Raw genomic sequence first — 109,475 nt, forward strand, 5'->3', positions numbered from 1 at the left:
CCTAGGCGCCGGACGCTTTCGCAACTTTCCGGCGCGTTGCCATCACGTCGGGCTGGAGCGGCCGGTCATCTCACGGGCCATTTCGCTGGCAAAGCTGTCGGTCATGCCGGCAATGAAGTCGATCATCCGCAGGAACGCGCTGTGTAGCGATGCGCTGGGGTCCGGGGCGTGGTTGCCGAGCAGGTCGAGCACGCGGCGGCTCTTGAACGACGGGCTGCGCCCGCCCTGTTGCTCAAGCGCGGCCGTGCAGAAGGCGTTGAGGAGAATTTCCAGGGTGGTGTAGGCGCCGATCTCGTGCAGGGTCTTGCGCTTGTCCTGGAAGATCTTCTTGCGCGCCATGTCTTTGGCCTGCAGCACGCAGCGCTTGGCCGGCCCGTGCATGTGCTCGACCAGGTCGCCCTCCAGCGCGCCGGCCAGCAACGCTTGCTGCTGTTGCACGAACGCATCGGCTGCTGCGTTGGTCAGGTGCTCGATGGCCTTGCCGCGCAGGATCGCCAGCTTGCGCCGCCGCGAGTCCAGCGGGCCGAGTTGGCGATACGTGTCGGGCAGGTCGTCGCCGACCAGGTCCAATAGCAGCGATTCGACTTCGGCGTACTGCAGCAGGTCCATTTCCAGGCCATCTTCAAGGTCGATCAGGGCGTAGCAGATGTCGTCGGCAGCTTCCATGAGATAGACCAGCGGGTGGCGCGCCCAGCGCTGTTCATCGAGCTGCGGCAGCCCCAGCTTGCTGGCGATCTGACGCAGCAAGGGCAGCTCTGTCTGGTAGCAGCCCAACTTGTGTTTCTTGTAGCCCATGGCGTCGGCGTGGCGGGCACTCCAGGGGTATTTGAGGTAGGTCCCGAGGGTGGCGTAGGTGAGGCGCATGCCACCGTCGAACTGGTGGTATTCCAGTTGGGTCAGCACCCGAAAGCCTTGGGCATTGCCTTCGAAATTCAGAAAGTCGGCGCGCTGGTCATGGTTCATGTCGTCTAGCCAGCCGCGTCCGGCGGCCTGCTGAAACCAGTAGCGGATGGCGTCTTCACCGGAATGACCAAACGGTGGGTTGCCAATGTCATGGGCAAGGCAGGCCGACTGCACGATCATTCCCAAGTCATTGGGTTCGCACCAGTCGGGCAGTTCACGGCGCAAGGTTTCGCCCACGCGCATGCCCAGCGAACGGCCGACGCAGCTGACTTCCAGGGAGTGGGTAAGGCGGGTATGGATGTGGTCGTTGCTATAAGGCGGATGAACCTGGGTCTTGCGTCCCAGGCGGCGAAACGCCCCTGAGAAGATGATCCGGTCATGGTCTTTGTGAAACGGGCTGCGGCCCATTTCCTGCGGGCTCGAATGGGCTTTACCCAATCGCTCGCGGTTCAGCAGGGTGTGCCAATCCAAGGACAGTGCTCCGTCGGGTGGATTCTCTGACGGCAATCGCCAGAAACGCTCGCACAGGGCGGGCGGTTAGGCCTAGCAGGGTAGCGCAAGGCAGCCGGTGCGACTGCCCCATGTCACCGCTCAGCGCCGGCGGCTTTCGAGGAACAGGCGAATCAGCGGCACCACACTGCCGCTCAGGCCTGCCAGGCGAGAAAGACCGCCGCCACGTACACCTTTGCCGGTGACGAAGCCCATGGCCACTACCGCAGCCAGGTTCCAGAACGACAGTCGGCGCCCATCGAGGCCGTGCTGCACGCTGCTGCCCATGTTGCGCAGGCGGCGGACCGGGTCGAGCAGTTGCGACGCTTCCAGGCGCATCTCCTGGCGGTGCATTTCCATGCGCAGACGCAAGAGCGCCTTGCGCATTTCCCGAGGATCTCGGCTGGTTGGCAGTTGAGGCAGGCTCATGGCAACAGGCGCTCCCGGTCCTTGGCCAGCTCTTCGAGCGTGGCGCTGAAAGGTGATGATTCATCGAAAACGGCGGATTTCAGGCGCATGGCGCAGAACACTGCCGCCAGCGCGTAGAACACGCACAGCCCGATGATGCCCGCCAGACGGTAGGTGTCCCAGACCAGTACCAGCAGCAGGCCCGACAGCGCCGACAGCAGCAAAAGCCCGAAGACCAGCGCAAACCCTGCGAACAGCAAAAGCCGCAAGGTGCGGCCCTTCTGTTCCTGAAGCTCGATGCCGAGCAACTCGACATGGCTGTGCAACAGCCCGAGCACCGCCGCGCCTAGGCGTTTGCCGGTGGCGACGGTGCCGATGGCATCCTTATCCATGGGTGAGCCCTCAGCGACGATTGGCCAACAGGCCGATCAGCAGACCAACGCCTGCGGCGATGCCGACTGCGTGCCAGGGTTTGTCCTGCACGTACTGCTCGGCCGTGGCGAGCGCCTCCTGGCCGCGCTCGCGCACGTCTTCCTTGGTCTGATGCAGGCTGTCACGGGCTTGCACCAGGCGGGCATGAATCTGCTCGCGCAGCTCATCTGCCTGATCACCTGCCAGGTTGGCAGTGTCTGCAAGCAGTTTTTCGGTATCGCGCACCAGTGCCTGGAAGTCAGCCATCAGGATGTCTTGTGCAGTCTTTGCCGATTTGCTGGCCATGTAGGCTCTCCCTGTAAATGTCTGTGGCTATTTCGAGTGATGGTGTCCGCCGAAGGTTCAGTGTCGCTGGCGCATGGGCCAAGCTCAGGCCGAAAGAGAAGACGAGTGCATAGCGTAGCGCGAATCGGTTGCCCGTGAGGTGGCTGGGGTCGTGATCGGGTTCAGTCGGGAACCTTTGCCTGCCAGGCGCCTTGACACCACCGGCGACATCGCTGATCCAAGGCAGATGCAGGGTGCCACGCAGGGTTCTAGACTAGGCACTCGATTCAAACGCGTCGGGAAAACGCCATGCTGCCTGAATGCCAGCTCTACGGAACCCTCGGGTGCCACCTGTGTGAAATCGCCGAAGCCTTGTTGATGCCGCTGGTCGATCACGGCCTGCTGGTAGAGCTGGTCGATATTGCCGACGATCCCGCGACCTGCGAGCGTCTGGCCTTGCGCATCCCCGTGCTGCGCCGGGCGGACACCGGTGCCGAGCTCGACTGGCCGTTTGACACCGAACAGGTGGTGGCCTTCCTTGCACAGGCTGTCGATTGACGAGCGGGGCATCGGCTTCGTATGCTGTATGGAAATACAGTATCGGAGTGGTCCATGCTCAATGTCGAGCAACTCAAATCCAGCGTGAACCGCATGCCGGTTCAGTCCGTTGGTGACGCCGCGCTGGCGTTGCATGTCGACGGCCTGGTGCTCGATGAGCGTACGCCGTTCGGCAAGATTCACTTCAACACCTGTTTCGCCGAGGTCGAGGCGCTGTTTCAGCGCGCCGGCTATCACCGTGCGCTGGATGTCGTGGGCTACCAGGGTCTGGCCTATGCCTTGTATGACCCGACGCGCTGGGAGCCGGTGCAGGTATTGCGCTGGTTGAAAGCCCGTTGCGAACAGCCAGCCGAGGCTGGTTGAAGCGCCAAGCCTCGCGGATAATGCACCGTTTGAACTCGGTAGACCCTGCCATGACCTCTTCTTTCGACCCGGCCCAACTGCAGGCCAGCACCGTGTGCCTGCCGCCGGGCGACTGGCCCACCGTGCTTGACTGCCTCTGCGGCCATTTCAAGGCCGTCAGCCGTGAGCAGTGGCTCGATCGCTTCGCGCGCGGTCGTGTACTGAACGCGCAAGGTCAGCCACTGGCGGTGGACCACGCCTATCGTCGCGGCTTGCGCATCCATTATTTTCGCGAAGTGCCCGAGGAGAAGCCGATCCCGGTGCAGGAGCAGATCCTGTTTCAGGACGAGCACCTGGTCGTGGCCGACAAGCCGCATTTCCTGCCGGTCACGCCCACGGGCGAATACGTCGAGCAAACGCTGCTGCGCCGTCTCATCCGGCGCCTGGACAATCCTCACCTGGTGCCCTTGCACCGTATCGATCGGCACACCGCAGGGCTGGTGCTGTTCTCCGCCAACCCTCAGAGCCGCGGTCTGTACCAGCGCCTGTTCCCGGAGCGGCGCATCGACAAGGGCTACCAGGCCATTGCCGCCGCCCTGCCTGAGCGCGAATTTCCGTTGGTGCACTGCAGTCGTCTGGAGCACGGTGAACCGTTCTTTCGCATGCACGAAGTCGCCGGCACGCCCAACAGCGAAACCCACGCCCAGGTGCTGGAGAAAAACGCTCAATGGTGGCGTTACGGGCTGTCGCCGGTAACCGGCAAGACGCACCAGTTGCGGGTGCACATGGCAGCGTTGGGCGCGGCGATCCGTCACGATCCGTTCTACCCGGACCTGCGCAATGGCGAGGACGACTACCAGCACCCGCTCAAGTTGCTGGCCCACAGCCTGCGCTTCGATGACCCTCTGGGGGCAGGGGAGCGCCGCTTCCAGAGCCAGATCACCCTCGACTGGTAGCCTCCACGCTGGTTGTATCCGCGTCGGCCCTGCGGGTGCAGGGCCTGCGCGGTTCAGCGATTGAAGCGCTCGACCAGCGAGTATTGCGTGCCCGCCGTGGTGGTCAGCTCTTCACTGAGCAAGGCCGAGCGCTGCGCCTGACCCGAGGTTTCATCGGCCAGGTTGGCGATGGTGGTGATGTTGCGGCTGATTTCGTCGGCCACGGCAGTTTGCTCTTCGGTGGCGGCGGCAATCTGCGTGGTCATGTCGGTGATATTGGCCACCGCCTCACTGATGCCGATCAGCGCCTGATCGGCCTGCATCACGCGCTCGACCCCTTCTTGCGCCTGGCGATGCCCGCTCTCCATGGTCTGCACAGCATTCGTGGCGGTGTGCTGCAGCTTGGCGATCAGGGAATGGATCTGCCCGGTGGATTCGGCCGTGCGTTGCGCCAACTGGCGTACTTCGTCAGCGACCACGGCGAAACCGCGGCCCATTTCCCCGGCCCGTGCGGCTTCGATGGCAGCGTTCAACGCCAGCAGGTTGGTCTGGTCGGCAATGCCTTTGATCACATCGACCACACCGCCGATCTCGTCACTGTCTTGCGCCAACTGGGTCACGGTGCGCCCGGTTTCGCCCACAGCACTGGACAGGCGCTCGATGGCATCGCGGGTTTCGCCAGCGATAGTGCGGCCTTGGCTGGTCAAGCGATTGGCCTCTTGCGTGGCATCGGCCGTGCGCTGCACATGGCTGGCGACTTCCTGAGTGGTGCTGGCCATCTGATTGACGGCCGCCGCGACCTGCTCGGTTTCCACGCGCTGGCGCTCAAGCCCTGCCGAGCTCTGATGCGCCAGGGTGTCGGACTGCCGCGCTTGGTCGCTCAGGTGCTCGGCACTGTCCTGCAGGCGTGTCAGGCAGGTCTTCATGCGGGCATCCTGGCTGAGCATGGCCATTTCCAGGCGCGCCTGTACGCCGCGGCTGTCGGTGTACATCTGCGCGATCAGCGGGTCGGAGGTGGCTTGTTCGGCCAGGCGCAGCAAGCGCTTGAGGCCACGCTGCTGCCAGCCCAGGCCGAGCAGGCCCAGCGGCACCGAGAGCGCAGCAGCCAGGGCGAAGCCGAAACCGTGACCCAACATCGAACCGATCAGGAACGCGACCTGGCTGATCAGAATGAACGGCAGCCAGTCCTGCACCACGGGCAGCCATCTGTCGCGCCGCGGAACAGCGGTCTTGCCATGGTTCAGGCGCTGATACAGCGCTTCGGCGCGGCGCACCTGTTCGGCGCTGGGCTTGATGCGCACCGACTCGTAACCCACCACCTGGTTGTTGTCGAAGATCGGCGTGACATAGGCGTTGACCCAATAATGGTCACCGTTCTGGCAACGGTTCTTGACGATGCCCATCCACGGCAGGCCCTGCTTGAGGGTCTGCCACATATGCGCGAACACCGCTGAGGGCACGTCCGGGTGGCGCACCAGATTATGCGCTGCGCCGATCAGCTCATCGCGCGCGAAGCCACTGATCTCGACGAAGGCGTCGTTGCAGTAGGTGATCACGCCCTTGGCGTTGGTAGTGGAAATCAACCGCTGCTGGGCAGGGAAAGTCCGTTCTCTCTGGGTAATCGGCTGGTTGTTACGCATGTGAGGTATCCGCAAGGTTTCCTCAGCTATCGGCATGTCCGAAGTTTTGTTGAGGGTTTTTTGCAGCTTATGACCGGCTGGTCATTTAGTTGTCATTGAGCGGTGCGGGGGCCGCGCCGCAGGGCAGCGGCGCGCAGTGGCAGCAACGGTTGCGCGGCTATTTGAAGCGGCGCTCGACGCCTTTTTCCACCAGGATCTTGGCCGAAATTTCCTCGACCGAAAAATGCGTGGAGTTGATATGGGCGATGTTCTCGCGACGGAACAAGCCCTCGACTTCACGCACCTCGAACTCGCATTGGGCGAAACTCGAATAGCGGCTGTTGGGCTTGCGCTCATGGCGGATGGCAGTCAGGCGGTCCGGGTCGATGGTCAGGCCGAACAGCTTGCTGTGATGCTTCTTCAGCACCGGCGGCAACTGCAGTCGCTCCATGTCATCTTCGGTGAATGGATAGTTGGCTGCGCGGATGCCGAATTGCATGGCCATATAAAGGCAGGTGGGTGTTTTTCCGCAGCGCGAGACGCCGACCAGGATCAGATCGGCTTTGTCGTAGTAGTGCGTGCGTGCGCCATCGTCGTTATCCAGGGCAAAGTTCACCGCCTCGATGCGCTCCATGTAATTGGAGTTGCCGCCGATCGAATGCGACTTGCCCACCGAATAGGACGAATGCGCGGTGAGCTCCTGCTCCAGCGGCGAGAGGAACGAGGAGAAGATGTCGATCATGAAGCCATTGGAGGTCGCGAGAATCTCGCGGATGTCCTGATTGACGATGGTGTCGAAGATGATCGGGCGCATGCCATCGCGTTCGGCGGCCATGTTTATTTGCTGGACCATGGCGCGGGCTTTGTCGGGCGTGTCGATATAAGGACGGGTAAATTTGTTGAAAGGGATAGTATCGAACTGGGCCAGCAGGCTTTGCCCCAGGGTTTCAGCCGTGATACCGGTACCGTCGGAGATGAAGAACGCGGTTCGTTTCATGTGCACCCGGGCCTTAAGCTGCTGAATGTTTCTGGATATGATAGGTTCGGTTTACCGAACACGATGTCCGGCATTCTTACTCATTTTGCAAGTCCAGGCCACAAGCGACCGGGCCAGTCCAGACCGACTGGCGGCGCCTCTTTGAGCTTTTCCCAACACAGTTAGTGGAGAGATCACCTTGGTAGAGTACGTAGTTTCCCTCGATAAGCTCGGCGTCCATGATGTGGAGCACGTAGGGGGCAAGAACGCATCCCTGGGCGAGATGATCAGCAATCTCGCAGGCGCCGGCGTTTCCGTGCCGGGCGGCTTTGCCACTACGGCTCAGGCGTATCGCGATTTTCTTGAGCAAAGTGGCCTGAACGAGAAAATTCACGCGGCCCTCGACACGCTGGATGTCGACGATATCCCGGCCCTCACCCAGACCGGCGCACAGATTCGCCAGTGGGTCATGGACGCGGAGTTCCCGGCGCGCCTGGACAGCGACATTCGTACCGCCTTCGCCGAAATGGCCAATGGCAACGAGCACATGGCCGTGGCCGTGCGTTCCTCGGCCACCGCCGAAGACCTGCCGGACGCCTCGTTCGCCGGTCAGCAGGAAACCTTCCTCAACATCCGTGGCGTCGACAACGTGATCCGCGCGGCCAAGGAAGTGTTCGCCTCCCTGTTCAACGACCGTGCCATCGCCTACCGGGTGCACCAGGGCTTCGATCACAAGCTGGTTGCCCTGTCAGCCGGTGTGCAGCGTATGGTGCGTTCGGAAACCGGCACCGCCGGCGTGATGTTCACCCTCGACACCGAATCAGGCTTTCGCGACGTGGTATTCATCACCGGTGCCTACGGCCTGGGCGAAACCGTGGTTCAGGGCGCGGTCAACCCCGACGAATTCTACGTGCACAAGAACACCTTGCAGGCGGGTCGCCCGGCGATTCTGCGCCGCAACCTGGGCAGCAAGGCGATCAAGATGATCTACGGCGACGAGGCCAAGGCCGGTCGCTCGGTGAAGACCGTCGACGTCGATCGGGCAGAGCGGGCGCGGTTCTGCCTGACCGATGCCGAGGTGTCGGAGCTGGCCAAGCAGGCCATGATCATCGAACAGCATTACCAGCGCCCGATGGACATCGAGTGGGCCAAAGACGGTGACGACGGCCAGCTGTACATCGTGCAGGCGCGCCCGGAAACCGTGAAAAGCCGCTCCAGCGCCAATGTCATGGAACGCTACCTGCTTAAAGAGAAGGGCACCGTACTGGTCGAAGGCCGCGCCATCGGTCAGCGCATCGGCGCCGGCAAGGTGCGGGTGATCAAGGACGTCTCGGAAATGGACAAGGTCCAGCCCGGCGACGTGCTGGTTTCGGACATGACCGACCCGGACTGGGAACCGGTCATGAAGCGCGCCAGCGCCATCGTCACCAACCGCGGCGGGCGCACCTGTCATGCGGCGATCATTGCCCGTGAGCTGGGCATCCCGGCGGTAGTGGGCTGCGGCAACGCCACCCAACTGCTCAAGGACGGCCAGGGCGTGACGGTGTCCTGCGCCGAAGGCGACACCGGCTTCATCTTCGAAGGTGAGCTGGGCTTCGATGTGCGGCAGAACTCGGTCGATGCCATGCCTGAGCTGCCGTTCAAGATCATGATGAACGTCGGCAACCCGGACCGCGCCTTCGATTTTGCCCAACTGCCCAACGAAGGGGTTGGCCTGGCGCGTCTGGAGTTCATCATCAACCGCATGATCGGCGTGCACCCCAAGGCGCTGCTCAACTATGACGGGTTGCCCACCGAGCTGAAAGCCAGCGTCGACAAGCGCATTGCCGGGTATGCCGATCCGGTCGGCTTCTACGTCGATAAGCTGGTCGAGGGCATCAGTACGCTGGCGGCGGCGTTCTACCCGAAAAAGGTCATCGTGCGCCTGTCGGACTTCAAGTCCAACGAATACGCCAACCTGATCGGCGGCAAGCTCTACGAGCCGGAAGAAGAGAACCCGATGCTGGGCTTCCGCGGCGCGTCGCGTTACATCAGTGAGTCGTTCCGCGACTGCTTCGAGCTGGAGTGTCGTGCGCTGAAACATGTGCGCGAAGTGATGGGGCTGACCAACGTCGAGATCATGGTGCCGTTCGTGCGTACCTTGGGCGAAGCCAGCCAGGTGGTCGAGCTGCTGGCCGAGAACGGCCTGGCCCGTGGCGACAACGGCCTGCGCGTGATCATGATGTGCGAGCTGCCGTCCAACGCCATTCTGGCCGAGGAATTCCTTGAGTATTTCGACGGCTTCTCCATCGGCTCCAACGACCTGACCCAGCTGACCTTGGGCCTGGACCGCGACTCCGGGATCATCGCCCACCTGTTCGATGAGCGTAACCCTGCGGTCAAGAAGCTGCTGGCCAACGCCATTGCCGCGTGCAACAAGGCCGGCAAGTACATCGGCATCTGCGGCCAGGGCCCGTCGGACCACCCGGACCTGGCCAAGTGGCTGATGGAACAGGGCATCGAGAGCGTATCGCTGAACCCGGATTCGGTGTTGGAGACCTGGTTCTTCCTGGCTGAAGAGCAAGTGGCTGGCTAAGGCGGCACGCGGGGCGGCGCAGGCCGCCCCTGGACCTGACCTTGCATGAACGGGCAAGGCCCACTGCCAATGCGGATTGGCAGTGGGCCTTGTCCGTTCATGCATTTATACTCGGCTTTTTTCGTGCGCCCGACCCCATGCATAGCAGCAGTGCTCTCTTTCCCGTCGCGTTGCTCAGTGCCGAACGACGCGGCGACCTCAGCGAAGACGTTTATCGTATCAAGGCTGGCAACGCGGCCGACCCCAGCGTCGAACTGGCCGTGACCCGACTGGGGCGTGCCGAGGATGCTGGCCCCGCAGGGGTGCCGGTGATTCTCTTGCACGGCAGCTTTTCCAATCGGCGGTTCTGGTTCTCCCCAAAGGGCATTGGTCTTGGGGCGTTTCTGGCGCGTGCGGGTTTCGATGTCTGGATTCCCGAGATGCGCGGGCACGGCCTGTCGCCACGTAACCGGCACTGGCGCGCCAACCGCGTGGCCGACTACGCCCGCGAAGACTTGCCGCTGATCGGCGCCTTCGTGGCCGAGCAGGCCGGCCGCGCGCCGCACTGGATCGGCCACTCGCTGGGCGGCATTACCTTGGCTGCGGCGCTGGGCGGCGGTTACCTGCCGGTTGCACAGGTGGCCAGCGCGGCGTTCTTTGGCACCCAAGTCAGCCGGCGTTACTGGCCGTTGAAAATCCCGCCCTTGGTCTGGGGTATTCGCCTGGCGCTGCGGCGTTTTGCGCACCTGTCGGGCTCGCGGCTCAAGCGCGGCCCCGAGGATGAGCCGATCGGCCTGGCGCTGGAGGCGTTGCGCTGGCATGGCGTGTTTGGGCGCTTTGGCGAAAAGGGCAATGACTGGTGGGCTGGGCTGGCGCAGGTCGAGGTGCCGGTGCTGGCAGTGGCCGGTGCTGCTGATGTTCAGGACCCGGCCTGGGGCTGCCGACGGCTGCTGGAACAACTTGGCGGTGGGCGTAGGCAGTTCCTCTGCCTGGGCAAAGCGCAAGGCTTCGACGCGTTCGGGCATGTCGACATGCTGGTGAGCAAGGCTGCGCAAACACAGGTCTGGCCGTTGGTCGAGGGCTGGTTGCACGACCCGTTGCAAGCGGTGCCCCAGGCCGAGATCGTTGCACCGCCACGGGTGACCGCACCGGCCTCGGCGGTGTAGCCTTGGCCGCGACCCTGCAAGACCCCACCTTTCGTTGCCGATGACAGGAGTTTGCCATGCAGCATTACCTTACCCCCGACCTGTGCGATGCCTATCCCGAGCTGGTGCGTGTGCTCGAGCCCATGTTCAGCAACTTCGGCGGTCGCGATTCGTTTGGTGGCCAGATCGTCACGCTCAAGTGCTTCGAGGACAACTCGCTGGTGCGTGAGCAGGTCGACCTCGACGGCACTGGCAAGGTCCTGGTGGTCGATGGCGGTGGCTCGCTGCGCCGGGCGCTGCTGGGCGACATGCTCGCCGACAAGGCGGCGAAGAACGGTTGGGAGGGCCTGGTGATCTACGGCTGCGTGCGCGACGTCGATGCGCTGGCGCAGACCGGCGTCGGTATCCAGGCCCTGGCCAGCCATCCGCTGAAAACCGACAAGCGCGGCGTGGGCGAGCTGAACGTGGTGGTGGCCTTCGCCGGCGTCACTTTCCACCCGGGTGAGTACCTGTACGCCGACAACAACGGCGTGATCGTGTCGGCGTCGCCGCTGACCCAGCCGGCCTGATGGAGCGTTGATGTTGGAGGAAGACAACGCGCAATGGGGGCTGGTGCATGCCCTGCTGCTGGATGGCAAGGGCGGTGCGCGGCCTGTGGCCCGCACCGAGCTCGACAGTCTGCAGCTGCAACCGGAGCAGAGTCTCTGGCTGCACTGGGACCGCAGCCATCCGCAGACCCGCAGCTGGTTGCTGCGTGACAGCGGTCTGAGCGAGTTCTCCTGCGAGCTGCTGCTCGAGGAGAACACCCGGCCGCGCCTGTTGCCACTGGCCGACGAACAGATGCTGCTGTTCTTGCGTGGGGTGAACCTCAATCCCGGAGCCGAGCCTGAAGACATGGTGTCGGTGCGCATCTTCGCCCAGGCCCAGCGAATCATCTCGCTGCGCCTGCGGCCGTTGCGCGCCAGTGACGAAATCCTTCAGCAACTGGCCGAAGGGCGCGGGCCGAAAACGGCCTCCGAGCTGCTGCTGGTCATGGGTGAGCTGCTGACGGAAAAGGTTCAGGCGCTGGTCAGTGATCTTGCCGAGGAGGTCGACCTCGAAGAGGAACAGGTCGAGGCCGACGAGCGTTATTCCCCGGCCCAGGGCAGCTTGCAGCAGATCCGCCGTCGCGCTGCGGCGCTGCGGCGCTTCCTGGCGCCACAAAGGGACATCTACGCCCAGCTGTCGCGGCACAAGTGGAGCTGGTTCAGCAACTCCGATGCCGACTACTGGAACGAGCTCAACAACAGCCTGATCCGCTACCTCGAAGAGCTGGAACTGGCCCGCGAACGCGCCGCGCTGGTGCTGGAAAGCGAAGACCGCAAGCGCGACGAGCGCATGAACCGCACCATGTACCGGCTGGGCATCATCACCTGCATCTTCCTGCCCATGAGCTTTGTCACCGGCTTGCTGGGTATCAACGTCGGGGGTATCCCGTGGTCCGAAAGCCCCAACGGTTTCATTTTCGCGAGCCTTGTGGTGTTGGGTCTGGCCGTGGGGCAGTGGTGGCTGTTCCGTCGTTTGCGCTGGGTATGACGGACCAATGGTCAAGTGTCATGTGACCCACTGCCAAGCGCTCTCGTCTTTGATTCACATCACGCGAGGTGCCCATGCACGATCCGTTTGAACAATCCCTGCGCGACCTGCTCAAGGCCTCGCCGTCCGGCCATGACCGTGACGACGCCGCTTGCCTGGGTCGCGTGCTGAAAACCGCCAACCGCCAGGTCGGAGCGGGCGACCTGTTCACCCTGCTGGGCCGTTGCGGCCAGGCAATGATGGTGGCCCTGAACAATGGCTCGGCGCATGTTGCGCCGGTACGTCGCACACCTGCCGCTGGCAGCAAAGCTGATAAGGCTGACTGATTATGGAACTCGATCTCTGGACCCAGAGCCTGGTCACCGCAATGACCGCCCTCTGGACTAAAGTGGCGAACTTCATCCCCAACCTGTTCGGCGCACTGGTCGTGGTGTTGCTGGGGTTCGTGGTCGCCAAGCTGCTCGACACGCTGCTGTCGAAGTTGCTGGCCAAATTCGGTCTCGACCGTTTGATGAGCGGCACCGGCCTGACCAAGCTGCTCAGCCGGGCCGGCATCCAGGTGCCGATCTCCACGCTGATCGGCAAGATCGTCTATTGGTTCGTGCTGCTGATTTTCCTCGTGTCCGCCGCAGAGTCGCTGGGGCTGGAGCGGGTGTCTGCCACCCTCGACATGCTCGCCCTGTACTTGCCCAAGGTGTTCGGTGCCGGCCTGGTGATGCTCGCCGGGGTGTTGCTGGCGCAACTGGCAAACGGTCTGGTGCGTGGCGCCGCCGAAGGTGTGGGGCTGGAATACGCGGCGGGCGTCGGGCGTATCGCCCAGGGGCTGGTGATCATCATCGCCATCTCGGTGGCCATCAGCCAGCTCGAGGTCAAGACCGACCTGCTCAACCATGTCATCGTCATTGGTTTGATTACCGTTGGTCTGGCCATTGCCTTGGCAATGGGCCTGGGCAGCCGGGATATTGCCAGTCAGATCCTCTCCGGCATCTATGTCCGCGAGCTGTTCCAGGTCGGCGAGCATGTGCAGATCGGCGAGCTAGAGGGGCATATCGAGGAGATCGGCACGGTCAAGACCACCGTGTTGACGGAGGAGGGCGAGCTGGTTTCGATCTCTAACCGGCAATTGCTCGAACAGCGCGTGACCCGCCGCTAAACGGGCAAAAAGCTGTTAATGTATGCCGCCGCTGAAATCGGGCCCTGACGGCCCCGCAGCGACATTGACCTGACTGTCGGCCAGACTCGTTTTGAATAAAGTCAACTCGCTGCCCATGCGTTACGACCCCCGCGAGCTCACGGACGAGGAGTTGGTGGCGCGCTCGCATGAGGAGCTTTTTCACGTTACCCGCGCCTATGAGGAACTCATGCGGCGCTATCAGCGGACCCTGTTCAACGTCTGTGCGCGTTATTTGGGGAACGACCGAGACGCGGACGATGTCTGTCAGGAAGTGATGCTGAAGGTGTTGTACGGGTTGAAGAATTTCGAGGGGAAATCGAAATTCAAGACCTGGCTCTATAGCATTACCTACAACGAGTGCATTACCCAGTATCGCAAGGAGCGACGCAAGCGACGGCTGATGGATGCCCTGAGTCTCGACCCTATTGAAGAGGCGTCCGAGGACAAGGCTCCCAAGCCCGAAGAAAAAGGCGGACTGGATATGTGGCTGGTGCATGTCAATCCGATCGACCGTGAAATCCTGGTGCTGCGATTTGTCGCAGAGCTGGAATTTCAGGAGATCGCGGACATCATGCACATGGGGCTGAGCGCTACCAAAATGCGATACAAGCGCGCACTCGATAAATTGAGGGAAAAATTCGCAGGTCTGACTGAAACTTAGTCGCCGGCAAATACCTCTAACCAGCTGGCGAGTTCTGCTAGACTTGCCGTCGAGTTGTGCCCCCACCCGGATGGTGGCGGGACTGCTTAACTACCATCAGATGGGGATTTAACGGATGAAACTGAAAAACACCTTGGGCTTGGCCATTGGCTCGCTCATCGCTGCTACCTCGATCGGCGCAATGGCTCAAGGCCAAGGCGCTGTTGAAACCGAAATCTTCTACAAGAAAGAATTTTTCGACAGCCAGCGCGACTTCAAAAACGACGGCAACCTGTTCGGTGGCTCGATCGGTTACTTCCTGACCGACGACGTTGAACTGCGTCTGGGCTACGACGAAGTCCACAACGCCCGTGGCGATGACGGCAAAAACATCAAGGGCTCGAACACTGCCCTGGACGCCGTTTACCACTTCAACAACCCGTACGACGCTATCCGTCCGTACGTGTCGGCTGGTTTCTCTCACCAGTCGCTGGGCCAGAGCTTCCGCGGCGGCCGTGACCACTCCACCTTCGCCAACCTGGGCGCTGGTGCCAAGTGGTACATCACTGACATGTTCTACGCCCGTGCCGGCGTTGAAGCTCAGTACAACATCGACCAAGGTGACACCGAGTGGGCACCAAGCGTTGGCGTTGGTCTGAACTTCGGTGGCAGCCCAAAAACCAAAGAAGCGCCAGTCACCCCGACTCCAGTTGCTGACGTCTGCACCGACAGCGACAACGACGGCGTATGCGACAACGTTGACAAGTGCCCAGACACCCCAGCCAACGTTACCGTTGACGCTGACGGCTGCCCGGCTGTTGCCGAAGTCGTTCGTGTTGAGCTGGACGTCAAGTTCGACTTCGACAAGTCGGTCGTCAAGCCTAACAGCTACGGCGACATCAAGAACCTGGCTGACTTCATGAAGCAGTACCCACAAACCTCCACCACCGTGGAAGGTCACACTGACTCCGTGGGTCCAGACGCTTACAACCAGAAGCTGTCCGAGCGTCGTGCCAACGCTGTTAAGCAAGTTCTGACCCAGCAGTACGGCGTAGAATCCAGCCGTGTTGATTCGGTTGGCTACGGTGAGTCCCGTCCGGTTGCTGACAACGCTACCGAAGAAGGTCGCGCTGTTAACCGTCGCGTAGAAGCACAAGTAGAAGCCCAAGCCAAGTAATTGGTCTGACGCTTCCTGAAAACCCGGCTTCGGCCGGGTTTTTCTATTTCAGAGACGCAGCGCTACCTGGGTTGTTCTGCAGCAAGACACCCTGCCGCAACTTTTTTTATTAGCGTTCAAGTGATTAATAGGCACTATTTTATGACTGCTTCTAGTGCTCGCCAGTGGTTGCCAGTTGCCGGCGGGAAGGTATTTTCCCTGCCAGGTTGTACGCTTGGCCCTGTCGCCCACGACCTGGGCTGGCTATAATCGCCACCCCCACGCATTTCGAGTCTTTCCCGCCCATGTATAACCTGGCCCGCCAGCTGCTGTTCAAGCTATCCCCGGAAACCTCTCACGACCTGTCCCTGGACCTGATTGGTGCCGGTGGTCGTCTTGGGCTCAATGGGCTGCTCTGCAAGCAGCCCGTGAGCGCGCCGGTCACCGTCATGGGCTTGAATTTCGCCAATCCGGTTGGCCTGGCAGCGGGTCTGGACAAGAACGGCACAGCGATCGACGGTTTTGCGCAGTTGGGCTTCGGCTTTGTCGAAGTCGGCACCGTGACGCCGCGCCCGCAGCCAGGTAACCCCAAGCCACGCCTGTTTCGGCTTCCCGAGGCCAACGCGATCATCAACCGCATGGGTTTCAATAACCTGGGCGTGGATCATCTGTTGGCGCGGGTGCGTGCAGCGAAGTACACCGGCGTGCTCGGGATCAACATCGGCAAGAACTTCGATACCGCTGTCGAGCGCGCCCAAGACGATTACCTGATCTGCCTGGAAAAGGTCTACGCCCACGCCAGCTACGTCACCGTCAACGTCAGCTCGCCCAACACGCCGGGGCTGCGCACGCTACAGTTCGGTGACTCGCTCAAGCAGTTGCTCGATGCGCTGGCAGTGCGCCGTGAGCAACTGGCCGCGACCCACGGCAAGCGCGTGCCGCTGGCCATCAAGATCGCCCCTGACATGAGCGACGAAGAGAGCGCACTGGTCGCCACCGCGTTGCTGGAATCGGGAATGGATGCGGTCATCGCTACCAACACCACGCTCAGCCGCGAAGGCGTCGAGGGCTTGCCCTACGCAGGTGAGGCGGGCGGATTGTCCGGGGCGCCGGTGCTGGACAAGAGCTCGCACACCGTCAAGGTGCTGGCGGGCGAACTGGGTGGCAAGCTGCCCATCATCGCGGCGGGTGGTATCACCGAGGGGCGCCATGCAGCGCAGAAAATCGAGGCGGGTGCCAGCCTTGTGCAGATCTACTCAGGCTTCATCTACAAAGGCCCTGGCCTGATCCGCGAAGCGGTCGATGCCATTGCTGCACTCAAGCGTACCTGAACGCCGGGCAGAAAAAAGGGCCCTGTCAAAGGGCCCTTGGGCGTTAACCCTACGCCCGGGTGGGGCGCTCAAGATGCTGCGAATTCAATGTCCTCGTTCAGCCAACGGCGTGAAGTTCGTTGAGCCTGTGGATACCCGCGGTACCGGTCATGCCATCCCAGTTGTCACCACGGCCCTCGCGCCAACCGTTGATCCATGCCTGGCGCACGGAGGGCAGCGTAAACGGGCAGAGTTCGCGGGATTTACCGGTTACTCCATATTGGTAGCCACGTGAAAATGCTCTTTCCAACGGATCACGCTTAAGTCTTCTCATCGGGTGTTGCCCTCACTTGTTGACTGTAATGTCCCGTCGACCTCGCGGAGGTCGGGCAGAATCGTTCTGCCGGTTTGCGCTCGCTGCCGGCGTGGCGAGCTGAAAGTGCCGCCCCGTTGCGGAGCGGCCTGAGGTCAGTTCTAACCAAACGACGTCAGGGTGTGAATGATCGTTTTGTCATAAGAAGGTAACGTTTCCTCATGTACGGGGATAAGTAAATAAATGCGACTCAAAATCATCTGTGGCAAACCCCGCTATGATCAGGTGCTTAGCGATGTTTGAGATCATTGGGCCAGCGCTGATTGGCCCATGATGGCCACGCGACGCAATGCGACGAAGGGTCACGGCCGCACAGTGGCTGCAAGAAATTTTCCATACTGCCTGACGATCAAACACGCCTAGTGCACGCACCAGGCGCTTGGATCAGGCGGCCCGGTCATTGCCTTGGTGGCAAGGCCAACCGCACGCTCACTGTAAAGCGCGTGGGGTAAAACCTCGGTGGGGACCTCCGGTCGACCTGCCGCTCATTTAGCCAAAAAGGCGCTGGAATACTCATGTCGGACCTCATCGAACTTTACCTCACCTGCCCCAAGGGCCTCGAAGGCTTGCTGGCCGAGGAGGCCCGTGAACTGGGCCTGACCGAGGTGCGCGAGCACACCTCGGCCATCCGCGGCTCGGCCGACATGGAAACCGCCTACCGTCTGTGCCTCTGGTCGCGCCTGGCCAACCGCGTGTTGCTGGTGCTCGCGCGCTTTTCGATGCGCGATGCTGAAGACCTGTATCACGGCGTGCACGATGTCGAATGGCACGATCACCTGGCCGCCGACGGTACCCTGGCCGTGGAGTTCAGCGGCCATGGCTCGGGCATCGACAACACCCACTTCGGCGCGCTGAAGGTCAAGGATGCGATCGTCGACAAGCTGCGTAACCGCGAAGGCCTGCGCCCCTCGATCGACAAGCTCAACCCTGACCTGCGCGTGCACCTGCGGCTGGACCGTGGCGAGGCGATTCTGTCGCTCGACCTCTCCGGCCACAGCCTGCACCAGCGCGGCTACCGCCTGCAGCAGGGCGCCGCGCCGCTGAAGGAAAACCTGGCCGCCGCCGTGTTGATCCGCTCCGGCTGGCCGCGCATTGCCGCTGAGGGCGGCGCGCTGGCCGACCCGATGTGCGGCGTCGGCACCTTCCTGGTCGAAGCCGCCATGATCGCCGCCGACATCGCGCCCAACCTCAAGCGTGAGCGCTGGGGTTTCAGCGCCTGGCTCGGCCACGTGCCGGCGCTGTGGCGCAAGTTGCATGACCAAGCCCTGGCCCGCGCCGAGGTCGGCCTGGCCAAGCCGCCGCTGTGGATTCGCGGCTATGAAGCCGATCCACGCTTGATCCAGCCCGGTCGCAATAACGTCGAGCGTGCCGGCCTGAGCGGCTGGGTGAAGATCTACCAGGGCGAGGTCGGCACCTTCGAGCCGCGCCCGGACCAGAACCAGAAAGGCCTGGTGATCAGCAACCCACCGTACGGCGAGCGTCTGGGCGACGAAGCGAGCTTGCTGTACCTCTACCAGAACCTGGGCGAACGCCTGCGCCAGGCCTGCCTGGGCTGGGATGCGGCGGTGTTTACCGGCGCGCCGCAGTTGGGCAAGCGCATGGGCCTGCGCAGCCACAAGCAGTACGCCTTCTGGAACGGCGCGCTGCCGTGCAAGCTGCTGCTGTTCAAGGTGGAACCTGATCAGTTCGTCACCGGTGAGCGTCGACAGCCCGAGCGCAGCCTGAGCGAACACGGCGCGGGCGTGAGCGACAGCGAGCAGGTCGACGCGCGTCAGCCGGCGGTCGTGGTGAACGAGCCGGCGCGTTTGTCCGAAGGCGCGCAGATGTTCGCCAACCGCTTGCTGAAAAACCTCAAGCAGCTCGGCAAGTGGGCCCGTCGCGAGAGCGTCAGCTGCTATCGCCTGTACGATGCCGACATGCCCGAGTACGCGCTGGCCGTCGATCTCTACGAAGATTGGGTGCATGTGCAGGAATACGCAGCACCGCGCTCGATCGACCCGGAAAAGGCCCAGGGCCGTCTGCTCGACGCCCTGGCCGCCATTCCCCAGGCGCTGGGCATCGATCCGCAACGCGTGGTGCTCAAGCGCCGTGAGCGCCAGAGCGGCACGCGCCAGTACGAGCGCCAGGCCACCGAAGGGCGCTTCCAGGAGGTGCACGAAGGCGGCGTCAAGCTGCTGGTCAATCTCACCGACTACCTCGACACCGGCCTGTTCCTCGACCACCGGCCGATGCGCCTGCGCATGCAGCGCGAGGCGGCCGGCAAGCGCTTCCTCAACCTGTTCTGCTACACCGCCACAGCCTCGGTACACGCAGCCAAGGGCGGCGCGCGCAGCACCACCAGCGTCGACCTGTCCAAGACCTATCTGGACTGGGCGCGGCGCAACCTGGCGCTCAATGGCTTCTCCGAGCGCAACCGCCTGGAGCAGGGCGACGTGATGGCCTGGCTGCAGGCCTGCACCGAGACCTACGACCTGATCTTCATCGATCCGCCGACCTTCTCCAATTCCAAGCGCATGGAAGGGGTGTTCGACGTGCAGCGTGACCACGTGGAATTGCTCGACCAGGCCATGGCCCGCCTGGCCCCGGGTGGCGTGCTGTATTTCTCCAACAACTTCCGCAAGTTCCAGCTCGATGAACACCTGGGCGAGCGCTACGCGGTCGAGGAAATCACCGCGCAGACCCTGGACCCGGACTTTGCGCGTAACACCCGCATCCACCGCGCCTGGCGCATCACCCTGCGTTGAGCGGATGGGCTGGCCGCTGCTCGCTGACACCGCGAGCAGCGGCCAATCTGTGTGCAACCGTGCGCAAGAGAACCTCTAATGAACGACACCGTACAGATCACCGATCTCATCGAAGGTCAGGGCAAGGCCGTGGTCAAAGGTGCGCTGATCACCACCCAATACACCGGTTGGCTGGCCGACGGCAGCGAGTTCGACTCGTCGTGGTCGCGCGGCAAGCCGTTCCAGTGCGTGATCGGCACAGGCCGCGTGATCAAGGGCTGGGATCAGGGCCTGATGGGCATGCGCGAAGGCGGCACGCGCCGGCTGGCAGTGCCGGCGACGTTGGCCTATGGCGAGCGCAGCGTTGGCAAGATCCCGCCGAACTCGGCGTTGACCTTCGAGATCGAGGTGCTGCAGGTGCTGACCCGCGACGAGTGAGCTGCCACACAGCGGTAACAGGAAGCCTCTATGCTGCGCCTGCGCGGTGAGCAGTCGGGAACAAAGTGCAGTATTTGCACTCAGACCTTCCACCCAAGGTTTGGCCGCCGCGCTGCCCGCTGCCCCTGCGACGCAGCAGGCTGCCAGCCCGCAGGGTTTCCCTATTGCCGCAAGAGCTCGATCTATGACGTTGCCCGCCTTTATCCGTCGTCGACGCCACCTCCTGCTGGGCCTGGCCCTGGTCGGTGCCAGTGTGCCCATTGCGCTGCAAGTGCTCGACAGCCGCGCCGATCCGGTCGACGGCACCCAGACGCTGGTGTTCCTGCGCCATGCCGAGAAGCCTGGAGAGGGTCTTGGCCAGCTCAATTGCCAGGGCCTGAACCGCGCCATCGATCTGGCCACCGTGCTTCCTGAGCGCTTTGGCAAGGCCGACTACGTGTTCGCGGCCAACCCCACCCGGCATGTCGAAGAAGGCAGCCAGGACCGCAGCTACAGCTACATCCGCCCCTTGATGACCATCAGCCCCAGCGCGATCAGCCAAGGGCTGCCGGTGAACATCGATTTCGACGCCAATGAGGTCGATGACCTGGCCAAGGAGCTGATGCGCGACAAGTACCGCAACGCCACGGTGTACACAGCGTGGTCGCACGGTTATTTGCCCGACTTGATCAACGCGGTGGCCGGCAGGGCGCTGGGCGAGAAGCGCGTCATCACCGATGACTGGAGCGGTGAGGATTTCGATTCGCTGTATGTGCTCACGCTGACCTGGCACGACGGCAAGGCGAGCTTGCTGAGCCGTAACGTGCGTCAGGGACTCGACGACGGCGAGCATGCCTGCCCGACCTGACGGAGGCGTTGTCGGCTGCGTCCGGATCAGCGCCATGCAGCCTGGGCGTTGTCCTACGCTTACGAAAAGAGCCGGCATGCCGGCTCTTTTTTATGGGTGTGTGCAACCGCTCGTTCAGCCCCCAAACGTCAGCGGCCAGCCAATCACCTTCTTCGCCCGCGGTGTTGCGTAGGTCCTGACCTTCGAGGTGCTCAAGCCCAATCGCACCAGCGACTCGGCAATGGTCACCGCTGCGCTCACGCCATCGACTACCGGCACGCCAGTGCGCTGGCGAATCTGCTCATCCAGCCCGGCCATGCCGCCGCAGCCCAGGCAGATCACCTCGGCCTTGTCGTCACGTACGGCGCGTTCGGCCTGCTCGACGATCGCCTGGACCGCCCGTTGCGGATCAGCCTCCAGTTCCAGCACCGCTAAGCCGCTGGCGCGCACCGAGGCGCAGCGATCGTACAGCCCGGACAATTTCAGGCGGTCTTCGATCAGCGGCACGGTACGGTCCAGCGAGGTCACCACCGAGTAGGCGTGGCCCAGGTACATGGCCGTGCTGGCCGCGGCATCGGTGATGTCCACCACTGGCACGTCGAGCAGCTCCTGCAAGCCCTCGCGGCCGTGCTCGCCGTAACCGGCCTGGATCACCGCGTCGTAGGGCTGGTCATAGGCCAGCACCCGGTCCATCACGGCGATGGCCGCCAGGTAGCTTTCAAAGTTGCCCTCCACCGATTCGGCGCCGAAGCGCGGCGTCAGGCCGACGATCTCGGTGCCGGGAGAGGCCACGCTGCGCGCCTGCTCGGCGATCGCTTCGGTGATGGCCTCGGTGGTGTTGACGTTGACGATGAGAATCCGCATCTGGAAATCCTTGCTCAGTGACTGCTGTGGTCGACGGCGATGCACTCACCGCTGACGTCTTGATAAAGGCAGCGGCGCGGTGCGATCAGCAGGTAGATCGCAGCGGCGATGCCCGCGCCGATCAGCCAGGAGAACGGCGCGACGCTGTGGAAGTGCGGGACCAGCGCAAGAATGATCGACAGCAAGGCCGCCGGGACGAACGCCGCCACCGCCCGCAGGTTGACCCCGCGGCTGTAGTGGTAGGCGCAGGCCGGGTTTTCGCTGTAGAGCTCCGGTACGTTGATGCAGCCTTTTCGCAGTAGCCAGTAGTCCGACATGATCACCCCGTACAGCGGGCCGAGCAGGGCGCCCAGGCCCGAGAGGAAGTACACGATCACTACCGGGCTGTTGTACAGGTTCCACGGCAGGATCAGCACCGCCAAGGTGGCGCTGATCAGGCCGGCGCGACGGAAGTTGAGGTGGCGCGGGGCGAGGTTGCTGAGCACGAAGGCCGGGGCGACGAAGTTGGCCATGATGTTGACGGCCACGGTGACGATCAGGAATGCCAGGCAGCCCAGGACCAGGAAGGCCGTTTCAGGGATGCTGGCGACGATTTGCGTGGGGCTGTCGATGATCTGGCCGTTGATCTTGAACTGTGCGCCGCAGAGCACCACGGTGATCACCGCGAACACCAGGATGTTCACGGGCAGGCCCCAGAAGTTGCCGACGCGGATGGTCTTGCGGCACGGCGAGGAGCGCGCGAAGTCGCAGAAGTTGAGCACCAATGTGCCGTAGATCGACAGCCACAGTGCGCCGCCGGCGAAAATGTTGCGCCACATCTCATAGCCGGTCAGCGGCTCGGCCACCGACCAGGCGATGCTGGCATCGGCCTTGAAGTACATGTAGCCGGCCAGGCTCGCCACGGTCAGCAGGATCACCGGGCCGGCGAAACCTTCGTAGCGGCGCACCATTTCCATGCCGTAGGCGAGGATCACCAACTGCACCAGCCAGATCGCCACGAAGCACATCCAGCCCAGGCTCGACAGGCCCAGCACGCTGTTGTGGTCGTAGGCCGCCACCTGCGGCCACACCGCCGTGAGCAGTACGCGCAGCACCACCGAGGCCAGGTAGGTCTGGATGCCGAACCAGGCAATCGCGATCACTGCCCGAATCAGCGCTGGAATCTGCGCGCCATGGATGCCGAAGGCAATGCGGCTGATCACCGGAAACGGCACCCCGGTTTTCTGCCCCATGTAGCCGGACAGATTCATGAAGAAGTACACCAGCGCTGCGCCGATGGCCAACGACATGAGGATTTGCCAACCGCCCAGGCCCAGGGCGAACAAGCCCATGGCGAAGGAGTAGTTGGCGATGTTGTGCACGTCGTTGGTCCACAGCGCAAAGATGCTGTAGCCGCCCCAACGGCGCCCGGCCAAGCGCGTGGGCGCCAGGTCGCGGTTGTGCAGGCGCGGGCTCAGTTCGAGGTCTGCCGGCAGCCCGGCGATGGGTGCACTGTGGGGGGTCGGGGAGGCGATGGGGTGTTCAGGGGCAAGGTTGAGGCTGGTGCTCATTCCGGCAGGCTCCTGATGCGCGTGGACTGCGATGAGTGGGCGGGCGCGTGGCCGGCCGTCTCGTCAGTGCAGCGTGTGCATCACTGGGTTCTGGGCGCAACGGCTGCTGCAAGGCAGCGTTGCGGATTCTTGTATTTATGTTCTGTAGAAGTTGTATACAAAACACGAGTGCAGGGAAGCGAGTTCCATGCCAGCCCGCCCGTTAGTGCCTCATTAAAAAACAGTTTCATCTCGATTATTTTGACTAAACTGCTGAAATTGCTGGATAAATACTTGACCTATCAAACAGGTTAATCATTTTTAAGGTCCTGTTAGTTGATTTTATGGTCAAGTTTTAAAGTGTCGAAAGTGTCACTGCCTGAGGTGTTACACCACAAAAGTGGACACAAGTTTGCCACTTAAGGTTACAGTTATGTGTACAAATTTAATGGCACACATTCACGTGTTGAATGGCTTGTGTACACAGGCTCACGCCATTGGCGGCAGTCGGCGCTTCACCGGGCTCTTCTTGATGATGGCGGTATTGCTTTCGGCAATCAGGCTGAGGCGATCAAGGAGGGTGTCGAGCTGCTCCATCGAGCGCACCTGCAGGCGGGCGATGAAGCAGTCTTCGCCGGTGACTTTGTCGCAGTCGGTGAATTGCGGGGTCGCGATGATGTGTCGCTCTACCTCCTGCAAGCGCCCCGGCAACGGACGGATGCGCACGATGGCCTGCAGTTGGTAACCGAAACTGCGCGGATCGATCTCGACGGTGAAGCCGCGCAGCACACCGCGTTCTTCCAGCCGGCGCAGCCGCTCGCTGACGCTGGGGGCCGAGAGGCCGGTGATCTGGGCCAGGGCCTTGAGGGAGCGGCGGCTGTCTTGCATCAGGGCGTTGATCAGCAACTGGTCGATGGCATCGGTCATGAACTGGCTCGCAAAGGTAAAAAATGAAAAACGCCTTGATAGTAAAGGCGTCTGCGTCTTTTTGCTTTGGTTGGCTTCTGGAGCCACTGCGTAGCGCTTGCCCATACTGGACCCCTCATTCAGGGAGGTACGCGATGGACAGGTCGGTGCGTCGAGGTTCGATGGAAATGGTGGCGGCGATGCTGATCTCTGGCACCATCGGTTGGTTCGTGTTGATCAGTGCGCAGCCGGTGCTCAGCGTGGTGTTCTGGCGCTGCGTGTTCGGCAGCCTGGCGCTGCTGGCGGTCTGCGCGAGCCTCGGCCAGCTGCGTGCGGGTGTGATGACCCGCGCAGTGCTGGGCTGGGCCGTGCTCAGCGGCGTGGCCATTGTCGGTAATTGGCTGCTGCTGTTTGCTGCCTATTCACGTGCGTCGATTGCCATTGCCACGGCGGTGTACAACCTGCAGCCGTTCCTATTGGTGGGGTTGGCGGGGGTGTTTCTCGGTGAACGGGTCACCCTCGCCAAGCTCACCTGGCTCGGCGTGGCGTTCCTTGGCATGCTCGCCATCGTCGCCGCGCACGGTGAAGGGCAGGGCAGCGACTACCTGCTGGGCATCAGCCTGGCCTTTGGCGCGGCGCTGTTGTATGCGGTGGCGGCGCTGATCATCAAGCGCCTGCGCAATACGCCAGCGCAGGTGATTGCGCTGGTGCAGGTGGTGACCGGCGTGCTGCTGCTGGCGCCGTGGGTCATGCCCATCGCGCTGCCGGCAGCCACACCCGCCATCGCCAGCTTGCTGACCCTGGGGCTGGTGCACACGGGCGTGATGTATGTGCTGCTCTACAGCGCCATCCAGCGTCTGCCCACGGCCCTGACCGGCGCGCTGTCGTTCATCTATCCGGTAGCGGCGATCCTGGTGGACTGGCTTGCCTTCGGCCATCGCCTGGGCGCCCTGCAGTGGCTGGGAGTCGGCCTGATCCTCTTGGCCGCCGCCGGCATGCAGCAAGGCGGGTGGTTCGCCCAGGCTGGCACCCGGGCTTCGACGCGATGAGTCACGAAGTGCGGCCACAAAATCGGTAGAATGCGCGGTTTTCCGCTTGTGGCCCTGTCATGACCTCGCCGATCCAGACCCTCGAACAGTACCTGCTCACCGCCCTTGACCCGGCGCCCCTCGAAACCCGTCGGCTGTTCCACGGCCGCGGGCGCTGCTGGCCGGGCCTGGAGCAGATCACCGTGGATTGGCTGCAGGGTGTGCTGTCGGTGGCGTTGTTCCGCGAGCTGCCGGCAGACGAGCTTGGCGCATTGCAAGCCATGCTCAGGCGCCTGGCCGAGCGCCCACAGTGGAGCGGCCAGGCCATTCTGCTGCAACACCGCTACCTGCCCGACAGCCCGGGCCAGTGACTGCTGGGCGAGCCCGGCGCGCAGCGCGAGGTGATCGAAGACGGCCTTACCTACCTGCTGGACCTGGGCGTGCGGCAGAACACCGGGCTGTTCCTCGACATGCGCCATGGCCGGCGCTGGGTCCGCGAACACGCGGCGGGCAAACGTGTGCTGAATCTGTTCGCCTACACCTGCGGCTTTTCCGTGGCAGCCATTGCCGGTGGGGCCGAGCAGGTGGTCAACCTCGACATGGCCAAGTCAGCGCTGTCGCGCGGGCGCGACAACCACCGCCTGAACGACCATGACCCATCCCGCGTCGCGTACCTGGGCCATGAGCTGTTCAAGTCGTGGGGCAAGGTGCGCAAGTATGGGCCCTATGACCTGATCATCATCGACCCGCCCACCTTCCAGCGCGGCAGCTTCGTGCTGACTCAGGATTACGCCAAGATCCTGCGTCGTCTGCCCGAGCTGCTGACGCCGGGCGGCACCGTGCTGGCTTGCGTCAATGATCCGGCCATCGGCCCGCAGTTCCTGCTTGATGGCATGGCCGAGCAGGCACCGACGCTGCAGTTCGTCGAGCGCCTGGACAACCCCCCGGAGTTTCCCGATATCGACCCCGAGGGCGGGCTCAAGGCGCTGGTGTTCGTGCAGCAGTAGGCCAGCCGACCTGCACCCGAGCCCTGCGCGCTGGAGGTTGCGCGCAACGCTGTGAAACGCGGGCCAAGGCGTCAGACCGGCGCCGGGTTATCCACCCCCGGCAGACGCAGCGGATACACCTGGGCAAAGTGGACGTTGTCGGTCTGATCGACCTTTTTCTTCAAGCGCTCGTTGAACGCGCGGCTCACCGCGTATTGCCCGCCGGAAATGGTGCGGAACTGCGCGGTCAGCACGAAGCCGTTCAGGTCCATGCGATCGACCCCGAACACCTGCAGCGGCCCTTGCAGATTGATACTCAACAACGGGTCGGCGGTGATCGACTGACCCACCTCATGGATCAACCCCAGCGAGGCATCCACGTCGCTGTCATAGGTGAACTGCACCGAGAAGAACGCGTAGGCGAACTGCCGCGATTGGTTGGTCACCGCCTTGATCTGGCCGAAGGGCACCGAGTGCACGAAGCCCTTGCCGTCACGCAGACGCAGGGTGCGGATGGTCAGGCTCTCCACCGTGCCGGCATGGCCGGAGTCGAGCACCACCCAGTCGCCGATGGAAATGGTGTCCTCGATGAGGATGAACAGCCCGGTGATCACGTCCTGCACCAGCTGCTGCGAGCCGAAGCCGATGGCCAGGCCGATCACTCCGGCGCCGGCCAGCAGGGGCGCGACGTTGATCCCGAGGTTGGCCATGGTGGTGATGGTGCAGATGACGATCAGGATCACCTTCACCGCGTTGCGCAGCATCGGCAGGATGGTCCGCACCCGCGTGCTCGGCTGGCGCGTTGCGCGGCGGCCTACTGGCGGCTTGAGCGCTTCCTGGATCGCGGTGTCGAGCACCACCCACAGCAGCCAGGTCACCAGCAGGATCAGGCCGATGGTCGACACCGAGTTGCTGATCGCCTTGCCCAGGCTGTTGCTCAAGGCGAAGTCGAGCACCGAGAAGCCCCAGATACGCCCGAGCAGTTCGATGAAGGTCACCGCCACGGCAATGCGCAACAAGGCGTGGGCCAGGCTGCGCAGCAGCTCTTTGTAAGGGCGCACACGCTGCTGGCCGTTATCGGCCTCGCGGGGAGCGAGCACATGCTGCAGCGTGGTACTGAGGAACACTGTCGCGACCAGCAGCACGGTGGTCAGCAGGGCGTTCTGCAAGGCCTTCTGGCTTTCTTCGCCCGCACCGATCAGGTGGATGGCCGAGACCATGATCATCAGCAGGATCGGCAGGTACCAGAGCTTGGAGAAGATGCGCAGGGTCTCCTGCACGGCGCGATGGCCCAGGCGGTCCTTGAGGTCGCGGTTGCGGATCAGGTGGGCCACCGGGCGGCGCAGGCGCAGCACCAGGCTGGCGAAGATGAAGGTGGCCGTCAGGCCCGTCAGTACGGCCACGCTGCTGGTGATGTTGCCGCCCAGTTGGCGGGCGATCTGCGGGCTGGTCAGGGCGTCGCTCCAGGCCGCGAGGAAGCCGATCAGGAACAGCGGGTGCGGCGCGATGCGGCGGATGGCGGCCACGGCACGGCGCTTGTGGCCCGCATCGAACAGGGTGATCAGGCAAAGGATGATCGAGGTGGAGAACAGGCCGCTGCTGGTGGCATAGGCCAGGCTCAGGCCCGTGGCGCGGGCGATCGATGGGTCGACGAAACGGCTGGCGTAGACCGTCGACGGCAGTGCGGCGAGGGCCGGCAGGGTGTAGGGCAGCAGGTAGCCAAACAACGCGCGCATACGCACCCGGGGGCGTAGCCAGGCTGTGGCGGCGATGCGTCTGGCCACCAGACGGCCCAGCAGATTGAGCACCACGAAGCTGCCGGCCCAGGTCAGGGTCAGCAGCATGAAGTCGACGAACATCTGCAAGGTGTCGCTGGTGGAGTGGCGATCAACCAGGCGCGCGACTTCCTTGCTGGCGCGGTCGGTGCGCAGACGCCAGGCGTCGACCAGGTGTTCGTCCAGGTCCAGCTCGCGGCCGGCACTGTCCAGCCCGTCGGCCAGGGCACCGAGCAGCCCGCCTTGCAGCACCGGCTCCGGCGCTGCGGGTTGCTCTTCAGCCGGCGCCGGGTCGGCGGCCAGCAAGTGGGTGCTCAGCAGACAGCCGAGTAACAGGGGAGTGAGAAAACGCAGCACTGAGTGATCCTCTGGCCGGGTGAGCGGGGCAGGGTTTACTCAGGGAACTGATTGGCAGACGGCCGGGAAGTTCGACCGGGTGCAGAGGATGTTGGGCGTGGGGCACGCTCTGGGGCGCCAAACGGGCGCGCCCCTGGCGTGCTCGACGGCTTACTGTCCGCTGTAGATCTGGTCGAACACGCCACCGTCATTGAAGTGGGTCTTCTGTACCGTTCTCCAGTCACCGAAGGTCTTCTCCACGGAGAGGAAATCGACCTTGGGGAAGCGGTCGGTGTACTTGGCCAGCACGGTCGCATCGCGTGGGCGCAGGTAGTTTTGCGCCGCGATTTCCTGTGCAGCCGGCGACCACAGGTACTGGAGGTACTCCTCGGCCAGCGCTCGGGTGCCTTTCTTGTCCACCACCTTGTCGACCACGCTCACCGGCGGCTCGGCTTCAGCCGACACGCTCGGATAGACCACCTCGAACTGATCGCGGCCGAACTCGCGGGCAATCATTTCCGCTTCATTCTCGAAGGTGACCAGCACGTCACCGATCTGGTTGGTCATGAAGGTCGTGGTCGCGGCGCGGCCACCGGTATCGAGCACCGGCGCCTGCTTGAACAGCTTGCCGACGAAGTCGCGGGCCTTGGCTTCATCGCCACCTTGCTTGAGCACATAGCCCCACGCCGACAGGTAGGTGTAGCGGCCGTTACCCGAAGTCTTGGGGTTGGGCACGATCACCTGTACGCCGTCCTTGAGCAGGTCTGGCCAGTCTTTCAGGGCCTTGGGGTTGCCCTTGCGCACGATGAACACGGTGGCCGAGGTGAACGGCGCGCTGTGGTTCGGCAGGCGCGAGACCCAGTTGTCCGGCACCCGTTTGCCGTGGTCGACCAAGGCATTGATGTCGGTGACCATGTTCATGGTGATGACGTCTGCGCGCAGGCCATCGATCACCGCACGCGCCTGCTTGCTCGATCCACCGAAGGACATCTGCACGTTGACCTTCTCATCGTGCTCGGCTTCCCAGTGCTTCTGGAACGCCGGGTTGTAGTCCTTGTAGAAATCGCGCATCACGTCGTACGACACGTTGAGCAGGGTCGGGGCGGCGTGGGCGAGGTTGCCGAGGGCGAGGCCGGCGGCCAGGAGCGAGGCGCTGAGGAGCTTTTTCACGGTGGGTCCTTGTGGGTGAAAACGAGATGGCAGAATGCCTGCGACTATAACGGGTAGGGGGGAGGCCAGCTAAAGAACAAAAGGTGCTTTGGTTATGCCTGGGCGCAGGCGACTAGAAAGTGGCTCGGTGCCGACAGGGAAGGCGATGAACGAGGCGCTCGATCTCGCCTCGCGCGGTGGCCAGGGATCTGGCGCTTCGAGATGCGCGCGGAAAAAGGGTGGGCGCGACAGCCTGACCAAGGGGCCGCTGGCGCACGCTATTGCCAGGCGTGTCGCTCACACCGTGCTCGCCCCTCGTCACGCAGCGGGCCCGCAGCCCTTGCGCACCCCGTCGGTCACGCCTTCTCGAACAACCCGCTGCCGCAGCGGGAGCAGAAGGCGGCGGCCGATTCATGCCGCGGCTTGGCGCAGCGCGGGCAGTCTTGCTGCAGCTGCTCGCCGCGCATGGCATTGGCCAGCTCGGCGGTGAAGATGCCGGTAGGCACGGCGATGATCGAATAACCGGTAATCATCACCAGCGACGACAGCACCTGCCCCAGCGGCGTCTGCGGCACGATATCGCCGAAGCCCACGGTGGTGAGCGTCACCACGGCCCAGTAGATGCCCTTGGGGATGCTGGTGAAGCCATGCTCAGGCCCTTCGATCACGTACATCAGGGTGCCGAACACGGTGACCAACGTGGACACGCTGAGCAGGAACACGATGATCTTCTGCTTGCTGCCGCGCAGGGCCTTGAGCAGGTAATCGGCCTGGCTGAGGTAGGGGCTGAGCTTGAGCACACGGAAGATCCGCAGCATGCGGATCACGCGGATGATCATCAGGTACTGCGCGTCGCTGTAGTACAGCGCGATGATGCCCGGCACGATGGCCAGCAGGTCGACCAGGCCGTAGAAGCTGAAGGCATAGCGCAGCGGCTTGGGCGAGCAGTACAGGCGGGTGAGGTATTCGAGCAGGAAGATGGCCGTGAAGCCCCACTCGATGCCTGCCAGCAGCCCTGAGTAATTGCGGTGCACTTCGCCGATGCTGTCGAGAATGACCGTGACCAGGCTGGCCAGGATGATCAGCAGCAGGAGCTTGTCGAAGCGCCGGCCGGCGGGGGTGTCGTTTTGGAAGACGATGGTGTATAGGCGTTGGCGGAGGGTGGGCGATTCACGCATGTGCTGAGGCTCAAGGTACAGAGACGCCAAGCCTAGAAGGGTTGGTGAGCCGTGCGCAATCGTCTAGCCACCCAATCGAGTCGCTGAGGTAAAAAATTGCCGGGCACACCCTTGCCGTACCAAGGACGCGTGCACGGCATGCTTGCATGGCCCCTTCGCGGTCGGGCAATGGTTTGCAGCTCATACCCTGGGGGGCGAGACACACGCCTGCAGGAAAAAATCGCTGTGTTCCGGCTCACAGAGAAGGCATGCGGCGTGCAGCCGTCCGGCCGACACGCGCGCCGAGGTGGATCACCCAGCACGCCACGACGAAGGGGGCGGTCAGGCCTGCAACGGGCAGCCACGCGATCAGCGGCTGTAGCAGCAGCGCCAAGGCAATGGCCAGCAGCGTTACCCAGGGCCGTTCGCCCTGGCGGCTGAAGGCCAACGCTGCCAGCGCCGCATTGAACCCATACAGGCCCAGATGCGCTGCCTGATCCTGTCCAGCCAGTAAGGCCACGCCTTCGCCGATTGCCGACCCGATCACCGCCCACATCGCCGCGTAAGGCTGGGCGATGAACAATCCGATGATGATCAGCAACCCCGCCAACGGGTGATCCAGCAGAAAGATCTGGCCTATCCCCCGCAGCAGCCCATACAGCGGGTTTGCTTCGACGGCTGGTGCTGCACCCGGCTCGGCCACCATCAGCACGCCCCAGCCGAGCAACACGAATGGCGCCGTATACGCCACTAGCAGCTTCCCCCCACGCTTGCGCCACTGGTGCGTGATGATGCTCGACAGCCCGCCCGCCGCGATAATCAGCGCCGGCAGGATGGCCGACCAGGGCAGCACCGCGCTGATCAGGATACCGATCAGCACGCCGTTGTAGCAGTACAGCCCCGCCTGTCGATCGGCGCGCTCATAGCCGCGGCGCTGGGCGGTGAGCAGGCCGGCCAGGGCGCCAAGCAGGGCACCGCCAACCAAGGTGGGCGCGGTGAACAGGATGGCCAACAGGCAGCACAGGCCGCACAGCGGGCTGCGCAGTAAGAGCACCTGGCTGAAACCGTTGAGCAGTGCGGTGGCCCAGTCGGGGCAGGGGTTGACGAAGTTCTTGGTGTACATGGCGCGTCGGCAAGGTGAGGGAAAGGGGTTGGGTCGGCAGGCGACCGTCGAGGCAGGGCAGCGTGTCGACGCGTGTCGCCTGAACGCGATCGCCCCGCGATGAACCTGGCTGTCCAGGCGTCATGGCGGGGCGGTCATTCGGGGCTGTCGGGTGAGCCAGCGCGCTACACCAGCACCTCGATCCGCAGCGTATTAGTCGTGCCCGGCTTGCCAAAAGGCACACCGGCCGTGATCAGCAACGTGTCGCCCAGGTCGGCCATGCCTTGGGCCTGAGCGATTTCCAGCGCGGTCGAGCAGATTTCATCGACTTGGCGCAGCCGGTCGTTGACCACCGAATGCACGCCCCAGGTCAGGCTCAGCCGGCGCGCCGTGCGCCGGTTGGGGGTGAGGTTGAGGATCGGCGCGCCGGGCCGTTCGCGTGCGGCGCGCAGGGTAGAGGCGCCCGATTCGCTGTAGTTGACCAGCACCGCCACCGGCAGAATCGCGCTGATGCGCCGGATCGCGCAGCTGATGGCATCCGACACCGTGGCCTCGGCCTTCGGCCGGCCCACGTCGAGCTGGGCCTGATAGTCAGGCCCCTTCTCCACCTGGCGAATGATCTTGCTCATCATCCGCACCGCTTCGAGCGGGTACTCGCCTGAGGCGGTTTCGGCCGAGAGCATCACCGCATCGGCGCCTTCGGCCACGGCGTTGGCCACATCGGTGACCTCGGCGCGCGTGGGGGCAGGGGAGAACCGCATGGATTCGAGCATCTGCGTGGCCACCACTACCGGTTTGCCCAGCTGGCGGCAGGTGCCGATGATGCGCTTCTGAATCTGCGGCACCTGCTCGGCGGGCACCTCCACACCCAGGTCACCCCGGGCCACCATGATCGCGTCGGCCAGCTCGGCGATCGCCGGCAACTGGGTCACGGCGGAGGGTTTTTCGATCTTGGCCATCAGGTAGGCGCGGTCGCCGATGATCTGGCGCGCCTCTGCAATGTCTTCGGGGCGTTGCACGAACGACAGCGCCACCCAGTCCACCCCCAGCTCCAGGCCAAAGGCCAGGTCACGGCGGTCCTTGTCCGTCAGCGGCGACAGATCCAGCATGGCTTGCGGCACGTTGACGCCCTTGCGGTCCGACAGCTCGCCGCCATCGATCACCTGCGTCTCGATGGCGTCAGTGTGCTTGGCCACCACGCGCAGGCGCAGCTTGCCGTCGTCCAGCAACAGGTCCATGCCCGGTTCCAGCGCGCTGATGATCTCCGGGTGAGGCAGGTTGACCCGCTGCTCATTGCCAGGGCTCGGGTCGAGGTCCAGGCGCAGCGTTTGCCCGCGCTGCAACTGCACCTTGCCCTCGGCAAAGCGACCCACACGCAACTTCGGCCCTTGCAGGTCCATGAGGATGCCCAGCGGGTAGTTGAGCTGTTGCTCCACCTCACGGATCCAGCCGTAGCGCTCGGCATGGTCGGCATGCTCGCCGTGGCTGAAATTCAGGCGGAAGAGGTTCACCCCGGCTTCGACCAACTGGCGTACGTCATCGACGTTGCGCGTAGCCGGGCCCAGGGTGGCGAGAATCTTGACCTTCTTGTCGGGCGTCATGGGTAGGGCGTCTCGAGGATGAGGATGGCGCGGAAGTCGTTGACGTTGGTACGCGTAGGCTCGGTGACGATCAGTGCGTCGAGGGCCTCGAAGTAGCCGTAGCCATTGTTGTTGTCCAGCTCGTCTGTGGCGGACAGCCCCAGTGCGGCGGCGCGGGCGTAGCTGTCGGGGGTCATCAGCGCGCCGGCGTTGTCTTCCGAGCCGTCGATGCCGTCGGTGTCGCCGGCCAGGGCGTAAATGCCCGGAAAGCCCTTGAGGTTTTCGGTGAGGCTCAGCAGGAACTCCGCGTTACGCCCGCCACGGCCGTTGCCACGCAAGGTCACCGTGGTTTCGCCGCCCGAGAGAATGATGCACGGCGGCTTGAGCGGCTGGCCATGCAGGACGATCTGCCGGGCGATGCCGGCGTGCACCTTGGCCACTTCCCGCGATTCGCCTTCCAGGTCACCGAGGATCAGTGGGCTGAAACCTGCCTGACGCGCTTTGACTGCTGCTGCCTCAAGCGACTGCTGCGGCTTGGCGACCAGCTGGAAATGGCTTCGCGACAGCACCGGGTCGCCCGCTTTGACGGTTTCCGAGGCGGGGTTGTTGAGCCAGTCGATCACTGCGGGTGGCGCTTCGATGGCGTAGCGTTTGAGCACGGCCAGGGCATCGGCCGAGGTGCTCGGGTCGGCCACGGTGGGGCCGGAGGCAATGACGGTGGCCAGATCGCCCGGCACGTCGGAAATGGCATAGGTGTAGACCGTGGCCGGCCAGCAGGCCTTGGCCAGGCGACCGCCCTTGATCGCCGAGAGGTGCTTGCGCACGCAGTTCATCTCGCCGATGGTGGCGCCGGATTTGAGCAGGGCCTTGTTCACCTGCTGCTTGTCGGCGAGGGTCAGGCCTTCGGCGGGCAATGCCAGCAGCGCCGAGCCGCCGCCGGAGAGCAGGAAGATCACCCGGTCGCTTTCGCCGAGGTTGCTGACCATCGCCAGCACCCGCTCGGCCACAGCCAGGCCGGCTGCGTCAGGCACGGGGTGAGCGGCTTCGACCACCTCGATCTTCTGGCAGCTGGCGCCGTGGCCGTAGCGCGTCACGACCAGACCGCTGACCTCGCCTTGCCAGCTCTTTTCCACCACTTCGGCCATGGCCGCTGCGGCCTTGCCGGCGCCAATGACGATCACTCGGCCAGTACGGTCGGCGGGCAGATGAGGCACGAGCACCTGGCGCGGATGGGCTGCGGCAATTGCGGCATCGAACAGCGTGCGGAGCAGGGTTTGTGGATCGACCGACATGGCAGGCTTCCTATCGTTGTTGTTGTGCTGAGTGCAGAAACCACCCCAGCGTCGGGCTCCGTGCAGCCCGAGGCTGGAATGGGTGTTGCGCGTGGCCAGGGTCGCAGCGCCGTGCTGCGTGACCCCGGCGAGCGACCGCTGCTGTTGAGCGGTGGTCAGGTCGTGTGGAGGGCCTGGCGCAGGCTCAGCCGGGCGACTATCGGTTTAGCGGGTGGATCGATGCATCGGGCCGCCGCGTGCACCGCGTCGAGCATGCAGGGCTGCGGCCTGGATGGCTGGGCCCTGTTGCACAAGGCCTTCACGCGTCCTCTTTGCCATCACGAATCGAGAAGTTGGCCATGTGTTCCAGGCCCTTGATCAGCGCCGAGTGGTCCCAGTTGCCGCCGCCCAGTGCCACGCAGGTGCTGAACACCTGTTGCGCGTTTGAGGTGTTGGGCAGGTTGATACCCAGTTCCTTGGCGCCTTGCAGGGCCAGGTTGAGGTCTTTCTGGTGCAGGTTGATCTTGAAGCCGGGGTCGAAGGTGCCTTTGATCATGCGTTCGGCATGCACTTCGAGGATCTTCGAAGAGGCGAAGCCGCCCATCAGTGCGGCACGCACCTTGGCCGGATCGGCGCCGTTCTTGGCGGCGAACAGCAGCGCTTCGCTGACGGCCTGGATATTCAGGGCGACGATGATCTGGTTGGCCACCTTGGCGGTCTGACCGTCGCCGCTGCCACCGACGTGGGTGATGTTCTTGCCCATGGCCTGGAACAGCGGCAAGGCACGCTCGAACGCCTCGGCGCTGCCGCCGATCATGATGCTCAGCGTGGCGGCCTTGGCGCCGACTTCACCGCCTGATACCGGGGCATCGAGGTAGCTGGCGCCGGTTTTGGCGATGCGCTCGGCGAAGGCCTTGGTGGCGGTGGGGGAGATCGAGCTCATGTCGATCACGACCTTGTTGGCGCTCAGGCCTTCGGCCACGCCGTCGGCCTCGAACAGCACGCTTTCGACCTGCGGGGTGTCGGGGACGATGACGATGATGAAGTCGGCTTCCTGGGCAACCTCCTTGGGCGTGGCCAGCGCGACGGCACCCGCCTCGATCAGGTCTGCGGGGGCTTTGCTGTGGTGCTCGGAAACGAACAGGTGGTGGCCTGCCTTGAGCAGGTTATGGGCCATGGGCTTGCCCATGATGCCGGTGCCGATGAATCCGATCTTGGCCATGTGGTGGTGCCTCTTGTTATCGAGTGGTCAGGGGCGGCGAAAAGGCCGCGTCCGGGAAAATCGTGGCGCCTGCGTGCCTTCTATAAAACAGCCGTATTTCCCTGGGATACCGCATTTCTCTGTGAGACCGCCTTTCTCTGTAGCAGCGTCTTGAGCCGCGAAGGGCCCTCCTGGCGAGCATCGTGGTGGCAGCGTTTGCCTCGCCCAGAGGCTTCTCCTCAGATCACGTTGTAGGTCTTCAACCAGCCCAGCCCTGCCTCAGTGGTGGTCAGCGGCTTGTACTCCGCGCCGATCCAACCCTGGTAGCCGATCCGGTCCAGGTGGGCGAACAGGAAGTGGTAGTTGATCTCGCCGGTGCCCGGCTCGTTACGCCCCGGGTTGTCAGCCAGTTGCACGTGGTTGATCAGCGCGAGGTTGGCCTGCAGCGTGCGGGCCAGGTCGCCTTCCATGATCTGCATGTGGTAGATGTCGTACTGCAGGAACAGGTTGTCACTGCCGACCTCGGCCTGAATCTCCAGCGCCTGGGCGGTGGTGTTGAGGTAGAAGCCGGGGATATCGCGGGTGTTGATCATCTCCATGACCAAGCGCAGGCCGGCGGCCTTGAGCCGCTCGGCGGCGTAGCGCAGGTTGTCGACGAAAGTGGCGCGCACCGTCTGCTCGTCCAGCCCCTGCGGGCGAATCCCGGCCAGGCAGTTGATCTGGGTATTGCCCAGCACCTGGGCGTACTCGATGGCCTGATCGACCCCGGCGCGCAATTGCGCGACGCGGTCCGGGTGGCAGGCGATACCACGCTCGCCCTGGCCCCAATCACCGGCCGGCAGGTTGAACAGCACCTGGGTCAAGCCATGGGCATCGAGCTGCTGGCGAATCTCGGTGGCGGGGTAGTCGTACGGAAACAGGTACTCGACCCCGGTGAAACCGGCGTCGGCGGCGGCCTTGAAGCGGGCCAGGAAATCCTGTTCGGTGAACAGCATCGACAGGTTGGCAGCGAAGCGAGGCATGGCTGAATCTCCTTGCAGTTAAGGCCCTCGCCGTTGACGAAACGAGGGCGGTCAGGCCGTTCAGTCGAGCAGCGAGATGGCGGTCGGTGCGTCGTCACCGACCAGTGCCAGGTCTTCGAATTCGTTGACCGCGTTGATCTCGGTGCCCATGGAAATGTTGGTCACACGCTCCAGTATCACCTCGACCACCACCGGCACGCGCCATTGCTCGGCCATGGCCTGGGCCTTGACCAACGCCGGGCCGATCTCGGCCGGGTCGAACACCCGCAGCGCCTTGCAGCCCAGCCCTTCGACCACCGCCACGTGGTCGACACCATAGCTGCTGGTATCGCTGGCGTTGATGTTCTCGAAGGCCAGTTGCACGCAGTAGTCCATGTCGAAGCCGCGTTGCGCCTGGCGGATCAGCCCGAGGTAGGCATTGTTCACCAGCACATGCACATACGGCAGGTTGAACTGCGCGCCCACGGCCAGTTCCTCGATCATGAACTGGAAGTCGTAGTCACCCGACAACGCCACCACCTTACGTGAAGGGTCGGCCTTGACCACGCCCAGCGCCGCCGGAATGGTCCATCCCAGCGGACCTGCCTGGCCACAGTTGATCCAGTGACGCGGCTTGTACACATGCAGGAACTGCGCGCCGGCGATCTGCGACAGGCCGATGGTGCTGACATAGCAGGTGTCCTTGCCGAACACCTTGTTCATCTCCTGGTACACGCGCTGCGGCTTGACCGGCACGTTGTCGAAATGCGTCTTGCGGTGCAGGGTGGCTTTACGCTGCTGGCACTCGGCAACCCAGGCGCTGCGGTCCTTGAGCTTGCCGGCCGCCTTCCACTCGCGGGCCACTTCGATGAAACGGTCCAGCGCGCTGCCGGCATCCGAGACGATCCCGAGGTCAGGCGTGAACACGCGGCCGATCTGGGTGGGTTCGATGTCCACATGAATGAAGCGTCGGCCTTCGGTGTACACGTCCACAGAGCCGGTGTGGCGGTTGGCCCAGCGGTTGCCGATGCCCAGCACCAGGTCGGAGGCGAGCAGGGTGGCGTTGCCATAGCGGTGCGAGGTCTGCAGGCCGACCATGCCGACCATCAGCGGGTGATCGTCGGGCAACGTGCCCCAGCCCATCAGGGTCGGGATCACCGGCACGCCGATCAGTTCGGCGAAGGTCACCAGTTGCTCACTGGCATCGGCGTTGATGATGCCGCCACCGGCGACCAGCAATGGGCGTTCGGCGTCATTGAGCATGGCCAGGGCTTTTTCCACCTGCACCCGCGTTGCCGCAGGCTTGTGCACCGGCAGCGGCTCATAGGCCTCGATGTCGAACTCGATTTCAGCCATCTGCACATCGAACGGCAGGTCGATCAGTACCGGGCCGGGGCGGCCGCTGCGCATTTCATGAAAGGCTTTCTGGAAGGCATACGGTACCTGGCCGGGCTCAAGCACCGTGGTTGCCCACTTGGTCACCGGTTTGACGATGCTGGTGATGTCGACGGCCTGGAAGTCTTCCTTGTGCATCCGCGCGCGGGGCGCCTGGCCGGTGATGCACAGAATCGGGATGGAGTCGGCTGAGGCGCTGTACAGGCCGGTGACCATGTCGGTACCGGCAGGCCCGGAGGTGCCGATGCACACGCCGATGTTGCCGGGGTGAGTACGGGTGTAGCCCTCGGCCATGTGCGAGGCACCTTCGACATGGCGGGCGAGGATGTGATCGATGCCACCGACTTTCTTCAACGCCGAATACAACGGGTTGATGGCAGCCCCTGGGATGCCAAATGCGGTCTCGACACCTTCACGGCGCATGACCAGGACGGCCGCATCGATTGCTCTCATTTTGCTCATGGGTTGTGCCTCATCGATTTTATAATTGTATACAACTTTCGTTGCGATGAAGTGTATTCACGCTTCCCGGTAAAGGTCAATGGCTTTTCGTCTAAGGAACGCTGGCAGGATTTTGGTCGCAGGTAGAGGTGGATTCGGGCGGTTTTAGACGTGCGTTTGAAAATATTGTATACAAATACTGAAGATGTTGTGTTCTATTGCTTGAACCGGTTTTCAAGCGCCCTCGGGCGTCCACAACAATAAGAGGACCTCGCCATGACCCCCTTGACCCTCAAATCCGCCGTCAGCCTGGTCACCGCCGCCCTGGCCGCAGGCCGCGCGATAGACGCCGCACCGCTGACCGTCGCGATCCTCGACGCTGGGGGGCATCTGCTTACGTTGCAGCGTGAAGATGGCGCCAGCCTGATCCGTCCCGAAATCGCCATCGGCAAAGCCTGGGGCGCCGTCGCCCTGGGCAAAGGCTCACGCCTGCTGGCCCTCGACGCGCAACAGCGGCCCACCTTCTTCGCCGCCCTCAATGGCCTGGGCGAACGCCCGGTCGTGCCGGTGCCCGGCGGGGTGCTGATCCGCGACGCCGACGGCAAGGTGCTCGGTGCGGTGGGCATCAGCGGCGACACCTCGGACATCGATGAACAGTGCGCGATCAGTGCGATAGAAGCGGTGGGGCTGAAGGCGGATGCGGGGGTGGTGGCTTGAAAAGAAAGAGGTGGGTGCGAGCGAGCGTATTCGCGCCGTTCATCGCGGCTGACCGGAGCGTCGGACTGGCAGCTCCCGCAGGGTTCTACAGGGGCTGATAACACAATCTGTTTACGAGCAATGCGGTCTGTGTAGGAGCGACTTCAGTCGCGACTGAAGTCGCTCCTACAGTTGACCGGCCCCTAGCGCTCCGTATAACTGCCGCCAATGCTAGGGATGCGTTGCCGTTGCCGTTGCCGTTGCCGTTGCCGTTGCCGTTGCCGTTGCCGTTGCCGTTGCCGTTGCTCTTGCCCTTCCTACCCGTCCAGCCCAGACAACCCAAATCGCGACTTCAGCCGGCCGAAGTGCAGGGGCTTGAAGGGGCCGGCGCGCAGCGCCGCTGAGGCGCAGCCGAAGTCGCGAAATGTAGGTTTGCGCAGCAAACCGTAGGGCGCGCAGCCCCGTAGAGCCGCGGAACGCAGGGCACCCGTAGCGCAGCGAAGGGCCGGCTGCGGGAGCCAGCGTTTTTGCGTCCTTTTGCCCCGGGCGGGCAGCCGCCGCAAAAGGACGTCGCCGTAAAGGCGAAAAGGTGACCATCAGCCCCCGCGAACCTGTCATGAAATCACTAAAACCAACGCCCACACCGCCCAAACCTAACCCCGCCCAAACCCCAAACCCCAAACCCCAAACCCCAAACCCCAAACCCCAAACCCCAAACCCCTAATCCGGCTCACACCCCTTCAACACCAACCGAATAATCGTAAGCGCCGCCGCCTCATAATCCTCATCCGCCAACGAATCCTTCCCCGTCACCGCCGAAATCTGCCAATCGAAATCAGCATACGTCTGCGTCGCCGCCCAGATACTGAACATCAGATGATGCGGGTCTACCGGCGCAATCTGCCCCCGCTCGATCCACTGCTGGATACACGCGATGTTGTGCCGCGCCTGTGCGTTCAACTGCTCCACCTGCGCCGCCGACAAATGCGGCGCACCGTGCATGATCTCGCTGGCAAACACCTTTGAGGCATGGGGCAAGTCCCGGGAAATACGGATCTTCGAGCGGATGTAGCCACTGAGCACCTCCCGCGGATCACCGTCTGCATTGAACGGCGTCGAGGCCTGCATGATCGGCGCGATGATGCTTTCCAGCACCTCGCGGTACAGGTTGTCCTTGGACTTGAAGTAGTAATAGACGTTGGGCTTGGGCAGCCCGGCCTTGGCGGCGATGTCGCGGGTTGTGGTGGCGGCGAAGCCCTTGTCGGCGAATTCCTCGCTGGCCGCGCGCAGGATCAGCGTCTTGTTGCGCTCACGAATGGTGCTCATGGTCCGGACACATCCTCTATCGGCCTGCCTCAGAAAGAGGGTCGGCATGGTAGCACCGTGCCTGAACGCCGCTCAAGGCAACGCCCGCTGCGCCGTGCTCGCGCTGCTCGGCGGTGCGCCACACGCCGGGCAGCGCGCCGGGTGCGCTGCAACGCCGTGAGCAGAACTCCTTGGGGCTGGTCCGGTCTCTATGCCATTCCCCTGCCGCCCGGCGCTCGACCTTCCGAGCAGGCGGGTCGGCCAAGGTGCTTCGCGCACCGAATCGCCTCAATTGACCCAGGATGACTCTAAATGGCTGGCAGCAGTTTCTTCGCACTGTTGGACGATATCGCGGCACTGCTCGATGACATTTCCCTGATGAGCAAGGTCGCGGCAAAAAAGACCGCCAGTGTGCTCAGCGACGACTTGGCGGTGAACGCTGAACAGGTCACTGGCATGCGCGCCGACCGTGAGCTGCCGGTGGTGTGGGCGGTGTTCAAGGGCTCGCTGCTGAACAAGGCGATCCTGGTACCCTGCGCGCTGTTGCTGAGCGCTTTTCTCCCGTGGGCGGTGAAGTGGTTGCTGATGGCAGGTGGTATCTACCTCTGCTATGAAGGCTACGAGGCCATCAAGGAAAAACTTCAGCGCGGCGGTGCTGAGGACGAGGCCGAGCAAGCCAACGCCATGCCCAAGAGCCAGGAAGCGCTGGCGGCTTACGAAAAGCGCAAGATCAAAGGCGCCATCCGCACCGACTTCATCCTCAGCGCCGAGATCACCGTCATCACCTTGAACGTCGTCTCGGCGGCGCCGCTGATGCAGCAGATCGTGACGCTGATCGTGATCTCCATCGCCATGACGGTGGGCGTGTATGGGGCGGTCGCGGGCATCGTCAGGATGGACGACGTCGGCTTTGCGCTGCTCAAGTCCAAGTCCAGCGGTGCGCTGGGCACGCTGTCGAAGAAGATCGGCGGCGCGCTGGTGGCTTCGGCCCCTGTGCTGATGAAGGCGCTGTCGTGGATCGGCACCGTGGCCATGTTCCTGGTCGGGGGCACGTTCGTGGCTGAAGGCATTCACCCGGTCGAACAGTTCCTCGAAACCCTGGTGAGCGACCTTGGGGGCTGGGGCGTGGTGGCCAAGATGGTCGCGTACGGTGTGGTCGGCGCGATCGCCGGCATGCTGGCGGCACTGGTGGTGGGCGGTGTCAGCAAAACCGTGGCGGCCACCCGCGCCTGATGAGCACAGGCGTGGGCCGGAACGCCTGTGCAACGGTAGCTGCTTGGCCCTGCGCCGCATGGCGCACCTGCCTGCCGAGCCAACGCCGGCAGGCGCGCAAGCGCGTCAGAAGTGCACTTTCACCAGCAGGCTCGCGGTGTTCTGATCGGTGGTGAACCCATCGGAATCCTTGATGCCGTATTTGTTCTTCCAGTAGTCGTACTCCACGCCCACGTACAGCTGCTTCTCGCCCCATTTCAACGCCTTGCCCAGGTCGTATTTGATCTGCGGGTTGAAGTGCAGGTTGGCATGGTAGGTGCCGCGGCGGTTCTCGTCGTTGTCCACGACCCAGTCCATGTAGCCGTCGAACAGCACGTTCGAGGCGCCGACCGGAATCGTGTACGCCCACACCGGCGTGATCTGCCAGACATCGTCACCGGGGCGGCTGCCATCGGTGGTGCGCTTGTAGACGTTGAGCTGGAAGTAGTCGAAGCCCGGTACCGCAAGGTCGAAGCCTGGGCCGATCAGGTACGACTCGTTGTCGCCCTCGCCGAACTCGTAGGTCATCGCCAGCAGCACGTCCTTGATCGGGCCGAACGACAGGTCCTGGTCGAAGATCTTGCCGAACGACAGGCGCGGGGTGAATTCGCCGTAGTAGGTGTTACGGCCGACGTTGCTGTCTTTCTTGCCTTGGTAGAGGATGCGGTCGACGAACAGGAAGTTGTCGCCGTACTTCCAGCCGTCGGCGTGCTCGAAGGTGAAGGTCTGCTGAATCTCCGGGTTGACCTTGAAGTTCTTGCCCCACAGGTAGGTGAGGCTGTTGCTCTGCCATTGCAGCAGGTCACCGGCAACGCTGGCGCCGCAGGTCAGCAGGCCGCCGGCAAGGATCAGGCTGTTGAGGGTACGCATGTGGATCTCGCTCCTTTGTGTCGGGTATCGAGGCTCGATGTGGCGCCGTTTTTTTGTCTTTCGAGTCAATTTCCGCTCCCTGCCCGCAGCTCATCGCCTGCGTGGGCTCACCGGGTCAGGGGGAGTCCTCGCGCGCTGCTCGATGCCATCTGGCACGGATGAAGGGGGGCGGGGCTGCAGCCGGTCCGCTCGCTCAGTGGCCTGCCCTACAGGCGAAACACGGCGGCAAACGCGGGCGACCTCCTTGCCGTCCTGTTCGAGGGGCGCGCAGATTACTGACTTGCGCGCAGGCCCTCAAGCGCTCTGTCCTGAGGCGCTGAGTCGCACGATTGATCATTCGGTCAGGTTGTTATCGCCACCGACCCGTCGAGCTGCCGTCAATGGCGTGGTTGGTGGCACCCCACGCGCCTGCCGGCAGGCGCCGGGTGTACGCCGCAGTCACGGTGCACACCGCGACGCTCTGGTTGACGGACGCCTCAGTTGACCGGCGCACCCTTGGCGATCCAGTCGCCGACCAGCTTGCGTTCCTCGGCGGTCATCTGGGTGATGTTGCCCAGCGGCATGATCTGGCTGGCCACGGCCTGGGCCTGGATGCGTGCCGCCTGGGCGTGCATCTGCTGCGGGGTGTCGAACAGCACACCACCCGGCGCCGTGCTGAACAGCGGGCTGGTAGGGGTGGAGGAATGGCACACCGTGCAGCGCTGCTGGATCACCTCATGCACCTGGGTAAAGGCCTCGGCGTTGGCCGGTGCCGAGGCTTGGGCCGGTGCTGCAGCGGCTTGCGCGGCCTGCGCCTGGCGACGTTCTGCAGCGGTCTTGCCGCCCACCGCTGTGGCGGGCAGCGGCTGGTACTGCGCTGCAGCCTGCTCAGGGCCGGACGGCGCCGGTTTCGGCGCGGTGACGTACGCCAGGCAGATCATCGCCAATGCACCGGCGGGGAGGGTCCAGGCGTATTTGTGGCTGTCGTGGCGGGTGTTGAAGTAGTGACGGATCAGCACCGCCGCCACCGCAATCCCGGCCAGGATCAGCCAGTTGTACTGGCTGCCGTAGGTGCTCGGGAAATGGTTGCTGATCATGATGAACAGCACCGGCAGGGTGAAGTAGTTGTTGTGCCGCGAGCGCAGCAGGCCTTTTGCCGGCAGCGACGGGTCGGGCGTGCGGTTCTGTTCGATGGCGGCGACCAGCTGGCGCTGCGCCGGCATGATGATGCGGAACACGTTGCCGACCATGATGGTGCCCATGATCGCGCCGGTGTGCAGGTACGCGCCGCGGCCGCTGAACACCAGGCTGAAGCCCCAGCAGGCGGCGATGATCAGCACGAACAGCACGCCACCGAGCAGCATCGGCCGTTTACCGAGCGGCGAATCGCACAGCAGGTCGTAGATGAACCAGCCGGCGACCAGCGAGCCGACGCCAATGGCCACGCCTTCACCGCCCGACAGCGTGCTGCCCGGGGCCAGCAGGTACAGGGTCGGGTTCCAGTAGAACACCACGCACAACAGCGCGATGCCCGACATCCAGGTGAAGTACGCCTCCCATTTGAACCAGTGCAAATTATCGGGCATTTTCGGTGGGGCGAGCTTGTATTTCTCCAGGTGGTAGATGCCACCCCCGTGAATCGCCCACAGATCACCCGACAGCCCCTCGCGGGGCGTGCGCCGATCCAGGTTGTTTTCCAGCCAGACGAAATAGAACGACGCGCCGATCCAGGCGACACCCGTGATCATGTGAACCCAGCGAACGCTCAGGTTCAGCCACTCGTGAAGGTGTGCTTCCACAGTTGGTACCTTTCGCCGGTCACCGCGCTGATGACCGACCCTTTCTTATTGGTGGGGACTGAGGACCATCAATTGCTCCTCGGTGAAGTAATGCTCATCGCAGTTGTTGCCTTCACCACTGCGATCAACCACCAGGAAGTCATCCCGCTTTTCGATCGTCAGCACCGGGTGGTGCCAGACGCCGCGATGGTAATTGATGCCCTGCCTGCCATTGGTAAGGAAGGCGCGGACCGAACCTGATACAGGCACATCGCCAGGTGGCGCGACCACGATCAGAAAAGGATTGCCGAGCAGCGGAATGAAAGCCTGGCTGCCCCGCGGATGGCGTTCGAGCATGCGAATCGTCAGCGGCATTTGCAGCGACTCGGCGCGAAAGATGCTGATGATCGCCTTGTCGCCCAGCTCGGCGGTATCGACCTCGGCGAGCTTGTGAAAGCGCATGGTCGAGCCGTTGTTGATCATGAAGTGGTCACGGCCATCGGTTTCGATCACGTCACCGAACGGGGCGAAGGCTTCTTGGGTCAGGGGCTCGATCATCAAGGTGCGCATGGTGGTGTTCTCTTTGTCTTGTGGTGTGCAGAAAGACTGCAGCATTGGCCTGCGGCGCGGCGGACGGTTCACGCGTCGGGCCACAGGGGTGTTTCACGGGTGGTGCCGGCAAGGTTCGCCCCTGCGCGTCTCACAGTTGCGACAGGCGCAGCAGGGCAATGCGGTTGATCTGCAGCAGCGCCTGCTTGAACTCGGTGGTGAGGTCGTTGTGCAGGCGCGCCTCGAAGGCGGCGAGGATCTGGTGCCGGTTGCTGCCCTTGACCGCCATGATGAACGGGAAGTGGAAACGCGCCTTGTAAGCGGCGTTCAGCGCGGTGAAACGGGCGAACTCCTCAGCGGTGCACTGGTTGATGCCGGCCCCGGCCTGCTCGGCGGTGCTCGAGGCGGTCAGTTCACCCTGTACGGCGGCCTTGCCGGCGAGATCCGGGTGCGCATTGATCAGCGCCAACTGCTCGGCGTGGCTGGCGCTGAGCAGGACCTCGCTCATGCGCTGGTGCAGGGTGTCGACGTCGTCGAGTTCGCTCACCCGGCCCTGATCGAAGGCGCGCTGGGCCACCCACGGAGAGTGTTCATAGATGTCGGCGAACGCGGCAATGAACGCTTCGCGGTTCAACGTGGACGGGGTCAGGGTCTGGAACGCGCTCATCGGACAGCCCCTTTGACATAGGGGTGAGTGGCGTGCCAGTGGCGGGCGATGTCTGCACGGCGGGCAAACCACACGTGCTCGTGGCGCTTGGCGTACTCGACGAAGCGCTTGAGTGCTGCCAGCCGTGCCGGACGGCCGACCAGGCGGCAGTGCAGGCCGATGGAGAGCATTTTCGGCGCCTCGCTGCCTTCTTCGTAGAGCACGTCGAAGGCGTCCTTGAGGTACTGGTAAAACTGTTCGCCGCAGTTGAACCCTTGCACTTGGGTGAAGCGCATGTCGTTGGTGTCCAGGGTGTAGGGGATCACCAGGTGCGGCTTGTCGGTGGGGTTGTTGCGTTCCCAGTAGGGCAGGTCGTCGTCGTAGGTGTCGCTGTCGTACAGAAAGCCGCCTTCTTCCATCACCAGGCGCCGGGTGTTCGGGCTGGTGCGGCCGGTGTACCAGCCGACGGGGCGCTCGCCGGTGAGTTCGGTGAGGATGCGGATGGCTTCGTGCATGTGCTCGCGTTCCTGCGCCTCGTCCATGTTCTGGTAGTCGATCCAGCGGTAGCCGTGGCTGCAGATTTCATGGCCGGCCTGGGCCATGGCGCGAATCACGTCAGGGTGGCGCTGGGCGGCCATGGCCACGGCGAAGACGGTCAGCGGCACGCCACTGTCCTTGAACAGCTTGAGCAGGCGCCATACCCCCGCGCGGCTGCCGTATTCGTACAGCGATTCCATGCTCTGGTTGCGTTGGCCTTGCAGCGGCTGCGCGGCGACCATTTCAGAGAGGAACGACTCCGATTCCTTGTCGCCGTGAAGGATGTTGCGCTCACCGCCTTCCTCGTAATTGAGCACGAAAGACAACGCGATGCGGGCATTGCCCGGCCAGTGCGGGTGTGGAGGGTTGTTGCCGTAGCCAATCAGGTCGCGAGGGTAGTCAGCGCTCACTGCAGTCTTCCTTCTTGTTCGTTGAGTGCAGGCGGTAGGGCGAGGCCGCGTCGGGATGTCGCACTACCGGATCAGCTGATTGTATACAAGATTTAAAATCCTTTGTAAGCCCGTTTTTTCCTCACATCCGCCTTTTGTCGGCGATCGGGCAGGCGCTATAAAACTGCCTGATTGGTCAGGTATTGTCTATAGGCAGTACGGGTGTATTGCGTTTGGCTGTTTTGGGGTGGGGTCATGAACTGGACCGGATCGACGCAAAAAATTGTGTACAATCTTTCGGTCTGCTGCCTTAATAAACGCCATTGTCCACCGCTACAGGGCTCAGCGCCTGGCAGTGGCTTCCCGTTTTTTTACTTGAACCGACAAGAGGCAACACGCCCATGGGCCGCTTGACCACACATGTACTGGACGCCGCACACGGCTGCCCCGGCAGCGCCATCACCGTCGAGCTGTACCGCGTCGACGGTCAGCGCCTGGAGCTGGTGCGCAGCGCCGTGACCAACAGCGACGGGCGCGTCGATGCGCCGCTGCTCGAGGGCGCGGCCTACCGCAGCGGCGTCTACCAACTGCAGTTCGCCGCCGGTGACTATTACCGGGCCCGTGGCACGCCACTGCCAGCGCAAGCGTTTCTCGATGTGGTGGTGCTGCGCTTCGGCATCGACGCTGCGCAGGACCACTACCATGTGCCGCTGCTGATTTCACCGTACAGCTATTCCACCTATCGCGGCAGTTGATCTTGTTGCGATACCGCGCTTCGTAGGTACTTGCCCGCGCACACGGCGGGCTTTTTTATGCCTGCTGCATGGGGAGGCGAAGGCATAGGTCAGAACACGCGCACCGCACCGGCCGTCGGGGGCATAATTCCCCCTTAATCCTGCTGCGGTGCACTGCCGCTCCCTTCCCTGGAAACCCCACCATGCACGTACTGCTCTGCGAGGACGACGACCTGATCGCCAGCGGCATCTGCGCCGGCCTGACCGCGCAGGGCCTGACCGTGGACCGGGTAGCCACCGCTGCCGCCGCGCGCCATGTGCTGCAAACGGCACGTTTCGATGTGATGGTGCTCGACCTCGGCCTACCCGACGAAGACGGCCTGGCGTTTCTGCGCCGCCTGCGTCAGAGCGGCGAAGCCTTGCCGGTGCTGGTGCTGACGGCTCGCGATGCGGTCACCGACCGGGTCGATGGCCTGCAAGCCGGCGCGGACGACTACCTGCTCAAACCCTTCGACCTGCGTGAACTGGCGGCGCGCCTGCATACCCTGTTGCGGCGCGTGGCCGGGCGGGCGGTGAATGCCATCGAGCACGGCCCGCTACGCTATGACCCGAGCACCTGCGAAGCTTTTCTGCATGATCAGCCCGTCGACCTGTCGCGCCGCGAGCAGGCCTTGCTCCAGGCGCTGTTACAGAACCCTGGGCGGGTGCTGTCGAGCGAGCAATTGAAAGACTGCGTCTACGGCTTCAACGATGAGGTCGAGAGCAACGCGCTGAACGTTCACATCCACCACCTGCGGCGCAAGCTCGGCAGCGGCATCGTCGAAACGGTGCGTGGTCTGGGCTACCGCCTGGGGCCAGCCTCATGAGCCTGCGCGTTCGCTTGTCGTTGATACTGGGCAGCGCCTTCGTGTTCATCTGGGCCTTGGCGGCAGCCTGGATGCTGTGTGACCTGCGCCAGCAAATGATGTTTTCCTTAGACCAGCGCCTGGTGGCCTCGGCGCGCATGGTGGCCGGGCTTATCGACCAGTTGCCGCAACCGCTCACTGCCAAGGGCCAGGACGCGCATTTTGCCGCCGACCAGCTCAGCGTGCCCGATGGCATGGCCTGCCAGGTCACCTCGCTGCGGGGCGAGATCCTGGCCAGCAATCACCAGCACGACACCACCCTGGACGAGCGCGGCAGTGGTTTCCACGACCCGGTCATCGACGGCGCCCAGTGGCGCAGCTTCACCTACAGCCATGGCGATGTGCGCATCACCACCGCCGACCGCAACCAGGAGCGCGAGGCGCTGAACCGCTCGATCCTGCTGGCCGCTTCGGCGCCTGTGCTGATGGCCTTGCTCGGCAGCCTTGGGTTGTTGTGGATCGGCCTGGGCAAGGGCCTGGCACCGCTCAACCGCATGCGCGATGCCCTGCGCCAGCGCCGCGCTGACAGCGTCGAGCCGTTGCAGGTGGCCGGCCTGCCCAGCGAGTTGCAGCCGCTGCTCGACACCCAGAACCAGCTGTTCAAGCGCATCGCCCAGACCATCGAGCGCGAACGCCGCCTGACCGACGATGCCGCCCATGAACTGCGCAGCCCCTTGACGGTGATCAAGACCCACCTGCAAGTGGCGCGCATGACTGACGGCGCGGTGCGCGAACACGCCCTCGAGCATGCCGAGCAAGGCGCCGACCGCCTGCACCGCACCCTGGAGCAACTGCTGATGCTGGCGCGCGTGGAAGGCAGCCTGTCGTTCGACGACGGCGTGCAGTGCAGCGCCGAGCAGGTGGCGCGCCAGGCCCTGCACGACGTGGGCATCGACAACGCCCGGCGGATCCGCCTGCATGTGCCCGACGAGGCTGCCCGTGTGTACCTCGGCATGCCGGCGCCCCTGGCGGTCACGGCCTTGCGTAACCTGCTCGACAACGCCCTGCGCCACGGCGGCGGCCAGACACCGGTCGAGCTGGACGTGCAGATGATCGACGGTGACGTCGGTTTCGTGGTCCGCGATCACGGCCCCGGCATCGCCGCCGATGACCTGCAACGGCTCACCGAGCGCTTCTGGCGCCACAGCCAGAGCGGCGGTTGCGGGCTGGGCCTGGCCATCGTCGAGGCGATTGCCCAGCGCTGCGCCGGGCGGCTGCGTTTCGACAATCTGGAAGATGGCCTGCAGGTGTGGTTGCAGTTGCCGGCGCGCAGTCTCTGACTGCCTGGCAGGCGTCTGTGCAATCCACGGTCCTGGCAGAATCGGTCCATGCTCGAGCCCAGTCCAGTGCTTCGCCGGGTGCCGGCGCCTCGACGACCTCGCAATGCCCCTCGGGTGTCGCAGTGGTCGCTGCTGTGCAGCCTCTGACCGTTCGCAAGGCGCCTGAAAAATCCCGCGGCCAGCGCTAAATCCGTTCTTCAGCCAAGCGTTCTCCAAGCATCGTCCCGCGCTTGGCCGAGTACTCGGCTGGGCCCGTACCACACGCCTGCTTGTGAGGTCTTGCCATGTCCAGTGCTTCCCGTCTTGCCCAGGTTCTGCCGGCCGCCGAGCCCCAGGCCCTTTACGAATTCACCGATTCGCCGCTGCTGCTGCGCCAACAGCAACAGGAATCCAATGCCCGCAGCTATCCACGGCGTATCCCGCTGGCGCTCAAGCGTGCGCGCGGCATTTACCTGGAAGATGTCGAAGGCCGTCAGTTCCTCGACTGCCTGGCCGGGGCAGGCACCTTGGCCCTGGGCCACAATCACCCGGTGGTGATCGAAGCGATCCAGCGGGTGTTGGCCGATGAACTGCCGCTGCACACCCTGGACCTGACCACGCCGGTCAAAGACCGCTTCGTGCAGGACCTGTTCGGCCTGCTGCCTGAAGGCTTGCGTCGCGAAGCCAAGATCCAGTTCTGTGGCCCCACCGGCACCGATGCGGTCGAAGCGGCGCTCAAGCTGGTGCGTATCGCCACCGGGCGTAGCACGGTGATGTCGTTCCAGGGTGCCTACCACGGCATGTCCCAAGGCGCACTGAGCTTGATGGGCAGCCTGGGCCCGAAACGAGCGCTGGGCGCGCTGCTCAACAACAACGTGCAGTTCTTGCCGTATCCCTACGACTACCGCTGCCCGTTCGGGCTCGGTGGCGAAGCCGGTGTGCGGGCCAACCTGCATTACCTGGAAACCCTGTTCAGCGACCCCGAAGCCGGCGTGCAACTGCCGGCAGCGGTGATCGTCGAAGCAGTGCAGGGCGAGGGCGGGATGATTCCGGCCGATGTGCAGTGGCTGCGCGGGTTGCGGCGGATCACCGAACAGCATGGGGTGGCGTTGATCGTCGACGAGATCCAGAGCGGCTTCGCCCGCACCGGCAAGATGTTCGCCTTCGAGCACGCCGGCATCGTGCCCGACGTGGTGACCTTGTCCAAAGCGATTGGCGGCAGCCTTCCGCTGGCCGTGGTGGTCTATCGCGACTGGCTCGATCAGTGGGGGCCAGGCGCCCATGCCGGTACCTTCCGTGGCAACCAGATGGCCATGGCGGCGGGCTCGGCGGTGATGAACTACCTGGTTGAGCACGATCTGGCCGCCCACGCCGAGTCCATGGGCCAACGCCTGTGCGCGCACTTGCGCCAGCTGCAGCGCGACTACCCGCAACTGGGCGACGTCCGCGGCCGCGGCCTGATGCTCGGGGTCGAACTGGTTGATCCGAATGGCGTACCTGATGCACTCGGCCATCCACCGATCTGCCCTCTGCTGGCGCCAAAAGTGCAGCGCGAATGCCTGCGCCGCGGCCTGATCATCGAGCTGGGCGGCCGCCATGGCGCGGTCGTGCGCTTCCTTCCGCCCTTGATCATCACCGCCGAGCAGGTCGATGAGGTGGCCGAACGCTTCGGTGATGCCCTGCGTGCAGCGTTAGTGGGGTGACTCAGTAGCGCTGACGCTTGCACGCCAGCAACTCACAGAAGAGGTGTAGGAGCGGCCGGTCCGGCGCTCGGATTGCCGCGATGGCCGGCAGAGCCGGCCTGGCCCTGGGCACCGAGCACCGCCGGTGACGGGGGCTACAGCATGGGGCCGGCTGCGCTGCCCATGGCGGCGTCGGTCGAGCCTGAAAATATCATTTAAATCAACATCTTATGATTATTTCTATACGGGTGAGGGGCGACAGCGCCGCCCCAGCGCCAATGACGGGTACCGCCCGATAAGCTCGATTGTCGCCATCGGGCTGACTCGCAGCCCTGGTGCAAGCGCATCGCTAAATCCATCTGCAGACCAAACGTCCTTCTACTACATGGCCGCCCGGCCACCCACCGCCCCTGGCGCCCCGCCAGCTTGCGACCGAGGTAGTTTCATGTCCGCACCACCGCGCAGCGCCTTCCACGAATTGATGACCTTGCTGCAGCCGTACCGCTGGATCGTGGTCGGGTCCATCGCGCTCGGCATCCTCGGGGGGCTGAGCATCACCGCCCTGCTGGCCACGGTGAACCAGGGTCTGCACAACGCTGACGGTCTGAGTCGCGGGGTGATCCTGGCCTTCGCCGGCCTGTGCCTGGTGGCCTTGCTCAGTGGCATCGCTGCCGATATCGGCACCAACCTGGTCGGGCAGAAAGTCATCGCTCGCCTGCGCAAGGAGCTGGGCGCCAAGGTGCTCGCCGCGCCGATCGAGCAGATCGAGCGCTACCGCAGTCATCGCCTGATCCCGGTGCTGACCCACGATGTGGACACCATCAGCGACTTCGCCTTTTCCTTCGCGCCGCTGGCGGTGTCGTGCACCGTGGTGCTGGGTTGCCTGGGCTACCTGGCCACGCTGTCACTGCCGATCTTCGCCATGACCGTGGTGGCCATCGGCATTGGCTCGGCGATCCAGTTCGTGGCCCGCAACAAAGGCGAGCGCGGCTTCAACCAGGCGCGCGACGCTGAAGACGACCTGCAGAAGCACTATTCGGCCATCGCCGAAGGCGCCAAGGAGCTGCGCATCCACCGGCCGCGTCGGCATGCCATGTTCACCCGCAACATCCAGGGCACCGCCGACCACATCTGCGACACGCACATCCGTTCGATCAACATTTTCGTGATCGCCAAGAGCCTGGGCTCGATGCTGTTCTTCGTGGTCATTGGCCTGGCCCTGGCCATGCAGTCACTGCTGCCGGACAACGACCCTGCAGTGATCAGCGGTTTCGTGCTGGTGCTGCTGTACATGAAGGGTCCGCTGGAAAACCTGATTGGCAACCTGCCTATCGTCAGCCGAGCGCAGATCGCCTTCCGCCGTATTGCCGACCTCTCGGAGCGTTTTTCGTCCCCCGAGCCGCACCTGCTGCTAGACGATGTGCGCACACCGCCAGTGGTGCTCGAGCGCTTGGAGCTGCGTGAGGTCGAGTACGCCTACCCGACGGTCGAGGGCAGCGCGCCGTTTCGCGTGGGGCCGGTCAACCTGAGCATCGCCCAGGGCGAGATCGTGTTCATCGTCGGTGATAACGGTTCGGGCAAAACGTCACTGATCAAGCTGCTGCTGGGGCTGTATGCGCCCAGCAAGGGTCAGGTGCGGGTCAACGGCACACCGGTGGACGCTGCCGGGCTGGATGACTACCGGCAGATGTTCACCACGATCTTTGCCGACTACTTCCTGTTCGATGACTTGATGCAGACCGACAAAACCGTGCCGCAAGAAGCCACCCGCTACCTGGAACGCCTGGAGATCGCGCACAAGGTCAGCGTGCGCGATGGCGCGTTCACCACCACTGACCTGTCCACCGGGCAACGCAAGCGCCTGGCCCTGGTCAACGCCTGGCTCGACGAACGCCCGGTGCTGGTGTTCGACGAGTGGGCCGCGGACCAGGACCCGGCGTTCCGGCGGATCTTCTACACCGAGCTACTGCCGGAACTCAAACGCCTGGGCAAGACCTTGATCGTGATTTCCCATGACGATCGTTATTTCGATGTCGCGGATCATCTGGTGCGCCTAGAGGCCGGGCGGGTGGTGTGTGAGCCGGCGCTGGCTTGAGCGGAGGTCGCTTTGACGGGGAGCCGTCGTTGACACGAACACGCGCTGGCTTGACCTGGCGCTGGCTGACCCCGCATCGACCGGAGCCAGGGACGGTTTGCACCGAGGCTGATCCGAAACGGGGCTGGCTTGACCTCGCGCTGGCTGAATCTGCATCGACCGGAACCAGGGGTGGTTTGCACCGAAGTCGATCCGAAACGGGGCTGGCTTGACCTCGCGCTGGCTGACCCCGCATCGACCGTAACCAGGGGCGGTTTCCACCGAGGTTGATCCGAACCGGCCCTGGCCGCAGCCGGCACCCGCAGCGACAGGGACCCCAGCAGGCGCACTTGAACTGAACGCGCCCACTTTCCACTGCACCTGATGCTTACCAAGAGGACACCGCAATGCCGCTGGACCCTGACCTGGAAGGTTTTCTCGAACTGGCCGAGCTGGGCCGCCTGAGTGGCAAACAGCAGCCCCTGCACGCGCTGAGCGTGGCACAAGCGCGGGCGACCTTCGCCTTCAGCTCGGAAGTGCTCGACCCCTCGCCGCCGGGGGCGGTGCAGGTCAGTACGCACGCGATCGAATGCCGCGATGGCGAGCAGCTGCACGCACGCCTCTACCGGCCTGCCGGCAGCGCCGAGCCGCTGCCCTGCCTGCTGTATTTCCATGGCGGCGGCTATGTGGTCGGCGGCCTCGACTCGCATGATTCGGTGTGCCGGCGCCTGGCAACGTGCAGCGCTCACGCCGTGCTGGCTCCGGCCTATCGCCTGGCGCCGGAGCAGGTGTTCCCCACTGCTGTGCATGACGCCGAAGACAGCGCCGCATGGCTGGTGCGACAAGCCGCAGGGCTGGGTGTGGATAGCGCTCGAATCAGTGTGGCCGGAGACAGCGCCGGCGCTACCCTGGCCACGGTCCTGGCCATCGCTGCGGCACGCGGCGAGCTGGCTGCCGGGTTCGCCCCGCGCGCGCAGCTGCTGTTCTACCCGGTCACCGACACCGCACAGCCCCGTCCTTCCCACGCGCGGTTCGCCGAAGGCTACCTGCTGGAAAGCGCTACGCTCGAGTGGTTCTACCAGCACTATCTGAGCGAGCCTGGGCAGCGTCGCGACTGGCGCGCATCGCCTTTGCGCGCACAGGGCCTGCCGGCACTTGCCCCCGCGTACCTGAGCCTGGCCGAATACGACCCGCTGTATGACGAAGGCTTGGCCTATGCCGCACACCTGCGCGCCAGCGGCACCTCGGTGACCCTGCTGACCCAGCACGGCCTGACCCATGATTTTCTGCGGATGTCGGGCATCACGGGGCAGATCGATGGTATCTACAGCGCCGTGGGCGATTGGCTACGCCATCTCTGAAGGCGGCTGCGTAACGCATCGATGGACGCTTCAACCGCGCTGGCTGGCGCAGCCGGCCCGCTGCAGGCGCCGCGCAACAGCCGGTGAATGGAGGTTGCAGCCTTGGGTCGGCTGCGCCGCCCATCGCGGCAATAGCCGCTCCCACAGAGAAATGATCTGCGCTCCAAACGTGGACGGGTGTCCAACATTTGGGGCGCCGCTCAAAACGAATGCTCTGCACCACGGCGGTGACTGGCGGCGGGCGGATTCCTGCACCTCCGCGCCTCAACGGATTCAAGCCAGGACGCGACCCAGACGGTCCATCAAGCGGTCGATCTGTTGTTCGTCGTTGAGCAGTCCCGGCGCGGTGCGAATGACCGGACCGACGTCACGGCTCACCGCATCGACCGTGACCTTGCGTGCGATCAGTGCGGCCGCCACCGCATCGCAGTCACGGCCCTTGACCGTGAAGAAGGTGAAGCCCGACGACAGCTCGGCGCTGCGCGGGGTGACCAGACGAATGCGCGGGTCGGCGGCGAGCTGGTCGCGCAGGTAGCCGTTGAGCTGATGGATGCGCGTCTGTACCTCGCCCTTGCCCAACTGCAGATGCAGCTTGAAGGCTTCATCCAGTGCCCAGCGGTGCTCGAATGCGTGGTAGCCACCCGGGGTCATGCGCGTGGCGAAGTTGGTGTCTTCGGAGAAGGTCGGCACCAGCGGGGTCACGTCTTCCAGGGTTTCGCTGCGGGCGCAGATGATGCCGGTGCCGCGCGGGCCGAACATCCACTTGTGCGTGCCGGCGATGAAAAAATCGCAGTTCATCTGGGCGAAGTCGAGGTTCTCGACACCGAGCCCGTGCACCCCGTCGATCACGTAGAGGATGCGCTGCGCCGCCGTGCGTCCGCGGTTGTGCCGCGCCACCAGCTCGCCGATCTGCGCCACCGGCAACTTCACGCCGCTGCTCGAATGCACCCAGGTCATGCCCAGCACCCGGGTTTCAGGGCGGATGGCGCGGTCGATGTTGCCGAGAATCTCTTGGTCGGTCACCTGCGCCGGGTCGTCGAACAGGCTGATCTTGCGCACGCGGGTGCCGTCGCGCTCGGTGCGGTAGGCCAGGGTGTAGTGGGTCGAATAGTGCTCGTGCCGGGTGGTGAGAATCTCTTGCTCGGGGCGCACATGGATGCCGCCATAGATCATCGACAGGCCCTCGGTGGTGCTGCCGGTCAGGGCGATCTGCGCAGGTTTGGCGCCGAGGTAGCGAGCGGCCCATTCACGCACCTGGCCTTCATGCTGCCAGGTTTCCTCACGGTCCCAGTCCATGGCCACGGCCGGGTTACGGTCGAGCCAGGCGCGGTGGCGCTCAATGGCCTCGCGCACCGGTGTGGGGTGGGCGGTCAGCAGGAAATTGGCGAAGTGCAGGTAGTCCGCATCGAGGCTGAACATCCCCTGCAACTGTTGCCATTTGTCCTTGCCCACAGGGCTGGGTGCGGGGGCCGGGGTCGAAGAATGCGCGCTGCACGCGGCGAGCCCGCCACTCAAAGGGACTGCCATGGCCAGCAGGCTGGCGTTTTTCAGAAAGGTACGGCGGTCGGTCATGGCAGGGTCACGGCGTCGGGGGCTGAGAGGGGGGTGCAGGTGTCGCAGCCTGTTGCACCTGCGCCCAGGTGCGCAGGAAGTTGCCGCCCCAGAGCTTGGCGATGTCGGCTTCGGAGTAACCGCGCTGGAGCAGCTCGGCGGTGACGTTGCGAGACTCGCTGACATCGTTCCAGCCCAGCACGCCGCCGCCCTCGTTGAAGTCCGAGGCAATGCCGACGTGGTCGATGCCGATCTTGCGCACGGTGTAGTCGATGGCGTCGCCAAACTCCTTGAGGCCGGCCTTGGGCTCTTCTTCGAGGATGGCGTACAGCTGGCTGGCGTAGCTGCCGAATTGCTGCTCGCTCCAGGCGGCGATCACCGGGTCGCCGGGCATCAGCGCCATGGCCTGATTGGGCAGGCTGGGCAAGCCGAACGTGCGGCGCAGCGCGTTGAGCTTGTCTTGGGTCTGTTGCGTCAGCGGCTTGAGGTATTGGGAAAACGCCACCACCTGCACCACGCCGCCGCTGTCGCGGATCAGGCGCATTTCCTTGTCGCTGAGGTTGCGCGGGATGTCGACGAACGCGCGCGGCACCGAATGCGAGGCAACGATCGGCGCACGGCTGAGCGCAGCCACCTGCTCCAGCGCGGGGGTCGACATGTGCGACACATCGATCATCACGCCCAGGTCGTTGAGCCGCTGCACCGCTTGCTTGCCCAGGTCCGAGAGGCCGCCCAGGGCATCGGGCGAGTCATTGAGAAACGGCAGTGGCCGTGACGAATCGGCCCAGTCGTTGTTGCCGATGTAGCTGAAACCGAACAGGCGCATGCCGCGCGCGGCCCAGACGTCCAGCAGGTCCAGGTCGTGGCCCAGCGGGTAGGCGTTGAGCATGCTGATGAAGATCGCGAATTTGCCTTCGCCATGCAGGCGCCGCAGGTCGTCGGGTGTATAGGCAATACCGACCTGGTTGGGAAAGTCGCGGGCCATGCCGGTAATGGCCTTGTAGCGCACTTCCTGCTGATTGCGCGCTTCTTCGATGAAGCCTGCGGTGGGGCGGTGCGGGGCGTTGGGGCCGTTCCAGATTTCCGGCCAGCCGAAAATCGTCAGCGCGGCGCCCGAGAGCCGCCCCTTGGCGGCTTTCACCAGGTCGAAGGCGCCGCCGGTGTCCTGGTCGGCCTCGCGGCCTTCGCTGCCAAAGCTCAGCGGCAGGGTGATGTGACTGTCGAACGAGATCAGCCGCTCCTGCAGCGCATCGGCCTGCTCGACCACCTTGCGCGGGTACGCCGGGGCAGGGTCGAGTGCGTGCCAGGCCAGGTAGCCGCCGACGCCGATCAGCACGGCCAGCGGCAGGCCAAGGTAGAGGGTCTTGTTCCAGCGAGGTGATTTCATTGCCGTCTCGATGCAGGTCACGGGCGGGGCTATCCGGGAAGAACGAGGCCTGAGTGGGAAAATTTAGTCCGGGCGGTAGCCTTAAATTTGCCCTGCCAGCAAACGTTCTTGCTGGGATAGCGCCTGCTTCAGGGCGGACTCAGGTGGGGTAATGACACTTTCTCGACGAGGCTTCATGGCCGTGGCGGCGCTGCTGGGTGCCGCCGTGCCTGCGGGCTATTACGGCCACCGCGAACTGACCCGACCCGAGGAGGCGCCCGAGACCCCGGGCGAGGCCACCGTCGACCTCACCGATGGGGCGGGTCAGCATCTGGCCAATCGCCTGCGCGGCATCTGGAGTGTGCGCATGCACGGCGCCGAGGCCGGCCTGCCAGGCCTGTCGGGCGATGACCTGGAGCTGTTCATCGACATCGCCGCGCGAGGGCGCGGGGTACGCGGTTGCCTGGATAGCGCCGCGCGCCTGCGCAGCGAGGCGCAGCCGGCGTACGGGTTGGTCGGCGACCTGCGCCAGGACAACGACGGCAGGCTGTACTGGCGCCTGGTAGCGGCGCACGCGACCGCCCCGCGCTATGAAATGAGCGTGCAGGTCGATGAGGTCTGGGACGCCTTCGGCAATGCCGGGCGTGACACGTTCACCGGACGGCTGATCGACCTCGAGCGGCCTCTGGCACTGCCGCAGCGGGACACGCTGTTCGTCGCCACCAAGCATGCCTTTCCCGAGGCGCGTCAGCGCATCACCCTGCAGCCGCCCTTGCTGGCCTGGCTGATCTCGGCCGAGCACCGCCTGTTTCATCAGCTGTGGCATGCCAGCCGTGATCGATGGCACACGTTGCCCGACGACAAGCGCAACGCCCTGCGTGGCCTGGGCTGGCAACCCGGCCCGCGAGACAGCGAGCGTGACGCCCGTGGCCGTCACAAGGACCGCAACGGCTCCGGGGTGGATTTCTTCTTCATGCACCGGCACATGCTGGCCAGTGCGCGTGCGTTGCAACCGCTGCCCTCGTGGCCCCATTTCCCGCTGCCGCAACCTGCATTGGAGCGCGATCGCCAAGGGTTTGCCGCGTATTTCGACAACCTCGATGGCTGCTCCATCCCGCCCACCTGGCTGGCGGACGACGACGAGGAATACACCGAGTGGGTCAGTGGCATCAAACGCGAAGAGACCTTCCAGGCCAACTTCGCGCTGTGGGAATCGCAGTACCGTGACCCGCGCTATCTCTCGCAGATGACCCTCGGGCAGTTGGGCTCGGAGATGGAACTGGGCCTGCACGATTGGCTGCACATGCGCTGGGCGGCCGTGCCGCGCGACCCGTCCAACGGCGCACCTGTGCCCTACGGCCGCACCCAGGATGACTTCGCGCCGCGCTGGTTCAGGGCCGAAAACGATTTTCTCGGGGACCCGTTTTCCTCCCATGTGCACCCGGTGTTCTGGCGCTTCCACGGCTGGATCGATGACCGCATCGAAGACTGGTTCGCCGCGCAGGAACGTTTCCATCCGGGCGAAGTGCGCAGGCTCGACGTCAACGGCGTACCCTGGTTCGCGCCAGGGCGCTGGGTCGAGGTGGACGACCCCTGGCTCGGCCCCGACACCCACGGCTGCAGCACCGTACCGGGCGTACGCCCTGGGCGCTCGGTGGAGATGGATGTGGAGACCATGAAGCTTGCGCTGCGGATCATCTGGGCCGGTGAAGACGACGGCATCAAGGGCTTGTTGAAGCGCGTGCCGAAACGGCCGTGGTATGCCCGACATCTGTCGGTGGCCGGAATGGATTTCTAGGCGCTGTCTGACAAGCGCCGGACAGGCCGCTCCGACAGGGGACCGGGTGGGGCGGGGCTGAAGTGATGCCTCAGGAAGGCGCGGTCGGTGTAAGTGGCCGGTCCGGCGCTGCCACGCCACCTTTGGCGACTGACGGGCGCAGCGGACGTCTCGCCCAGCATGCAACCTGATCTTCGCTCAATCCACGCCGCCACGCGCCGTCACCTGCCAGCCGCCGCCCAGCGCCTTGTACAACGCCACGCTGCCCTGCAACCGCTCCAAGCGCAGACGCACCTGTTGATCCTGGGCCAGGAACAGGGTGCGTTGGGTTTCCAGCACCACCAGCAGCGTTTCCGCGCCGGCGCCGTAGCGTTGCTGGGCGAGGTCGAAGGCCAATTGCGCCTGCTGGACTTCCTCGTCCTGCCACTGGCGCTGGCGCTCGACACCGGTCAGCGCGTTCAGCGCTTTCTCCACCTCGGCGAAGCCGCCGATGATCCGCGTGCGGTAATCCTCCAGCAGTTCGGCCTCGCGGGCGCTGGCCAGCTCACGGCCTGCACGCAGCCGGCCATGGTTGAAGATGGGCGCCGCCAGCCCGGCACTGAGGGTATAGAACGGACTGTTGAACACGTCTGCGGCGGTGCGTGCGCCGCTGCCGAGGTCCACCCCCAGTTGCAGGGCCGGCAGCATCGCGGCGCGGGCCACCTGCACGTCGGCACTGGCCGCCGCCAGTCGCGCTTCGGCGGCGGCGATGTCCGGGCGCCGGGTGAGCAGATCGCTCGGTGCGCCCCCAGCCAGGCTCGGCCAGCGTAGTGCGGTGAGCGTTTCAGCGCTGACCGGCAGGTGCTGCACCGGCTCGCCGAGCAAGGTGGCGAGGGTGACGCGGTTGTCCTGGCGCTGCTGTTCAAGCAGCTGCACCTGCCGCTGTTGCGCCGCCTGCAAGCCGCGCTGCTGGGCCAGCTCCAGACGGCTGGCCGCGCCCGCGTGCTGACGGTTTTGCACCAGGCGCAGCACGTCATCGGCGTTGCTCAGGTTGAGGCGGGCGATGCGCACTTGCTCGGCCAGCGTCAGGTCGCGCAGGTAGCTGTCGGCCACCGCGCTGAGCAGGGTCAGCTCGACGGTCTGCCGGTCGAAGCGGCTGGCCTCCAGGCTGCGCAGTGCGCTGTTGCGTTTGCCGCGCACGCCGCCCCAGAAATCCACCTCGTAGCGGGTGCTCAGCACCGCGTCGAAACGTGTGCTGGTGGTGTAGCTGCGGCTCACGTCCAGGCCGTCGTAGCCCGGGCCGCGCATCAGGTGCTGGCGGCCGGCATCGATCGCCAGCTGCACCTCCGGCAGCCGCCCTGCGCCCGCGATCGCCGCGTTGGCCTGGGCCTGGCGCACCCGCGCGGTGGCGGCGGCCAGGTCATGGCTGTTGGCGCGCGCGCGCTCGATCAAGCGGTCCAGGGTCGGGCTGGCGAAGGCATGCCACCACTGGCGGTCGGGCCAGGCGTGAGTAGCCTGTGCGGGGGCGCCTTGCCAGCGTGTCGGGGGGCGCACACCGGCTTCGGGGATGGGCGGCGTGCTGCACGCCGCCAGGGCCAGGCTCAGGGTCAACAGGCTTATGCGACGAGGCAAACCTGGGGTCAGCAGGCTGAGGCGAGGGGTCAGGTTCATGGGCTATTCGCTGGTCAAGGCTTTGACCGGGTCAAGGCGCGCAGCCTTGCGGGCCGGCATGAAGCCGAACACCACCCCGGTGATCACGGCGCAGGCAAAGGCGCCGAGGATGGCAGGCAAGGTAAAGGCGACGGCCACATTGGCCAACAGCAGGCTGGCGCCGAGGGTCAGGGCCAGGACGATGCCGGTCACGCCACCGACCATCGACAGCATCACTGCCTCGCTGAGGAACTGGCGCAGGATGTCGCGCTGGCGGGCGCCGGTGGCCATGCGGATGCCGATCTCGCGGGTGCGCTCGCGCACGGTCATCAACATGATGTTCATCACCCCGATACCGCCCACCAGCAGCGAGATCGCAGCGATGGCGCCGAGCATCAGCGACAGGCTGTTCTGCGTGCGCGCCTCGGCCTGGATCAGCGCGGCGTTGTTGGTCACCTGGTAGTCCTGCTGGCCGTGATGACGTTGGCGCAGCAGCCGGTCGATGGCCGCCTCGCTCTCGGTCACCCGCGCCGAATCGGCGGCGGCGATGATCACGTATTCGGGGTTGCGGGTGGCGAACAGGCGGATGGCTGCGGCGGAGTAGGGCACAACGATGCGCTCGTCGCTGTCCTGATCGCCCGAGCTCGCGCCCTTGCCGGCCAGCACGCCCACCACCTGGAACGGTACGTTGCCGATCAGCAGGTACTGGCCGATGGGGTCGCTGCCCGGTGCCAGCAGCGTCTCGCGCACCTTCTGCCCGATCACTGCGACGGCTGCGCCCACGCGCTCGTCCGCTTCGCTGAAGAAGCTGCCCTGGACCACCGGCCAGTTGAGGATGGCCGAGAACTGCGTGTTGTTGCCGCCCACATAGAAACGCTGGTTGTTGTTGCCGTGGCGCACGTCCAGTTCACCGCCAATCACCGGCATGATGCGCTGCACCTGCGGCAGTTGGCCGATGGCTTGGACATCATCGAGGGTGACGATGCCGGCCGCTTCGCGCAGGGTGGCGCGTTTGCCGTTGAGGTAGAGGATGTTCGAGCCGAACGCGGCCATTTGCGCCATGACCTGGCGCTTGCTGCCTTCGCCGATGGCCAGCATCACTACCACCGAGGCCACGCCGATGACGATGCCGAGCAGGGTCAGCGCGGTGCGAAAGCGGTTGATCCACATCACCCGCCAGGCCGCGCGCAGCGATTCCAGCAGCTCGCCTTTCCACGCCCCACGCAAGGTGGCGCCACGGTCCAGGCGCTGGCGCAGCGCGTCGGCTTGCAGGTGCTCGGTGGCGGCGTCGGCCGGTGCGCCTGCGCCCGAGTCGCTGACCACCTCGCCATCGCGCACCTCGATGATGCGCCGCGCGCGCGCGGCCACTTCGCGGTCATGGGTGATGAGAATGATCACGTGGCCTTGGCTCGCCAGCTCGTCCAACAAGGCCATGACCTCGGCGCCGCTGTGGCTGTCGAGCGCGCCGGTGGGTTCGTCGGCGAGAATGATGTGCCCGCCGTTCATCAGGGCACGGGCGATCGACACCCGTTGCTGCTGACCGCCCGAGAGTTGATGCGGGCGGTTGCCGGTGCGGCTGGCCAGGCCCAGGCGCTCGAGCAGGGCGGCGGCGCGGGCGTGGCGTTCGTCGGCGCCCAGGCCTGCGTAGATCGCCGGCATCTCGACGTTTTCCTGGGCCGACGCCGAGGGGATCAGGTGATAGCCCTGGAACACGAAACCAAAGGCTTCGCGGCGCAGCCAGGCCAGCGCATCGACGTCCAGTTCGGCAACGTCCTGGCCGGCAAAGTGGTAGCTGCCGGAGGTGGGCCGGTCGAGGCAACCGAGCACGTTCATCAGGGTCGACTTGCCCGAACCTGAGCTGCCGACAATGGCGACGAACTCACCCGGATGAATGCGCAGGCTGATGCCGCGCAGCACTTCCACAGCAGGGGAATCCACCCCGCCATAGACCTTGCGAATCTCGCGCAGCTCGATCAGGGGTTGGCGCATTCAGCCTCCGCTGGCGACAGGCGCGCCGATGACCAGGCGCTCGCCTTCGCGCAACCCGTCGAGCACCTGGGTGCGCAAACGGTCGCTGAGGCCGACGCGCACCTGGCGCTGCTCGACCTTGCCGTCGGCCTGCAGCACCTGAGCCAGGCGCAGGGTGTCGTCGTCGGTGCTGTCCAGTGCCGCAGACGGAGCAGTCAGCACCTGCTGGGCCTGGCCGGCGACGAAGAATACCTGCGTGGTCATTTCCGCCATGAGCGCACCGTCGGGGTTGTCGACGTCGAGCAGCACCGTGTACTGCACCACCTGGCTGCCGGTGGTGCCGGCGCTGACGCTGGCCGGGCTACCACCGCCCTGGCTGGTCTGGTCGAGCGGCCGGGGCGGGATGGGCAGGATCTGGCGCACCGTGCTGGTCCAGCGGCGCTTGCCGCCAGCCAGGGTGGTGAAATAGGCAGTCATGCCGGCCTTGACCAGGCCGATGTCCGCTTCGGACACCTGTGCCCAGACGGTCATCGGCGAGAGCTTGGCGATGCGCAGGATCAACGGTGTCTGTTGCTGGGCGTTGAGGGTCTGGCCCTGGCGCGCATCCAGCGCGACCACCGTACCGTCCATCGGCGCGTAGATGCGCGTGTAGCCGAGCTCGGCCTGATCACTGCGCAGGCTGGCCTCGGCCTGGCGGATCTGCGCCTGAAACTTGGCGATACGGGCCTCGGTGACTTTCACTTGCGCCTGTGCCGCTTGCACGTCTTCGGCGCGGGTGGCCCCGGTCTGGGCCAGGTCGCGCTGGCGCGTGGACTGTTGCTGGGCGAGCTGGAACTGGGCGCGCTGCTCGGCCAGCTCGGCCTTGAGGTTGTCGATGGAGAAGCGCCCGGCGTCGACGCGTGCCTGCTGCATGGACGGGTCGATCTCGACCAGCAACTGGCCCTTGTGCACCACCTCGCCCACTTCGACGGCCAGGTTGCGAATCTGCCCGGAGGCCTGGGCGCCGACGTCCACGTAGCGGCGCGGCTGCAAGGTGCCCAGCGCCGTGACGCTGCTTTCGATGTCGCTGCGGGTCACCGTGACGGTGCTCGGCGCAGGGCCGTTCAACGGCAGCGTGGCCCAGGCAGCCAGGCAGGCCAAGGCCAGCAGGCCGGTGGCGCTGAGCAATAGCGTACGGCGAGGGGTGGGGGCGCGTTTCATGCGGGCTTCCGGCCGAAGATCGTGGACGCGCGCCGGAACACGGCGTGCGCAAGTCCCCCATTGGACGAAGCGGCGTAACCGGGATTTAGCGTGGGGTGGATGCGTGCGGGTGGTCGCCGCTCTCAGGGCACCGTTGGCGGCACCCGCGGACATTCCCCGCGCCGCTTTTGGTATCCTGCTGCGCTTTGCCGAACCGCGGAACCTGCCCCATGCCTGCCACCGCTTCTGCCCGCGCGCCGCGTTTGAGCCGCCGCGATCACCGCACCCTGGCCCTCGCGGCACTGGGCGGCGCGCTGGAGATCTACGACTTCATCATTTTCGTGTTCTTCACGCTGACCCTCAGCGAACTGTTCTTCCCGCCCGAAATGCCCGAGTGGCTGCGCTTGTTGCAGAGTTTCGGCATCTTCGTGACCGGTTATCTGGCCCGGCCGCTGGGCGGCATTCTGATGGCGCATTTTGCCGACCACCTTGGGCGCAAGCGCATGTTCAACCTGAGCATCCTGCTGATGGCCTTGCCCTGCCTGTTGATCGGCGTGATGCCGACCTACGCCGACATCGGCTACGCGGCGCCATTGCTGCTGCTGGCCCTGCGCATCCTGCAAGGCGCGGCGGTGGGGGGCGAGGTGCCGAGTGCCTGGACGTTCGTTGCCGAGCACGCACCGGCAGGGCGTCGCGGTTATGCCCTGGGCTTTCTGCAGGCGGGGCTGACCTTCGGCTATTTGCTCGGGGCGCTGACCGCGAGCCTGTTGGCCGAGCTCTACAGCCCGCAAGACATCCTTGACTTCGCCTGGCGCTATCCGTTTCTGCTCGGCGGGCTGTTTGGCGTGATCGGCGTCTGGCTGCGCCGCTGGCTGAGCGAAACGCCGGTGTTTCTGGCCTTGCGCGCGCGTAACGCAGAGCCGGTGGCCTTTCCGCTGCGCCGGGTACTCAGCGAACATCGCCCGGCGCTGATCCCGGCAGCGCTGCTGACCTGTGTGCTGACGTCCGCCGTTGTGGTGCTGGTGGTGGTCACGCCCACGGTGATGCAGAAGAGCTTTGCCATGAGCGCTGGCCAGACGTTCGCCCTGAGCAGCGTGGGCATCGTCTTTCTCAACCTGGGCTGCGTGTTGGCCGGATTGCTGGTCGATCGGATCGGCGCCTGGCGCGCCTTGGCCATTTACAGTCTGCTGCTGCCGCTGGGCATCGGCGGGCTGTACGCCAGCCTGGTGGGGCAGTGGGGGCCGGTGTGGCTGGCCTATGCGCTGGCGGGGCTGTCGTGCGGGGTAGTGGGGGTGGTGCCCTCGGTGATGGTGGGGCTGTTCCCGGCATCGATCCGGGTATCGGGCATCTCCTTCACGTACAACGTGGCCTATGCGCTGTGGGCCAGTACCACACCGCTGGCGTTGATTGCCTTGATGCCGTGGAGCCCGTGGGTGTGCGTAGGGTTTTGCCTGATCATGGGGGTGGTGGGGGCCTTGACGGCGGCGTACTTCAGTGGCCGTGAGTCGCTGCAGATGGCGCCCGATGGCGCCTCGGCCTGAGGCCATGCGGCAAGCCCGTGCGTTTGCGGGCCAGGCTTTGTACGCGCCTGGAAGCACTGACGCTGTTCACACCTGAAAACGCCGCTTTTTCACTACGAAAAAGCGGCGTTTTTTTGGCTTTCACACGCGGTACGGGCGGTGCATCTGTTCACCCGTGCCTTGGTGAACAGCCTAATCGCTTGCAGGGCAGGCTTACATGTTGGGGTACGTCGGCCCGCCTGCGCCTTCGGGGGTGACCCAGGTGATGTTCTGCGCCGGGTCCTTGATGTCGCAGGTCTTGCAGTGCACGCAGTTTTGCGCGTTGATCTGGAAGCGCTTGCTGCCGTCTTCCTGCGCCACCACCTCGTACACACCGGCCGGACAGTAACGCTGCGCCGGTTCATCGTACAGCGGCAGGTTGCTGGCGATCGGGATGCTCGGGTCGGTCAGCTTCAAGTGGCAAGGCTGCTCTTCTTCGTGGTTGGTACCGGAGATGAACACCGAGCTCAGCTTGTCGAAACTGAGCTTGCCGTCGGGCTTGGGGTAGTCGATTTTCTTCGACTCGGCGGCCAGTTTCAGGCAGGCGTAGTCGGGCTTGGTGTCACGCAGCGTGAAGGGCAGTTTGCCGGCGAACCAGTTCTGCTCCACATAGTTGAACGCGGCGCCGAACAACGGGCCGAACTTGTGCATGGCTGGGCCGAAGTTGCGGCTGCTGTAAAGCTCTTCATGCAGCCAGCTGGCCTTGAACGCATCCACATAACCGGTCAGCGCGTCGCCACCCTCGCTACCGGCCAGCAGCGCGTCGGCCACGGCGTCGGCGGCGAGCATGCCGGACTTCATTGCGGTATGGCTGCCCTTGATCTTGGCCACGTTCATGGTGCCCAGGTCACAACCGATGAGGGCGCCGCCGGCGAAGACCATCTTGGGCAGCGAATTCAAGCCGCCCTTGGCCAGGGCGCGAGCGCCATAGCTGATGCGCTTGCCGCCTTCGAGGTACTGGCTGATCACCGGGTGGTGCTTGAGCCGCTGGAACTCGTCGAACGGCGACAGGTACGGGTTGGCATAGGACAGATCGACGATCAGGCCCACCACCACCTGATTGTTTTCCAGGTGGTAGAGGAACGAGCCGCCAGTGTTGTCCTTGGCCACCACGTCCAGCGGCCAGCCGGCGGTGTGTACCACCAGGCCCTGCTGGTGCTTGCTCGGGTCGATCTCCCAGATTTCCTTGAGGCCGATGCCGTAGTGCTGCACGTCGGACTCGTTGGCCAGATCAAAGCGCTTGATCAGTTGCTTGCCGATATGCCCGCGGCAGCCTTCGGCGAACAGCGTGTACTTGGCGCGCAGTTCCATGCCGGGGGTGTAGAGGCCCTCCTTGGGCTTGCCTTCGCGGTCGACACCCAGATCGCCGGTGACGATGCCGCGGACCACGCCCGTTTCGTCGATCAGTGCTTCCTGGGCGGCGAAACCTGGGTAGATCTCAACGCCCAGGTTCTCGGCCTGCTGCGCCAGCCAGCGGCACAGATTGCCCAGCGAAATGATGTAGTTGCCCTCGTTGTGCATGGTCTTGGGCACGAACAGGTCGGGCACCTTGATGGCGGTTTCGCCGTCTTTGAGCACGTAGATGTCATCGCGCTTGACCGCCGTGTTGAGCGGGGCGCCGAGGGCCTGCCAGTCAGGGAACAGTTCGTTGAGCGCACGGGGCTCGAACACGGCACCGGAGAGAATGTGAGCACCGACCTCGGAGCCTTTCTCGACCACGCAGACGCTGATCTCGTTACCGGCTTCGGCGGCCTTCTGCTTCAGGCGGCAGGCGGCGGACAGTCCCGCCGGGCCAGCGCCGACGATGACGACGTCGAATTCCATGTATTCGCGTTCCACTGGTTCTCTCCTACTCATCAAGGCTTTTTCGCGGTGCTTGTCTGGGATTCAGTGCAGTCGACCCGGGCTATCTTGGCTGTAGCTCGTGGAATGACTGACTACACCGTTTTAGGGTGCCGGCATTATATCTACACCACCTCGGCGGTCCAATACAAACGTTTGTTTGAATTTGCCGCAGCCCTGTAAATTCACAGGGGCGGGGCTGGAAACTGGCCGATTTGGCGTATTGACCGAAGGGGGTGTTGCAGTCAAGATACGAGCGCTTTTACGCTCGCCGCGGGCTGCCTGCAAGGCGCAGGAGCACCTCTAAAAACCCGGCGCCAGGCAGGGTTTTGCGGCCATTGCACGTGGTGTAGTGGAGTCTACACGCCACCACCTGGAATGACCCGCAGGTTTTGCCAGGCCGGTCCATCACCGGCCACTGGCGCGGCGCTAATTTTGCCAGCGTTGGAACGTTTTTCAGAGGTGCCCTTGTACCCACGCGCATTCGCCGGGCCAGGCCCGAGCGACATTCTTTTCACCGGAGAGTAACGAGGAATCCATGAAGGTTCTTGTAGCTGTCAAACGAGTGGTCGACTACAACGTCAAGGTTCGCGTCAAGGCGGACAACTCCGGCGTCGACCTTGCAAACGTCAAGATGTCCATGAACCCCTTCTGCGAAATCGCCGTGGAAGAGGCCGTGCGCCTGAAAGAGAAGGGCGTGGTCAGCGAAATCGTCGCCGTGGCCGTAGGCCCGACCGCTGCCCAGGAACAACTGCGCACCGCCCTGGCCCTGGGCGCTGACCGCGCCATTCTGGTTGAAGTGGCCGATGAGCTGAACTCGCTGGCCGTGGCCAAGGCGCTCAAGGCCGTCGTCGACAAGGAACAGCCTCAGCTGGTGATCCTCGGCAAGCAGGCCATCGACAGCGACAACAACCAGACCGGCCAGATGCTCGCTGCCCTCACTGGCTTCGCACAAGGCACCTTCGCCTCGAAAGTCGAAGTGGCTGGCGACACGCTCAACGTGACCCGTGAAATCGACGGCGGCCTGCAGACCGTTGCCCTCAGCCTGCCTGCCGTGGTCACCACCGACCTGCGCCTGAACGAGCCGCGCTACGCGTCGCTGCCCAACATCATGAAGGCCAAGAAAAAGCCGCTGGAAATCGTTACGCCCGATGCGCTGGGCGTCGCCATCACCTCCACCACCAAGACGCTCAAGGTCGAGGCTCCGGCAGCCCGTGGCGCTGGCATCATGGTCAAGTCGGTGGCTGAACTGGTCGACAAACTGAAGAACGAGGCGAAGGTAATCTAAATGACTATCCTGGTTATCGCTGAACATGAAGCCGGCGTCATCGCCCCGGCTACCCTCAACACCGTTGCCGCTGCCAGCAAGATTGGCGGTGACGTGCACCTGCTGGTTGCCGGTGCCAATGTCGGCACCCTCGCCGAAGCCGCCGCCAAGATCGCCGGCGTCAGCAAGGTGCTGGTTGCCGACAACGCGGCCTATGAACATGCCCTGCCAGAAAACGTCGCGCCGCTGATCGTCGAGCTGGCCGCCCAGTACAGCCACGTGCTGGCCCCGGCTTCCACCAACGGCAAGAATATTCTGCCGCGCGTGGCAGCGTTGCTGGATGTCGATCAGATTTCCGAGATCATCTCGGTGGAATCGGCCGATACCTTCAAGCGTCCGATCTACGCGGGCAACGCCATCGCCACCGTGCAATCCTCGGCGTCGGTCAAGGTCATCACCGTGCGTGGCACCGGTTTCGACCCGGTTGCCAGTGAAGGGGGTTCGGCTTCGGTCGAAGCCGTTTCGTCGGCACACGACGCCGGCAAATCGTCATTCGTCAGCGAAGAGCTGGCCAAATCCGATCGTCCTGAGCTGACCGCCGCCAAGATCGTCATTTCTGGCGGCCGTGGCCTGCAGAACGGTGACAACTTCAGCCACCTCTACAGCCTTGCAGACAAGCTCGGCGCCGCGGTAGGTGCTTCGCGTGCGGCGGTCGACGCCGGCTACGTGCCCAACGACATGCAGGTTGGCCAGACCGGCAAGATCGTCGCGCCGCAGCTGTACATCGCCGTGGGCATTTCCGGTGCCATCCAGCACCTGGCGGGCATGAAGGACTCCAAAGTGATCGTCGCGATCAACAAGGATGAAGAGGCACCGATCTTCCAGGTCGCCGACTATGGTCTGGTAGCCGACTTGTTCGAAGCCATTCCGGCGTTGGAAAAGCTGGTCTGATCCTGCGCCTTCCCTTATAAAGAAGCCCGGCCCTCACTTGGAGGGCCGGGTTTTTTTTGGCGGCTAGGAGCGCGGCATGGCGGTTCGGACATGGGCAACAGGTAGCATGCTGGCACTCGCGCTGGGCTCACCGCTGGCGTTGGCCGCGGGCAAGTGCGAGCGGCTTGTCGTGACTGGCAGCCCGGATGCGCCGCCTTATTCATGGCAAGACCCTGCAGACCCTCGGCACCTGATTGGCGCCAACGTCGACCTGCTGCGCCAGATCACCACAGCAATGGGTATCAGCGTCCAGGTACTGCAGGCCGGCCGTCGCGAACAGGCCCTTGAAGAGGTGCGCAGCGGGCGCATGGACCTGCTGCTCGACGCACCTCTGCACACCGATCAGCTCACAGCACTCGACTACATCCACCCTCCGCTGCAGCTCAACGAATACCTCATCTGGACGCGTGTTGATGCCGCGCTCGAGGTGGAGGGCGTCGCCGATCTGGCCCAGTACAAGGGCAGCGTGTCGGCCAAGGCGCGCCTGTCGCCTGCTTTTGAAACGTTTGCCAAGAACGGCTTGCAGCTGGAGCGGTCTCAGAACCTGACCCAGGCCTTCCAGAAGCTGGTGCTCGGCCAGGTCGACTACGTGCTGGCCGGGCGCTATGCCGGCATGGCGATGGCGCAGGGCCTGGGCGTCGCCAATGACGTCGAGCCTCGCGGGCTGCCGGTCGACCGGCCCGGGTTGTACCTGGCGGTCTCGCACAACTCGGCCTGCAACGATCCATGGCTGCGCGGACAATTGGCGAAAAAACTGACAGAATTATCGATTTCCGGCGCCTCTGAGGCCGTGCTGCAACGCAACGTCGAGCGCTGGAAGGCGCAGATGCAGCCTGTGCCGGAAGCCCCCATACAGTAGGAACAGTCGCTTGAGAATCCCGACCTTGACCCTCGCCCTGGCCCTGTGTGGCCTGGCAGGCTGCGCCAGCGATCCGGCGCCCACCGAACAGATGCGCCTGTCCGAGCAGGCGCTGGAGCAGGCCAAGGCCGTCGGTGCCACCGATGAAGTGCCTGAATTCAAACTGGCGCAAGACAAGCTCGACCGCGCCCGCAGCAACATGCTGTCAGCGCAGTACCGCGATGCTCGCCTGCGCGCCGAGCAGGCCGAGCTCGATGCCCGCTTGGCCGAGGCCCGGGTACTGACGCAAAAGAGCCAGGCTCAGTTGAGCGTGGTGCAGACCCGCGTTGACCGTCTGCGCAAGCAATTGGCGGTGCAACCATGAGCCGTATCAGCGCAGGCATGGTCGCCGTGCTGGCCGTTGCCGGCTTGCAAGGGTGCGCCAGTGAGCGCAGCGAGCAGACCCTGACCGACGCCTCCAGCGCGTTTCAAGCGGTCAAGGACGATGCCGATGTATTGCGCAGCGCACCGCGCGACGTGATCCGCGCCGGTGAGTCCCTGGGCCGCGCCGAACGCCTCTCGAGCTATATCGGCAGCGGTAGCGATGTGCGTCACTATGCCTACCTCAGCCAGCGCTACAGCCAGATCGCCCGCGAGCACAGCGAGCTGGCACTGAATCAAGAGCGCCTGGCCAAGCTCGACCTGGAGCGTCAGCGCCTGCAGTTGGCGCTGCGTGAAGCCAAGCTCGACAGCGTTCAGCAGCAGGGCAAATGGCTGGAAACGCAAATCGCGGCGCTGGCCTCGGAGCAAAGTGATCGCGGCCTGGTCATGACCTTGAGCGATGTGCTGTTCGACACCGGCCGCGCAGAGCTGAAGAACTCTGCCAGCCGCACCGTGCTCAAGCTGGTGCAGTTCCTGCAACTCAACCCGCGCCGCGTGGTACGTATCGAGGGCTACACCGACAGCACCGGGCCCAGCGATGAAAACCTTACGCTGTCGCGCGATCGCGCCCAGGCTGTGGCCGACATGCTGGTCGACCTGGGGGTCGATGAGCGGCGTATCGAGGTGCAAGGTTACGGCGATCAGTATCCGCTCGAAGCCAACGCCTCCGAGCGCGGTCGGGCGCAGAACCGCCGCGTGGAAATCGTCTTCTCCGATGCCAAGGGCATTCTGGCGCCGGCGCGCTGAGCACCCTGTGCGGTGTGAGCGGCGGGCGGGCCTGGCGGCGCGGCACCCACTCGGGTAACCGCGCCGGGTGTCAGTGGCGGGGCTCGAGCACGAGCTTGTCTTCTAGGCGGTCGAGGTGTTCGTGCATCAGCCTCAGCGCCGCACTGGCATCGCCTTGCTCGATTGCGTCGATGATCGCGGCATGCTCCTGCCAGGCGCAGTGCTCGCAACATGGCGACTCATAGCGCGCGATGATCAGCGACGTCATCGGCACCAGGCCATTGAGAAACCGCGCCAGCGGCGCGTTGTCGGCCATCTGCGCCAGCTTCAAGTGAAACTCCCCGCCCAGACGAATCGCCGTGCAGCGCTCCCCGCGCTCATGGTGCTGGCGTTCGCGCTCGACCAACTGGCGCAGTTGGCGAATCTGCGTGGGTCGCGCCCGCTGCGTGGCCAGCCCGATCAATGTGGTTTCCGCCAGGCGCCGCGCGCTGAGCACCTGCCTGGCCTGCTGCGGGTCCGGGGCGGCAAGGTGTGCGGTATGGCTTGGGCGCTGTACGATCACTTGCTGGTCCGACAGCCGCCCGAGCACGCGACGAATCACCGTGCGGCTGACGCCGAAGGCATTGCTCAGCGCCTGTTCAGGCAGCGGGCTGCCCGGCGGCAGGCGCTGTTCGAGGATGGCGTCGAACAGGCGTGGATAGATCTGCTCGGCAGACAGGCGGGTTTCACCACCGAGCAGCAGTTTGGGCAGGCGGGGGGCGGCGTGGGCGCAGGCGGACATGGTCGCTCTCCAGTGTCAGGGGGACGGGTTTTCGTCCGGTATGTTCAGCTCGATGCCCATGCGCAGACCTTCCTCAAGGATGTGTCGACGCATCTGGGCACTGGCCTTGGCGCTGTTCTTTTCGCGGATTGCGCGCACCACCGCTTCGTTTTCGGTCAGCCGCGCGGCCAGGTGCTCCGGCGATTTGCGCAGCATGTCGGCGCTCTGCTTGAGGGCAGTACCGGTCTGCTGCACCACGCTCTGGAAGATCGGGTTGGTGGTCAGTGCGAACAGCGCCTGGTGAAACGCGATGTACGCCGAGACGCCGGCTTCGCTGTCTTGCGCCTCCAGCGCTTCACGCATGTCCATCAGGGTCAGGCGCAGTTGGCCGATGTCCTGGCTGTTGGCTGACTGCGCCACGAGCCCGACGATGAACGGTTCGAGGGTATAGCGCAGCTGCAGTACGTCAGCCAGGCTGGCCCCAGCGACCTGTTCACCGGCGTTGCTCAGCACGCCGGCATCGACGTCCAGCACCAGTACGCCCTTGCCCGGCAGCGAGCGCAGCAGGCCCAGGGTTTCCAGTACGGTGACGGCTTCGCGCAGGCTGGGGCGGCTGATGCCCAGTTGTTCTGCCAGCTCGCGCTGGCCGGGCAGCATGTCACCGCTGCGCCATTGGCCGCGGGCCAAGGCCTGACGCAGCTTTTCCACTACAGCGTTGACCACGGTCGATGAGCTGATCACAGGTGGCTCTCCGGGTGTGGATGCATCGGGATTCCTCGCGCGCCGACGCGGTGCGCCGGCGGCTGTTTCAGTCTTGCTATTGATGGGCGGTGCCCGGTTTGCGGGCGGCGAGGGCAAAGCCTGGCTTGCCGGCGAGCACATTGTTGGCGCGTTCGAGATCGATGTCTTTTTCCCAGCGCGCGATGGCCACGGTGGCGACGCAGTTGCCGATCAGGTTGGTCAGCGCGCGGCCAATGCCCATGAACCAGTCCACTGCCAGCACCAGCACCAGGCCGACCACTGGAATCGCCGGCACTGCGGTCAGCGTTGCCGCGAGGATCACCAGCGCCGAACCTGGGATGCCGTGAGCCCCTTTGGAAGTCACCAGCGAGACCAGCAGGATGGTAAGCAGGTCAGTCATGGCCAGCGGTGTGCCGGTGGCGTTGGCGATGAACACGATGGCCAGGGTCAGGTAGATGGAGAAGCCGTCGAGGTTGAAAGAATAGCCTGTGGGGATCACCAGGCCCACGGTGGAGCTGCCGATGCCCAAGTGTTCGAGCTTGCGCATGATCTGCGGCAGCACGGCATCGGACGAGGCGGTGCCGAGCACGATGGTCAATTCTTCACGCAGGTACTTGATCAGCGGAATCAGCTTGAGCCCCGACACACGCATCACGGTGCCGAGGATGATCAGGACGAAGCCGGCGCAGGTCAGATAGAAAAGTGCCACCAGACCGCCCAGATGCTGCAGCGACTCCAGGCCATATTTGCTGGTGGTGAAGGCGATGGCGCCGAACACGCCGATCGGCGCCAGGCGCACGATCATGCCCATGATGCGGAACACCACGTGGCTGAGTTCGTTGATCAGGCGCGAGATGCCCGAAGCCGGCTCACCGACCAGGTTCAGGGCGCTGCCGAACAGCACCGAGAACAGCAGTACCTGCAGGATGTTGTTGTCTGCAAAGGCGCCTACCACCGAGGTGGGAATCAGGTCCATCAGGAAGGTAGCCGTGCCATGGATCTGGTGGCCGCGCTCGGCCAGGCCGCTGGCATCGGCGCTGGACAACTGGTCCAGATGGATATTGGCACCCGTGCCGATGCCGCTGGCGAAGGCGAACACCAGGCCGATCACCAGCGCAATGGTGGTCAGCACCTCGAAGTAGATGACCGACTTCAAGCCGATACGGCCGACCTTCTTCAGGTCGCCTGCGCCGGAGATGCCGCTGACCACCACGCAGAAGACGATAATGCCGATCAACATCTTGATCAGCTTGATGAAACCGTCGCCGAGGGGTTTGAGCTGCAGGGAAACTTCGGGGAAGCTGAGGCCGCAGATCACCCCGAGGGCGAGGCCTAGCACGACTTGCAGGAAGATCGAACGCGAGCACCATTTGAGCATGGGAGGAGTCTCTTGGTCGGTGTCCTTGCTCGACGGTGGTGAGGCGCCCGTGAGCGTGGACTTAATTATTGTGGTCTTACCGGTTTGTCCAGTGCGCGCTCACTCTACGCCCGCCTTTTTCTGCATTGCAAGGTGTTTCAGTCTTACCGGTCTGACCAGTTGCCGGCCCCTGTCTCTGTGAGGGCTCTAGGTTGATGGCTTAAGCGTTTCATCCAGGCGAAAAAAAACGGCATCTGCGCCGAGATGCCGTTTTTACTGGCTGAACAGGCCGCTGCGCGGCGCACGATTCCCTTAGGCGTGCAGCTCCTCGGCCGCGAACAGCGTGTTTTCCAGCAGGCAGGCGCGGGTCATCGGACCTACGCCGCCCGGCACCGGCGTGATCCAGCCGGCGCGGGGCAGGGCAGTTTCATACACCACGTCGCCGACCAGGCGGCCGTCTTCCTGGCGGTTGATGCCGACATCGATGACGATGGCGCCTGGCTTGATCCACTCGCCCTTGACCAGCCCGGCCTTGCCGGCAGCGACCACGACCAGGTCAGCGCGGCCAACATGGCCAGGCAGGTCCTTGGTGAAGCGGTGGCATACGGTCACGGTGCAGCCAGCGAGCAGCAGCTCCATCGCCATGGGGCGACCCACGATGTTCGACGCGCCGACGATCACCGCGTCCATGCCATACAGGTCCTGACCTGTGCTTTCGAGCAGGGTCATGATGCCTTTGGGCGTGCAGGGCCGCAGCAGCGGAATGCGTTGTGCCAGGCGGCCGACATTGTAGGGGTGGAAGCCGTCGACGTCTTTGTCCGGGCGGATACGTTCGAGCAGGCTCGAGGCGTCGAGGTGCGCGGGCAAGGGCAACTGCAGCAGGATGCCGTCGATGCTCGAATCGTCGTTGAGACGATCGATCAGCCCGGTCAGGTCGTCTTGGGCGGTGGAGGCAGGCAGGTCGAAAGCCTGCGAAATGAAGCCAACCTCTTCGCAGTCCTTGCGCTTGTGCGAGACATAGACTTGTGAGGCAGGGTCGGTGCCGACCAGGATCACCGCCAGGCCTGGTGTACGCAGGCCCTGCTGGCGGCGCTCAACGACACGTTGAGCGATCTGCTTGCGCAGGTTGGCGGCGATCGCCTTGCCATCGATAAGGTGTGCAGTCATAGACGCGTGTTTAACCATCAAGATGAGAACAGATAAGGGGCGGCATTCTCGCACGACACACCACAAGGGCAAAAGCCGCGTGGTCGGGCAAATCCTCTAACCCCTTCAATAGGCTAAATTTTTTTTAGAAAAGAGTTGACGACCTTGAGGCTCGTCTATAACATTCGTCGCACTTGTCGGGCAGAGCCTAGCACTGGTTAGCAAGGTCAGGCAGAATAAGCAGATTTGCTAGCTTGTTCGGTACGGCTGAAGTTGATTTGCAATCCTACCAGAAAGCAGATTGAATATGTGCCCGTAGCTCAGCTGGATAGAGCATCCGCCTTCTAAGCGGATGGTCGCAGGTTCGAGTCCTGCCGGGTGCGCCACTAAGGCAGCTTTGGCAAGCAAGTGAAGTTTGAACGTAGCACCGCAAAACGTAACACCGCAATATGGTGGGCGTAGCTCAGTTGGTAGAGCGCTGGATTGTGATTCCAGTTGTCGTGGGTTCGATTCCCATCGTCCACCCCATATTCTTCGAAGGCGCCTTGATTGAATAATCTGGCGCCTTTGTTTTAACTGTTGCATGGTTTTAACGGTTGCATGCGGACGTGGTGGAATTGGTAGACACACTGGATTTAGGTTCCAGCGGCGCAAGCTGTAAGAGTTCGAGTCTCTTCGTCCGCACCATATTGTAAATCAAGGGGTTACGAGCTTTAGCAGCGCTCCTCCTTGACTCGCTGGATTATCTCCGTGAACAGAACGTGAACTCTGACGTTCACGACCCTGATCCAGCACTCTCACTGCACTCCTTACTCTGGCCGGCGCCAAGTGCGCATATCGCTCCGTCATCATCACGGTCGAGTGGCCCAGCAGATCCCTGACTTCCGCCAGCGCAACGCCGGCACTGATCAAATGAGCAGCACAGGTGTGCCGCAGATCGTGAATCGTGAAGTCCTCAATCCCCGCTTTGTTGCATGCTTTGTTGAACCCCGTACGGATGCACAGCACACGCTCCCCGTTTCCCCTGGCAAATACCCAAGGTGTCGAGGGGCAATGTTCGGCCCGGTACGCCATCATCTGCTTCAGCGCATCGATCGCGCCATCGTTCAACGGAATGCTGCGGCGCTTGCCGGCCTTGGTGTGCACACCCTCCAAGTAGACGAGCTCGTTGGCGAAATCCACTCGCCTCCACTCCAGCCCCAGCATCTCCTCCTTTCGGCATCCAGTGTTCACCGCCAGGCGGATGAACGACTCAAGCAGCAGGCCAAATTTCTGTGCTCGAGCAGCGCGACAAAGGCTCTCGACCTCAGCGCGTGTCAGCCAGCGCACCCGGCCCTCCGGCTCTCTCATCTTGCGGCCTTTCACTGGGTTCGGCAGGCTCCACTCGTACTCGACGTTGCACCAGTTGATGGCCGCCGACAGCGCCGCCAGTTCCCGGTTGATCGTCGCCGCCGAAACGCCGTCGGCAGTCCGCCTGTCCATGTACGCACGGATGTCCTTTCCCGCTAGGTCATTCATCACCGCGCCTGTAAAATGGCCGCGCAGCGCCTTTACTCTATTGGTCGTTGTTTCGTAGCTGCGCTGGTGCTGGCTGGCGTTGCGCAGATACGGGAGCATCACTTCATTGAAGGATCGGGGCGGGTTCACGCCCCATTCCTTTTCTTTCCAGGCATCCGCCCGGGCCTGCTGCTCTAGTGCTTTTGCCGCCGCGTAATCGGCAGTGCCAGAAGAGCGTCTAACTCTTTTTCCATCTGATTGGGTGACAAAGATCCACCAATAAGGCGAATCGTCTCGTTTGTAGGGCATTCGGGTTCCTCCGACATGCCGCCCGCGGCGCGAATACTATCAGCGGCGGCATCGTCGATCATCTGTTGTAGTTTTTCGGCATGCACCCTGACCCCGCGCTTCATCCAGCGCACGGTCGGTATGCGGCCTTCGATGGCCATCCGGTAAGCGGTGGCCCGGCTGACACAGAGCAGGTCTGCAGCCTGCTCCACGGATATCAGGGACATGGTTGGTTCTCCGGGCCGCTGGCGGCGGCAGGTTGGTGGTCAGGCTGGCGTCTTTGCGAGTACCGCGTCGGCGACCTTGAGTGCCCCCTGGGCATCGTTCACGTAGGCCGGGTCGAAGCCGCCGGCGTAGTGGATGGCGCGCTGGCAGGCGTCGAGCTCTTTGCGTGCCAGGCGCAGTGCCTGCACCCGTTCCTCCTGTAGCTCGCCCTCAGCACGGCCAATGTCCCAGAAGCGCTGGCACCAGTGGCCTTCGGGCGGCGGGGTGCCGTTCTGCTTCCCGCTCACCAGCGCGCCGACAGCAGCATCGCAAATGCCGCGCTTGTAGCCGTTGTCGCCATCCAGACTCAGGCCGCCGCGCCGACGCAGAGTATTCAGCACCTCATCAGCTTCAATGCCTTGGCCTTTCAGCAGGATGTCCTGCTCTGGCTCGCCGGGCATGTAGATGATCAGCGACAGCTTTGCTTCGGGCGGGAGGTGGTCGCTGATCGCTACCAGTGCATCATTGGCAACTTCGTGAAATCGGTGAATTGCGGACATAGAGAATCCTCGCCCGCGCGTATCGGCGGGCTTGAGTAGTCTGGAAGTGGATCAGGGGTGCGGGTAGCCGCTGGAAATGCGGTCGGCGATGCTTTCGAGGCGCTCGGCCATGTACCACATGTCGTTGTTGTCGCGGCGCGATACGACTAGGGAGCGCTGGATGTTTCTGCCAATCAGGATGACAGCGGCCAGGCGAATCAGGCCCGCCTCGATCTTCCGCCGGAGAAATCCTTTGCGCGGGATCACAGCGATGAAGCGCCTCACGACTTACCGCCCGCAGCAAGTGCCTCAGCCTTCAGCGAAGAGTAGGCAACGCCGTCAAGCGCACTGTCCTCATGGAAACTTTCAGGGTTTTGCCACTGACGCACGTCTTTCAGCACTTGAAGCAGAAGCCAGCCTTCTGCCTCAGTGAGGTCGCGGCCGGTGATGGCATTGAACGCCTGGACAGTACGGCCCATGCTTCGCTCGCCGCCTGGTGCGTCGTATTGCTTCCCGCGCTCGGCCTGCACTTCGATAGCCGCCTGCAGGAAATCGATGGATTTCCTCACAGCTCATACCTCTCATCGATCCAGCGCCCAGGCGCCAGTGCGGGTGTAGGTTCGGGTTGTTGTTCGTGCGGGGAGAGCTTGCGGCCGGGTTCGGCGTGCGCCATATGAGCGCTGGCGCTGGTGGCCAGCAGCAGAAGGCAGAGGGCGAGGCGGGTCATGGCTCGATCCTCTTGAGCTCGACTACCCAGACCCAGGGATTGGTACCCCAGCTATCGGCGCCGTTTATCGATCGCCAGAGGCCTGCAAAAGCTTTCGCGGCGTGAGTCTCCAGCGGCGATTTGCCGTCGTCAGGGCCAACCATGTAGCCGCGGCACACTGGAAAGCCGTCATCAGGTCGGAAGTCGACGCCGACGACGCCCTCGGCTAGCGCCTGCTGCTCGTTGATATCCTGCAACCGCTCGACGCGCACGTCGGTGATCTCCAGCAGGATGCGACTGGCCCAGCGAGGCATGTGAATGCTCGGCCTGGTTCGGTCGAATGTGCGAGGGCCAGCCGTCTCAGGCTGCGGCATGACCTTGGCCTGGTAGTCTCCGTCGGCCTGGTAACGGACGCATGCCTGACTATCGCCAACCTTGCCGGTAGAGATTTTGTGTGTCTCCCTCACCCACAAGCGATCGCCAGGTCGGCCGTATGGGCATTCAGGGTTGCGCTTGGTCGGGTTGGGATGGCGAATGAATGGCTGGCCAAGGCCGTAGCTGCCGATATCGCCCTTCGTGCGGGGCTGCACCTTCACAGCTCGACGGGTGACCGTCTTCCGGCCGTCCAGAATCGCGCGCACCATCGGCGCGCTGAACAGGATCGGGCGTTCCTTGGGCTGACTCATGAAGTCACCTCGTGGCGAACCCACACGCAGATCGGGCCGTCCTCTGTGTCATGGATGGAGAAGATGAACCAGCCATTGCCTGCCGGCCGGCTCGGGTTCCAGGTGGTGCACTCTGCGGTACCGTCGTGGTACCAGGCCGCTTGCAGGGTCTCGGATGCGTCGTTCTCGAAATCAACCTGCTTGATGTCCAGCTCCCGGTCATAGAACCAGGAGTAGGGTATTAATTCATCGTCGGTGGAGGGCCAGGCTGGGTGGGTCCAAAAGCCGTTTTCATCGCGTACAACCGGCACCGGCTGGATCAGCTTCATTTCTTCAGGCACGGGGATTCCTTTGCCGCCATATCGCGGCAGTGAATAGAGGGGAGAGGGGTTACAGCAGATTCAGGGGTGAGCTACTGGACGACGACCGTCTAATCCAGTGCGCATTGCGTAATTAACCGCGTTACGGATGCCTTCGCCCAAATAGCGATCCAGCAGCTTCCACGATACCTTGCAGGTTCTGAGCTCCATGGCGAGCGCCAAGGTTTCGGGGTCGAAGGCCGGGATGCGTCCCGGGCGCTTCATGGCTTGCGCTCCAGGGCGGCGCGGGCCCTGGCATAATCCGGGTAGTCCGACAGCATTTTTTCAACGCTGTCACATTCACCGCCAAGTCCCGTTATCCGGTCGTAGCCAGCTTGCACCGCACTGCGATATGAGCACGTCATGGACTTCAGGAGGTCGCGCATCTCGTCGATCTCAACCGGGGCGCTCGGCTCTGCGCTGGCGGATAGATCGTTGAAGAGAGCAACTTGAGCTTCGCCCGGCTTGCCGGCCTTCAAGTGACCGAGCACCTTTTGCAGCAGCGCATCCCGCTCGGCCAGCCGGGCGCGCAGCCGCTCTACCTCGGCAGGGTCGGCCACCGTAGCACTCGGGTAGCGATCATCGCGGCTGTTTCGCGCCACCCTGACGAACAGGTGCGCATTCCACGACTGTGAAATCTGCTCGAAGCGGCGCAGCGCAGCCGGTCTGGCTCCGGCACCGGAGAAGTGCTCATCCGCCCGGTCGTGATCGTCGAACACGATGATGTGCGGGCACTCTTCGGGGACGGCCAGCGATGCAGGTCCGGCAGGGTCGGCGTGGGTGTAAAGCGGCCCTAGCTCGGCTATCTTGTCGAGACATGCGTTCCAGGCGCTAGCCTTCAAGTTGTCAGCTGTGTTTCCAAGGCCATTCCACTGGCGCCGCGCAGGCAACGCCACCGGCTCGCCCTGGTGCTGCTGGGATGGCTGGGCAAGCATCCCGCGAATAACGAACAGCGCTTCGTGACTGTGGATGCTGATTCGCTCTTTATCGATGTACTTGTTGTTGGTAGCGCGCTCCAGAAGATCGCGCGGAACGCTGACCATCCCTGTACTGCTGGATCGGTTTTCTGTGGGCATGGGATACCTCAAGCTGAGCGTTCGAGTTGTTGTAGGAGGCGTTGGCCGATCCACCGCACGACGGGGACGGCTTTGCTGTTGCCGATCGCCTTATAGCGCGGGCCGTCTGGGCACAGGCCGGTAACACGACCGCGATATGGGATCAGCGTGTAGTCATCAGGGAATCCCTGAAGCCGTTCGCACTCGCGGGGAGTGAGTCGGCGAACTTGGTTACCACCTACCAGCATCTCAGCCTCGGTGACGGGGTTGCTGTTGTTCCGCTGGTTGCCCGCTCTCAGAGTGGGGGAGAGCTCTGCAACAATCGGCTGCCCGCGCCCGGTACCGTCTTCGCTGGCGTCGAAACCTTCAGCCTTCAGGGTATGGGTGATGTCGCCGGTGATGCACACTGCCACCTGACCGCCAGCATTGGGGGAACTTGGAGCCGTGGTACCGGATCACCGGCGCTGAAAGGGTCATGGCTTGCTCCATGCATGCAGGCGCCGCCCTCGCCGGGCAGGCGTTATCTTTGAATACGGGAAGGCGCTGGAATTCTGATTCAGCTGAGATAACCTGTGATGGCCAATCAGCTGAAAAGGAATTTGCTCTATGTCGACCCAAAAGCAAGGTGACGAGCTTCACGCTATGAGGATCAGGAAGCTTGAGGCAGACATTGCTGATTCGCGTAGAGTCGGTATTGATGTGCGATTCATGCACCTGTCAGCGTTATCGCCGAACAGCCGGCCGGATCACGTTGCGCGGCACGGGGAACTGTTCACGGGTGAAGAAATGCTCCAGTGGTGGTCTGTCGACGGCAACAGCAGCGGCTGTCGCTGTTCGTGTACTCCCGTACTCGTAGACGAGCACGGTGAACCTCGGACGCCAGGTCTTATAAAGCGCGCTAAGTCAATGTTGAATGACTATAAGGCAAAGTACTGTGGCGGCATTTAGCGCCTCACTTTATAAACCAGAGGCGCTTGGACTGGTTTATGCAGCGCTGGCGCGCTTCAGCTGATCCATCAGTTGAGTTGGCAGGCCCTTGATCGTCAGGCATGCGTTCTCTTTGTCAAACTCGACGCGCTTGCCCAGCAGGTGGGCCTCGAAGCTGATCGACATACCTTCGGCGCGGCCGGTGTAGCGCCGAAATTGGTTGAGCGTGCGCTTGTCGGCGGGGATCTCGGCCGACAGTCCGTAATCCTTGTTGCGAATGTGCTCGAAGAATGCACGCGGGCGGTCTTCGTCGATCAGGCTGGAGAGCTCGTCGATAGTGATCGGTTCGCCAATCTTGATCTGGCTTGCGGCGTACTCGACCAGGGTGTGCGTCTTTTCCCGGGCGATGTCCTCGTGCATGTCCTCACTTTCAACGAAGTCGCTGAATGCCTTGAGCAGGGTCCGAGTTTCACTTGGGCCGTCGACACCCTCCTGACAGCCCAGGAAGTCGGCGAAGTAGGCGCTTGCCTTCCGTCCACCTTTTGACTTGATGAACGAAATGTATTGGCGCGAGGCAGGGTTGCTCTTCCACTCGCTGATGTTGATCCGGGCGGCGAGTTGCAGTGCGTTGGTGTCGAGGTGGCGGGAGACCGACACCGTCAGGTCTTCACCGATGGTCACTGTCTCGACCTGCTGCAGGATGGCGATCGTCAGGTACTCAGTCATGCCCTGCTGGTAGAACGCGAAAAGGACGTGCCCGCCGACCGTAAGATTCGATTCTTCCATCAAGCGAGTCAGGTGCTCGACGGCGATGCGCGTGAATTCGATGAACTCCATTTTGCCACTGACGAACTTGCTCAGCCAGCCGCTGAGGGGGTAGGCGCCAGACTCGCCGTGGAAGAAGCCCCAGGCCTTGCCGGTCTTGGCGTTGTAGGTGCCGTTCAAGTCGAAGAGCAGACCGTCGATGGCCTCGCTGGTAGGCAGACTGTGGTTGGCGAGGTGAAGCGCGGCAGGGCTACCGTCCGGCTTCTTGTCGATGAAGTGCATCACTGCGTGGCGAATGGGCATGGGTGTTCCTCCGGTGCCGGTTGGCGGCGTGGTGGCAGAGTGTTCTCGGATTGATCAGGCTGTCACAGCGGACTGTCACGCGAGGTGCGTGAGGTCTGCCAAGTGCTCGTCTGCGAGGCGGTCGGCGCCATGAATCAGGCGTGAAATCAGGTCTTGCTCTTCTTCAATTCCAGCTCGGGCCATTACGCGTTTCAGCGCCTTGTCCGTGCTGTGGTAGAGGTCCGTGACAATTCTGCGTGACAGCAAGCGTGCCTCCCGCTCTTCTGCGGTCAGCTTGTCGCGCTCCCGCTGTTCCTTCTTGCGCTGGGCCGGCGTCTTCGCCATTTTTGAGTGCTCCAATACCGCTGGGCGGCAGGTTGAGATGCTGCTGGCGCCGGCCGTGCCGCGCGCGGTTGGAAATTCGGTTCATGCGGACCTGCGCCACTTGGGGAAGTCGATGCCGTACTGGGTGATCAGCTTGCTCAGCTGCTGATTGCTGATGCCCAGCACCTTGGCCACTACGTCCCGGCTGAGCTTGGTTTGTGAGTAGATGCGAATTCGGTCGATCAGGGCCTCGCGTTCAGCGGCCTTGGCCTGTCGCTTCCAGAAGCGTTCAGCCTTCTGCGTGTTGGCTGCATGGGCGTGGCTCGTCGCAGATACTCGGGGCACTGGCGGGGGCGGCGTTACCAGTTGGCTGACTGGCTGCTCCGGTACCGGCGCCGGTTGAGGGTCTGGATAGTTGCGAAAGCTGGGCCGTCTCGGCGTCGACCCAACGCCGCTGCACTGCTGAATCTGCCCGCCTCGGGCCAAGAACTGGGCCACGCTGGCCGCCAGTTCAGCCCGCGCCTTTTCGTGCTGCTCGGGAACGTTTTCGCCGATCACTGCAGGCCTCGCTTGCTGGCCGCGCCAGCCTCCATCGCCGAGGCGAAGTGCAGCGCCGCGCGGTAAGTGAAGGCAAAGCCCTGCACGGCGCCGGTGGCCATGTCGATGACGTCCCAGGCCGGACCTTGGCTTGCCACTTGGTAACGTGGCGCACCGAGCTTTGCGCGGGTCTCTACCCGCAATGTCTGGCTGCGCTCGAGCAGAGCGGCGAGCACGGCCAGTTTTTCCTGAAAGGCAGGATGGATTGCTGTCTGCATGGGTGACCTCGAGCGTGTCAGGCGTGGTGATCGAAGGCGTAGGCCTTTCGAGCGATTCGGGTTTCGACGAAGCGGCGTTCCGGCGCGCGTCGGTCGCGGCGTATGGGGTCGGTGTCGCCCAATGCGGCGTGCATGGCCAGCAGGCCAGCCAGCACTAGGCACAATGGGCTGATGATCTGGCGGCTCATGGCCTTGGTGACCGCTTCGATGCGGCGCCCGACCTCGAGCTTGAACAGCACCGTTTCGATGCGGTTGGCGGCAGTGCCCGGGCTGATGCCCATGCGCCGCGCAATTTCCTTGGTAGTCAGGCCCTGGGCGACCCACAGCAGGGCCTCCAGTTCGCGAGGTGCCAGCGCTTGTCCGAGCTGGCCTGTCCATGTACCGCAGGTGATCTTTTCCATGATTGGTCTCGGGGACTGCATTGGTCAGGCGCCAGGCGAAGGTGACCAAACCCTGTGCCGCGGTTGAGGCACAGTCCTGGCGCCTGCCAATGCAGTCGAGGGTTAAAGGGGAGGGGTGATGCAGGGGGCCGCATTGCGCGGTGCAGAATCATCCGCATCGGGGTGTGATCTGTCGTCCGGGGTAGCCAGTCCGGATTTTTGGGCAGAGCCTGCTAGATCACCTGCCACTCCAAGGGCGGCATATGTTTTCAGGTGCAGACAGATCACACCCCGATGCGGCCTGCGATGGGTGAGCAGGGCATCGGGCAGTTAACGTCAGGCGGACGTGGCGCTGGTTGTTCAGTTGACGATCTTGATCGGGGTGAAGCGAGATGGGCTCCAGTCGCACGACTCGTCTTCTGGGATGTGCCCGAACATCATCGTGCAGCGGCGGCAATGGGCGCAGTCGCCGCAGGTTTTGCCTTCGGGCAAATTCATCTTGTCTTTGTTGTTAGCAGAGCGCGGGTATGGTGCCCGCTGTGCGGTGGCCGTCATGGTCATTTCTTCGATCTCCAGTGGATTCCCCCTGATGCGCCCCGCATGAGGCGCACCGGGCAATCGTCTAGCGGAAACGGGCCTCCAGCTCGGCCTGCACGGTCTGCAGGTCTTTGATCAGCTCCAGACGCTGCTCGCCGGACAGCAAATGGGCGGCATACAGCAGGCCTTCGTACAGCGGGCTATTCTCGAGCGACATGACGTGCTTGCCGTTCTCCCTCACCTTGATGTCCACGAGTTGGGCATCGGCCATTCACGCAACCGCCTGCGCCTTGATGCGCTCATGGATCTCTTCGCGGTGCACCGCCACCTCTGCCGGCGCTTCGATGCCGAGCTTCACTTGGCCGCCGTTCACCTGCAGCACGGTCACACGAACGTTGTCGTTGATCACAATGGTTTCGCCTGCCTTGCGAGTCAGTATCAGCATGGTCCTACTCCTTGGTTGGTTTCCCGTCTGGCCCGCGGCGGCAGGCCAGCCAGTGAAATCAATCGAAGCCGGGCTTCGCGCCCAAGCGCATATCGCGCTCACGCACCATCGCCTCGGCGTAGTCGAACGACTGCTTTGCGATTTCGGCCGGTGGGATGGGGCCGGTACCGGAAAGCAGGCCGATCATTGCAGCGATGGCGAGGCCCTCGAGGTCTTCGTGTTCAGTTCGGGTCATGGTGTTGCTCCGGTGGGTTGGTTTCCCGTCTGGCCCGCGGGAGCAGGCCAGCCAGTGAAATCAGGCCGCGCGCACTTTGCAGGCGCGGGCCATCAGGTGTTTGCCGTCTACGTCCACCACCAGGTAATCGCCACCACCGCGGCCGGTACCGCGATTTTCCGTTTTGACGTACTTCCCTTGACGGTCGGTGCCGCGAGGGTTGGTGAGGATGACGGCTTGGCCTTTCGTGAACTCGCTCATGAGAGCTCCTTTGCTGTTGGGGTGGTTTCCCATCTGGCCCTGCTGCCAGGGCCAACCGGTGAAACCTGTCCAAACCATGCCGTGCCGCGGCTATCCCCACCTGGCCAGGTCACACATTTCGTGAGCGGTGTTGTTCCTGGCTGGCTGCATGGTTTGGCGTCCTCCCAATGAGGGGAGGCCGGCAGCTGTCCAGAGGCTGCGTGGTCGACGACTTAGCTTGTCCCGACCCAGGTGATGGCCTGGGTGCGTCGAGGTGGTCACGTCGGGTTGTGTAAAGAGCTAGCGTCTTCAACGCCTCGGGAATGAAAGCATCGCGATGGATTAAACATTACGCTGCGTAATATTACAGGTCAATACCCTCCGTAATGTTTTTTCTGGATGGCGTAAAAAAGCCCGCTTCTTAGCGGGCTTTCACACTTGCTTGGCTGGGGCTTTGTGGTGCTACACGAACACCGCAGTGGGCATCTTTCCGTCTAGCACGGTGCCAACGATCTCCCAGGATTCATCCAGCAGCTTCGTGCTGTAAGCGGGATTGAGGGGGCGAAGGTACAGATCACCAGCATCGCGGGCCAGTTGCTTAAACGTGGCTTCATTTGTCGTAAGCATTCGCGCTACCACGAACTGTCCAGGCCGCGGTTCTATGTCAGGAGCAACCAAAACCAACGTACCCTCAGGGAAGGAGGGTCCAGACGTAGAAGTCATTGAGCTGCCTGTGACCCTGAGCCAGAAAGCATCATCCCCGGCCCATACGTCAGAGGAGTGATGAGGGCATAACGCAACGTTCAACACTTCAGTAGCTTCCCTGGCTATGCCTGCTTGGACCCAACTGATCTCCGGATAGCTGAACGACCGCGACGGCTGGGGCGCCATTCGGACATTTGAATCAGGATGAATATCCATTTCAATGCCCATTTGAGGGAGACCCAAATAGCTCAGGACCTGGCTGATAACCTCAAGGGAAGGCTCTCTCCTACCGCTCAGCCAATGGGCTACACCACCCTGGCTGACGCCCATGTGTTCGGCGAGCTTCTCCTGAGTGATCTCGCGTTCCTTCATCCTGGCTCTGGCCAGTTCGTACCATTTTTTCATGCGGTAATTATTACGGCCTGTGGGGTAGGCGCCCACTGACAGGGCGTAATGTCTCTTGCAGTGTCGCATTACCGAACGTAATATCGGCTGCACGCTACTGGAGATCCTCTATGTCGAACATCAAAAATATCCGCGAACGCTTGCGCATGACCCAGGCCGCGCTGGCCCTTGCGGTTGGTGTTACGCAGAGCGCAATCGCCCACTACGAAAACGAGCGGCGAAAGCCTGGCCTTGAAGAGTGCAGAAAAATCGTGGCCGCCTTCAATGGCCAGGGCGCCGGCGTGACCCTTGATGAGGTGTTCCCTCCTGGCAACGCTCTGTCAGCCGCATAAGTCACCGAGCTTGTTCCCATCGGTGCTGGATTGGATTTTGCGGCCAGCGGCCCTGCGCCGAAAGGTGCCCGACACGACTGGTTTTCCATCCAGTTGCCAAATCTCAGCCACAAAAAAACCGCCTGGCAGGGCGGCTTCTTCGACAGCAAATACGAGATGGATCATGACAAATATCACCCACATTGACAAGTCCAGGGGGTTCACCCGTATGGACAACCAGATGATGGATGGCCTGATGGCTATCGATCTGTCGGCGCGCGAGATGAAGATCGTTCTGTACGTGGCCAAGGTCACTTTGAACTTCTCGGCCGGCGCCCAGCGAATCCCGGCAACGGACATTGCCAAGGCGACCCACATCCATCCTGATACGGTGTCCAAGGCCGTCTCCAACCTGCTGCGCCGCCGGGTACTGTACCGGGAAGGTGGTGCGCGCGGCGACATCGGGGTTTGCGACCCAAAAGAGTGGGTCTATGTCGCAGAGCCGAAACAGACCAAATCGCCCGAGTCGGCTCAAGTCGTCCGAATCGGATGCGGTGCGAAACAGACCGAAATCGACGAGTCCCTTCTCTATTCCAAGAAACAAACCCCCTATGTAAATCTTCCTTCGGAAGATATTACATGCCCCCCCAAAGCTCCCCCGAAGCCTGTCAAGGCTGACCGAAAGAAAGTTTTCGGCATGGCCCAGTTGCTGGCTGATAACCCTCACGGCTTGGCCGAACCGCTGCTAGCCGACTGGCTAACTCTTCGCAAGGCGAAGAGCGCAGGCGTAACCCCAACGGTGTGGGAAGCCCTGAACGCTGAACTTTTGAAGTGCGCAGGCTTGGGTATCGCCGCTGACGTTGCTCTGACCGAGGCGCTCACGGCCGGATGGCAAGGATTCAAAGCCTCTTGGGTTGCAAAGCGTCTGGCTGAACAAGGGGCGCATGCATCGGCTCCTAGAGCCCCTAACCAGTCTCCTCACCACGGCTTCGACAATCGCGATTACACCGCCGGCCTGGTCCAGCGCGAGGACGGTACCTATGCGCCATGATTCGGTGATCACCATGTCCGAAGTGCGAAACGCTGCCGGCTTCCGTGTCCAACCCGCCACCTGTGATCATCATGGTGATTTCGAGCAGCGTGTGACACAACTGATGGGCCGCGAGATCGTTGGGCGCTGCCCGGAGTGCGAGAAGGCGGCAAATGCTGACCGCGAAGCCAAGCGGCTGGCCGAAGAGAGCCGGCAAAAGCGCGAGCAGATGGCCCGTAAGTTGGGATCGGCGCTGATCCCCAAACGCTTCATTGATCGAACCCTTCAAACCTACCGTGTCGAGAACGAAGGGCAACGCAGGGCGCTGGCCTATTGCACACGCTACGTGGCTGCGTTTGAAGAGATCGAGCGCACCGGTCGGTGCCTGATGCTGTTGGGCAAGGTCGGCACCGGGAAAACTCACCTGGGCGCGGGCATGGCCAACGAGCTGATGCGCACCACCTCAGCCACTGCCGTTTACAGAACCGTTGGCTCAATCCTGCAATCGATCCGCGCCACCTACGACCGCGACAACGAACAGTCCGAGGCAGACATCCTGTCGAGCCTGATCGAACCTTCGCTGCTGGTGCTGGACGAGGTGGGTGCCAGTAAAGAGCATCCAAGCGACTTCGAGCTGACCACGCTGTTTTCCATCATCAACGGCCGCTACGAGCAGATGCGCCCGACTGTGGTGATTTCCAATCTCGATACGCAACAGCTGCGTCACGCCATGGGTGAGCGAAGCTACGACCGCCTGCGCGAAGGCGGTGGTGTGGTAGTGCCATTCGGGTGGGAGTCACAGCGCGGCAAGGAGGATTTTTGAAGCCAGCTCCTTTCAAGCAACGGACCGCCCGCGCCAAGCCAGTCGACCGCGAGGGGCAGGAGCAGGCCGCGCTGATGACCGAAATTAAGCTTAGGTACCCAGAGGTGTTTGCTCACCTGCACCACACGCCGAACGGCGGGCACCGAGCGATAGCCGAGGCCAAGCGGCTGAAGGCCCAAGGCACAAAGGCTGGCATCCCTGACCTGCAGCTGACCATGGCGCGGGGCGGCTACTTCGGCCTGTTCATCGAGTTCAAAGCCACGATCCAGCCGGCTCCAGTTTCACCTGAGCAGCATGCCTGCATTGGGCGTCTGAACGGGGAAGGCTACCTGGCAGTTGTGTGTATCGGTCACTTCGATGCAATGGAGTGCCTGCGGGCCTACATGGCACTGCCTCCAACGGTGGCCGCATGACCGCCACCCGCGAAGTGAAGTTCACCGAGGCCGAGGTCCGCCGCCAGTCCGCCGACCGCTCCGTGCGTGATCTGCGCGACCCGCGCCACCCCGGCCTGTACCTGCGCTTCTGGACCGACCGCACCCGCGCCACGTGGCACCTGGTGCGCGGTAAGCGCTGGGTACCGGTCGCGCGCTGGCCCGAGCTGAGTGTCTCGGCGGTGCTGGCCGAACTGCCCGCCATCCGTCAGCGCCTGTTGCGTGACCCGGCCACGGCGCCGATCGCCGCCGGCATGGCGACCGTGGGCCAGATGCTGGAGTGGTACGGCGACCGTATGGTCCGCGACCGCTCGTTGTCGGCCAAGCGCAAGGCCGGTGCCCGTTCAGCTATCGCACAGCACCTCGTCCCGTGCCTGCGCGACCTGCTGCTGGCGGACGTCACCGCCGACACGCTGGATAAGCAACTGATGTGGCCGTGCCAGGCCAAGGTGTCTGTGTCCTACCTGCGGCAGATGTTCGCGCTGCTGCTGACGGCCATGCGCCAGGCCTTGAAGCTCGGACTGATTGACACAAACCCCATGGCCGGCATGCGCTTCAGCGACTTCACCAAGGCTCGCATCCTGCCCAAGGCGGCGCGCCTGCGGGGTGTGCAGCTGGCCGACCTGATGCAGCAGCTGGTCCAGGCCTTCGACAGTGACCCTGGTGACGCCATGCTGGCGCTGATGATGCTGGCCCACGGCACGCGCATCGGCGAGACCCGCATGGCGCGCTGGGACGATGTCTCCCTGGCTGCCGCTGAGTGGTTCATCCCCGCCGCCAACACCAAGACCCGCACTGAGCACCGCCTGCCACTGACCAAACAGATCCGCGCGCTGCTGATTCGGTACCGGGCCGGCCAGCAGGCCGAAAGCTACCAGGGTGTGTACCTGTTCCCGAACCGTCGAGGCCTGCACTTGAGCGAGAGCCAAGCCAGCATGGTGTTCACCCGGCTGGGGCAGGGCGCCTGGACCAGCCATGACCTGCGCAAGGTGTCGCGCACCACCTGGACCGACCTGGGCATCGACGGGCACATCGGCGAGATGCTGCTGAACCACACACTCGGGAAGATCGCCAGCACCTACATCCACACCCAGGCCATGGAGCAGCGGCGTGCGGCGCTGGAGAAGTGGCACGGCTGGTTAGACGGTATTGGGTTTTCGGCGGCCCACGGCCTTACAGAGACCTTATCCGAGATTTCGCAGAATCCTGCGCAGCTAGCGGAACACATGGCCTGCAACGGCCTTACCGAATTTGTAATTAGCGAGGATTCAAAACGATGAAAAGGAGCCACGGGCCCGCCTTGCGGCGTGAGCTCAAGTTCATAGTCGAGTGCAACTGCTGTGGGGGCAAAGGCACCTACAGCGGCGTATTCCACCAGATGGAGTGTCCGCGTTGCCTGGGGTTAGGGTGGATTTGCGGGCACACGCTGAATCAGCTTTCGGCGAGCGACATCGTCCCGGTGCTCAATCACTGGTTGAAGGATGCGCTGAGCGAGGTCGCAAAAGCACGGCAGCTGCTTGGCACTGACAAGCCAGCACTAGGTCCCGAGCAACAGTACCGAGAGAACAACCGCCGCGGCGCCGGCGGAACGAACTACACCGGGGATTGAGAACGAATGAAGAAGCGAACCTACACCGACAAGGCGATGGGCGACACCGCGTACATGCTCGAGCAGTGGGGCTGGTGGCGCATGGATGGAATGGGGATACCTCAGTACGTCTGCCCGCTCTACGCGCTGATGCGCGACAACATCCCCTCTGTCGGTGGCGCCAAGCAATACGTCATCACTGATGACCTGGCCCTGGCCGTTGACGGTGCCGTGGGTCGCCTGACCCGACGCAACGCACAGATGGGCGGTTTCATCTGGCTGTACTACGGTGCCAAGTGGCCTGCGCTTCGGATAGCCAGGGAGCATGGGATCGGGGAGGCGAAGGCGCGAGAGCTGATCAACACCGGCGTGGCATGGATCGACTGCGCGCTGGAGCAGCTGCGCGAGGCTGCATAAAAAGCTTTCCGCGCGGATAAACCCCTGTTTTCATAGCAGCGTGTCCAGCTTGAAACAGCGCGACACAGTGAAGCCCTGGCCCCGAAAGCCGGGGCTTTTTCGTTCATGCACAGCAAGAGGTCGAGCATGGATTTCTTTCACCGCTGGCTCGATAAGCTCGACTGGGCCATCGCGGGCTTGCTCGGCGCCCTGGTCGCCACCCGTTGGCACAAGGACGATCTGCTGGACCGCAAGGCCTGGTTGCTGTTCCTGCTCACCGGCATGGCCTGCGCCCACTACCTGACTGGCATGGTCAGCGCCTATTTCGGCATCACTGAGCCGCGCAGCGTTGCAGGCGTGGGCTTCCTGCTCGGCACGTTCGGTGGCTCGCTGATCGCAGCCGTGACCCGTGCCATCAAGGCCGCCGATCTCTGGTCTGTCATCAGGTCCAAGTTCGGAGGGCCGACACCATGATCATCGAGTATGTCAACGCAGCCGCCGCCGGCGTCATCGCGCTGTGGGCATCCTGGGCAGTTTTGAGTGGCCGAGTACGTGACGGTGTAATCGGCAAGATTCTTTACGCAGTCATCGCACTGAGTGGCTACGCCATCCTGGCCCGGTCGGACCGCATGTTCTTCACCCCAAACACGGCCGGCGTGACGATGCACGTCGCCCTGGCTCTGGCCGGTATCCGCCACATGTTCGTTATAACCTACTGGCCGCGAGTCAAACGCTGGATCTGCCGGCGTCTGGACTGCGACCTGTGCAAACGGTCGAACTGATCCGCGCCACAAAATCGACATGCGCCCTTTCGTGGCGCGGAGGCACAGATGAACCGACAGCAGATCGCGACCGCGTACAGCCTTTTCCATGAGCGCGACCGAGTGCAGCGCCGACTTGACACGGTGCTGAGCGGCAAGGGCGTGGCACTGGCCATCACCGGAGACTACCAAGACGAGGGTGTGCTGCATTCGGTTACTGAGCCACTGGCGGATCACTTCAGAGCTGAGCTGGCGGCGATCGATGAACGGCTGATTCTGATGGGCTGGAACGGCGAGTAGCGCAGGGAGCAGACGATGGCCAGAACACGAGCGCCTTACACACCCTGCAAGCTCTACGTGGACGGCGCCGATGGCATCGCGGTCGGTGACTACATCACCACTGCTGCCGGTTCGGCATACCTGGTGCAGACGCTAAGGGTTAGCCGCACCCGGCCAGAGCGCAAGCATATGGACTGCCTGCGCTGGCCAATCGCCGAGGTGCCTGCAGATGCCCGGCGCTACCGGATGACCTGGTACAAACGATGAGGGGTAGGCCATGGCCTGTAACGGATGCGCCGCCCGGCGCGAGTGGTTGAAGAAGTGGACGAAGGTGGCCCATGAACGAGCAAGCAGTCTCTTTGCTGCAGCAGATCCTGCACCAGCAACAGGAGCAGACGAAACTGATGCGGACGCAGAACAACCTGCTTCAAGCGATCTCCGACCAGAACCTGACCCTGATTGACGCCCTTGCCGATGAGGCCGACGACGATCCGGACAGCCCTCCAGCGCACTACTTGGACGGCACGCCAGTGCAAGGAGGTCTGTGATGGGCCGACTCCCTACTTTGAAGCCGCGGCTCCAGCCAGTTGAAGGCCGCAAGTTGTCCACCACCAATACCTCTGAGCGCCGGATGACAGGCAGCAGGTTGCAGGCCCGGCGCTTGCGGCTCTGGCAGGCCTCGCCGCAGTGCGCTGAATGCGGCCGAGTTGTCGACTACCCGAGTGGATTTGAGCTTGATCACCGCGTCCCGCTCCACCAGGGCGGAGCAGACACGGACAACAACTGCCAGATTCTCTGCTGCGGACCTGGGGGCTGTCATCTGCGCAAGACGGTGGCCGAAGGTGGCGAGGTGGGAGTGCACCGATCCAACCCGAGGGCAAATTTGGGGAGTTGACGTGCTACATGTCGGGGGTTTGGCGTGCTACATCAGGGGAGTTGACGTGCCACATCGGGCCATTGACGTGCCACAAACCGGGGTTCTGACGTGCTACAAATTCGGGGCACTCGCGTGCTACATCGGGCCACTGGCGTGCTACAAAGGGCCACTGACGTGCTACACAGGGCCACTGACGTGCCACACGGGGCAGTGACGTGCCACAACCCGGGGGGGTGGCTAAAAAGTTCAGGGCTTCCAAACTTGGAAACCGCGCCCCCTCCCATTCGTAGATTATTTCCCGTTTTACGGAAAAGTTAACCATGGCTTTAACCGACAAAAAGCGCCGGTTTGCTGACGCTTTGCTGTCGGGGGCTTCAAACCGGGACGCAGCTATCGCTGCCGGATATTCCGAAAAAACCGCGTCGCAAGCGGGCTCCAAGCTCGCAAAGGATGCGGACGTCATCGCTGCAATCGGTCGTCATCTGCGCGACCGACAGGCCAAGGCCCAAGAAGTTAAGCCAGGTCGAAAAGTTAAATCTCCTCCGCCAGACGAAGCTGTGGTTGGCGACCTGGACCTGGGTGACTTTGATGACCCAATGGACTTCCTCAAGGCCGTCATGAACGAGCAGACGGTCGAGCCGAAGCTGCGCGTCGATGCTGCCAAGGCATTGCTGCCGTACAAGCACGGCAAGGTTGCTGACCAGGGCAAGAAAGAACAGAAGGCCGCTGCGGCCGATGAGGTGAGCAAGGGCCGCTTTGGCTCCCGTCCGCCGCCGAAATTGGTGGTCAACAACAAGGGGTGACACATGGAGTGGACGACCGCCTGCCTAGACTGGCAGACCCGGATCGTCGCCGGCCAATCGCTGATTCCCTTCGATCCGCTTTATCCCGATGAGGCCGAAGCCGCGCTTTCGGTATTCAAGGCGCTGAAGGTCGTGGACCTGCCAGGGCAGCCTACGTTTGGCGAGTGCTGCGACAATTGGGTCTTCGACTTCGTCGCCGCCATTTTCGGCGCCTATGACGCTGAGCGTGGCAAGCAGCTGATCCGCGAGTTCTTCCTGCTGATCAGCAAGAAGAACACCAAGTCGACGATTGCCGCCGGCATCATGCTGACGGCACTGATCCTGAACTGGCGGCATGACGAGGAGCTGTTGATTATCGCGCCGACCATCGAGGTTGCGGCGAACAGTTTCAAGCCGGCCGCCGGCATGGTGCGAGCCGATACAGAGTTGAGCGAGCTGCTGCATGTCCAAGATCACATCCGGACGATTACCCATCGCGTGAACAATGCGGCGTTGAAGGTAGTGGCGGCTGACAGCGACACCGTATCCGGCAAGAAGTCGGGCAAAATCTTGATCGACGAGTTGTGGGTGTTCGGCAAGCGACCGAACGCAGACGCCATGTTGATGGAAGCGACCGGTGGCCAGATTTCCCGCGATGAAGGGTTCGTCATCTTGCTCTCGACGCAGAGCGACGAACCGCCAGCCGGTGTTTTTGAGGAGAAGCTGAGCTACTACCGGGATGTGCGCGACGGGGTGGTCGATGATCGCAAGTCGCTGGGCGTCCTGTACGAGTTTCCCGAGGCTATGGTGAAGGCGAAAACCTATCTCAAGCCTGACAACTTCTACATCACCAATCCCAACATGGGGCGCTCGGTCAGCCGGGAATGGCTGGAGGACGAGCTGGCAAAAAACCTGCGCAAGGACGAAGGCAGTCAGCGCAAGTTCTTCGCCAAGCACTTGAACATCCAGATCGGCATGAACCTTCGGGCGAACCGCTGGGCCGGCGCCGATCACTGGGAGAAACGTGGTGATACAAGCCTGACGCTCGACGAACTGCTGCTCCGAAGCGAGGTGGTGGTTGCTGGGATCGATGGCGGCGGGCTGGATGACCTGCTGGGCCTGAGCCTGATCGGCCGTGAGCGCGAGAGCCGAAGGTGGCTGCACTGGGCTCACGCATGGGCGCACAAGATCGCACTGGAGCGGCGCAAGGACATTGTCAGCGTTCTGCACGACTTCGCTGCAGATGGTGACCTGACCATCGTCGATCTACCGGGAGACGACGTGCGAGACGTTGCCGACATCATCTGCCAGGTGCGCGATGCAGGCCTACTGCCTGAAAAGCAGGCTATCGGCGTGGATGCTGCTGGTATTGGCGACATCATCGACGAGCTCACCACCGAGGAACGCGGGATAACCATGGAGCAAATCGCTTCGGTATCCCAAGGTTGGCGACTCAATGGCGCGATCAAGACCACCGAGCGCAAGGTTGCCGGTGGCGAATTCATTCATGGCGGCACCCGGCTCATGGCCTGGTGTGTGGGCAACGCAAAGACCGTTCAGGTCGGCAACGCCCTTGCAATCAACAAGCAAATCAGCGGTACCGCGAAGATCGACCCATTGATGGCGACTTTCGACGCGGCCACCCTGATGGCACTGAACCCCGAAGGCTCTGGCGATCTGCAGGGCTTCTTCGACAACCCGATCATGGTAGGAATCTGATGGCCGACAAGAAACCGGGCCGGGTGAAGGCTGCGCTGCAGAACTGGCTTGGCGTGCCCATCGGCCTGAAAGACGGTGCGTTCTGGCAGGAGTGGTTTGGTAGTTCTGCTGCTGGAAAACACGTCTCGGTCGACAAGGCCATGCAGCTTTCGACCGTGTGGGCCTGCGTGAGGCTCCTTTCCGAGTCAGTGTCTACGCTCCCACTCAAGTTGTACAAGCGCTTGCCGGACGGATCGCGCGAGGTCGCCAAGGATCACCCGTTGTTCCGTGTACTGTGCCGGGTGCCGAATGCCGAGATGACGCCACAACGGTTCATGCTGCTGGTGGTGGCCAGCATCTGCCTACGAGGCAATGCGTTCGTCGAAAAGAAGATGATCGGAAGCCGGATCGTCGCCCTGGTGCCGCTGTTGCCCCAAGGCATGAAGGTAAAGCGCCAGGACAATGGCCGCCTCAAGTACACGTACAACGAAAACGGCATCGACCGGGACATTCCCGAGAAGAGCTTGATGCATATTCGCGGGTTCGGCCTTGATGGGGTCTGCGGCATGCTGCCGGTCACCACCGGACGCGAGATTTTCGGGTCGGCCATGGCGATCGAAGAGGCTGCCGCGAAGGTGTTTGCCCAAGGCATGCAGGCCTCGGGCATCTTGAGCAGTGACTCCAAGATCACGCCTCAGCAGCGCGAGCAACTCCGGGCCAGCATGAAGGCGTTCATGGGTTCCAAAAACGCCGGCAAAATCATGGTAGCGGAGGCGGGCTTCAAGTATCAGGGCATCACGATGAACCCTGAAGCCGCGCAGATGCTGGAATCCAGATCGTTCGGTATCGAGGAAATGTGCCGCTGGTTCCGCGTCCCGCCCTTCATGGTCGGTCACATGGACAAGCAGTCCAGCTGGGCGGCTTCGGTCGAGGCGCAAAACCTGCACTTCCTGACCAATAGCCTGCGACCTCTGCTGGTCAACATCGAGCAGGAGATCTCGCGGTGCCTGATTAGCGAGGCAGATGCTGACGACTACTTTGCCGAGTTTGCGGTAGAGGGGCTGCTTCGAGCGGACAGCGCCGGCCGTGGCGCCTGGTACAACACGGCATTGCAGAATGGCTGGATGTCCCGTAACGAAGTGCGCCGGCTGGAAAACCTGCCACCCATCCCTGGTGGCGACACCTACACGGTTCAGTCGGCCTTGGTGCCCCTCGATCAGCTCGGGAAAGCGTCACCTGGCGTTTCGCCGGCGGCTTCAGCTTTCATGCTACGGCTGGTATCGGCGCGCAACAACGACGACCGAGCCGCCATCAATAAAGCGGTCGAGTTGGCCACCCAGGCGCTGGAAGCAGGAAACCCAGACGGCCCAATGATGGCCCATGCGCTGATTTCGATGCCGCTGCTCAAAGCAGCCTGACCTGGAGTAACCCCATGACTCTCAAGACACTACCGGCGGCGCCGGCGGTGCGGCCGCACGCGCGCGTCGAATCGGACCTGCTGCCCAAGGCCATGGAGCGCTGGAACCCATCGATCAAGGCAGCAGCCGGTGACGCCGCCGCCACGATCACTATGTACGACCCCATCGGAATGGACTGGTGGACTGGCGAAGGCGTCACGGCCAAGCGCGTCAGCGCTGCGCTGCGCAGCATTGGTGAGAAGGACATCACCGTGAAGATCAACAGTCCAGGCGGCGACGTCTTCGAGGGGCTGGCGATCTACAACCTGCTGCGTGAGCACAAGGGCAAGGTGACCGTCCAGGTGCTGGGTCTAGCCGCCTCCGCTGCATCGTTCATCGCGATGGCGGGGGACGAGATCCAGATCGCCCGCGCCGGCTTCATGATGATCCATAACGCTTGGACGGTGGCCGCCGGCGACCGTAACGACTTCACCGAAGTGGCTGAATTCCTCGACCAAATCGACGGCACGCTGGCGGATATCTACTCCGTCCGGACAGGTGACGACGTGGCCGCAATGCGTGCGCTGATGGATGTCGAGACTTGGATGGGTGGCACTTCCGCGGTCGGCGCGGGCTTCGCTGATGGCTTGCTCCCCTCCGATGCCGCCCAAGAAGATCCACAGGCTGCCGCGCCGCATCAGGTAGCGGCCAGGCGGTTGGACACAATTCTGGCCAAGCAGGGCATGCCGCGCTCCGAGCGCCGGGCTCTGATTCAAGAACTCAAAGGGGGTACGCCTGGCGCTGCCCCTTCCGGTACGCACACCGCTGCCGAAACCCCGGCCGATCTGGCCAACCACCTCGCCGAACTACAGGCCGCCATGTCGCGGTTCTCGGCAGCAGCTATCAATTAACCGGAGACGATTCCATGGCTGACAACACCAGCGACCTGCTGAAGCAGGTCTCCAACGAACTCAAGCAGGCGACCAGCGATTTCAGCAAGCAAGCTGAGAACGCCCTGGCCGAAGCCAAGAAGGCCGGCAGCCTGTCCGAAGAAACGAAGAACGCTGTCGATGAACTGGCGACCAAATTCAACAGCCTCACCGAAGCCGAAAAGCAACTCAAGGCCCAATTGGGCGAGTTGGAGCAAGAGTTTGCCCGCATGCCGGCACCCGGTGGCCTGCAGGCTCAAGACAGCCTCGGTGGCGTGGTGATCAAGAGCGAGGCGCTGAAGCAATTCGCTGCCAGCATCGAGGGCGGCAAGCGCGTCAACGTCCCGGTCAGCGCCGCATTGCTGTCCACTGACATCCCCGCCGGGATCGTGGAGCCTCAGCGTCTGCCCGGTATCGACACCGCACCAAAACAGCGCCTGTTCATCCGCGACCTGATCGCGCCGGGCCGCACTACCGCACCGGCAATCTTCTGGGTGCAACAGACCGGCTTCACCAATGCCGCCAAGGTGGTGGCCGAGGGTACGGCCAAGCCTTACTCGAACATCGAATTCGCATCGAAGCTGACGGCGGTGTCGACCATCGCCCACATGTTCAAGGCCTCCAAGCAGATCCTCGACGACTTTGCGCAGCTCGGTTCGACCATCGACGTCGAAATGCGCTACGGCCTGAAGTACGTCGAGGAGCAGGAGATTCTGTTCGGCGACGGCACTGGCGTGCACCTGCATGGCATCGTGCCGCAGGCCTCGAAGTACGTGCCGGCATTTGAAGTCGAAAAGCGTTCGGGCATTGATGATCTGCGCCTGGCAATGTTGCAGGCCCAGTTGGCGCGCTTGCCGGCCTCCGGCCATGTCCTGCACTTCATGGACTGGGCGAAAATCGAGCTGACCAAGGATTCGCTGGGCCGCTACATCCTCGCCAATCCGCTGGGCCTGGCTGGCCCTGTGCTGTGGGGGCTGCCAGTAGTGGCCACCGAAGTCGCCGCGTTCATGGGCAAGTTCCTGACCGGCGCCTTCCAGACCGGTGCGCAGCTGTTCGACCGTGAAGACGCCAACGTGGTCATCTCGACCGAGAACGCCGACGACTTCGAGAGGAACTTGATCTCGATCCGTTGTGAGGAGCGCGCGGCCCTGGCAGTGAAGCGCCCGGAGGCTTTCATCTTCGGTGAGTTCGCAGCCCCGGTCACCCCGTAATCATGTCGACAGGCCGTCCTAGCGACGGCTTTGGAGATTCCCATGAAGCTGAAGACACTCAAACCCCTGTACCTGGGCGGTCAGACCCTCACCGCGGGCACGTCCTTCGAGACCATCGAACAGCATGGTCGTGAGCTGCTCCAAAAGGGCTATGCCGAGCCGGACGAATCCGAAGCCGAGGCGGTGGTGACCATCACCGAGGACGATGCGGCTGGCGCTGGAATGCTCACCAGTGGCTCTCTCGGCGGCGCTACGCTTCCGATTGCCCCACCTTCGCCGCTGTTCAAGGCAAAGCACAAAGGTGGTGGCAAGTGGATCGTAGTCGACGTTGAGGGCAGCCAGGTTGGCGAGTTCGCTGGCAATCAGGAAGAAGCCAGCGCGGAAGCCGAGCGTCTGACTGTAGGCGAGGAGTGATCCATGTCTGTGATCGCCATCGACATTGCCATGCACCATCTGCTGGCCGAGCCCGACGACCAGGTGCTGGTGCAGTCGCAGCTAGACGCGGCGGAGGAGGCGGCAATGCAGTTCCTCAATCGCCGTTTTTACTTGGATCAGGTGGAGCTCGACAGCACGCGTGCCGGTGTGGCGCAGCTGCTGCGTCAGGCTAAGGCCGCCAATATCGATGCGGTCGCTGCGGCGGATCTAGAGCAGGATCACGGTTTGCGCTGCCGCCTGCGTGAGCACGCGCGCAGTGCGCTGGCTGAGGCCTACGACAGCGCCGACGCCATTGCCTACGGCATGGTGATCAACCCGGCCATTCAGGCTGCATGCCTGCTCAAGCTGGGCCATCTGTTCGGCAACCGCGAAGAGGTGGTAACAGGCACCACGGTGGCCGAGCTGCCGTTGTCCTCTCAGCACCTGTTGATGCCCTACCGCATGCGGGTAGGCGTGTAATGCAGGCCGGCAAGCTCCGACACCGCATCGATATCCAAGAGTTCAAGACTGCCCGCGATCCGGTTTCTGGTGAGTTCGGCGAAGCACAGTGGGTCACCCGGTGGGCGCGGTGCCCGGCGCGGGTGGTACCACTGTCGACCCGCGACCTGGTCGCCGCCCAGGCCAGCCAGTCCCAGGCCACGGGCCGGATGATCATCCGGTACCGGCCCGGCGTAGTGTCGGCAATGCGCATCCTCTATAGGGACGAGGTGTACAGCATCGAAGGGCCGCCGCTGGAGGATCCTGAGTCGGGCAGGGAGTACCTGACGCTGCTGGTGTCGAAGGGAGTGAAGGATGGCTGACCAAGTCACGGCACGCCTGCAGGGTGCCAAGGCTGTTATCGACAAGATGCTAGGGCTTGCGCCCAAGCTCAAACGTAGCGCCTTGCGCAAGGCCGCTCGGCAAGCCATGAACATCGTACGCGACGACGCGCGCGCTCGAGCACGGGCACTAGACGACCCAATCACTGCTGAGCGGATCTTCCGCAACATCGTCACCCAGGAGTCCGGGCGGCAGAGCCGGCGTGAGGGTGGGGTGGTGATGAAGGTGGGCGTCCGTGGCGGTGCCAGTTCCAACCAGCACAGCAAGGATGCCAGCAGCAACCCAGGCGGCGACACGCGGCACTGGCGCTATCTGGAGTTCGGCACGCAGCACACGCCACCTGCGCCCTTCATGCGGCCGGCGCTGTCGTCAAACCTCACCGCCGTTACGGATCGATTCATTCAGGTGCTGAGCCAAGAGATCGACGCAGCACTGTGAGGCTCTATGGAACCCCCTATTTTCTCCATTTGCTCCGGCCACCCGGCCGTGACCGCGCTGCTTGGCGCGGGTGTGGATTGCCGGCTGTATTCGTTCGGTCAAGCGCCGGACGAGCCCACCAAGCCCTATGTGGTTTGGCACCTGATCTCGGGCAGCCCAGAAAACTACCTGGCCGGACGGCCCGACATCGATGGTTTCACCCTGCAGGTCGACGTGTACGCGGCCACGGGTGGCCCAGTTTCGGCGGTGACGAAGGCTCTGTGCGAGGCCATTGAAACGAAAGCCTATGTCGTGCGCTGGGGCGCGACTGATCGTGACCCTACGACCAGGGACTACCACCGCAGCTTCGACGTGGACTGGCTTGTCCCGCGATGAATCAACCTGGCCCGCCGCGTGCGGGCTTTTCTTTGCTTGAAAGGAGACAACCATGTCTGTTTTGACCCAAGGCACCCAGATCTACGCGCTGGTCCCGCCGCTCACGGGCACGGGCCCGTTGACTGTGCTGGAAATTGAAAGCGCTACTGCGTTCAACCCGGGCGGCGCACCCGCCGAACAGATTGAAGACACCGATCTGAGCGCTCAGGAACGCAGCTACAAGAAGGGGCTTCGGACACCCGGCCAGGCTTCACTCGGCGTCAATGCCGACCCTAGCAAAGCGAGCCATATCCGCCTGCACCAGCTGTCCGAGGCCAGCGGTGACACCACCATCAAGTGGGCCATTGGTTGGTCAGACGGTACCGCAGCACCGGCCGTAGCGACTGGCGGCACCGATTTTGAACTGCCCAAGACGCGTACATGGTTCACGTTCAAAGGCTACGTATCGGATTTTCCGTTCGATTTCGCGGCCAACACGATCGTAAGCACTGCGGCAACTATCCAGCGCACTGGCGGTTCTGCCTGGATCAAGAAATCTGCTTAAGGAGCTCGCATGAACCTCGCTGAATTGAAGAAAAAAGGCGGCGTCATCGCCGATGCGCTGGTGGCAAAGAAAGTGGAATGGACCCACGTTGACGAGAAGGGCAAAGAATTCACGGATAAATTCACTGTTCACGTGCGCCGCCACGCCTTTGGCGTGATGGAAACCATGTTTGCCAGCGGCGATACCGAGCACTACAAGAATGCACGCTACGTCTCGGCCAGCGTGATGCTCGGCGAGGATGGCACTGAAGAGCTGCCGTTTGAAGACGCGGTGAACCTGCATCCGGGCCTGGGCATGGAACTGCTGAAGGCTGTAAACGAGGTGAACAGCCCGAAGGGAAAGAAATCACCCCCGCGGAAGAAATCTGGCACGAGCTCGTCCTCAACGGCGTAGGAGGCACCACGATTGCCGAGGCCAAGGCCACGCTTTCCTACGCAGAAGTGTTGGCCTGGGTCGCATACCGAGACAAGCATGGGTCTCTGGACCGGGGCCGCAGACTTGAGCTGAGCACGGCTTTGATCGCGGTCCAGGTGAACCGCAGTGGCGGTGGCAAGGCAGAGCTTTACGACTTCATGCCTCATCACGTCAGACCAAGCGCTGACTTGGAGCAGGCCATGAAGGAGTGGTCGTGACATGGTAAATTCCCGACGTCCAATCAGGAGGGAACCATGAAAAAAATTACGATGCTCATTGCTGCCTGCCTACTAGCCGCGTGCTCTACTCAGTACGGCAAGCCGGTTACAGAGGCGCAACTCGACGCAATCAAACAGGGCGTGACAACCAAGGAAGAGCTGCTGGCCAGTTTCGGTCCACCTCTGGCCACGGCCAGGAACTCAGATGGCACTCAGGTCATGTCCTGGGGGCATGCCAAGGTCGGCTTCGCCGGTAGCAGTTACACCAACCAGGCGTTGAGCGTCATTCTCGACTCGTCAGGCAAGGTCGTCAGTTTCACCACGACCGATATGGCCAATCCGTACCGGTAGTCAGTTCAATCCATCAAGCCCACTCCGGTGGGTTTTTTTACGCCTGGAGGAAAGCATGGCGAGTCGCTCCCTGGGCACTCTAACCTTGGACCTGATCGCCAGAATTGGCGGGTTTCAGCAGGGGATGGACCAAGCCTCACGGTCCATTACCCGCACTGGCAGCTCCGCCGACGCCGCATCGTCGCGTATTTCCGCGTTGCAGGGCAGTTTTCTGTCGTTGTCCGGCGTTGCAGCAAAACTCTCAGCCTCTCTGGCCTCAGCCTTCAGCCTGCATGCGCTTTACACCGCTTCGGAGGCCTATACCACGCTGACCAGTCGCATGTTGCTGGTAACCGAGGGTTCGGCACAGCTGGCCGCAGCGCAAAAGGCAGTTTTCTCGATCGCGCAGAGTTCGTACCAGCCGCTGACGGCCACGGCCGAACTTTATCAACGCATTGCGACCAACCAGAAGGAGCTGAAGCTCTCCGGCGAGGGTGTAGCGGGCATCGTTGGCACGATCAGCAAAACGATGGCTATTTCAGGTGCCAACGCGGCGTCAGCCAATGCCGCCTTGATCCAGTTGGGCCAGGCATTTGCTTCCGGCACCCTGCGTGGCGAAGAGCTGAACTCGGTCATGGAGCAGGCGCCGGCGCTCGCACAGGCCATTGCTGCGGGTATGGGCAAAACCGTTGGCGAATTGCGCACCCTCGGCGCTGCGGGCAAGCTCACGGCTGATGCAGTAGTGAAAGCCCTTCAAGCCCAGGAAAAAGCGGTCAACGACCTGTTCGCTAAGACCGCCGTAACGATCGGCAACTCGCTCACTGCCGTGGAGAACTCGTTCACCCAGTTCATCGGTCGACTGGATCAAGCTTCCGGTGTCAGCGCGAGCATTTCCTCGAACATCGTGGAGTTTTCCAAACACCTCGATGTGCTCACATCCGACTCCGCCTCTGCGGCCGAGACCATCGAGCGCTTTACTAGCGCAGCTGAAACATTGGCCTACGTTTTCGGCACTCGGCTGGCGCTTTCCGCTGGCCAAGCAGCGATGGGGTTCGTAGCTGCGACCGCCGCGTCCATCAAACAGACCGCGGCGCTGATCGCCGGTACCGCTGCCCAGTGGAACGCGCTGAATGCAGACGCGGCGAGCGCCAAACAGGCTCTGGCGACCGCTCAATCCCGCCAGGCAGACGCCTTGGCCCTCATGGAAAGGGCCAGGATTGAGGTTCTCAGCGCTGAACAGAAGGTTGCTGCCGACCGGATGCGTCAGCAGTCGGAAATCAATAACTTGAAAGCCGTCCAGCTGACGCTGGCCGCGGAGGTCACGCTCGAGCAACAGCGGCTGAGGGCCCAGTTCACCGACAAAGGTCGTCAGCTGGCCATCCAGCGAATGGCTGCGGCCCGCCTTGATGAAGTTGCCATCATCAAGCAGATCCAGGCTGCTGAGGTGCAACTTGCAGCCATCACGGTGGCTACCTCGGCCGAGATGCAAGCTGCCTACGGAGTGCGCACCGCTGCGGTTGCCGCCTATGGGGAAACTACCCTGGCGGTGAATGCGGCGGTGCGCACGTCCGAGCTTGCGACAGCAGCTGCGTCGAGTGCCAGCAAAGCCGCGCTTCTGACGGCAACTGCAGGCAGAGGCCTGCTGGCGCTGCTCACCGGTCCAGTCGGCCTGATTGCAACGGCAGGCCTTGTCGCCGCCAGCTTCTTCTCAATGCGCAGCTCCGCTGATGATGCAACTCAGGCACTGAGCGCCCATGGCGCCACGGTAAACGAGGTCGCCGAGAAGTACGAGAAACTCAGCGGCGCGCAGCAGCGAGTCAAGCGACTGGACTGGGCCGAAGAGCAGCAGGAGGCCTTGAAATCTGCTGCGTCGGCGCTGGACGACTACACCTACAAGATTGAGCGAGGGATCGACCTCGGCGCTGCGGGCAAACAGTTCCGCACGATGATCGACGAAGTGGAGCGCGGTCAGCGAACGCTCGACAGTGTCACCACCTGGGTGGAGTCGCAAACCAACCTCTATCCCGAGTTCCGCAAGGAGCTCGCACAGCTGACTCAGGACTACGACGGTAACGTCCAAAAGGCCGATCAACTGAAGGCAGTGCTTGGCGGGCTTGATGGCGAGACCCGGAAAGCAGCCCAAAGCGCCGATCAGATGAGCACCGCGCTGGCCGCCAACCAGGAGCAATCCAAGGCGCAAATTGCTAAGTGGGATGAGTACATCACCAAGCTGCGTGAAACCCGTGACCTGTTCGGCGCCAACAAGAAGGCCCAGGCTGAGTTTGAGGCCAGCAAGATGGGGCTCAACGACAAACAGCGTGAAGAGGCCAGGCTTGTCGCATCGCAGATCGATGTGATGGACAAGTACAAGGATGCAGTCAAGGAGGGCGACAAGGCCAAGCAGCAGTCACTGCGCAAGGAGCTTGAGGCCATTTACGCACGGCAGCAGGCGCTTGAAGATGCAGCAGCGGCTGAAAAGAAGCTGCAGGATGCGGCCAACAAAGCAGCAGAGGAATCGGCCAACAAGAAAATCACTGAAATGCGTCGTGTACTTGAAGCAGCGCACAAGGTTTTCAACGCGGCAGCCGGCTTCTCCAGCAGCTCCAGCTTTTTGACGGGCAAAAATCCACTGCTGGTGCCCCCTCAGCAGCAGGACGTCACGGGCCGGAGTATGGTCCTGCCCGGCGCTCCGACCCCTTTGAACGGGGTGGTGCCGAGCAAAACACCTCAGCAACTGGCGGCCGAGCGGCTTGCGCAGATCACCGATAGCACCGACGTTAACAAAGGTGCCGGCAAAACAAAGCCTTATCACGAGGAAGCGGCGCTAAAAGCGCTCGACACGGCCAAGCAGCAGTACGCGGTGCTCAAAGAGCAAAGCACGCTAATCGGCTTGCAAAAAGGTGAGGTGGATAAGCTGGGCGAGGCGGGCAAGGCTCTCATTAAATGGGAGCAGGAACTGGCCGACATCAAAAGCAAAAAGACACTGACCACCGAGCAAAAATCGCTTTTAGCAAGCGGTGAGAAGATTACAGCCGCCTTGAAAGTCAATGCCGCGCTGGAGAGAGAAAACCAGCTCCGGAAGCTTGCGACCGAAGAGCAGAAGAAGCTCGCGTCGTTCAGTTCGGGGTTGGCCGAAAGTTACCTTACAGCCAAAAACGGATTTGATCAGGAACTCACGGGTGCCGGTCAAGGCGATAAGTACCGCGAGCAATTGAGGGGCCTTTTCTCCATTGAAGAGGAATTCAACCGACAGAAGCGTGACATTTTCCAGCAGTACAACACCGGCGACATCACCGAAGACCTCTACAAGAAGGAAACTGCGCTGCTGGACGAGGAGCTCGCCAAGCGTCTTGTGCTTCAGCAGGATCACTACAACCAGGTAGACGAGGCGCGAGCCAACTGGATGGATGGAGTGAGCGATGCCTGGAAAAACTTCGCTGACGCAGCGACGGATTATTCTGCTATTGCCGCAGACGCCACGACCTCCGCACTTTCGAGCGCGCGCAGCGAATTGAGCACCTTCCTATCCGATGTAGCAACCGGTTCCAAAGATGCTGGTGATGCGCTGATCGACATGGTTGCCGGTTTCGGCAATACGTTGATCAGCACGTTAAGTGACATGGCTGCGCAGTGGCTGATTTATCAGGCAGTACAGCTTGTGGTCGGTAAAACAACGCAGGCCTCTGCAGGTATAGCACTGGTCGCTAATGCCCAGGCTACTGCATTCCAGGCCAGTCTGGCCGCGTTTGCATCGACTGCTGCAATTCCAATCGTGGGACCAGCCCTCGCCCCTGGGGCGGCGTTGGCCGCAGCTGCTGCAACCGCGCCGATGGTGGCCGGCGTAGCCTCCAGTGCTCTTGCCGGCATGGCCCACAACGGCCTCGACAACATCCCGCGTGAGGGCACCTGGCTGCTCGATGGCGGCGAGCGGGTGCTGAACCCCAACCAGAACCGCGACCTCACCCAATACCTGCGCAACGCGAACAACGTCGGCGCCGGCGGCGGGGGTGGCGGCATCACTATCAATGCCCCCGTGAACGTGCAGGCCCAGCAGGGCATGAGCGAGGACGACGCGCGGCGACAGGGCGACATGATGGGTCAAGCGCTTGCGGAGCAGGTCCGCCAAGTATTGCAGCAGGAAACCCAGCAGGGCGGACTGCTTTGGAGGCGGTAATGGCTGAGACATACACTTTCGCTACACGACTGGGTGCCTCAGGCGAAGTCAAGCAGCGGGTTTGGGAGAACGAATTCGGCGACGGTTACGCCCAATCGGGCGGTACCGGCATCAACACGAAGTCCGAAGAATGGTCGCACCAAGCGTCTGGCCGACTGGAGGCCGGCCAAGAGCTACGGCTGATCAGGGATTTCCTAGACCGGCACCAAGGATTCAAGTCATTCAACTGGACGCCGCCTGGCGGCGTTCCGGGCCGCTACAAGGCCAACGGCTACAAGCTCGACCCTCTGGGCGCCGGCCTCTACCGGCTGAGCTTCACGATGAAGCAAACCTTCACCCCCTACTGACCCCGCCTCTGCGGGGTTTTTGCTTTCTGAGGCCCCATGACTTTTGAAACCGACATCCAGAAGCTGGAGCCTGGCAACCAGATCCGGCTATACGAAGTGGACGCCACGCGCCTGGGCGGCAACGTCATGCGCTTCCATGGCCACGCGCAGGAGGGAGACATCATCTGGCAGGGCAAGGCTTATTCGCCGCTGCAGCTCGAAGCGAAGGGCTTCGACATTCGCGGTGATGGCCGGCCGGCCACCCCCACCTTGCAGATGGCCAACGAGATCGCCGGCGTGCGCGGCGCGATCACGGCGCTGTGCCTGGCGCTCAAAGACTTGGTCGGCTCGCGCGTCACCGTCATCGAGACGTTCCGGCACTTCCTCGATGCCGCCAACTTCCCCGAGGGCAACCCCTCGGCATCGAATCAGGCGCGCATCAATCTGTGGTTCATCGAGCAGAAGACCGAGGAAGACCCTGCCCAGGTGACCTTCGCCCTGTCGAGCCCGCTCGACTTCGGCGGCCAGCAACTGCCCAGCCAGCAGATCACCAAGCTGTGCCGCTGGGCTTGCCGTGGCGGGTACCGGGGCGAGGCCTGCGCCTACACGGGCGCCGCGATGTTCACCAAGCAGGACGAGCCCACCGACAACCCGGCGCTCGACCGCTGCTCAGGCCGCTGGCGCAGCTGCAAGCTGCGAAGCAACACCCGCCGCTTCGGCGGCTCCATGGGCGCAAGCCTGATCGCCAGTTCGAGGTAACCCATGCGCATCAACCAACAGCTGCAGGCCGCGATCCGCGCGCATGCCGAACGCGAGTACCCGGCCGAGGCCTGTGGGGTGCTGATCAAGACCGAGCAGGGCCGCGAATACGTGCCCTGCCGCAACCTGGCGCACACCAAGCGCGACCAGTTCACCCTCGATCACCAAGACCTGGCCGACGCCGAGGACCGCGGCGAGCTGCTGGCCATCATCCATAGCCACCCGGACGCTGCCCCGCGCCCGAGTATGGCCGACCGGGTCAGCTGCGAGCTGCACGAAGTGCCTTGGGGCATCGTTGGCTGGCCGGGGGGCGACATCGAGTGGTTCGGTCCGACCGGCTACCAGGCGCCACTGCTGGGCCGCGAGTTCTCCCACGGTTTGCTCGACTGCTGGGGCGCCTGCCGCGACTGGTACGCGCGCGAGGCCGGGCTGGTGCTGCCCAACTTCGAGCGCCGCGACCTGTGGTGGGAAGTGGCCGATGGCCCCAGCCATTACGAAGACAACTTCGCCGAGGTCGGCTTTACCCAGGTGCAGGTGCCGCAGCGGGGCGACCTGCTGATCTTCCTTGTGCCATCGCCCGGCCGGCCGTGCTTCCACCCGAACCACGCTGCGATCTACCTAGGCGATGAGCCGGCGCTGGTGAGCGAAGACGCTCCGGCACTTGGTGGCGCCGGGCCGTTCATCTTCCACCACATGGCAGGCCGAGCCTCGGCGCGCGAGGTATACGGCTGGTCCATGGCCAACCGTTGCCGGCTGATCCTGCGGCACAAGGACTACCGGAAATGAAACGCACGATCAAACTTTACGGGGTGCTGCGCAAGCACTTCGGGCGCGAGTACCAGCTGGAGGTCAACAGCGCGCAGGACGCCATCCACGCCCTCTGCGCAATGGTGCCGGGGTTCGAGAACTTCCTGGCCACCGGTGAAGAGCGGGGGCTGGTATTCACCGTGTTTTCCGGCTCGCGCAACCTGGCGGCTGAAGAGCTGGAAATGTGCGGCGCTGATGCCGGCGATATCCGTATTGCCCCGATCATCCAGGGCAGCAAGCAGGCGGGGCTGTTTCAAG

Annotated in this window: 120 protein-coding genes, 3 tRNA genes and 2 pseudogenes (1 of these 125 only partly in view); 67 read left to right on the forward strand and 58 right to left on the reverse strand. The window is 63.3% G+C overall.

Going from position 1 to position 109,475, the window contains the following annotated elements:
• Nucleotides 1-42: 42 nt before the first annotated feature.
• The 4 genes from SJI00_RS02370 to SJI00_RS02385 all read right to left on the reverse strand — a co-directional run bounded on the left by SJI00_RS02370 (nt 43) and on the right by SJI00_RS02385 (nt 2,517).
• Complete coding sequence (locus SJI00_RS02370) at nt 43-1,374, reverse strand: deoxyguanosinetriphosphate triphosphohydrolase (RefSeq protein ID WP_322460142.1); 1,332 nt, start codon at nt 1,372-1,374, stop codon at nt 43-45.
• A 120-nt stretch (nt 1,375-1,494) separates the two neighbouring features.
• Nucleotides 1,495-1,821 (reverse strand): hypothetical protein, encoded by a 327-nt coding sequence (locus SJI00_RS02375; RefSeq protein ID WP_322460143.1) that lies wholly within the window; start codon nt 1,819-1,821, stop codon nt 1,495-1,497.
• On the reverse strand, nt 1,818-2,192 hold the full coding sequence (locus SJI00_RS02380; RefSeq protein WP_322460144.1) for a phage holin family protein: 375 nt from the start codon (nt 2,190-2,192) through the stop codon (nt 1,818-1,820). The genes SJI00_RS02375 and SJI00_RS02380 overlap by 4 nt, the downstream gene beginning before the upstream one ends.
• Before the next feature lie 10 nt (nt 2,193-2,202).
• The gene (locus tag SJI00_RS02385) at nt 2,203-2,517 is read right to left on the reverse strand and encodes an ElaB/YgaM/YqjD family protein (protein WP_312931518.1); all 315 of its coding nucleotides are present in this window, start codon (nt 2,515-2,517) and stop codon (nt 2,203-2,205) included.
• Nucleotides 2,518-2,805: 288 nt separating this feature from the next.
• Here SJI00_RS02385 and SJI00_RS02390 point away from each other — a divergent pair, with 288 nt between their 5' ends.
• From SJI00_RS02390 to SJI00_RS02400, 3 genes are read left to right on the forward strand one after another with little or no spacing between them, the layout of a single operon-like run.
• The gene (locus SJI00_RS02390) at nt 2,806-3,054 is read left to right on the forward strand and encodes a glutaredoxin family protein (RefSeq protein WP_322460145.1); all 249 of its coding nucleotides are present in this window, start codon (nt 2,806-2,808) and stop codon (nt 3,052-3,054) included.
• A 54-nt stretch (nt 3,055-3,108) separates the two neighbouring features.
• On the forward strand, nt 3,109-3,417 hold the full coding sequence (locus SJI00_RS02395) for a transcriptional regulator (RefSeq protein WP_322460146.1): 309 nt from the start codon (nt 3,109-3,111) through the stop codon (nt 3,415-3,417).
• Between the two features lie 50 nt (nt 3,418-3,467).
• Nucleotides 3,468-4,352 (forward strand): pseudouridine synthase, encoded by an 885-nt coding sequence (locus tag SJI00_RS02400; RefSeq protein WP_322460147.1) that lies wholly within the window; start codon nt 3,468-3,470, stop codon nt 4,350-4,352.
• A 53-nt stretch (nt 4,353-4,405) separates the two neighbouring features.
• On the opposite strand, the gene SJI00_RS02405 is transcribed toward SJI00_RS02400, so the two are convergent.
• Nucleotides 4,406-5,971, reverse strand: a complete 1,566-nt coding sequence (locus tag SJI00_RS02405) for a methyl-accepting chemotaxis protein (protein ID WP_322460148.1) — start codon at nt 5,969-5,971, stop codon at nt 4,406-4,408.
• A 157-nt stretch (nt 5,972-6,128) separates the two neighbouring features.
• Nucleotides 6,129-6,947: a posphoenolpyruvate synthetase regulatory kinase/phosphorylase PpsR gene (gene ppsR / locus SJI00_RS02410; protein WP_312931511.1), complete on the reverse strand. Its 819-nt coding sequence runs from the start codon at nt 6,945-6,947 to the stop codon at nt 6,129-6,131.
• A gap of 178 nt (nt 6,948-7,125) precedes the next feature.
• Between ppsR and ppsA the strand changes: the two genes are divergently transcribed.
• The 9 genes from ppsA (at nt 7,126) to SJI00_RS02455 (ending at nt 16,501) form a co-directional block, all read left to right on the forward strand.
• The gene (gene ppsA / locus SJI00_RS02415; protein ID WP_322460149.1) at nt 7,126-9,501 is read left to right on the forward strand and encodes a phosphoenolpyruvate synthase; all 2,376 of its coding nucleotides are present in this window, start codon (nt 7,126-7,128) and stop codon (nt 9,499-9,501) included.
• 137 nt (nt 9,502-9,638) lie between these two features.
• Nucleotides 9,639-10,646 carry an alpha/beta fold hydrolase gene (locus SJI00_RS02420; protein ID WP_322460150.1) on the forward strand — a complete coding sequence of 336 codons (1,008 nt, stop codon included), beginning with the start codon at nt 9,639-9,641 and terminating at the stop codon, nt 10,644-10,646.
• A 56-nt stretch (nt 10,647-10,702) separates the two neighbouring features.
• Nucleotides 10,703-11,194: a ribonuclease E activity regulator RraA gene (gene rraA, locus SJI00_RS02425; protein ID WP_322460151.1), complete on the forward strand. Its 492-nt coding sequence runs from the start codon at nt 10,703-10,705 to the stop codon at nt 11,192-11,194.
• Nucleotides 11,195-11,204: 10 nt separating this feature from the next.
• On the forward strand, nt 11,205-12,200 hold the full coding sequence (locus SJI00_RS02430) for a CorA family divalent cation transporter (protein WP_322460152.1): 996 nt from the start codon (nt 11,205-11,207) through the stop codon (nt 12,198-12,200).
• A gap of 74 nt (nt 12,201-12,274) precedes the next feature.
• Nucleotides 12,275-12,526 carry a CrfX protein gene (locus SJI00_RS02435; RefSeq protein ID WP_322460153.1) on the forward strand — a complete coding sequence of 84 codons (252 nt, stop codon included), beginning with the start codon at nt 12,275-12,277 and terminating at the stop codon, nt 12,524-12,526.
• Nucleotides 12,527-12,528: 2 nt separating this feature from the next.
• Nucleotides 12,529-13,353, forward strand: a complete 825-nt coding sequence (locus SJI00_RS02440; protein ID WP_322460154.1) for a mechanosensitive ion channel family protein — start codon at nt 12,529-12,531, stop codon at nt 13,351-13,353.
• Nucleotides 13,354-13,468: 115 nt separating this feature from the next.
• Entirely contained in the window at nt 13,469-14,035 is a 567-nt protein-coding gene (sigX, locus tag SJI00_RS02445) for an RNA polymerase sigma factor SigX (protein WP_416220989.1), read from the forward strand.
• A gap of 115 nt (nt 14,036-14,150) precedes the next feature.
• A complete protein-coding gene (locus SJI00_RS02450) occupies nt 14,151-15,191 on the forward strand; it encodes an OmpA family protein (protein WP_322460156.1) in 1,041 nt (346 codons plus the stop codon).
• Nucleotides 15,192-15,475: 284 nt separating this feature from the next.
• Complete coding sequence (locus tag SJI00_RS02455; protein WP_322460157.1) at nt 15,476-16,501, forward strand: quinone-dependent dihydroorotate dehydrogenase; 1,026 nt, start codon at nt 15,476-15,478, stop codon at nt 16,499-16,501.
• Between the two features lie 97 nt (nt 16,502-16,598).
• Here SJI00_RS02455 and rmf read toward each other — a convergent pair whose 3' ends face one another.
• Nucleotides 16,599-16,814, reverse strand: coding sequence for a ribosome modulation factor (gene rmf, locus SJI00_RS02460; RefSeq protein ID WP_010223328.1), 216 nt, complete (start codon nt 16,812-16,814; stop codon nt 16,599-16,601).
• 554 nt (nt 16,815-17,368) lie between these two features.
• Here rmf and rlmKL point away from each other — a divergent pair.
• From rlmKL to SJI00_RS02475, 3 genes are all read left to right on the forward strand, one after another.
• Nucleotides 17,369-19,597, forward strand: a complete 2,229-nt coding sequence (gene rlmKL / locus SJI00_RS02465) for a bifunctional 23S rRNA (guanine(2069)-N(7))-methyltransferase RlmK/23S rRNA (guanine(2445)-N(2))-methyltransferase RlmL (RefSeq protein ID WP_322460158.1) — start codon at nt 17,369-17,371, stop codon at nt 19,595-19,597.
• A 78-nt stretch (nt 19,598-19,675) separates the two neighbouring features.
• Nucleotides 19,676-20,014, forward strand: coding sequence for an FKBP-type peptidyl-prolyl cis-trans isomerase (locus tag SJI00_RS02470; protein ID WP_322460159.1), 339 nt, complete (start codon nt 19,676-19,678; stop codon nt 20,012-20,014).
• Nucleotides 20,015-20,198: 184 nt separating this feature from the next.
• Entirely contained in the window at nt 20,199-20,861 is a 663-nt protein-coding gene (locus tag SJI00_RS02475) for a histidine phosphatase family protein (protein ID WP_322460160.1), read from the forward strand.
• A 114-nt stretch (nt 20,862-20,975) separates the two neighbouring features.
• Here SJI00_RS02475 and SJI00_RS02480 read toward each other — a convergent pair whose 3' ends face one another.
• The 3 genes from SJI00_RS02480 to SJI00_RS02490 all read right to left on the reverse strand — a co-directional run bounded on the left by SJI00_RS02480 (nt 20,976) and on the right by SJI00_RS02490 (nt 24,160).
• Complete coding sequence (locus tag SJI00_RS02480) at nt 20,976-21,704, reverse strand: aspartate/glutamate racemase family protein (RefSeq protein WP_322460161.1); 729 nt, start codon at nt 21,702-21,704, stop codon at nt 20,976-20,978.
• Between the two features lie 14 nt (nt 21,705-21,718).
• Complete coding sequence (locus SJI00_RS02485; protein WP_322460162.1) at nt 21,719-23,254, reverse strand: NCS1 family nucleobase:cation symporter-1; 1,536 nt, start codon at nt 23,252-23,254, stop codon at nt 21,719-21,721.
• 468 nt (nt 23,255-23,722) lie between these two features.
• Nucleotides 23,723-24,160, reverse strand: a complete 438-nt coding sequence (locus SJI00_RS02490) for an Lrp/AsnC family transcriptional regulator (protein WP_322460163.1) — start codon at nt 24,158-24,160, stop codon at nt 23,723-23,725.
• Nucleotides 24,161-24,294: 134 nt separating this feature from the next.
• Here SJI00_RS02490 and SJI00_RS02495 point away from each other — a divergent pair, with 134 nt between their 5' ends.
• Both SJI00_RS02495 and SJI00_RS02500 read left to right on the forward strand, forming a co-directional pair.
• Nucleotides 24,295-25,188 (forward strand): DMT family transporter, encoded by an 894-nt coding sequence (locus SJI00_RS02495; protein WP_322460164.1) that lies wholly within the window; start codon nt 24,295-24,297, stop codon nt 25,186-25,188.
• Between the two features lie 59 nt (nt 25,189-25,247).
• A pseudogene (locus tag SJI00_RS02500) lies at nt 25,248-26,174 on the forward strand (class I SAM-dependent methyltransferase).
• 71 nt (nt 26,175-26,245) lie between these two features.
• Here the strand turns inward: SJI00_RS02500 and SJI00_RS02505 are convergent.
• From SJI00_RS02505 to gcl, 9 genes are all read right to left on the reverse strand, one after another.
• Entirely contained in the window at nt 26,246-28,285 is a 2,040-nt protein-coding gene (locus tag SJI00_RS02505; protein WP_322460165.1) for a mechanosensitive ion channel family protein, read from the reverse strand.
• A gap of 150 nt (nt 28,286-28,435) precedes the next feature.
• Nucleotides 28,436-29,434 carry a sulfate ABC transporter substrate-binding protein gene (locus SJI00_RS02510; RefSeq protein ID WP_322460166.1) on the reverse strand — a complete coding sequence of 333 codons (999 nt, stop codon included), beginning with the start codon at nt 29,432-29,434 and terminating at the stop codon, nt 28,436-28,438.
• A gap of 335 nt (nt 29,435-29,769) precedes the next feature.
• Nucleotides 29,770-30,591: an ion transporter gene (locus tag SJI00_RS02515; RefSeq protein WP_322460167.1), complete on the reverse strand. Its 822-nt coding sequence runs from the start codon at nt 30,589-30,591 to the stop codon at nt 29,770-29,772.
• A 235-nt stretch (nt 30,592-30,826) separates the two neighbouring features.
• The gene (locus SJI00_RS02520; protein ID WP_322460168.1) at nt 30,827-31,693 is read right to left on the reverse strand and encodes an urea transporter; all 867 of its coding nucleotides are present in this window, start codon (nt 31,691-31,693) and stop codon (nt 30,827-30,829) included.
• 164 nt (nt 31,694-31,857) lie between these two features.
• Entirely contained in the window at nt 31,858-33,273 is a 1,416-nt protein-coding gene (gene pyk, locus SJI00_RS02525; RefSeq protein ID WP_322460169.1) for a pyruvate kinase, read from the reverse strand.
• Entirely contained in the window at nt 33,270-34,544 is a 1,275-nt protein-coding gene (locus tag SJI00_RS02530) for a glycerate kinase type-2 family protein (RefSeq protein WP_322460170.1), read from the reverse strand. Before SJI00_RS02530 ends, pyk begins: the two co-directional genes overlap by 4 nt.
• A gap of 298 nt (nt 34,545-34,842) precedes the next feature.
• Complete coding sequence (locus SJI00_RS02535) at nt 34,843-35,745, reverse strand: 2-hydroxy-3-oxopropionate reductase (protein WP_322460171.1); 903 nt, start codon at nt 35,743-35,745, stop codon at nt 34,843-34,845.
• A 218-nt stretch (nt 35,746-35,963) separates the two neighbouring features.
• A complete protein-coding gene (gene hyi, locus SJI00_RS02540) occupies nt 35,964-36,746 on the reverse strand; it encodes a hydroxypyruvate isomerase (protein ID WP_322460172.1) in 783 nt (260 codons plus the stop codon).
• Between the two features lie 60 nt (nt 36,747-36,806).
• The gene (gene gcl / locus SJI00_RS02545; RefSeq protein ID WP_322460173.1) at nt 36,807-38,582 is read right to left on the reverse strand and encodes a glyoxylate carboligase; all 1,776 of its coding nucleotides are present in this window, start codon (nt 38,580-38,582) and stop codon (nt 36,807-36,809) included.
• Nucleotides 38,583-38,837: 255 nt separating this feature from the next.
• On the opposite strand from gcl, the gene SJI00_RS02550 reads away from it, so the two are divergent.
• Nucleotides 38,838-39,278 carry a GlcG/HbpS family heme-binding protein gene (locus tag SJI00_RS02550; RefSeq protein ID WP_322460174.1) on the forward strand — a complete coding sequence of 147 codons (441 nt, stop codon included), beginning with the start codon at nt 38,838-38,840 and terminating at the stop codon, nt 39,276-39,278.
• A gap of 699 nt (nt 39,279-39,977) precedes the next feature.
• Here the strand turns inward: SJI00_RS02550 and SJI00_RS02555 are convergent.
• Nucleotides 39,978-40,583 carry a TetR/AcrR family transcriptional regulator gene (locus tag SJI00_RS02555; RefSeq protein ID WP_322460458.1) on the reverse strand — a complete coding sequence of 202 codons (606 nt, stop codon included), beginning with the start codon at nt 40,581-40,583 and terminating at the stop codon, nt 39,978-39,980.
• Between the two features lie 291 nt (nt 40,584-40,874).
• Here SJI00_RS02555 and SJI00_RS02560 point away from each other — a divergent pair, with 291 nt between their 5' ends.
• Nucleotides 40,875-41,795 (forward strand): DUF808 domain-containing protein, encoded by a 921-nt coding sequence (locus tag SJI00_RS02560; RefSeq protein ID WP_322460175.1) that lies wholly within the window; start codon nt 40,875-40,877, stop codon nt 41,793-41,795.
• A 105-nt stretch (nt 41,796-41,900) separates the two neighbouring features.
• On the opposite strand, the gene SJI00_RS02565 is transcribed toward SJI00_RS02560, so the two are convergent.
• From SJI00_RS02565 to puuE, 5 genes are all read right to left on the reverse strand, one after another.
• Nucleotides 41,901-42,683 (reverse strand): outer membrane protein OmpK, encoded by a 783-nt coding sequence (locus tag SJI00_RS02565; protein WP_322460176.1) that lies wholly within the window; start codon nt 42,681-42,683, stop codon nt 41,901-41,903.
• A gap of 476 nt (nt 42,684-43,159) precedes the next feature.
• Nucleotides 43,160-44,461, reverse strand: coding sequence for a urate hydroxylase PuuD (locus tag SJI00_RS02570; RefSeq protein WP_322460177.1), 1,302 nt, complete (start codon nt 44,459-44,461; stop codon nt 43,160-43,162).
• Between the two features lie 45 nt (nt 44,462-44,506).
• Nucleotides 44,507-45,010 carry an ureidoglycolate lyase gene (locus SJI00_RS02575; RefSeq protein ID WP_322460178.1) on the reverse strand — a complete coding sequence of 168 codons (504 nt, stop codon included), beginning with the start codon at nt 45,008-45,010 and terminating at the stop codon, nt 44,507-44,509.
• Nucleotides 45,011-45,140: 130 nt separating this feature from the next.
• On the reverse strand, nt 45,141-45,656 hold the full coding sequence (gene uraD, locus SJI00_RS02580) for a 2-oxo-4-hydroxy-4-carboxy-5-ureidoimidazoline decarboxylase (protein WP_322460179.1): 516 nt from the start codon (nt 45,654-45,656) through the stop codon (nt 45,141-45,143).
• Nucleotides 45,653-46,582, reverse strand: a complete 930-nt coding sequence (puuE, locus tag SJI00_RS02585; RefSeq protein ID WP_322460180.1) for an allantoinase PuuE — start codon at nt 46,580-46,582, stop codon at nt 45,653-45,655. Before puuE ends, uraD begins: the two co-directional genes overlap by 4 nt.
• Before the next feature lie 380 nt (nt 46,583-46,962).
• Here puuE and uraH point away from each other — a divergent pair, with 380 nt between their 5' ends.
• The 6 genes from uraH (at nt 46,963) to SJI00_RS02615 (ending at nt 54,576) form a co-directional block, all read left to right on the forward strand.
• A complete protein-coding gene (uraH, locus tag SJI00_RS02590) occupies nt 46,963-47,316 on the forward strand; it encodes a hydroxyisourate hydrolase (RefSeq protein ID WP_322460181.1) in 354 nt (117 codons plus the stop codon).
• 182 nt (nt 47,317-47,498) lie between these two features.
• Nucleotides 47,499-48,161, forward strand: a complete 663-nt coding sequence (locus tag SJI00_RS02595; protein ID WP_322460182.1) for a response regulator transcription factor — start codon at nt 47,499-47,501, stop codon at nt 48,159-48,161.
• Nucleotides 48,158-49,480, forward strand: a complete 1,323-nt coding sequence (locus SJI00_RS02600) for an ATP-binding protein (RefSeq protein ID WP_322460183.1) — start codon at nt 48,158-48,160, stop codon at nt 49,478-49,480. The genes SJI00_RS02595 and SJI00_RS02600 overlap by 4 nt, the downstream gene beginning before the upstream one ends.
• Before the next feature lie 284 nt (nt 49,481-49,764).
• A complete protein-coding gene (locus tag SJI00_RS02605; protein ID WP_322460184.1) occupies nt 49,765-51,162 on the forward strand; it encodes an aspartate aminotransferase family protein in 1,398 nt (465 codons plus the stop codon).
• 424 nt (nt 51,163-51,586) lie between these two features.
• Nucleotides 51,587-53,236 (forward strand): cyclic peptide export ABC transporter, encoded by a 1,650-nt coding sequence (locus tag SJI00_RS02610; RefSeq protein ID WP_322460185.1) that lies wholly within the window; start codon nt 51,587-51,589, stop codon nt 53,234-53,236.
• A 386-nt stretch (nt 53,237-53,622) separates the two neighbouring features.
• Nucleotides 53,623-54,576 (forward strand): alpha/beta hydrolase, encoded by a 954-nt coding sequence (locus SJI00_RS02615; RefSeq protein ID WP_322460186.1) that lies wholly within the window; start codon nt 53,623-53,625, stop codon nt 54,574-54,576.
• 273 nt (nt 54,577-54,849) lie between these two features.
• Here the strand turns inward: SJI00_RS02615 and pvdN are convergent, their stop codons facing one another.
• Nucleotides 54,850-56,148 carry a pyoverdine-tailoring periplasmic protein PvdN gene (gene pvdN, locus SJI00_RS02620; RefSeq protein WP_322460187.1) on the reverse strand — a complete coding sequence of 433 codons (1,299 nt, stop codon included), beginning with the start codon at nt 56,146-56,148 and terminating at the stop codon, nt 54,850-54,852.
• A 7-nt stretch (nt 56,149-56,155) separates the two neighbouring features.
• Nucleotides 56,156-57,514: a pyoverdine-tailoring dipeptidase-like protein PvdM gene (gene pvdM, locus SJI00_RS02625; protein ID WP_322460188.1), complete on the reverse strand. Its 1,359-nt coding sequence runs from the start codon at nt 57,512-57,514 to the stop codon at nt 56,156-56,158.
• A gap of 151 nt (nt 57,515-57,665) precedes the next feature.
• Between pvdM and pvdP the strand changes: the two genes are divergently transcribed.
• Entirely contained in the window at nt 57,666-59,291 is a 1,626-nt protein-coding gene (gene pvdP / locus SJI00_RS02630; RefSeq protein ID WP_322460189.1) for a pyoverdine maturation tyrosinase PvdP, read from the forward strand.
• 177 nt (nt 59,292-59,468) lie between these two features.
• On the opposite strand, the gene SJI00_RS02635 is transcribed toward pvdP, so the two are convergent.
• The 3 genes from SJI00_RS02635 to SJI00_RS02645 are packed head-to-tail and all read right to left on the reverse strand — an operon-like array spanning nt 59,469 to nt 64,067.
• Nucleotides 59,469-60,920, reverse strand: a complete 1,452-nt coding sequence (locus SJI00_RS02635; protein WP_322460190.1) for an efflux transporter outer membrane subunit — start codon at nt 60,918-60,920, stop codon at nt 59,469-59,471.
• Between the two features lie 3 nt (nt 60,921-60,923).
• Nucleotides 60,924-62,888: a MacB family efflux pump subunit gene (locus SJI00_RS02640; protein ID WP_322460191.1), complete on the reverse strand. Its 1,965-nt coding sequence runs from the start codon at nt 62,886-62,888 to the stop codon at nt 60,924-60,926.
• Entirely contained in the window at nt 62,889-64,067 is a 1,179-nt protein-coding gene (locus SJI00_RS02645; protein ID WP_322460192.1) for an efflux RND transporter periplasmic adaptor subunit, read from the reverse strand.
• Nucleotides 64,068-64,276: 209 nt separating this feature from the next.
• On the opposite strand from SJI00_RS02645, the gene SJI00_RS02650 reads away from it, so the two are divergent.
• A complete protein-coding gene (locus SJI00_RS02650; protein ID WP_322460193.1) occupies nt 64,277-65,587 on the forward strand; it encodes an MFS transporter in 1,311 nt (436 codons plus the stop codon).
• A gap of 192 nt (nt 65,588-65,779) precedes the next feature.
• On the opposite strand, the gene SJI00_RS02655 is transcribed toward SJI00_RS02650, so the two are convergent.
• Nucleotides 65,780-67,462 carry an electron transfer flavoprotein-ubiquinone oxidoreductase gene (locus tag SJI00_RS02655; protein WP_322460194.1) on the reverse strand — a complete coding sequence of 561 codons (1,683 nt, stop codon included), beginning with the start codon at nt 67,460-67,462 and terminating at the stop codon, nt 65,780-65,782.
• Nucleotides 67,463-67,985: 523 nt separating this feature from the next.
• Here SJI00_RS02655 and SJI00_RS02660 point away from each other — a divergent pair.
• The 5 genes from SJI00_RS02660 (at nt 67,986) to SJI00_RS02680 (ending at nt 71,730) form a co-directional block, all read left to right on the forward strand.
• On the forward strand, nt 67,986-68,735 hold the full coding sequence (locus SJI00_RS02660) for an electron transfer flavoprotein subunit beta/FixA family protein (protein WP_322460195.1): 750 nt from the start codon (nt 67,986-67,988) through the stop codon (nt 68,733-68,735).
• Nucleotides 68,736-69,665, forward strand: coding sequence for an electron transfer flavoprotein subunit alpha/FixB family protein (locus tag SJI00_RS02665; RefSeq protein WP_322460196.1), 930 nt, complete (start codon nt 68,736-68,738; stop codon nt 69,663-69,665).
• 76 nt (nt 69,666-69,741) lie between these two features.
• Complete coding sequence (locus SJI00_RS02670; protein ID WP_322460197.1) at nt 69,742-70,563, forward strand: substrate-binding periplasmic protein; 822 nt, start codon at nt 69,742-69,744, stop codon at nt 70,561-70,563.
• Nucleotides 70,564-70,573: 10 nt separating this feature from the next.
• Nucleotides 70,574-70,927 carry a DUF4398 domain-containing protein gene (locus SJI00_RS02675; RefSeq protein WP_416220982.1) on the forward strand — a complete coding sequence of 118 codons (354 nt, stop codon included), beginning with the start codon at nt 70,574-70,576 and terminating at the stop codon, nt 70,925-70,927.
• Nucleotides 70,924-71,730, forward strand: a complete 807-nt coding sequence (locus SJI00_RS02680; RefSeq protein WP_322460198.1) for an OmpA family protein — start codon at nt 70,924-70,926, stop codon at nt 71,728-71,730. The genes SJI00_RS02675 and SJI00_RS02680 overlap by 4 nt, the downstream gene beginning before the upstream one ends.
• Before the next feature lie 70 nt (nt 71,731-71,800).
• Here SJI00_RS02680 and SJI00_RS02685 read toward each other — a convergent pair whose 3' ends face one another.
• The 4 genes from SJI00_RS02685 to folD form a co-directional block, all read right to left on the reverse strand.
• Nucleotides 71,801-72,490, reverse strand: a complete 690-nt coding sequence (locus SJI00_RS02685) for a GntR family transcriptional regulator (RefSeq protein WP_322460199.1) — start codon at nt 72,488-72,490, stop codon at nt 71,801-71,803.
• Between the two features lie 15 nt (nt 72,491-72,505).
• The gene (locus SJI00_RS02690; RefSeq protein ID WP_322460200.1) at nt 72,506-73,210 is read right to left on the reverse strand and encodes a FadR/GntR family transcriptional regulator; all 705 of its coding nucleotides are present in this window, start codon (nt 73,208-73,210) and stop codon (nt 72,506-72,508) included.
• Between the two features lie 76 nt (nt 73,211-73,286).
• Nucleotides 73,287-74,588, reverse strand: a complete 1,302-nt coding sequence (locus SJI00_RS02695) for a C4-dicarboxylate transporter DctA (RefSeq protein WP_322460201.1) — start codon at nt 74,586-74,588, stop codon at nt 73,287-73,289.
• A 291-nt stretch (nt 74,589-74,879) separates the two neighbouring features.
• On the reverse strand, nt 74,880-75,734 hold the full coding sequence (gene folD / locus SJI00_RS02700; RefSeq protein ID WP_322460202.1) for a bifunctional methylenetetrahydrofolate dehydrogenase/methenyltetrahydrofolate cyclohydrolase FolD: 855 nt from the start codon (nt 75,732-75,734) through the stop codon (nt 74,880-74,882).
• A gap of 288 nt (nt 75,735-76,022) precedes the next feature.
• Between folD and SJI00_RS02705 the strand changes: the two genes are divergently transcribed.
• The 3 genes from SJI00_RS02705 to SJI00_RS02715 all read left to right on the forward strand — a co-directional run bounded on the left by SJI00_RS02705 (nt 76,023) and on the right by SJI00_RS02715 (nt 76,400).
• A tRNA-Arg gene (locus SJI00_RS02705) sits at nt 76,023-76,099 on the forward strand.
• 66 nt (nt 76,100-76,165) lie between these two features.
• Nucleotides 76,166-76,241 (forward strand) — tRNA-His (locus SJI00_RS02710).
• A 74-nt stretch (nt 76,242-76,315) separates the two neighbouring features.
• Nucleotides 76,316-76,400: transfer RNA gene (locus tag SJI00_RS02715), tRNA-Leu, on the forward strand.
• Between the two features lie 9 nt (nt 76,401-76,409).
• On the opposite strand, the gene SJI00_RS02720 is transcribed toward SJI00_RS02715, so the two are convergent.
• From SJI00_RS02720 to SJI00_RS02825, 22 genes and pseudogenes are all read right to left on the reverse strand, one after another.
• On the reverse strand, nt 76,410-77,519 hold the full coding sequence (locus SJI00_RS02720; RefSeq protein ID WP_491630662.1) for a tyrosine-type recombinase/integrase: 1,110 nt from the start codon (nt 77,517-77,519) through the stop codon (nt 76,410-76,412).
• Complete coding sequence (locus SJI00_RS02725; protein ID WP_322460204.1) at nt 77,405-77,725, reverse strand: excisionase family DNA-binding protein; 321 nt, start codon at nt 77,723-77,725, stop codon at nt 77,405-77,407. Before SJI00_RS02725 ends, SJI00_RS02720 begins: the two co-directional genes overlap by 115 nt.
• 39 nt (nt 77,726-77,764) lie before the next feature.
• Entirely contained in the window at nt 77,765-78,262 is a 498-nt protein-coding gene (locus SJI00_RS02730; RefSeq protein WP_322460205.1) for a hypothetical protein, read from the reverse strand.
• Nucleotides 78,263-78,313: 51 nt separating this feature from the next.
• Nucleotides 78,314-78,508, reverse strand: coding sequence for a hypothetical protein (locus SJI00_RS02735; protein WP_322460460.1), 195 nt, complete (start codon nt 78,506-78,508; stop codon nt 78,314-78,316).
• A 14-nt stretch (nt 78,509-78,522) separates the two neighbouring features.
• Nucleotides 78,523-78,810: a hypothetical protein gene (locus SJI00_RS02740; protein WP_322460206.1), complete on the reverse strand. Its 288-nt coding sequence runs from the start codon at nt 78,808-78,810 to the stop codon at nt 78,523-78,525.
• Nucleotides 78,807-78,968 carry a hypothetical protein gene (locus tag SJI00_RS02745; protein ID WP_322460207.1) on the reverse strand — a complete coding sequence of 54 codons (162 nt, stop codon included), beginning with the start codon at nt 78,966-78,968 and terminating at the stop codon, nt 78,807-78,809. The genes SJI00_RS02740 and SJI00_RS02745 overlap by 4 nt, the downstream gene beginning before the upstream one ends.
• Nucleotides 78,965-79,633 carry a hypothetical protein gene (locus SJI00_RS02750; protein WP_322460208.1) on the reverse strand — a complete coding sequence of 223 codons (669 nt, stop codon included), beginning with the start codon at nt 79,631-79,633 and terminating at the stop codon, nt 78,965-78,967. Before SJI00_RS02750 ends, SJI00_RS02745 begins: the two co-directional genes overlap by 4 nt.
• Nucleotides 79,630-79,953, reverse strand: a complete 324-nt coding sequence (locus SJI00_RS02755) for a hypothetical protein (protein WP_322460209.1) — start codon at nt 79,951-79,953, stop codon at nt 79,630-79,632. The genes SJI00_RS02750 and SJI00_RS02755 overlap by 4 nt, the downstream gene beginning before the upstream one ends.
• Before the next feature lie 60 nt (nt 79,954-80,013).
• On the reverse strand, nt 80,014-80,196 hold the full coding sequence (locus SJI00_RS02760) for a hypothetical protein (RefSeq protein WP_322460210.1): 183 nt from the start codon (nt 80,194-80,196) through the stop codon (nt 80,014-80,016).
• A complete protein-coding gene (locus SJI00_RS02765) occupies nt 80,193-81,047 on the reverse strand; it encodes a hypothetical protein (RefSeq protein WP_322460211.1) in 855 nt (284 codons plus the stop codon). The genes SJI00_RS02760 and SJI00_RS02765 overlap by 4 nt, the downstream gene beginning before the upstream one ends.
• A gap of 8 nt (nt 81,048-81,055) precedes the next feature.
• A pseudogene (locus tag SJI00_RS02770) lies at nt 81,056-81,463 on the reverse strand (DNA cytosine methyltransferase); the annotation flags it as partial.
• A gap of 547 nt (nt 81,464-82,010) precedes the next feature.
• Nucleotides 82,011-83,021, reverse strand: a complete 1,011-nt coding sequence (gene yejK, locus SJI00_RS02775) for a nucleoid-associated protein YejK (RefSeq protein WP_322460213.1) — start codon at nt 83,019-83,021, stop codon at nt 82,011-82,013.
• 75 nt (nt 83,022-83,096) lie between these two features.
• Nucleotides 83,097-83,345, reverse strand: a complete 249-nt coding sequence (locus SJI00_RS02780) for a hypothetical protein (protein WP_322460214.1) — start codon at nt 83,343-83,345, stop codon at nt 83,097-83,099.
• A gap of 81 nt (nt 83,346-83,426) precedes the next feature.
• The gene (locus tag SJI00_RS02785) at nt 83,427-83,669 is read right to left on the reverse strand and encodes a hypothetical protein (protein ID WP_322460215.1); all 243 of its coding nucleotides are present in this window, start codon (nt 83,667-83,669) and stop codon (nt 83,427-83,429) included.
• Between the two features lie 209 nt (nt 83,670-83,878).
• A complete protein-coding gene (locus tag SJI00_RS02790; protein ID WP_322460216.1) occupies nt 83,879-84,139 on the reverse strand; it encodes a hypothetical protein in 261 nt (86 codons plus the stop codon).
• A 17-nt stretch (nt 84,140-84,156) separates the two neighbouring features.
• Complete coding sequence (locus SJI00_RS02795; protein ID WP_322460217.1) at nt 84,157-84,540, reverse strand: response regulator transcription factor; 384 nt, start codon at nt 84,538-84,540, stop codon at nt 84,157-84,159.
• Between the two features lie 339 nt (nt 84,541-84,879).
• On the reverse strand, nt 84,880-85,080 hold the full coding sequence (locus SJI00_RS02800) for a hypothetical protein (protein ID WP_322460218.1): 201 nt from the start codon (nt 85,078-85,080) through the stop codon (nt 84,880-84,882).
• A gap of 61 nt (nt 85,081-85,141) precedes the next feature.
• A complete protein-coding gene (locus SJI00_RS02805; protein ID WP_322460219.1) occupies nt 85,142-85,327 on the reverse strand; it encodes a hypothetical protein in 186 nt (61 codons plus the stop codon).
• Entirely contained in the window at nt 85,328-85,501 is a 174-nt protein-coding gene (gene csrA, locus SJI00_RS02810; RefSeq protein ID WP_322460220.1) for a carbon storage regulator CsrA, read from the reverse strand.
• Between the two features lie 58 nt (nt 85,502-85,559).
• Entirely contained in the window at nt 85,560-85,736 is a 177-nt protein-coding gene (locus SJI00_RS02815; RefSeq protein ID WP_322460221.1) for a hypothetical protein, read from the reverse strand.
• A 60-nt stretch (nt 85,737-85,796) separates the two neighbouring features.
• Nucleotides 85,797-85,976, reverse strand: coding sequence for a hypothetical protein (locus SJI00_RS02820; protein WP_322460222.1), 180 nt, complete (start codon nt 85,974-85,976; stop codon nt 85,797-85,799).
• A 441-nt stretch (nt 85,977-86,417) separates the two neighbouring features.
• On the reverse strand, nt 86,418-87,065 hold the full coding sequence (locus SJI00_RS02825) for a LexA family protein (RefSeq protein ID WP_322460223.1): 648 nt from the start codon (nt 87,063-87,065) through the stop codon (nt 86,418-86,420).
• Nucleotides 87,066-87,175: 110 nt separating this feature from the next.
• On the opposite strand from SJI00_RS02825, the gene SJI00_RS02830 reads away from it, so the two are divergent.
• Nucleotides 87,176-87,397, forward strand: coding sequence for a helix-turn-helix transcriptional regulator (locus SJI00_RS02830; protein WP_322460224.1), 222 nt, complete (start codon nt 87,176-87,178; stop codon nt 87,395-87,397).
• Here the strand turns inward: SJI00_RS02830 and SJI00_RS02835 are convergent.
• Entirely contained in the window at nt 87,386-87,562 is a 177-nt protein-coding gene (locus SJI00_RS02835) for a hypothetical protein (RefSeq protein WP_322460225.1), read from the reverse strand. The genes SJI00_RS02830 and SJI00_RS02835 overlap by 12 nt on opposite strands.
• Between SJI00_RS02835 and SJI00_RS02840 the strand changes: the two genes are divergently transcribed.
• The 31 genes from SJI00_RS02840 to SJI00_RS02990 all read left to right on the forward strand — a co-directional run.
• Nucleotides 87,561-88,427, forward strand: a complete 867-nt coding sequence (locus SJI00_RS02840) for a replication protein (protein ID WP_322460226.1) — start codon at nt 87,561-87,563, stop codon at nt 88,425-88,427. The genes SJI00_RS02835 and SJI00_RS02840 overlap by 2 nt on opposite strands.
• Entirely contained in the window at nt 88,417-89,229 is an 813-nt protein-coding gene (locus SJI00_RS02845; protein ID WP_322460461.1) for an ATP-binding protein, read from the forward strand. The genes SJI00_RS02840 and SJI00_RS02845 overlap by 11 nt, the downstream gene beginning before the upstream one ends.
• Nucleotides 89,226-89,642: a VRR-NUC domain-containing protein gene (locus SJI00_RS02850; RefSeq protein WP_322460227.1), complete on the forward strand. Its 417-nt coding sequence runs from the start codon at nt 89,226-89,228 to the stop codon at nt 89,640-89,642. Before SJI00_RS02845 ends, SJI00_RS02850 begins: the two co-directional genes overlap by 4 nt.
• Nucleotides 89,639-90,940, forward strand: coding sequence for a tyrosine-type recombinase/integrase (locus tag SJI00_RS02855; protein WP_322460228.1), 1,302 nt, complete (start codon nt 89,639-89,641; stop codon nt 90,938-90,940). The genes SJI00_RS02850 and SJI00_RS02855 overlap by 4 nt, the downstream gene beginning before the upstream one ends.
• Complete coding sequence (locus tag SJI00_RS02860) at nt 90,937-91,269, forward strand: hypothetical protein (RefSeq protein ID WP_322460229.1); 333 nt, start codon at nt 90,937-90,939, stop codon at nt 91,267-91,269. The genes SJI00_RS02855 and SJI00_RS02860 overlap by 4 nt, the downstream gene beginning before the upstream one ends.
• 6 nt (nt 91,270-91,275) lie before the next feature.
• A complete protein-coding gene (locus tag SJI00_RS02865) occupies nt 91,276-91,665 on the forward strand; it encodes an antiterminator Q family protein (RefSeq protein ID WP_322460230.1) in 390 nt (129 codons plus the stop codon).
• A gap of 126 nt (nt 91,666-91,791) precedes the next feature.
• Nucleotides 91,792-92,118: an MFS transporter gene (locus tag SJI00_RS02870; protein WP_322460231.1), complete on the forward strand. Its 327-nt coding sequence runs from the start codon at nt 91,792-91,794 to the stop codon at nt 92,116-92,118.
• Nucleotides 92,115-92,426 carry a hypothetical protein gene (locus tag SJI00_RS02875; protein ID WP_322460232.1) on the forward strand — a complete coding sequence of 104 codons (312 nt, stop codon included), beginning with the start codon at nt 92,115-92,117 and terminating at the stop codon, nt 92,424-92,426. The genes SJI00_RS02870 and SJI00_RS02875 overlap by 4 nt, the downstream gene beginning before the upstream one ends.
• A gap of 48 nt (nt 92,427-92,474) precedes the next feature.
• Complete coding sequence (locus tag SJI00_RS02880; protein ID WP_322460233.1) at nt 92,475-92,705, forward strand: hypothetical protein; 231 nt, start codon at nt 92,475-92,477, stop codon at nt 92,703-92,705.
• A gap of 15 nt (nt 92,706-92,720) precedes the next feature.
• Complete coding sequence (locus SJI00_RS02885; protein ID WP_322460234.1) at nt 92,721-92,951, forward strand: hypothetical protein; 231 nt, start codon at nt 92,721-92,723, stop codon at nt 92,949-92,951.
• 71 nt (nt 92,952-93,022) lie between these two features.
• Nucleotides 93,023-93,232 carry a hypothetical protein gene (locus tag SJI00_RS02890; protein WP_322460235.1) on the forward strand — a complete coding sequence of 70 codons (210 nt, stop codon included), beginning with the start codon at nt 93,023-93,025 and terminating at the stop codon, nt 93,230-93,232.
• Nucleotides 93,233-93,315: 83 nt separating this feature from the next.
• Nucleotides 93,316-93,579 carry an HNH endonuclease gene (locus tag SJI00_RS02895; protein WP_322460462.1) on the forward strand — a complete coding sequence of 88 codons (264 nt, stop codon included), beginning with the start codon at nt 93,316-93,318 and terminating at the stop codon, nt 93,577-93,579.
• Between the two features lie 302 nt (nt 93,580-93,881).
• The gene (locus SJI00_RS02900) at nt 93,882-94,364 is read left to right on the forward strand and encodes a terminase small subunit (protein WP_322460236.1); all 483 of its coding nucleotides are present in this window, start codon (nt 93,882-93,884) and stop codon (nt 94,362-94,364) included.
• Between the two features lie 3 nt (nt 94,365-94,367).
• Nucleotides 94,368-96,062, forward strand: a complete 1,695-nt coding sequence (locus tag SJI00_RS02905; RefSeq protein WP_322460237.1) for a terminase large subunit — start codon at nt 94,368-94,370, stop codon at nt 96,060-96,062.
• Nucleotides 96,062-97,459: a phage portal protein gene (locus SJI00_RS02910; protein ID WP_416220983.1), complete on the forward strand. Its 1,398-nt coding sequence runs from the start codon at nt 96,062-96,064 to the stop codon at nt 97,457-97,459. The genes SJI00_RS02905 and SJI00_RS02910 overlap by 1 nt, the downstream gene beginning before the upstream one ends.
• A gap of 14 nt (nt 97,460-97,473) precedes the next feature.
• Nucleotides 97,474-98,349, forward strand: coding sequence for a head maturation protease, ClpP-related (locus SJI00_RS02915; RefSeq protein ID WP_322460238.1), 876 nt, complete (start codon nt 97,474-97,476; stop codon nt 98,347-98,349).
• 14 nt (nt 98,350-98,363) lie between these two features.
• Entirely contained in the window at nt 98,364-99,578 is a 1,215-nt protein-coding gene (locus tag SJI00_RS02920; RefSeq protein ID WP_322460239.1) for a phage major capsid protein, read from the forward strand.
• Nucleotides 99,579-99,620: 42 nt separating this feature from the next.
• Nucleotides 99,621-99,992 (forward strand): DUF7210 family protein, encoded by a 372-nt coding sequence (locus SJI00_RS02925; RefSeq protein WP_322460240.1) that lies wholly within the window; start codon nt 99,621-99,623, stop codon nt 99,990-99,992.
• A gap of 3 nt (nt 99,993-99,995) precedes the next feature.
• On the forward strand, nt 99,996-100,472 hold the full coding sequence (locus SJI00_RS02930) for a head-tail connector protein (RefSeq protein WP_322460241.1): 477 nt from the start codon (nt 99,996-99,998) through the stop codon (nt 100,470-100,472).
• The gene (locus tag SJI00_RS02935) at nt 100,472-100,813 is read left to right on the forward strand and encodes a phage head closure protein (protein ID WP_322460242.1); all 342 of its coding nucleotides are present in this window, start codon (nt 100,472-100,474) and stop codon (nt 100,811-100,813) included. Before SJI00_RS02930 ends, SJI00_RS02935 begins: the two co-directional genes overlap by 1 nt.
• Complete coding sequence (locus SJI00_RS02940; RefSeq protein WP_322460243.1) at nt 100,806-101,270, forward strand: HK97-gp10 family putative phage morphogenesis protein; 465 nt, start codon at nt 100,806-100,808, stop codon at nt 101,268-101,270. The genes SJI00_RS02935 and SJI00_RS02940 overlap by 8 nt, the downstream gene beginning before the upstream one ends.
• Nucleotides 101,271-101,276: 6 nt before the next feature.
• A complete protein-coding gene (locus SJI00_RS02945) occupies nt 101,277-101,645 on the forward strand; it encodes a DUF3168 domain-containing protein (RefSeq protein WP_322460244.1) in 369 nt (122 codons plus the stop codon).
• Nucleotides 101,646-101,697: 52 nt separating this feature from the next.
• Complete coding sequence (locus SJI00_RS02950) at nt 101,698-102,189, forward strand: phage tail tube protein (RefSeq protein WP_322460245.1); 492 nt, start codon at nt 101,698-101,700, stop codon at nt 102,187-102,189.
• 9 nt (nt 102,190-102,198) lie between these two features.
• Nucleotides 102,199-102,582, forward strand: coding sequence for a phage tail assembly chaperone family protein, TAC (locus SJI00_RS02955; protein ID WP_322460246.1), 384 nt, complete (start codon nt 102,199-102,201; stop codon nt 102,580-102,582).
• The gene (locus SJI00_RS02960; RefSeq protein WP_322460464.1) at nt 102,552-102,821 is read left to right on the forward strand and encodes a phage tail assembly protein T; all 270 of its coding nucleotides are present in this window, start codon (nt 102,552-102,554) and stop codon (nt 102,819-102,821) included. The genes SJI00_RS02955 and SJI00_RS02960 overlap by 31 nt, the downstream gene beginning before the upstream one ends.
• Nucleotides 102,822-102,857: 36 nt before the next feature.
• Nucleotides 102,858-103,172, forward strand: a complete 315-nt coding sequence (locus SJI00_RS02965; protein WP_322460247.1) for a hypothetical protein — start codon at nt 102,858-102,860, stop codon at nt 103,170-103,172.
• A 55-nt stretch (nt 103,173-103,227) separates the two neighbouring features.
• Nucleotides 103,228-107,325, forward strand: coding sequence for a phage tail tape measure protein (locus SJI00_RS02970; protein WP_416220984.1), 4,098 nt, complete (start codon nt 103,228-103,230; stop codon nt 107,323-107,325).
• Nucleotides 107,325-107,672: a phage tail protein gene (locus tag SJI00_RS02975; RefSeq protein ID WP_322460249.1), complete on the forward strand. Its 348-nt coding sequence runs from the start codon at nt 107,325-107,327 to the stop codon at nt 107,670-107,672. Before SJI00_RS02970 ends, SJI00_RS02975 begins: the two co-directional genes overlap by 1 nt.
• 36 nt (nt 107,673-107,708) lie before the next feature.
• Nucleotides 107,709-108,410, forward strand: coding sequence for a phage minor tail protein L (locus SJI00_RS02980; RefSeq protein WP_322460250.1), 702 nt, complete (start codon nt 107,709-107,711; stop codon nt 108,408-108,410).
• Nucleotides 108,411-108,413: 3 nt separating this feature from the next.
• Entirely contained in the window at nt 108,414-109,196 is a 783-nt protein-coding gene (locus tag SJI00_RS02985) for a C40 family peptidase (protein WP_322460251.1), read from the forward strand.
• A protein-coding gene (locus SJI00_RS02990) for a tail assembly protein (RefSeq protein ID WP_322460252.1) crosses the window boundary here: on the forward strand, nt 109,193-109,475 show its 5' portion. It continues 302 nt past the right edge of the window; the window shows 283 of its 585 coding nt (coding positions 1-283); the start codon lies at nt 109,193-109,195; the stop codon falls past the right edge of the window. The genes SJI00_RS02985 and SJI00_RS02990 overlap by 4 nt, the downstream gene beginning before the upstream one ends.

Source organism: Pseudomonas gebzensis, assembly GCF_034427815.1.
Taxonomy (GTDB): Bacteria; Pseudomonadota; Gammaproteobacteria; order Pseudomonadales; family Pseudomonadaceae; genus Aquipseudomonas.

Excerpts from the sequence above, each read along its gene's own strand:
- SJI00_RS02615 (WP_322460186.1), top strand. The coding sequence starts at position 53,623 with ATGCCGCTGGACCCTGACCTGGAAGGTTTTCTCGAACTGGCCGAGCTG.
- pyk (WP_322460169.1), bottom strand. The coding sequence starts at position 33,273 with ATGACGCCCGACAAGAAGGTCAAGATTCTCGCCACCCTGGGCCCGGCT.
- SJI00_RS02920 (WP_322460239.1), top strand. The coding sequence starts at position 98,364 with ATGGCTGACAACACCAGCGACCTGCTGAAGCAGGTCTCCAACGAACTC.
- rmf (WP_010223328.1), bottom strand. The coding sequence starts at position 16,814 with ATGAGAAGACTTAAGCGTGATCCGTTGGAAAGAGCATTTTCACGTGGC.
- SJI00_RS02780 (WP_322460214.1), bottom strand. The coding sequence starts at position 83,345 with ATGGCGAAGACGCCGGCCCAGCGCAAGAAGGAACAGCGGGAGCGCGAC.
- SJI00_RS02655 (WP_322460194.1), bottom strand. The coding sequence starts at position 67,462 with ATGAGTAGGAGAGAACCAGTGGAACGCGAATACATGGAATTCGACGTC.
- SJI00_RS02490 (WP_322460163.1), bottom strand. The coding sequence starts at position 24,160 with ATGACCGATGCCATCGACCAGTTGCTGATCAACGCCCTGATGCAAGAC.
- SJI00_RS02840 (WP_322460226.1), top strand. The coding sequence starts at position 87,561 with ATGACAAATATCACCCACATTGACAAGTCCAGGGGGTTCACCCGTATG.
- SJI00_RS02380 (WP_322460144.1), bottom strand. The coding sequence starts at position 2,192 with ATGGATAAGGATGCCATCGGCACCGTCGCCACCGGCAAACGCCTAGGC.
- rraA (WP_322460151.1), top strand. The coding sequence starts at position 10,703 with ATGCAGCATTACCTTACCCCCGACCTGTGCGATGCCTATCCCGAGCTG.
- SJI00_RS02400 (WP_322460147.1), top strand. The coding sequence starts at position 3,468 with ATGACCTCTTCTTTCGACCCGGCCCAACTGCAGGCCAGCACCGTGTGC.
- SJI00_RS02385 (WP_312931518.1), bottom strand. The coding sequence starts at position 2,517 with ATGGCCAGCAAATCGGCAAAGACTGCACAAGACATCCTGATGGCTGAC.
- SJI00_RS02515 (WP_322460167.1), bottom strand. The coding sequence starts at position 30,591 with ATGCGTGAATCGCCCACCCTCCGCCAACGCCTATACACCATCGTCTTC.
- SJI00_RS02970 (WP_416220984.1), top strand. The coding sequence starts at position 103,228 with ATGGCGAGTCGCTCCCTGGGCACTCTAACCTTGGACCTGATCGCCAGA.
- SJI00_RS02555 (WP_322460458.1), bottom strand. The coding sequence starts at position 40,583 with ATGAGCACCATTCGTGAGCGCAACAAGACGCTGATCCTGCGCGCGGCC.
- SJI00_RS02835 (WP_322460225.1), bottom strand. The coding sequence starts at position 87,562 with ATGATCCATCTCGTATTTGCTGTCGAAGAAGCCGCCCTGCCAGGCGGT.
- folD (WP_322460202.1), bottom strand. The coding sequence starts at position 75,734 with ATGACTGCACACCTTATCGATGGCAAGGCGATCGCCGCCAACCTGCGC.
- SJI00_RS02635 (WP_322460190.1), bottom strand. The coding sequence starts at position 60,920 with ATGAACCTGACCCCTCGCCTCAGCCTGCTGACCCCAGGTTTGCCTCGT.
- SJI00_RS02750 (WP_322460208.1), bottom strand. The coding sequence starts at position 79,633 with ATGAGTCAGCCCAAGGAACGCCCGATCCTGTTCAGCGCGCCGATGGTG.
- SJI00_RS02795 (WP_322460217.1), bottom strand. The coding sequence starts at position 84,540 with ATGGAAAAGATCACCTGCGGTACATGGACAGGCCAGCTCGGACAAGCG.
- uraD (WP_322460179.1), bottom strand. The coding sequence starts at position 45,656 with ATGAGCGCGTTCCAGACCCTGACCCCGTCCACGTTGAACCGCGAAGCG.
- SJI00_RS02935 (WP_322460242.1), top strand. The coding sequence starts at position 100,472 with ATGCAGGCCGGCAAGCTCCGACACCGCATCGATATCCAAGAGTTCAAG.
- SJI00_RS02830 (WP_322460224.1), top strand. The coding sequence starts at position 87,176 with ATGTCGAACATCAAAAATATCCGCGAACGCTTGCGCATGACCCAGGCC.
- SJI00_RS02745 (WP_322460207.1), bottom strand. The coding sequence starts at position 78,968 with ATGACCCGCCTCGCCCTCTGCCTTCTGCTGCTGGCCACCAGCGCCAGC.
- SJI00_RS02650 (WP_322460193.1), top strand. The coding sequence starts at position 64,277 with ATGCCTGCCACCGCTTCTGCCCGCGCGCCGCGTTTGAGCCGCCGCGAT.
- SJI00_RS02600 (WP_322460183.1), top strand. The coding sequence starts at position 48,158 with ATGAGCCTGCGCGTTCGCTTGTCGTTGATACTGGGCAGCGCCTTCGTG.
- SJI00_RS02670 (WP_322460197.1), top strand. The coding sequence starts at position 69,742 with ATGGCGGTTCGGACATGGGCAACAGGTAGCATGCTGGCACTCGCGCTG.
- SJI00_RS02730 (WP_322460205.1), bottom strand. The coding sequence starts at position 78,262 with ATGTCCGCAATTCACCGATTTCACGAAGTTGCCAATGATGCACTGGTA.
- SJI00_RS02945 (WP_322460244.1), top strand. The coding sequence starts at position 101,277 with ATGGAACCCCCTATTTTCTCCATTTGCTCCGGCCACCCGGCCGTGACC.
- SJI00_RS02390 (WP_322460145.1), top strand. The coding sequence starts at position 2,806 with ATGCTGCCTGAATGCCAGCTCTACGGAACCCTCGGGTGCCACCTGTGT.
- SJI00_RS02605 (WP_322460184.1), top strand. The coding sequence starts at position 49,765 with ATGTCCAGTGCTTCCCGTCTTGCCCAGGTTCTGCCGGCCGCCGAGCCC.
- SJI00_RS02930 (WP_322460241.1), top strand. The coding sequence starts at position 99,996 with ATGTCTGTGATCGCCATCGACATTGCCATGCACCATCTGCTGGCCGAG.
- SJI00_RS02420 (WP_322460150.1), top strand. The coding sequence starts at position 9,639 with ATGCATAGCAGCAGTGCTCTCTTTCCCGTCGCGTTGCTCAGTGCCGAA.
- SJI00_RS02865 (WP_322460230.1), top strand. The coding sequence starts at position 91,276 with ATGAAGAAGCGAACCTACACCGACAAGGCGATGGGCGACACCGCGTAC.
- SJI00_RS02645 (WP_322460192.1), bottom strand. The coding sequence starts at position 64,067 with ATGAAACGCGCCCCCACCCCTCGCCGTACGCTATTGCTCAGCGCCACC.
- SJI00_RS02925 (WP_322460240.1), top strand. The coding sequence starts at position 99,621 with ATGAAGCTGAAGACACTCAAACCCCTGTACCTGGGCGGTCAGACCCTC.
- SJI00_RS02825 (WP_322460223.1), bottom strand. The coding sequence starts at position 87,065 with ATGAAAAAATGGTACGAACTGGCCAGAGCCAGGATGAAGGAACGCGAG.
- SJI00_RS02480 (WP_322460161.1), bottom strand. The coding sequence starts at position 21,704 with ATGCGGATTCTCATCGTCAACGTCAACACCACCGAGGCCATCACCGAA.
- uraH (WP_322460181.1), top strand. The coding sequence starts at position 46,963 with ATGGGCCGCTTGACCACACATGTACTGGACGCCGCACACGGCTGCCCC.
- SJI00_RS02950 (WP_322460245.1), top strand. The coding sequence starts at position 101,698 with ATGTCTGTTTTGACCCAAGGCACCCAGATCTACGCGCTGGTCCCGCCG.
- SJI00_RS02905 (WP_322460237.1), top strand. The coding sequence starts at position 94,368 with ATGGAGTGGACGACCGCCTGCCTAGACTGGCAGACCCGGATCGTCGCC.
- SJI00_RS02890 (WP_322460235.1), top strand. The coding sequence starts at position 93,023 with ATGAACGAGCAAGCAGTCTCTTTGCTGCAGCAGATCCTGCACCAGCAA.
- SJI00_RS02695 (WP_322460201.1), bottom strand. The coding sequence starts at position 74,588 with ATGCTCAAATGGTGCTCGCGTTCGATCTTCCTGCAAGTCGTGCTAGGC.
- yejK (WP_322460213.1), bottom strand. The coding sequence starts at position 83,021 with ATGCCCATTCGCCACGCAGTGATGCACTTCATCGACAAGAAGCCGGAC.
- SJI00_RS02870 (WP_322460231.1), top strand. The coding sequence starts at position 91,792 with ATGGATTTCTTTCACCGCTGGCTCGATAAGCTCGACTGGGCCATCGCG.
- hyi (WP_322460172.1), bottom strand. The coding sequence starts at position 36,746 with ATGCCTCGCTTCGCTGCCAACCTGTCGATGCTGTTCACCGAACAGGAT.
- SJI00_RS02915 (WP_322460238.1), top strand. The coding sequence starts at position 97,474 with ATGACTCTCAAGACACTACCGGCGGCGCCGGCGGTGCGGCCGCACGCG.
- SJI00_RS02895 (WP_322460462.1), top strand. The coding sequence starts at position 93,316 with ATGACAGGCAGCAGGTTGCAGGCCCGGCGCTTGCGGCTCTGGCAGGCC.
- SJI00_RS02470 (WP_322460159.1), top strand. The coding sequence starts at position 19,676 with ATGAACGACACCGTACAGATCACCGATCTCATCGAAGGTCAGGGCAAG.
- SJI00_RS02885 (WP_322460234.1), top strand. The coding sequence starts at position 92,721 with ATGGCCAGAACACGAGCGCCTTACACACCCTGCAAGCTCTACGTGGAC.
- SJI00_RS02875 (WP_322460232.1), top strand. The coding sequence starts at position 92,115 with ATGATCATCGAGTATGTCAACGCAGCCGCCGCCGGCGTCATCGCGCTG.
- SJI00_RS02560 (WP_322460175.1), top strand. The coding sequence starts at position 40,875 with ATGGCTGGCAGCAGTTTCTTCGCACTGTTGGACGATATCGCGGCACTG.
- SJI00_RS02965 (WP_322460247.1), top strand. The coding sequence starts at position 102,858 with ATGAAAAAAATTACGATGCTCATTGCTGCCTGCCTACTAGCCGCGTGC.
- SJI00_RS02550 (WP_322460174.1), top strand. The coding sequence starts at position 38,838 with ATGACCCCCTTGACCCTCAAATCCGCCGTCAGCCTGGTCACCGCCGCC.
- SJI00_RS02565 (WP_322460176.1), bottom strand. The coding sequence starts at position 42,683 with ATGCGTACCCTCAACAGCCTGATCCTTGCCGGCGGCCTGCTGACCTGC.
- SJI00_RS02660 (WP_322460195.1), top strand. The coding sequence starts at position 67,986 with ATGAAGGTTCTTGTAGCTGTCAAACGAGTGGTCGACTACAACGTCAAG.
- SJI00_RS02800 (WP_322460218.1), bottom strand. The coding sequence starts at position 85,080 with ATGACCATGACGGCCACCGCACAGCGGGCACCATACCCGCGCTCTGCT.
- SJI00_RS02985 (WP_322460251.1), top strand. The coding sequence starts at position 108,414 with ATGCGCATCAACCAACAGCTGCAGGCCGCGATCCGCGCGCATGCCGAA.
- SJI00_RS02680 (WP_322460198.1), top strand. The coding sequence starts at position 70,924 with ATGAGCCGTATCAGCGCAGGCATGGTCGCCGTGCTGGCCGTTGCCGGC.
- SJI00_RS02815 (WP_322460221.1), bottom strand. The coding sequence starts at position 85,736 with ATGACCCGAACTGAACACGAAGACCTCGAGGGCCTCGCCATCGCTGCA.
- SJI00_RS02685 (WP_322460199.1), bottom strand. The coding sequence starts at position 72,490 with ATGTCCGCCTGCGCCCACGCCGCCCCCCGCCTGCCCAAACTGCTGCTC.
- SJI00_RS02975 (WP_322460249.1), top strand. The coding sequence starts at position 107,325 with ATGGCTGAGACATACACTTTCGCTACACGACTGGGTGCCTCAGGCGAA.
- SJI00_RS02575 (WP_322460178.1), bottom strand. The coding sequence starts at position 45,010 with ATGCGCACCTTGATGATCGAGCCCCTGACCCAAGAAGCCTTCGCCCCG.
- SJI00_RS02765 (WP_322460211.1), bottom strand. The coding sequence starts at position 81,047 with ATGCCCACAGAAAACCGATCCAGCAGTACAGGGATGGTCAGCGTTCCG.
- csrA (WP_322460220.1), bottom strand. The coding sequence starts at position 85,501 with ATGCTGATACTGACTCGCAAGGCAGGCGAAACCATTGTGATCAACGAC.
- SJI00_RS02900 (WP_322460236.1), top strand. The coding sequence starts at position 93,882 with ATGGCTTTAACCGACAAAAAGCGCCGGTTTGCTGACGCTTTGCTGTCG.
- SJI00_RS02910 (WP_416220983.1), top strand. The coding sequence starts at position 96,062 with ATGGCCGACAAGAAACCGGGCCGGGTGAAGGCTGCGCTGCAGAACTGG.
- SJI00_RS02450 (WP_322460156.1), top strand. The coding sequence starts at position 14,151 with ATGAAACTGAAAAACACCTTGGGCTTGGCCATTGGCTCGCTCATCGCT.
- gcl (WP_322460173.1), bottom strand. The coding sequence starts at position 38,582 with ATGAGCAAAATGAGAGCAATCGATGCGGCCGTCCTGGTCATGCGCCGT.
- SJI00_RS02760 (WP_322460210.1), bottom strand. The coding sequence starts at position 80,196 with ATGAAGCGCCCGGGACGCATCCCGGCCTTCGACCCCGAAACCTTGGCG.
- SJI00_RS02405 (WP_322460148.1), bottom strand. The coding sequence starts at position 5,971 with ATGCGTAACAACCAGCCGATTACCCAGAGAGAACGGACTTTCCCTGCC.
- SJI00_RS02860 (WP_322460229.1), top strand. The coding sequence starts at position 90,937 with ATGAAAAGGAGCCACGGGCCCGCCTTGCGGCGTGAGCTCAAGTTCATA.
- pvdN (WP_322460187.1), bottom strand. The coding sequence starts at position 56,148 with ATGACCGACCGCCGTACCTTTCTGAAAAACGCCAGCCTGCTGGCCATG.
- SJI00_RS02375 (WP_322460143.1), bottom strand. The coding sequence starts at position 1,821 with ATGAGCCTGCCTCAACTGCCAACCAGCCGAGATCCTCGGGAAATGCGC.
- SJI00_RS02435 (WP_322460153.1), top strand. The coding sequence starts at position 12,275 with ATGCACGATCCGTTTGAACAATCCCTGCGCGACCTGCTCAAGGCCTCG.
- SJI00_RS02395 (WP_322460146.1), top strand. The coding sequence starts at position 3,109 with ATGCTCAATGTCGAGCAACTCAAATCCAGCGTGAACCGCATGCCGGTT.
- SJI00_RS02530 (WP_322460170.1), bottom strand. The coding sequence starts at position 34,544 with ATGTCGGTCGATCCACAAACCCTGCTCCGCACGCTGTTCGATGCCGCA.
- SJI00_RS02430 (WP_322460152.1), top strand. The coding sequence starts at position 11,205 with ATGTTGGAGGAAGACAACGCGCAATGGGGGCTGGTGCATGCCCTGCTG.
- SJI00_RS02475 (WP_322460160.1), top strand. The coding sequence starts at position 20,199 with ATGACGTTGCCCGCCTTTATCCGTCGTCGACGCCACCTCCTGCTGGGC.
- pvdM (WP_322460188.1), bottom strand. The coding sequence starts at position 57,514 with ATGAAATCACCTCGCTGGAACAAGACCCTCTACCTTGGCCTGCCGCTG.
- SJI00_RS02820 (WP_322460222.1), bottom strand. The coding sequence starts at position 85,976 with ATGAGCGAGTTCACGAAAGGCCAAGCCGTCATCCTCACCAACCCTCGC.
- SJI00_RS02535 (WP_322460171.1), bottom strand. The coding sequence starts at position 35,745 with ATGGCCAAGATCGGATTCATCGGCACCGGCATCATGGGCAAGCCCATG.
- SJI00_RS02805 (WP_322460219.1), bottom strand. The coding sequence starts at position 85,327 with ATGGCCGATGCCCAACTCGTGGACATCAAGGTGAGGGAGAACGGCAAG.
- SJI00_RS02440 (WP_322460154.1), top strand. The coding sequence starts at position 12,529 with ATGGAACTCGATCTCTGGACCCAGAGCCTGGTCACCGCAATGACCGCC.
- SJI00_RS02485 (WP_322460162.1), bottom strand. The coding sequence starts at position 23,254 with ATGAGCACCAGCCTCAACCTTGCCCCTGAACACCCCATCGCCTCCCCG.
- SJI00_RS02880 (WP_322460233.1), top strand. The coding sequence starts at position 92,475 with ATGAACCGACAGCAGATCGCGACCGCGTACAGCCTTTTCCATGAGCGC.
- SJI00_RS02665 (WP_322460196.1), top strand. The coding sequence starts at position 68,736 with ATGACTATCCTGGTTATCGCTGAACATGAAGCCGGCGTCATCGCCCCG.
- SJI00_RS02455 (WP_322460157.1), top strand. The coding sequence starts at position 15,476 with ATGTATAACCTGGCCCGCCAGCTGCTGTTCAAGCTATCCCCGGAAACC.
- SJI00_RS02495 (WP_322460164.1), top strand. The coding sequence starts at position 24,295 with ATGGACAGGTCGGTGCGTCGAGGTTCGATGGAAATGGTGGCGGCGATG.
- SJI00_RS02790 (WP_322460216.1), bottom strand. The coding sequence starts at position 84,139 with ATGCAGACAGCAATCCATCCTGCCTTTCAGGAAAAACTGGCCGTGCTC.
- SJI00_RS02845 (WP_322460461.1), top strand. The coding sequence starts at position 88,417 with ATGCGCCATGATTCGGTGATCACCATGTCCGAAGTGCGAAACGCTGCC.
- SJI00_RS02610 (WP_322460185.1), top strand. The coding sequence starts at position 51,587 with ATGTCCGCACCACCGCGCAGCGCCTTCCACGAATTGATGACCTTGCTG.
- SJI00_RS02640 (WP_322460191.1), bottom strand. The coding sequence starts at position 62,888 with ATGCGCCAACCCCTGATCGAGCTGCGCGAGATTCGCAAGGTCTATGGC.
- SJI00_RS02940 (WP_322460243.1), top strand. The coding sequence starts at position 100,806 with ATGGCTGACCAAGTCACGGCACGCCTGCAGGGTGCCAAGGCTGTTATC.
- pvdP (WP_322460189.1), top strand. The coding sequence starts at position 57,666 with ATGACACTTTCTCGACGAGGCTTCATGGCCGTGGCGGCGCTGCTGGGT.
- SJI00_RS02595 (WP_322460182.1), top strand. The coding sequence starts at position 47,499 with ATGCACGTACTGCTCTGCGAGGACGACGACCTGATCGCCAGCGGCATC.
- SJI00_RS02955 (WP_322460246.1), top strand. The coding sequence starts at position 102,199 with ATGAACCTCGCTGAATTGAAGAAAAAAGGCGGCGTCATCGCCGATGCG.
- sigX (WP_416220989.1), top strand. The coding sequence starts at position 13,469 with ATGCGTTACGACCCCCGCGAGCTCACGGACGAGGAGTTGGTGGCGCGC.
- SJI00_RS02855 (WP_322460228.1), top strand. The coding sequence starts at position 89,639 with ATGACCGCCACCCGCGAAGTGAAGTTCACCGAGGCCGAGGTCCGCCGC.
- SJI00_RS02520 (WP_322460168.1), bottom strand. The coding sequence starts at position 31,693 with ATGTACACCAAGAACTTCGTCAACCCCTGCCCCGACTGGGCCACCGCA.
- rlmKL (WP_322460158.1), top strand. The coding sequence starts at position 17,369 with ATGTCGGACCTCATCGAACTTTACCTCACCTGCCCCAAGGGCCTCGAA.
- SJI00_RS02725 (WP_322460204.1), bottom strand. The coding sequence starts at position 77,725 with ATGTCCCTGATATCCGTGGAGCAGGCTGCAGACCTGCTCTGTGTCAGC.
- SJI00_RS02720 (WP_491630662.1), bottom strand. The coding sequence starts at position 77,519 with ATGCCCTACAAACGAGACGATTCGCCTTATTGGTGGATCTTTGTCACC.
- SJI00_RS02980 (WP_322460250.1), top strand. The coding sequence starts at position 107,709 with ATGACTTTTGAAACCGACATCCAGAAGCTGGAGCCTGGCAACCAGATC.
- ppsR (WP_312931511.1), bottom strand. The coding sequence starts at position 6,947 with ATGAAACGAACCGCGTTCTTCATCTCCGACGGTACCGGTATCACGGCT.